Origin of the sequence: Pedobacter nutrimenti, assembly GCF_003208655.1 — a bacterium.
Taxonomy (GTDB): domain Bacteria; phylum Bacteroidota; class Bacteroidia; order Sphingobacteriales; family Sphingobacteriaceae; genus Pedobacter; species Pedobacter nutrimenti.
Genome location: NZ_QKLU01000001.1, coordinates 115344 through 230686, shown reverse-complemented (window position 1 = coordinate 230686; position 115343 = coordinate 115344). Strand labels below are relative to the sequence as shown.

Annotated in this window: 94 protein-coding genes (2 of these 94 cut by a window edge); 26 read left to right on the top strand and 68 right to left on the bottom strand. The window is 42.4% G+C overall.

The window, feature by feature from the left end:
* On the top strand, positions 1 to 392 hold the 3' portion of the coding sequence (locus B0O44_RS00870) for a 4'-phosphopantetheinyl transferase family protein (protein ID WP_211321284.1). Its footprint begins 82 nt before the window's first position; 392 of the gene's 474 nt are visible here — the last part of the coding sequence; its start codon lies beyond the left edge, outside the window; the stop codon is at positions 390 to 392.
* On the opposite strand, the gene B0O44_RS00865 is transcribed toward B0O44_RS00870, so the two are convergent.
* From B0O44_RS00865 to B0O44_RS00855, 3 genes are all read right to left on the bottom strand, one after another.
* Positions 389 to 1270 (bottom strand): Ppx/GppA phosphatase family protein, encoded by an 882-nt coding sequence (locus B0O44_RS00865; protein WP_110826812.1) that lies wholly within the window; start codon positions 1268 to 1270, stop codon positions 389 to 391. The genes B0O44_RS00870 and B0O44_RS00865 overlap by 4 nt on opposite strands.
* A gap of 4 nt (positions 1271 to 1274) precedes the next feature.
* Positions 1275 to 3332 carry a polyphosphate kinase 1 gene (ppk1, locus tag B0O44_RS00860; RefSeq protein ID WP_110827500.1) on the bottom strand — a complete coding sequence of 686 codons (2058 nt, stop codon included), beginning with the start codon at positions 3330 to 3332 and terminating at the stop codon, positions 1275 to 1277.
* A gap of 108 nt (positions 3333 to 3440) precedes the next feature.
* Entirely contained in the window at positions 3441 to 4079 is a 639-nt protein-coding gene (locus tag B0O44_RS00855; protein ID WP_110826811.1) for a histone, read from the bottom strand.
* 71 nt (positions 4080 to 4150) lie between these two features.
* Here B0O44_RS00855 and B0O44_RS00850 point away from each other — a divergent pair, with 71 nt between their 5' ends.
* Together B0O44_RS00850 and B0O44_RS00845 are read left to right on the top strand one after the other, a co-directional pair.
* Positions 4151 to 4642 (top strand): YajQ family cyclic di-GMP-binding protein, encoded by a 492-nt coding sequence (locus B0O44_RS00850; protein ID WP_110826810.1) that lies wholly within the window; start codon positions 4151 to 4153, stop codon positions 4640 to 4642.
* Between the two features lie 49 nt (positions 4643 to 4691).
* Positions 4692 to 5135 (top strand): GNAT family N-acetyltransferase, encoded by a 444-nt coding sequence (locus B0O44_RS00845; protein WP_110826809.1) that lies wholly within the window; start codon positions 4692 to 4694, stop codon positions 5133 to 5135.
* Positions 5136 to 5200: 65 nt separating this feature from the next.
* Here the strand turns inward: B0O44_RS00845 and B0O44_RS00840 are convergent, their stop codons facing one another.
* Together B0O44_RS00840 and B0O44_RS00835 are read right to left on the bottom strand one after the other, a co-directional pair.
* Positions 5201 to 6304 carry an NADH:flavin oxidoreductase gene (locus B0O44_RS00840; protein ID WP_110826808.1) on the bottom strand — a complete coding sequence of 368 codons (1104 nt, stop codon included), beginning with the start codon at positions 6302 to 6304 and terminating at the stop codon, positions 5201 to 5203.
* A gap of 7 nt (positions 6305 to 6311) precedes the next feature.
* Complete coding sequence (locus B0O44_RS00835; protein ID WP_110826807.1) at positions 6312 to 6608, bottom strand: ArsR/SmtB family transcription factor; 297 nt, start codon at positions 6606 to 6608, stop codon at positions 6312 to 6314.
* Between the two features lie 178 nt (positions 6609 to 6786).
* Between B0O44_RS00835 and B0O44_RS00830 the strand changes: the two genes are divergently transcribed.
* On the top strand, positions 6787 to 9192 hold the full coding sequence (locus B0O44_RS00830) for a TonB-dependent receptor (protein ID WP_110826806.1): 2406 nt from the start codon (positions 6787 to 6789) through the stop codon (positions 9190 to 9192).
* A gap of 64 nt (positions 9193 to 9256) precedes the next feature.
* Here the strand turns inward: B0O44_RS00830 and B0O44_RS00825 are convergent, their stop codons facing one another.
* Positions 9257 to 10570: a nicotinamide mononucleotide adenylyltransferase gene (locus B0O44_RS00825; RefSeq protein WP_110826805.1), complete on the bottom strand. Its 1314-nt coding sequence runs from the start codon at positions 10568 to 10570 to the stop codon at positions 9257 to 9259.
* Between the two features lie 62 nt (positions 10571 to 10632).
* On the opposite strand from B0O44_RS00825, the gene B0O44_RS00820 reads away from it, so the two are divergent.
* Positions 10633 to 12339 (top strand): ABC transporter ATP-binding protein, encoded by a 1707-nt coding sequence (locus B0O44_RS00820; RefSeq protein WP_110826804.1) that lies wholly within the window; start codon positions 10633 to 10635, stop codon positions 12337 to 12339.
* On the opposite strand, the gene B0O44_RS00815 is transcribed toward B0O44_RS00820, so the two are convergent.
* Entirely contained in the window at positions 12334 to 13215 is an 882-nt protein-coding gene (locus tag B0O44_RS00815; protein ID WP_110826803.1) for a mechanosensitive ion channel family protein, read from the bottom strand. The two genes, B0O44_RS00820 and B0O44_RS00815, sit on opposite strands and share 6 nt — an antisense overlap.
* 140 nt (positions 13216 to 13355) lie before the next feature.
* Here B0O44_RS00815 and rnr point away from each other — a divergent pair, with 140 nt between their 5' ends.
* Together rnr and B0O44_RS00805 are read left to right on the top strand one after the other, a co-directional pair.
* Entirely contained in the window at positions 13356 to 15488 is a 2133-nt protein-coding gene (rnr, locus tag B0O44_RS00810) for a ribonuclease R (protein WP_110826802.1), read from the top strand.
* A 41-nt stretch (positions 15489 to 15529) separates the two neighbouring features.
* Entirely contained in the window at positions 15530 to 16504 is a 975-nt protein-coding gene (locus B0O44_RS00805) for a polyprenyl synthetase family protein (RefSeq protein WP_110826801.1), read from the top strand.
* Between the two features lie 216 nt (positions 16505 to 16720).
* Here the strand turns inward: B0O44_RS00805 and B0O44_RS00800 are convergent, their stop codons facing one another.
* Complete coding sequence (locus tag B0O44_RS00800) at positions 16721 to 17680, bottom strand: response regulator (RefSeq protein WP_110826800.1); 960 nt, start codon at positions 17678 to 17680, stop codon at positions 16721 to 16723.
* Between the two features lie 216 nt (positions 17681 to 17896).
* Between B0O44_RS00800 and B0O44_RS00795 the strand changes: the two genes are divergently transcribed.
* Positions 17897 to 18721 carry a helix-turn-helix domain-containing protein gene (locus B0O44_RS00795; RefSeq protein ID WP_110826799.1) on the top strand — a complete coding sequence of 275 codons (825 nt, stop codon included), beginning with the start codon at positions 17897 to 17899 and terminating at the stop codon, positions 18719 to 18721.
* A gap of 489 nt (positions 18722 to 19210) precedes the next feature.
* Here the strand turns inward: B0O44_RS00795 and rpmA are convergent, their stop codons facing one another.
* The 4 genes from rpmA to B0O44_RS00775 form a co-directional block, all read right to left on the bottom strand.
* The gene (gene rpmA / locus B0O44_RS00790; RefSeq protein WP_110826798.1) at positions 19211 to 19633 is read right to left on the bottom strand and encodes a 50S ribosomal protein L27; all 423 of its coding nucleotides are present in this window, start codon (positions 19631 to 19633) and stop codon (positions 19211 to 19213) included.
* A gap of 56 nt (positions 19634 to 19689) precedes the next feature.
* Positions 19690 to 20001 carry a 50S ribosomal protein L21 gene (gene rplU / locus B0O44_RS00785; RefSeq protein ID WP_008241463.1) on the bottom strand — a complete coding sequence of 104 codons (312 nt, stop codon included), beginning with the start codon at positions 19999 to 20001 and terminating at the stop codon, positions 19690 to 19692.
* Positions 20002 to 20143: 142 nt separating this feature from the next.
* A complete protein-coding gene (locus tag B0O44_RS00780) occupies positions 20144 to 20656 on the bottom strand; it encodes a hypothetical protein (RefSeq protein WP_110826797.1) in 513 nt (170 codons plus the stop codon).
* Between the two features lie 27 nt (positions 20657 to 20683).
* Positions 20684 to 22069 carry a dicarboxylate/amino acid:cation symporter gene (locus B0O44_RS00775; protein ID WP_110826796.1) on the bottom strand — a complete coding sequence of 462 codons (1386 nt, stop codon included), beginning with the start codon at positions 22067 to 22069 and terminating at the stop codon, positions 20684 to 20686.
* Between the two features lie 144 nt (positions 22070 to 22213).
* Here B0O44_RS00775 and B0O44_RS00770 point away from each other — a divergent pair, with 144 nt between their 5' ends.
* A complete protein-coding gene (locus B0O44_RS00770; RefSeq protein ID WP_110826795.1) occupies positions 22214 to 22711 on the top strand; it encodes an RNA polymerase sigma factor in 498 nt (165 codons plus the stop codon).
* Complete coding sequence (locus B0O44_RS00765; protein WP_110826794.1) at positions 22698 to 23300, top strand: hypothetical protein; 603 nt, start codon at positions 22698 to 22700, stop codon at positions 23298 to 23300. Before B0O44_RS00770 ends, B0O44_RS00765 begins: the two co-directional genes overlap by 14 nt.
* Before the next feature lie 18 nt (positions 23301 to 23318).
* Here the strand turns inward: B0O44_RS00765 and B0O44_RS00760 are convergent, their stop codons facing one another.
* The 26 genes from B0O44_RS00760 to B0O44_RS00625 form a co-directional block, all read right to left on the bottom strand.
* Positions 23319 to 23948, bottom strand: coding sequence for a hypothetical protein (locus B0O44_RS00760; protein ID WP_110826793.1), 630 nt, complete (start codon positions 23946 to 23948; stop codon positions 23319 to 23321).
* A gap of 72 nt (positions 23949 to 24020) precedes the next feature.
* Positions 24021 to 25925 (bottom strand): beta-N-acetylhexosaminidase, encoded by a 1905-nt coding sequence (locus tag B0O44_RS00755; protein WP_110827499.1) that lies wholly within the window; start codon positions 25923 to 25925, stop codon positions 24021 to 24023.
* A gap of 646 nt (positions 25926 to 26571) precedes the next feature.
* Positions 26572 to 27534: a thioredoxin-disulfide reductase gene (gene trxB / locus B0O44_RS00745; RefSeq protein WP_110826791.1), complete on the bottom strand. Its 963-nt coding sequence runs from the start codon at positions 27532 to 27534 to the stop codon at positions 26572 to 26574.
* Positions 27535 to 27656: 122 nt separating this feature from the next.
* The gene (locus B0O44_RS00740; protein WP_110826790.1) at positions 27657 to 28259 is read right to left on the bottom strand and encodes a toxin-antitoxin system YwqK family antitoxin; all 603 of its coding nucleotides are present in this window, start codon (positions 28257 to 28259) and stop codon (positions 27657 to 27659) included.
* A gap of 16 nt (positions 28260 to 28275) precedes the next feature.
* Positions 28276 to 29904: an acyl-CoA carboxylase subunit beta gene (locus B0O44_RS00735; protein WP_110826789.1), complete on the bottom strand. Its 1629-nt coding sequence runs from the start codon at positions 29902 to 29904 to the stop codon at positions 28276 to 28278.
* A 42-nt stretch (positions 29905 to 29946) separates the two neighbouring features.
* The gene (locus B0O44_RS00730; protein ID WP_110826788.1) at positions 29947 to 30654 is read right to left on the bottom strand and encodes a Dph6-related ATP pyrophosphatase; all 708 of its coding nucleotides are present in this window, start codon (positions 30652 to 30654) and stop codon (positions 29947 to 29949) included.
* Positions 30655 to 30690: 36 nt separating this feature from the next.
* Positions 30691 to 33522, bottom strand: coding sequence for a glycosyl hydrolase family 28-related protein (locus B0O44_RS00725; protein WP_110826787.1), 2832 nt, complete (start codon positions 33520 to 33522; stop codon positions 30691 to 30693).
* A gap of 87 nt (positions 33523 to 33609) precedes the next feature.
* Positions 33610 to 34386, bottom strand: a complete 777-nt coding sequence (locus B0O44_RS00720) for a hypothetical protein (RefSeq protein ID WP_146229749.1) — start codon at positions 34384 to 34386, stop codon at positions 33610 to 33612.
* A gap of 43 nt (positions 34387 to 34429) precedes the next feature.
* A complete protein-coding gene (locus tag B0O44_RS00715; RefSeq protein WP_245943505.1) occupies positions 34430 to 36091 on the bottom strand; it encodes a M28 family metallopeptidase in 1662 nt (553 codons plus the stop codon).
* Positions 36092 to 36258: 167 nt separating this feature from the next.
* Positions 36259 to 37068, bottom strand: coding sequence for a DUF6515 family protein (locus tag B0O44_RS00710; RefSeq protein ID WP_110826785.1), 810 nt, complete (start codon positions 37066 to 37068; stop codon positions 36259 to 36261).
* A 103-nt stretch (positions 37069 to 37171) separates the two neighbouring features.
* The gene (locus tag B0O44_RS00705) at positions 37172 to 37726 is read right to left on the bottom strand and encodes a hypothetical protein (protein ID WP_146229748.1); all 555 of its coding nucleotides are present in this window, start codon (positions 37724 to 37726) and stop codon (positions 37172 to 37174) included.
* A gap of 1 nt (position 37727) precedes the next feature.
* A complete protein-coding gene (locus tag B0O44_RS00700; protein ID WP_110826783.1) occupies positions 37728 to 38942 on the bottom strand; it encodes a hypothetical protein in 1215 nt (404 codons plus the stop codon).
* Position 38943: 1 nt separating this feature from the next.
* Positions 38944 to 40902, bottom strand: coding sequence for a type II secretion system protein GspD (locus B0O44_RS00695; protein WP_110826782.1), 1959 nt, complete (start codon positions 40900 to 40902; stop codon positions 38944 to 38946).
* Positions 40902 to 42332 carry a GspE/PulE family protein gene (locus B0O44_RS00690; RefSeq protein ID WP_110826781.1) on the bottom strand — a complete coding sequence of 477 codons (1431 nt, stop codon included), beginning with the start codon at positions 42330 to 42332 and terminating at the stop codon, positions 40902 to 40904. Before B0O44_RS00690 ends, B0O44_RS00695 begins: the two co-directional genes overlap by 1 nt.
* A 10-nt stretch (positions 42333 to 42342) precedes the next feature.
* Positions 42343 to 42873 carry a hypothetical protein gene (locus B0O44_RS00685; protein ID WP_110826780.1) on the bottom strand — a complete coding sequence of 177 codons (531 nt, stop codon included), beginning with the start codon at positions 42871 to 42873 and terminating at the stop codon, positions 42343 to 42345.
* A complete protein-coding gene (locus tag B0O44_RS00680) occupies positions 42873 to 43313 on the bottom strand; it encodes a type IV pilin protein (RefSeq protein WP_110826779.1) in 441 nt (146 codons plus the stop codon). The genes B0O44_RS00685 and B0O44_RS00680 overlap by 1 nt, the downstream gene beginning before the upstream one ends.
* Before the next feature lie 237 nt (positions 43314 to 43550).
* A complete protein-coding gene (locus tag B0O44_RS00670; RefSeq protein WP_110826777.1) occupies positions 43551 to 43889 on the bottom strand; it encodes a hypothetical protein in 339 nt (112 codons plus the stop codon).
* A 40-nt stretch (positions 43890 to 43929) separates the two neighbouring features.
* Positions 43930 to 45069 carry a type II secretion system F family protein gene (locus tag B0O44_RS00665; RefSeq protein WP_110826776.1) on the bottom strand — a complete coding sequence of 380 codons (1140 nt, stop codon included), beginning with the start codon at positions 45067 to 45069 and terminating at the stop codon, positions 43930 to 43932.
* 1 nt (position 45070) lies between these two features.
* A complete protein-coding gene (locus B0O44_RS00660; protein ID WP_170123243.1) occupies positions 45071 to 45541 on the bottom strand; it encodes a PulJ/GspJ family protein in 471 nt (156 codons plus the stop codon).
* Complete coding sequence (locus B0O44_RS00655) at positions 45534 to 45899, bottom strand: PulJ/GspJ family protein (protein ID WP_110826774.1); 366 nt, start codon at positions 45897 to 45899, stop codon at positions 45534 to 45536. The genes B0O44_RS00660 and B0O44_RS00655 overlap by 8 nt, the downstream gene beginning before the upstream one ends.
* Entirely contained in the window at positions 45887 to 47122 is a 1236-nt protein-coding gene (locus B0O44_RS00650) for a hypothetical protein (protein WP_110826773.1), read from the bottom strand. Before B0O44_RS00650 ends, B0O44_RS00655 begins: the two co-directional genes overlap by 13 nt.
* A complete protein-coding gene (locus B0O44_RS00645; protein WP_146229747.1) occupies positions 47122 to 47703 on the bottom strand; it encodes a toxin-antitoxin system YwqK family antitoxin in 582 nt (193 codons plus the stop codon). The genes B0O44_RS00650 and B0O44_RS00645 overlap by 1 nt, the downstream gene beginning before the upstream one ends.
* Positions 47700 to 48128, bottom strand: coding sequence for a hypothetical protein (locus B0O44_RS00640; RefSeq protein WP_146229746.1), 429 nt, complete (start codon positions 48126 to 48128; stop codon positions 47700 to 47702). Before B0O44_RS00640 ends, B0O44_RS00645 begins: the two co-directional genes overlap by 4 nt.
* A gap of 80 nt (positions 48129 to 48208) precedes the next feature.
* Complete coding sequence (locus tag B0O44_RS00635) at positions 48209 to 49156, bottom strand: fibronectin type III domain-containing protein (RefSeq protein ID WP_146229745.1); 948 nt, start codon at positions 49154 to 49156, stop codon at positions 48209 to 48211.
* A 161-nt stretch (positions 49157 to 49317) separates the two neighbouring features.
* Complete coding sequence (locus B0O44_RS00630) at positions 49318 to 50175, bottom strand: hypothetical protein (protein ID WP_110826769.1); 858 nt, start codon at positions 50173 to 50175, stop codon at positions 49318 to 49320.
* A 379-nt stretch (positions 50176 to 50554) separates the two neighbouring features.
* Entirely contained in the window at positions 50555 to 50800 is a 246-nt protein-coding gene (locus B0O44_RS00625; RefSeq protein ID WP_110826768.1) for a hypothetical protein, read from the bottom strand.
* Positions 50801 to 51207: 407 nt separating this feature from the next.
* Here B0O44_RS00625 and B0O44_RS00620 point away from each other — a divergent pair, with 407 nt between their 5' ends.
* Positions 51208 to 51930 (top strand): helix-turn-helix transcriptional regulator, encoded by a 723-nt coding sequence (locus B0O44_RS00620; RefSeq protein WP_110826767.1) that lies wholly within the window; start codon positions 51208 to 51210, stop codon positions 51928 to 51930.
* Positions 51931 to 51982: 52 nt separating this feature from the next.
* On the top strand, positions 51983 to 52441 hold the full coding sequence (locus B0O44_RS00615; RefSeq protein ID WP_110826766.1) for a GyrI-like domain-containing protein: 459 nt from the start codon (positions 51983 to 51985) through the stop codon (positions 52439 to 52441).
* 82 nt (positions 52442 to 52523) lie between these two features.
* Here B0O44_RS00615 and B0O44_RS00610 read toward each other — a convergent pair whose 3' ends face one another.
* Complete coding sequence (locus B0O44_RS00610) at positions 52524 to 52733, bottom strand: hypothetical protein (RefSeq protein ID WP_110826765.1); 210 nt, start codon at positions 52731 to 52733, stop codon at positions 52524 to 52526.
* Positions 52734 to 53013: 280 nt separating this feature from the next.
* Between B0O44_RS00610 and B0O44_RS00605 the strand changes: the two genes are divergently transcribed.
* The 4 genes from B0O44_RS00605 (at position 53014) to B0O44_RS00590 (ending at position 63831) form a co-directional block, all read left to right on the top strand.
* Positions 53014 to 54210, top strand: a complete 1197-nt coding sequence (locus tag B0O44_RS00605) for a helix-turn-helix domain-containing protein (RefSeq protein WP_110826764.1) — start codon at positions 53014 to 53016, stop codon at positions 54208 to 54210.
* A gap of 218 nt (positions 54211 to 54428) precedes the next feature.
* Positions 54429 to 55616, top strand: a complete 1188-nt coding sequence (locus tag B0O44_RS25320) for an exosporium glycoprotein BclB-related protein (RefSeq protein ID WP_110826763.1) — start codon at positions 54429 to 54431, stop codon at positions 55614 to 55616.
* Positions 55617 to 55645: 29 nt separating this feature from the next.
* Positions 55646 to 62884 (top strand): Ig-like domain-containing protein, encoded by a 7239-nt coding sequence (locus B0O44_RS00595; protein ID WP_110826762.1) that lies wholly within the window; start codon positions 55646 to 55648, stop codon positions 62882 to 62884.
* Between the two features lie 59 nt (positions 62885 to 62943).
* Positions 62944 to 63831: a PorP/SprF family type IX secretion system membrane protein gene (locus B0O44_RS00590; protein ID WP_110826761.1), complete on the top strand. Its 888-nt coding sequence runs from the start codon at positions 62944 to 62946 to the stop codon at positions 63829 to 63831.
* 69 nt (positions 63832 to 63900) lie between these two features.
* Here the strand turns inward: B0O44_RS00590 and B0O44_RS00585 are convergent, their stop codons facing one another.
* From B0O44_RS00585 to guaB, 16 genes are all read right to left on the bottom strand, one after another.
* On the bottom strand, positions 63901 to 65244 hold the full coding sequence (locus B0O44_RS00585) for an alkaline phosphatase family protein (RefSeq protein ID WP_110826760.1): 1344 nt from the start codon (positions 65242 to 65244) through the stop codon (positions 63901 to 63903).
* Positions 65245 to 65249: 5 nt separating this feature from the next.
* On the bottom strand, positions 65250 to 66683 hold the full coding sequence (locus B0O44_RS00580) for a RagB/SusD family nutrient uptake outer membrane protein (protein WP_110826759.1): 1434 nt from the start codon (positions 66681 to 66683) through the stop codon (positions 65250 to 65252).
* Positions 66684 to 66712: 29 nt separating this feature from the next.
* Positions 66713 to 69850: a TonB-dependent receptor domain-containing protein gene (locus tag B0O44_RS00575; RefSeq protein ID WP_245943503.1), complete on the bottom strand. Its 3138-nt coding sequence runs from the start codon at positions 69848 to 69850 to the stop codon at positions 66713 to 66715.
* Between the two features lie 185 nt (positions 69851 to 70035).
* On the bottom strand, positions 70036 to 71004 hold the full coding sequence (locus B0O44_RS00570) for a FecR family protein (RefSeq protein ID WP_110826757.1): 969 nt from the start codon (positions 71002 to 71004) through the stop codon (positions 70036 to 70038).
* An 86-nt stretch (positions 71005 to 71090) separates the two neighbouring features.
* Positions 71091 to 71699: an RNA polymerase sigma factor gene (locus B0O44_RS00565; protein ID WP_110826756.1), complete on the bottom strand. Its 609-nt coding sequence runs from the start codon at positions 71697 to 71699 to the stop codon at positions 71091 to 71093.
* Between the two features lie 143 nt (positions 71700 to 71842).
* On the bottom strand, positions 71843 to 72712 hold the full coding sequence (locus B0O44_RS00560; RefSeq protein WP_110826755.1) for a cyanophycinase: 870 nt from the start codon (positions 72710 to 72712) through the stop codon (positions 71843 to 71845).
* Positions 72712 to 73737 (bottom strand): isoaspartyl peptidase/L-asparaginase family protein, encoded by a 1026-nt coding sequence (locus B0O44_RS00555; RefSeq protein ID WP_110826754.1) that lies wholly within the window; start codon positions 73735 to 73737, stop codon positions 72712 to 72714. The genes B0O44_RS00560 and B0O44_RS00555 overlap by 1 nt, the downstream gene beginning before the upstream one ends.
* Complete coding sequence (locus B0O44_RS00550; RefSeq protein ID WP_110826753.1) at positions 73734 to 74834, bottom strand: cyanophycinase; 1101 nt, start codon at positions 74832 to 74834, stop codon at positions 73734 to 73736. The genes B0O44_RS00555 and B0O44_RS00550 overlap by 4 nt, the downstream gene beginning before the upstream one ends.
* Before the next feature lie 42 nt (positions 74835 to 74876).
* A complete protein-coding gene (locus B0O44_RS00545; RefSeq protein ID WP_211321283.1) occupies positions 74877 to 76265 on the bottom strand; it encodes a RagB/SusD family nutrient uptake outer membrane protein in 1389 nt (462 codons plus the stop codon).
* Positions 76266 to 76276: 11 nt separating this feature from the next.
* Positions 76277 to 79615, bottom strand: a complete 3339-nt coding sequence (locus B0O44_RS00540) for a SusC/RagA family TonB-linked outer membrane protein (RefSeq protein ID WP_110826751.1) — start codon at positions 79613 to 79615, stop codon at positions 76277 to 76279.
* 52 nt (positions 79616 to 79667) lie between these two features.
* Positions 79668 to 80840, bottom strand: coding sequence for a FecR family protein (locus tag B0O44_RS00535; protein WP_110826750.1), 1173 nt, complete (start codon positions 80838 to 80840; stop codon positions 79668 to 79670).
* Between the two features lie 80 nt (positions 80841 to 80920).
* Entirely contained in the window at positions 80921 to 81508 is a 588-nt protein-coding gene (locus tag B0O44_RS00530; protein ID WP_110827497.1) for an RNA polymerase sigma factor, read from the bottom strand.
* A gap of 98 nt (positions 81509 to 81606) precedes the next feature.
* Entirely contained in the window at positions 81607 to 83457 is a 1851-nt protein-coding gene (locus B0O44_RS00525; protein ID WP_110827496.1) for a mechanosensitive ion channel family protein, read from the bottom strand.
* Between the two features lie 45 nt (positions 83458 to 83502).
* On the bottom strand, positions 83503 to 86676 hold the full coding sequence (locus tag B0O44_RS00520; RefSeq protein WP_110826749.1) for a glycoside hydrolase family 2 TIM barrel-domain containing protein: 3174 nt from the start codon (positions 86674 to 86676) through the stop codon (positions 83503 to 83505).
* A 68-nt stretch (positions 86677 to 86744) separates the two neighbouring features.
* A complete protein-coding gene (locus B0O44_RS00515) occupies positions 86745 to 88163 on the bottom strand; it encodes an MFS transporter (protein ID WP_110826748.1) in 1419 nt (472 codons plus the stop codon).
* Between the two features lie 209 nt (positions 88164 to 88372).
* Complete coding sequence (gene guaB / locus B0O44_RS00510; RefSeq protein WP_110826747.1) at positions 88373 to 89842, bottom strand: IMP dehydrogenase; 1470 nt, start codon at positions 89840 to 89842, stop codon at positions 88373 to 88375.
* A 726-nt stretch (positions 89843 to 90568) separates the two neighbouring features.
* On the opposite strand from guaB, the gene B0O44_RS00500 reads away from it, so the two are divergent.
* Positions 90569 to 91207: a TetR/AcrR family transcriptional regulator gene (locus B0O44_RS00500; protein ID WP_146229744.1), complete on the top strand. Its 639-nt coding sequence runs from the start codon at positions 90569 to 90571 to the stop codon at positions 91205 to 91207.
* A 30-nt stretch (positions 91208 to 91237) separates the two neighbouring features.
* Here B0O44_RS00500 and B0O44_RS00495 read toward each other — a convergent pair whose 3' ends face one another.
* Positions 91238 to 91720: a GNAT family N-acetyltransferase gene (locus tag B0O44_RS00495; protein ID WP_110826744.1), complete on the bottom strand. Its 483-nt coding sequence runs from the start codon at positions 91718 to 91720 to the stop codon at positions 91238 to 91240.
* Between the two features lie 106 nt (positions 91721 to 91826).
* On the opposite strand from B0O44_RS00495, the gene B0O44_RS00490 reads away from it, so the two are divergent.
* The 3 genes from B0O44_RS00490 to B0O44_RS00480 all read left to right on the top strand — a co-directional run bounded on the left by B0O44_RS00490 (position 91827) and on the right by B0O44_RS00480 (position 97675).
* Complete coding sequence (locus tag B0O44_RS00490; RefSeq protein ID WP_110826743.1) at positions 91827 to 93686, top strand: outer membrane protein assembly factor BamB family protein; 1860 nt, start codon at positions 91827 to 91829, stop codon at positions 93684 to 93686.
* Between the two features lie 63 nt (positions 93687 to 93749).
* Complete coding sequence (locus B0O44_RS00485; RefSeq protein ID WP_110826742.1) at positions 93750 to 95780, top strand: DUF3858 domain-containing protein; 2031 nt, start codon at positions 93750 to 93752, stop codon at positions 95778 to 95780.
* Between the two features lie 2 nt (positions 95781 to 95782).
* Positions 95783 to 97675 carry a DUF3857 domain-containing transglutaminase family protein gene (locus B0O44_RS00480; RefSeq protein ID WP_110826741.1) on the top strand — a complete coding sequence of 631 codons (1893 nt, stop codon included), beginning with the start codon at positions 95783 to 95785 and terminating at the stop codon, positions 97673 to 97675.
* Positions 97676 to 97691: 16 nt separating this feature from the next.
* On the opposite strand, the gene B0O44_RS00475 is transcribed toward B0O44_RS00480, so the two are convergent.
* Complete coding sequence (locus B0O44_RS00475) at positions 97692 to 98966, bottom strand: M16 family metallopeptidase (RefSeq protein WP_110826740.1); 1275 nt, start codon at positions 98964 to 98966, stop codon at positions 97692 to 97694.
* Positions 98959 to 100203 carry a M16 family metallopeptidase gene (locus B0O44_RS00470; RefSeq protein WP_110826739.1) on the bottom strand — a complete coding sequence of 415 codons (1245 nt, stop codon included), beginning with the start codon at positions 100201 to 100203 and terminating at the stop codon, positions 98959 to 98961. The genes B0O44_RS00475 and B0O44_RS00470 overlap by 8 nt, the downstream gene beginning before the upstream one ends.
* Before the next feature lie 100 nt (positions 100204 to 100303).
* On the opposite strand from B0O44_RS00470, the gene mqnC reads away from it, so the two are divergent.
* The gene (gene mqnC, locus B0O44_RS00465; RefSeq protein WP_110826738.1) at positions 100304 to 101428 is read left to right on the top strand and encodes a cyclic dehypoxanthinyl futalosine synthase; all 1125 of its coding nucleotides are present in this window, start codon (positions 100304 to 100306) and stop codon (positions 101426 to 101428) included.
* A 63-nt stretch (positions 101429 to 101491) separates the two neighbouring features.
* On the opposite strand, the gene B0O44_RS00460 is transcribed toward mqnC, so the two are convergent.
* Together B0O44_RS00460 and B0O44_RS00455 are read right to left on the bottom strand one after the other, a co-directional pair.
* Positions 101492 to 102331 carry a ferritin-like domain-containing protein gene (locus B0O44_RS00460; protein WP_110826737.1) on the bottom strand — a complete coding sequence of 280 codons (840 nt, stop codon included), beginning with the start codon at positions 102329 to 102331 and terminating at the stop codon, positions 101492 to 101494.
* A gap of 17 nt (positions 102332 to 102348) precedes the next feature.
* Positions 102349 to 103065, bottom strand: a complete 717-nt coding sequence (locus B0O44_RS00455; RefSeq protein ID WP_110826736.1) for a ferritin-like domain-containing protein — start codon at positions 103063 to 103065, stop codon at positions 102349 to 102351.
* 515 nt (positions 103066 to 103580) lie between these two features.
* Between B0O44_RS00455 and B0O44_RS00450 the strand changes: the two genes are divergently transcribed.
* The 4 genes from B0O44_RS00450 to B0O44_RS00435 all read left to right on the top strand — a co-directional run bounded on the left by B0O44_RS00450 (position 103581) and on the right by B0O44_RS00435 (position 109101).
* Positions 103581 to 104372 (top strand): LytR/AlgR family response regulator transcription factor, encoded by a 792-nt coding sequence (locus tag B0O44_RS00450; RefSeq protein WP_110827495.1) that lies wholly within the window; start codon positions 103581 to 103583, stop codon positions 104370 to 104372.
* Positions 104362 to 107313, top strand: a complete 2952-nt coding sequence (locus B0O44_RS00445) for a ligand-binding sensor domain-containing protein (RefSeq protein WP_110826735.1) — start codon at positions 104362 to 104364, stop codon at positions 107311 to 107313. Before B0O44_RS00450 ends, B0O44_RS00445 begins: the two co-directional genes overlap by 11 nt.
* A gap of 416 nt (positions 107314 to 107729) precedes the next feature.
* Positions 107730 to 107912, top strand: a complete 183-nt coding sequence (locus B0O44_RS00440; RefSeq protein WP_110826734.1) for a hypothetical protein — start codon at positions 107730 to 107732, stop codon at positions 107910 to 107912.
* 70 nt (positions 107913 to 107982) lie between these two features.
* Entirely contained in the window at positions 107983 to 109101 is a 1119-nt protein-coding gene (locus B0O44_RS00435; protein WP_110826733.1) for a GNAT family N-acetyltransferase, read from the top strand.
* 6 nt (positions 109102 to 109107) lie between these two features.
* Here the strand turns inward: B0O44_RS00435 and B0O44_RS00430 are convergent, their stop codons facing one another.
* The 8 genes from B0O44_RS00430 to mce form a co-directional block, all read right to left on the bottom strand.
* Positions 109108 to 109437, bottom strand: coding sequence for a helix-turn-helix domain-containing protein (locus tag B0O44_RS00430; protein WP_110826732.1), 330 nt, complete (start codon positions 109435 to 109437; stop codon positions 109108 to 109110).
* A 37-nt stretch (positions 109438 to 109474) separates the two neighbouring features.
* Entirely contained in the window at positions 109475 to 110827 is a 1353-nt protein-coding gene (locus tag B0O44_RS00425; protein ID WP_110826731.1) for a UDP-N-acetylmuramate--L-alanine ligase, read from the bottom strand.
* Between the two features lie 23 nt (positions 110828 to 110850).
* Complete coding sequence (gene prmA / locus B0O44_RS00420; protein WP_110826730.1) at positions 110851 to 111690, bottom strand: 50S ribosomal protein L11 methyltransferase; 840 nt, start codon at positions 111688 to 111690, stop codon at positions 110851 to 110853.
* The gene (gene tpiA / locus B0O44_RS00415; protein ID WP_110826729.1) at positions 111690 to 112451 is read right to left on the bottom strand and encodes a triose-phosphate isomerase; all 762 of its coding nucleotides are present in this window, start codon (positions 112449 to 112451) and stop codon (positions 111690 to 111692) included. Before tpiA ends, prmA begins: the two co-directional genes overlap by 1 nt.
* Positions 112452 to 112489: 38 nt before the next feature.
* Entirely contained in the window at positions 112490 to 113665 is a 1176-nt protein-coding gene (locus B0O44_RS00410) for a GlmU family protein (protein ID WP_110826728.1), read from the bottom strand.
* Positions 113666 to 113736: 71 nt separating this feature from the next.
* Positions 113737 to 113985, bottom strand: a complete 249-nt coding sequence (locus B0O44_RS00405) for a type B 50S ribosomal protein L31 (protein WP_110826727.1) — start codon at positions 113983 to 113985, stop codon at positions 113737 to 113739.
* A 90-nt stretch (positions 113986 to 114075) separates the two neighbouring features.
* Positions 114076 to 114363: a hypothetical protein gene (locus B0O44_RS00400; protein WP_110826726.1), complete on the bottom strand. Its 288-nt coding sequence runs from the start codon at positions 114361 to 114363 to the stop codon at positions 114076 to 114078.
* Positions 114356 to 114769: a methylmalonyl-CoA epimerase gene (mce, locus tag B0O44_RS00395; protein WP_110826725.1), complete on the bottom strand. Its 414-nt coding sequence runs from the start codon at positions 114767 to 114769 to the stop codon at positions 114356 to 114358. The genes B0O44_RS00400 and mce overlap by 8 nt, the downstream gene beginning before the upstream one ends.
* 123 nt (positions 114770 to 114892) lie before the next feature.
* On the opposite strand from mce, the gene B0O44_RS00390 reads away from it, so the two are divergent.
* A protein-coding gene (locus tag B0O44_RS00390; protein WP_110826724.1) for an IscS subfamily cysteine desulfurase crosses the window boundary here: on the top strand, positions 114893 to 115343 show its 5' end (the start). The gene runs 761 nt beyond the window's last position; only the first 451 of its 1212 coding nucleotides appear in the window; it begins with the start codon at positions 114893 to 114895; the stop codon falls past the right edge of the window.

Here is a 115343-nt window from a genome sequence, read left to right as displayed (position 1 = left end):
TCGCTCCACAAGAACAAAAGCTTATCCTGACCAGCGTGAATCCGGATGTGATGGTTTGGTTGTTATGGAGCATGAAAGAAGCGGCCTATAAAATTGAGTCCCGGTGTACAGGCATCAGGTGCTACGCACCCTCAAAATTACAAGGCCAAATTATTCAGCTCACAAGCGATTTTTCAGAAGGAAAAATACACACAGCAACCAGCCTTTATCATACGCGAAGCCTGATTGAAAAAAGCATGATCCACACCACCTGCAGCATTGATAAAAAGTTATTTGACACCCTAAAGAGCAGCATCAGTATCCACAAGGACCAGCAATATCCTGAATATCATTCCAGCAAACCGGCCTCTGTTAGCCATCATGGTAAATACCTGGCCCTGGTGTATCTTTAAGACAAGTTTTCTTCAATCAGCAGGTTGATGATCCCATCGGCCATACCCACCCGGGGTACATACAATTGTTTAATTCCAGTCCACTTCAGTAAAGTGATGTAAATTTCACAAGCCGGAATAATGACATCTGCCCTATCGGGGTTTAAGCCAACAATATTAATTCTTTCTTTCAAAGAATAACTATTCAGCTGATTGTACATCGACTTCAACTTTAAAAAAGACAAAGGCATTCCGTCTTTCTCATTCGACATCTTAAACAATTTATTGATGTTACCACCAGTGCCAATACCAGCGAGGTTTTTATGTTGCTTTGTTTGTTCTTTTACCCAAAGCCTCATTTCTTCCCAGGTTTCTTCTTTGTCCTGATTGTCCAGGATCCGGATGGTTCCGATGTCAAAAGACCGGGAAGCCACAGGTATACGGTTTACAAAAACAGATAACTCTGTACTTCCACCGCCCACATCTATATAGAGATAACTTTTTTTGATGTCCAGTGTTTCTTCAATATGATTGGCATAAATAATATTGGCTTCCCGCTGACCTTCTATAATTTCCAGGTCTAAGTCCGCATGTTTTTTCACTTGAGCAATAATTTCAGCACCATTAGAAGCTTCCCTCATCGCCGAAGTGGCGCAAGCCAGGTACTTAGACACCTGATACACGTCCATCAGGTTTTTAAAAGCGGACATTGTTTTTAACAGGTCCTGAATTTTTCTGTCCGAGATCTTATGGTCCAGAAAAGCATCGTCCCCCAGACGCAGGGGAACCCTCACCAGTGTATTCTTTTTAAAACTATAATTGTTCTCCTCCTTTGTGATATCCGCAATCAGTAACCTGACCGCGTTCGAACCGATATCTATAGCAGCGTATCTTAACATTAATTTACTGGTGTTTGTTTTTTAAATAGTTATATGTCTGAACCTGCGCCCTTACTTTAGTAGAAAGCCTGTTTTTATGATATTTGTTGTTATTCAATTTATTGATGTCACGGGCCTTTACATTATCCTGAAGCTGAAATTCTATAATATCCCTGATTTCCTGGCGGACATCTTCATCCAGAACAGGAAAACCAACCTCTACCCGATGTTCAAAATTTCGGCTCATTAAATCAGCAGAAGACAAATACATTTCTTCTTTGCCATGGTTACCAAAAATAAATACCCTTGCATGCTCCAAAAACTTATCAATGATGCTGATGACCGTAATGTTTTCACTCACGCCCTTTATTCCAGGAACCAGGCAACAAATTCCGCGTACAATCAGTTTAATTTTTACGCCTGCGGTACTGGCCTCATAGAGTTTTGCCACGATGCCCTCATCGGCCAGGCTATTGACCTTTAAAATAAGATAAGCGGGTTTCAATGCCTTTGCATTTTTAATTTCCCTGTCGATCAGATGATAAAATTTGGTCCTGGACTCTAAAGGAGAAACCATCAGGTACTTAAAACCCTTGGTGACCGTCTTTTTGTTCAGGGCATTAAAAAGCTTCAGCAAATCTGTGGTGATTTCTTTTTTTGCTGTAAAAATACTGTGGTCGCAATATAACTTTGCTGTCTTTTCATTAAAATTTCCCGTTGCCAGGTTCGCATAATAAACCGGACGTCCACGTTCCATTCTTTTGATCAGGCAAATTTTTGAATGGACCTTATAATCTGTCAGGCCATAATTTACGTTAACCCCTTCTTCTTCCAGCCTGTTGGACCAGTAAATATTGGCCTGCTCATCAAAACGGGCTTTAAGCTCAACCAAACAGTTGACCTTTTTTCCATTTTTTGCGGCATTGATCAGCGCATTAATGACCCTGGAATTTTCAGCAAGCCGGTAAAGGGTAATATTAATTTCAGTCACCTTTGGATCTATCGCAGCCTCTCTTAAAAACAGAATGATATAATCATAGGACTGGTAAGGCAAATTGATCAGGTAATCCCTTTCAGACAGCTTGTCTATTATGCTTTCAGTGCGGTGCAGACCAGAAACCTTTAAAGGTACATTGGCCGGATATTCCAGATTGGGAGAACCTACATTTGGAAAACGGATAAAGTCACCAAAACGGTGATACCTGTTTCCAGGAATCAGGCTTTCCGCTTCAATTTTCATTTTTGCCACCAGGATACTCAGCATATCAAAGGGCATTTCCGTATCGTAAAGCAGCCTCATCGGCTTTCCTTTACGGCGCTTGTCCAAACTGCTTTTCAGTTCTTCAATAAATTTATCGCTGATGTTTTTATCTATGTCCAGTTCCGCATCCCTGGTTACCTGTATAGAATAGGCATCAAGCTCATCATAATTAAATACGTAAAAGATATCATCCATACAATATTTAATGATGTCTTCGGCCAGGATGATAAATTTCAGGCCATTGGTTTCCGGAAGAACCAGAAAACGCGGAAGGTCCTGTGGCAGCTCTATTAAAGCATATTTTTCATTTTTTCTTCTGCCCTTTTTCGATAGCCTCACCAGAAAATACAGGTACCGGTCTTTAAGCTCTGGAAAAGGTTTATCCAGGTCAATCATAATGGGCACAAGATTAGATAAAATCCTGTCCCTGAAATGGTTCCGCACAAACTCTCCTCTGGCCACATTCAGCTGGGTATCGTTTAAAATAAAAATCCGGTTCTGCGCAAGTTCATTAATTAAAGTTGCCTGAAAAAGCTGTTCGAATTTCCTTTCCTGTTTGACAACTATATTTTTGATCTCGTTCAGGACTTTCTTGGGATTAAAACCCAGGAGTGCCTTTGTTTTATCATTCAGATTGGTCAGGCGGGTCATTGTGGCCACCCGGACCCTGTAAAACTCTTCCAGATTAGAAGAAAAGATAGACAAGAATTTAATCCTTTCAATAAGAGGAACCGTTTCATCTGCGGCTTCCTGAAGAACCCTGTCATTAAAATACAGCCAGCTAATCTCTCTATTTAAAAAAGGAACTTTCTTCTTCGTCATGTAATATTCTCCAAATCCCCTGCCGAAGGCCGGGGTGATCAAAACTGCAAATTCTAATGTTAATTCATTGTTAATTATTGGCTAATTAACAAAAAAGCACAATTCTGCTTACTTCTTTGCAGCTGTTCCTTTTTTCTGTACGGCAGCAGGTGTTTTTGCGACAGTTTTTTTCACTGGAGCAGCTTTAGCAGCTTCGGCTTTAACAGGGGCTGGTTTAGCAGCAGCAGTGCTTTTAGGGGCAGCGGCTTTACGGGCCGGCGCAGCCTTCTTCACAACATTTTTCGACGCAGGGCTTGCTACTGTTTTTTTAACTGTAGTCACAGCTTGTTTTACAGCAGCTTTTACAGGAGCGCCATTTTTTGCAATCGCATTGGCTGCTTTTTCCTCGGTGGCAATGGCCGCTACTTTTACACTCTGCGCAACCGGTCTTGCCTTAGCAACGACTTTTTTAACCGCCTTTTCAACTTTTTTAACCTCTTTAGAGGCAATGATCTTTTTAACAGGAGACTTTTTAGGTAAAACTTCTTCTGTTTTGCTGACCACAGACTCTTTCACCTCAGCTAATTTCTTTGACAATTTTCTGGCCACCGACTTACTTGCTTTAGAAATATCTGCAGCTATTTTTTCGGCATCATGTCCAAGATGACTCACCACTTCAAGGAACTTTTCAGTCAGTGTTTTTTCTAATTGTTTTTTAGCTGCTTTTTTAGCAACTTTTTTTTGCACTTTTGGCTTGTTGGTTTTCATGTGAATTTTATGTTTACTTAACCGATCAATAATTATTAAATTTAACAATTTTTAATACTAAAGCTATTATCATGCCCACTTTTGACATTGTAAGTAAAGTAGATGCGCAAACATTTGACAATGCGATCAATAATGCTAAAAAAGAGATCCTGAACCGATATGATTTTAACAATTCTAAAAGCACTATAGAACATGATAAAAAAACAAATGTCATCACTATAGTTACTGAAGATGACATGCGTTTAAAGGCCATACAAGACTCCATTATTTCCAGGATGATCAAGCAAAACCTGGATGCAAAAAGTCTTGATTTTGGTAAAGAGCACTATGCCTCTGGAAACATGATCCGCAAAGAAATATCTGTTAAAGAAGGAATAGACAAAGAAACTGCAAAAAAAATCGTTGCAAAAATTAAAGCCAGCGGATTAAAAGTCCAGGCCTCGATGATGGATGACCAGGTCAGGGTACAAAGCAAAAATATAGATGACCTGCAGGGTGTTATTGCCCTGTGCAGAAAAGAAGATTTCGGCCAGCCCCTGCAATACATCAATATGAGAAATTAAAAGCACCGGCCAGGTCCGGACCAGAAAATTAATATAAATCAATTCCGTTATGGAAATTATTGAAGATGGTTTCATCTTTTCAGACGATAAAAAAAAGATTGACCCGAAGGCTGTACATCGGTATCTGGCAACGCAATCGTACTGGGCAAAGGACATTCCTTTTGAAACCGTTAAAAAATCAATAGACAATTCCCTTTGTTTTGGCATCTATAAAGATGCCATTCAAATTGGTTTTGCCAGATGGATTACAGACAAATCTACCTTTGGTTATCTGGCAGACGTGTATGTAGAAGAACCCTTTAGAGGGAAAGGTTTATCAAAAAAATTGATGTCCCTGATGCTTTTTCATAAAGATTTACAAGGTTTAAGAAGGTACATGCTCGCCACCAGGGATGCGCATGGTTTGTATGCCCAATATGGTTTCGAACCCATTGAAAATCCAGACCGGCTGATGGCTGTTGTCAATAAAAACCCTTATTCCAAAAATAGTTAACACCATAAAAAAGGCTTTTTCGTAAATGAAAAAGCCTTTTTTATGGTGTTTTGTATAGTCAAAACTTATACAACCAATTCCGAAAGTGCAGCTTTTGTAAAACCTTTGAGTTCAGCTGTACGGTCTTCACGGATTTTTTGTGACCAGAAAGGATCTGCCAGTAATGGCCTTCCGACAGCAACCAGATCAAAATCGCCTCTGTCCATCCTCCTCAACAATTCCTCCAGGGAGCTTGGCTCAGAGCTCTCTCCAGCAAAAGCAGCTAGAAATTCACCACTCAACCCTACTGATCCAACAGTAATTGTCGCTTTTCCAGTAATCTTTTTTGCCCAACCTGCAAAGTTCAAATCAGATCCTTCAAATTCGGGTTCCCAGAACCTGCGCTGAGAACAGTGAAAAATATCCACCCCTGCTTCCGCCAATGGGTTAAGCCAGGCTTCCATCTCTGCAGGGCTTACTGCAAGTTTATGGGTGTATTCCTGCGGCTTCCACTGCGAAAGACGTATAATCACCGCAAAATCATCGCCTACCTGTTTTCTGACTTCCTTGATCACTTCTATTGCAAAACGGCTTCGCTCTGGCAATGTTTTACCACCAAATACATCTTTCCGGTCATTTGTACCGGTCCAGAAAAACTGATCGATCAGATAACCGTGTGCCCCATGAATCTCTACACAATCAAATCCCAGTCTTTTTGCTTCAGCAGCAGCACGTCCATAGGCGGCTATGGTATCGGCGATATCTGTTTCGGTCATGGCCTTTCCGTTCAAAAGACCTGGTTTATTAAATCCCGATGGCCCTTCAAAATGACTGGAAGGAACCCAGCCTGAATGATGATTTTCCATCACCCCCATATGCCAGATCTGTGGTCCCATTTTTCCACCTGCACCATGTACCTGATCAATTACATTTTTCCATCCGGATAACGCTTGTTCACCATAAAAATGAGGAATGTTTTTATCATTCGAAGAAGCCGGACGATCAATCACTGTTCCCTCTGATAAAATTAATCCGACTTCTCCTTCGGCCCTCTTTCTATAATAAACGGCTACTTCCGGAGTTGGGATACCGTCAGGAGAAAAGGAACGGGTCATGGGTGCCATGACAATTCTGTTTTTAATGTTTAACGACTTAAGGCTAAATGGCCTGAATAAACTGTCTGTATTCATAATGATCTTATAATTCTTTTTTAATAAACATGGTCAGCGCTTGGAAAGCATTTTCATTTCTTTTATAATAGGTCCACTGCCCGATCCGGGTAGACTCAATGAGCCCTGCCCGCTGCAGCATAGAAAGGTATTCAGAAACTGTAGATTGTGTCAGACCCGTTTTCTGCTGGATTTGTCCAACACAAACACCAGCTTCAAATCCGGATTCCTGCTCCGGAAAATGAAGTTCAGGTTCTTTTAGCCATTGAAGGATCTGTAGTCTTGATTTATTGGACAAAGCCTTAAATATCTCGAGATTGTTCATGGCTCAAAGATATATCGACTTTTTCCGATATACCAATTAATAGATTTTATATGACATTCATTTGATCTCCTTATAACCCGCCCACTTCCTTTTATTTATTATAATTCCAAATAATTTTGCACCTATATAAAGAGATTCTATCTTTGCGGCAAACTAGAATTAATCTTAATAAATAAAAATGCCAAACATCTACAAATGGATAAGCCTGGCTGCGCTTATTCTATGCTTTCCATCCTCATTGTTGTATGCCCAGAACAGCGGGCGCATTACCGGCACAGTAAAAACCAGTGATGGTAAACCAGCTCCTTACGTGAATATTGGATTAAAAGGTGCGGGAAAATCTGCTATAACCGATGAAGAAGGATCCTTCTCGATTAAAAACATAAAACCTGGAAATTACACGATAAAGATATCAGCAATTGGTATTGCCACCCAGGAAAAGACAGTTACTGTAAATGAAGGGCAAACAAGCACTCTTGATTTTTCAATTTCTCAATCCTCTTCCCAATTGGACGAAGTAGCCATTAATGGTTACAAAACACCAAATCAGAAACCGGTTAACCTGGGTAAAATTGCTATTGCTCCTAAAGACCTGCCACAATCTGTGCAAATTATTGGTACGCAAGTTATACAGGACCAACAAATCAACAGGCTGGGAGACGTCCTTAAAAATGTAAACGGAATTGCCTTAGGTGCCAACCGCGGTTCTGTTGGTGAAAATTTCTATTCCAGAGGCTACAGCCTTGGCTCCAATAATGTTTTTAAAAATGGGGCAAGAACAACCATTGGAGGTATGCCCGAAGCCAGTACCCTGGAATCTGTTGAGGTCCTCAAAGGAAGTGCTGCTTTGTTATACGGAGGCGTCAGTGGTGGGGCCGTTGTGAATATGGTCACTAAAAAACCAAAATTCGAATACGGCGGTGAAGCCTCCATGCGCATAGGCAGCTATGATCTTTATAAACCTACACTGGATCTTTATGGCCCGATCAGCAAAAAAATTGCCTTCAGGGTAATTGGAACATATGAAAAGGCCGGTAGCTATAGAGACCACGTCGATTCCAAAAGGTTTTATGTCAATCCTTCACTGCTCTATAAAATATCCGATAAAACAGAATTATTGGTTCAGGGCGACTATCTAAAAAGTGATTTCACCCCCGACTTTGGTATCGGAACAGTTGGAAATACGATTTCCCCACTGGGAAGAAATGTGTTCATCAATACCGACTGGGCTTATAATAAAACCAATACCTCTACGGCCCAAATTAATTTAGACCATAAGTTTAATGACAACTGGAAGTTAAATGCAGTGGCCTCCATGCAAGCCTATACCAGGAATTATTTTTCTTCAGAGCGTCCCTTTGCAGATGCTGCTGGAGTTTGGTACCGGGCATTAACCAGAACAAACATAAAGGAGTATACCTACAACGAACAGATTAATTTAAATGGGAACTTTAGCACAGGTGCAATTAAACACACCTTGCTGGTGGGTATAGACGCAGATCAGTCTTACACCACTACGGGTGCATTCAGCAATCCGAATACAAAAACAATTAAACTGAATGGTGTAGACACTAAATATTACGATCAGGTAAACATCCTTGATCCGCTGAGCTTTAACCAGCCCACAAATTTCAACACCCCTTTAACCACTTTACTGACCAATACCAGAGCGCCAATTTTTAGAATGGGTGGATTTGTACAGGACCTGGTTACCGTAACAGAACAATTCAAAGTCCTTGCAGGAATCAGATGGACTTATCAGAAAACACCTGCCACAACAATCAATACGCTTGCTGACGGCAGTGAAGCTAAAGGAACCGTCGCAGATAAAACAGATAAAGCTTTTTCTCCTAAAGTAGGGCTAATTTATCAGCCTTTGAAAAGCACTTCCTTGTATGCCAGCTATACCAACAATTTCACCATTAATACGGGTATAGACATTGCAACAAGTGCCCCAATGGGCCCATCCATTATTGATCAATACGAAGCGGGAGTAAAAAACGATTTCTTAGACGGGAAATTCTCGGTCAACCTGACTTATTACAAAATAAAGAACAATAAATTTGCTCAAACTGCCCTGGCAGATGCAACAAAAAAGGAGTTTTCAGGAAAAACCGAAAGTGATGGTCTGGAAATTGATCTGAGCGGAACACTGGTCGAAGGACTGAATTTTCTGGCGGGATACAGCTACAACTATATGCGCTATACTTCTACCCTTCCGGTAACCGGTGTTGTTGAAGGAGAAAGACTTGTTGGAACAACCAAAAATACCGCCAATGGAACCTTGTTCTATACTTTTGGAGAAGGTTGTTTGAAAGGCCTTAAATTGGGTGCTTCTGCATTTTATACAGGTGATCGTAATGGAGGAAGAAATACCACTAAAAACAATTCCTCTTCAGGAATTATTCCTTTGAAGGGTTTTACCACACTTGATTTTTCGGCGGGCTATTCCTGGAAAAAAATCTCTTTACTTGGTAAAATCTCCAACATCACCAATGTCTTAAATTATTATGTACACGAAAATTACAGTGTAAACCCAATTCCTCCGCGCCAGTTCGTGACCACACTTGCGTATAAATTTTAAAAATCAAGTCCATAAAAAAGGCGCAATATCTGGATATTGCGCCTTTTTTATGTGATAAGAACTTTTAAACTGTTTTTACATCACCCTCGCTGTAATCTTTAATATCTGTCACGTAACCATTAATGATCAAAAAATCAAAGAGCGGTTTCGCATCCGGGGTAACCGGCATATTGGCACTGGTAATCACCTGATTGGTTTTTTTGTCTAAAAAAGGATAAGCAAATAGTTTTACGTTTTTGCTGAACATATCACTTACATAACCCAGCAGTTGGCTTGAATAATTTTCGCCAAAATTGCTGGAATTAAATACAAATTTAAGGTTATTGATATTGGTAGAAATCCCAACACTTTTTGGTTTGCAGCGGTCCAGGTATTTGGCCAGTTTATTGTGCCTTGCGAAATTAGAAACAATGACCAGGTTGCCCGTGTTGCACATTTCCTCTGCGCGTTTAGCCACCGCACGCAGGTCCAGCTGCTCCGCCCAGTTCTCTTCTGTGGAAAGCACATTGGACAATAAAACCTCTATCAATACACTCAGGTTATCTTTCTGTACGCTCTCTGTCCGGACAAACTGTTCCACGGCCTTGTTGAGCATACTGAAATTCGGATTGGATTTCTGCGCATACTTGGTCCGCAGAATCATAATGTCTTTTTTGTACAGCAGGTCTTTTGGTAAACATGGTCTACCCAGCGAATCAAAGATCGCTGCACTCGAAAAATCCTTTACAATCAGGTACAAGTTCAGTAAAATATTATTCACCTCTTTAAATACAGGACCTTTTACAGAAATCAGGTCAATCTCTACCGAACCCACCGTGAGGTTATCGGCTAAAGATTCGATCATTGTTTTGGGGTCATGCTTAAAATAAAAGGCAGCATATACCAGATTTACCCCAATGATACCCAACACATTTTGTTGTAAGGCAGCATCCGTGTCAAGCAGCCTGACATGGAAAAAAATTTCATTCGCCTCCCCTGCAGGTTCAGCCTGAAATTTGATTCCAATCCAGCCATGAGGATCATTGGATTTATTATAATTTAAAGTTGTAACCGTATCTGCAAAAGCAAAAAAGGTTCTGTCATCATATTTTTCACCACTTAAACGCTCATTGAGTAAACCGTACTCATGGTCCAACATCTTGATCAGCCTTGACTGGCTCACATATCTTCCTGTCTCCTCAGCACCATAAATTGCATCGCTAAAAGTCATATCATAAGCAGACATGGTTTTGGCAACGGTTCCTGAGGCCGCACCGGCTGTAAAAAAATTACGTGCAACTTCCTGTCCTGCTCCAATTTCCGCAAAAGTACCGTATATTTTCTGATCTAAATTGATCTTTAAGGCTTTACGCTTGGTATCCAGAATTTCTCTTTCCATGCTGCAAAAATAGGAGAATCCGGCGGAATCCGAACGATAAATTTCCTTATCTTGCTCATCAGATGTTAAACGTAAAAAATCTCGGGGTCCGGTTTAAAAAAGAAGACAGCAAATCCTGGATCAGTACCGTCAGTGAAGTCAGCTTTAAACTGGAAAAAGGAAAAGTTCTTGGAATTGTCGGAGAATCCGGTTCTGGGAAATCCGTTACGGCCTTTTCAGTGATGCGCCTTCATCAGGAATCAAATACCAAAATTGAAGGAGAAATAAAATTCAACAACATTAACCTCTTGCAACTTTCGCAGGAAGAAATAAGAAAATACCGGGGTAACCGCATTTCTATTATTTTTCAGGAGCCCATGACCTCTCTGAACCCCGTGATCCGCTGTGGAGAACAGGTTGTGGAAGCCATACGACAGCATCAGAAAACAGATCAGCGCAGTGCAAAAGCACACTGCCTGCAGCTTTTTGAAGAAGTGCAATTGCCTACGCCTGAACGCATCTTTAAAAGCTACCCCCATCAGCTTTCCGGTGGACAAAAACAACGGGTCATGATTGCAATGGCCCTTAGTTGTAATCCGGAGCTGCTCATCGCAGACGAACCCACCACCGCCCTTGATGTTACCGTGCAAAAAACAATTCTACAACTGCTGTTTAAGTTAAAGGAAGAACGCCAGATGGCCATGATGTTCATTTCCCATGACCTGGCAGTGGTTAGTGAAATTGCCGATGAAGTTGCCGTGATGTATAAAGGAAAAATCGTTGAACAAGGCCCGGCACAAGAACTCTTCAGAAACCCACAGCACCCCTATACCAAAGGTCTGTTGGCCAGCAGGCCGGTACTGGATAAAAAACTAAAAATATTGCCAACAGTTGCCGATTTCACTTCAAGTATGGGCAAGCCGGCCTCAACTTTGGCATTTTTGAAAGAAAATGTTTATACCCAGGCAGAAATTGAACAAAGAAGAAACACCCTGTACTCAAAAGAGCCTCTGTTAAAGGTAAAGGACCTTTGTACCTGGTTTACTATAAAAAAAGGTTTGTTTGGTAAAAATATTGCATCAGTAAAAGCGGTCAATGGCGTTAGCTTTGAGGTCTTTCCCGGAGAAACCCTGGGGTTGGTCGGTGAATCCGGATGCGGAAAAACCACCCTTGGAAGAAGCATTTTAAGATTGACTGAGCCCAGCTCCGGCGAGGTCATTTATAACGGTACCGATCTGCGATCCCTAGATCAATCCAGATTAAGGTCGCTCAGAAAGGACATTCAGATCATTTTCCAGGATCCCTATTCCGCGCTTAATCCGCGTATGACAGTCGGAAGGGCCATACAGGAACCCATGCAGGTCCATCAATTGTATGGCAATGACCAAGACCGGAAAAAAGAAACCCTTAAACTGCTTGAAAAAGTCGGCCTTCAACCAGCACATTACGAGCGTTATCCCCATGAGTTCTCCGGCGGGCAACGCCAGCGTATTGTCATCGCCAGAGCCCTGGCCCTTCAGCCTAAATTCATCGTCTGTGATGAATCGGTATCAGCGCTAGATGTTTCTGTACAGGCCCAGGTGCTGAACCTTTTAAAACAGTTACAGTTGGAACTGGGGCTAACCTACATTTTCATTTCACATGATCTGGCTGTGGTCAAGCACCTTTCAGACCGCATACTGATTATGAATAAAGGAAAAATTGAAGAACAGGGTTTTCCGGAAGATATCTATACTCATCCCAAAGCCGATTACACCAAAAAACTGATTGCAGCTATACCTGGATTATGACCCCTTTTCCCCTTTCACGGCCAGCTTCATAATGGCCGTATTCAGGGCCCTTCTGATCTCCCTTTCTTTCGGTTTGTCATAGACATTCAGTAAGACCTGAATTTTAAACCGGGCTTCGTCTTTATTGATGGCAATGGTTTTAACTGTCAGACCGTCTAAAGCGATATAAGTTGCAAAAGGCTTCACGACATTCCTCAAATGATTTTCCAGATAATCGGGCGTATATCCAAAATGAAGGGACATCTGAAATTCCACACTAAGTTTTTTAATGTTCTGCTTTGATTGGTTTACAATAACAGAACTAAAAGCGACTGAATTTGGAATGATTACCATATCATTGTCTTCGTTCTGCAAAATCATATTGATCAGGGTAATGTCAATGATTTTCCCTTCTATATCATGAACTTTAATGTGATCTCCAAGGGAAAGCCGGTCAGAAAACATAATGATCAGGCCGTTGATCATATTGGTAATGTAATCTTTAAAGGTTAACGCAATGGCAGCAGCAACAATGGTAATACTGGTCAGGAATTTAATCGGGTCTATGCCTAAAAAAATCATAAAGGCTAAAACGAAAAAGACTGTATTTAATATAGATACAATCCTGTTGATCCCCAGAATAAAGTTATCCTTGATGTTGCTCTTGAGTTTATGCTTTTTTATATACCAGAATATAATCATAAGCCGCGCTGCTGAAACCGTTAAACTTGGTCCCAGAAAAACAAAAAGTGCCTCTGCCAGCCGCGCAATAAATGGATAATGGACATAAAGAGGAGGCTCTTCGATTGCATAATAAACCAGGAAAAAGTATACAATTGCTTTAAGAACAATCATCAGTATTTCTTTTCTTGTTTTCCGTTGTTTTTCTTCGATCATTATCGTGCTGGCCTGGCCCTTAAATTTTAAGATTGTCTACTCCACAAATGTACAAAAAGCCTTCCATTTTATAGTTTTCGCCCCCTAAAAAGGCGCTTTGTCGTTCCAAAGTGTTACCTTCGGGTGATTCATAAATTATTATGGCTAAAAATAAATCATCTCACCTAACAAAAGTTCTGACACAGCTGATCAGCGATGTCCTGAACAAAAGCAATGAGGCACTTAATTACAAACAAGTATCATCAAAATTGAATATAACCGATGCAGCCTCCCGGGAAACCATACTGGAAGTGCTCAAGGATCAAACACATAAAGGCGTTTTTATAGAACCCCAAAAGGGAAAATTCCGGTTAAAAGACCTGAAAACCTTTGTCATAGGCAAAGTAGACATTACTGCAGACGGATCGGGTTATGTCATTCCAGATGATGAATTTGAAAAAGACATTTACATCTCGGCCAGAAAACTCCACAATGCACTTAACGGTGATAAGGTCAAGGTCTATATATATGCCAAGAAAAGCGGCCGTAAAAATGAAGGCGAAGTTGTTGAAATTATCGAGCGCGCCAAAACAGATTTTATAGGGGTAATTAAAATATCAGAACGTTTTGCTTTCGTTTATGTAGACGATAGAAAAATGCTCCATGACATCTTCGTTCCACTGACAGATCTAAAGGGAGCAAAGAACGGGCAAAAAGTACAGGTAAGCATTACCGACTGGCCCGAAGAAGCAAAAAATCCGATTGGCCGGGTGATCAATATTCTGGGAGAGCAGGGAGAGAACGATACAGAAATGAATGCCATTCTTGCCCAGTACGGATTTCCTTTAACTTTTCCGCCAGAAGTAGAAAAAGAAGCCAATGCAATTCCTGAGGAAATCAGCCCGGAAGAAATCAAAGGAAGGCGTGATTTCAGGACCACCACTACTTTTACCATTGACCCCGCAGACGCCAAAGATTTTGATGATGCAATTTCCTTTAAAAAACTGGAAAATGGAAACTATGAAGTAGGTGTACACATTGCAGATGTTTCCCATTATGTCCTTCCCAACAGCGCCCTGGACAAAGAAGCCTATTCAAGGGCCACTTCCGTTTACCTTGTGGACAGAGTGATCCCAATGCTGCCCGAAAGACTGAGTAACGGTGTATGTTCCCTGCGTCCTAAAGAAGATAAACTCTGCTTTGCTGCTGTTTTTGAAATGGACGACAAAGCGATTATCCATGATCAGTGGTTTGGAAGGACAGTGATCCATTCTGACCGCCGCTTCAGCTATGAAGAAGCCCAGCAGGTGATCGAAACAAAATCCGGTGACTTTAGGGAAGAGATCCTCAAGTTAAATGAACTGGCGTACATTTTAAGGGAAAAGAAATTTAAGGCCGGCGCCATCAGTTTTGAAAGTACAGAAGTTAAATTCAAACTGGACGACAAAGGAAAACCCATTGGTGTTTATGTAAAGGAACGAAAAGATGCACATAAACTTATTGAAGATTTTATGCTGTTGGCCAATAAAAAAGTGGCAGAGTTTGTTGCTAAAAAAGGCAAAGGCAAACAAAAATATACTTTTGTTTACCGCTCCCATGACTCCCCTAACCTGGAAACATTAAATAACTTTGCCTTGTTTGCTTCCCGTTTTGGTTATAAAATCAATATGAAATCAGATAAGGAGATCGCAAAATCCCTTAATTTCCTGATGGAAGATGTAGAAGGAAAAAAGGAACAGAATGTGCTGACACAATTGGCCATACGCTCCATGGCTAAAGCCATTTATACCACAAAAAAGACCAGTCATTATGGCCTGGCCTTTGATCATTACACCCATTTTACCTCTCCAATCAGAAGGTATCCTGATGTTATGGTGCACCGCCTGCTGGCCGCTTATCTAAACGGTGAAAAGTCGGCCAATGAAGAACAATATGAAATCGCCTCCTCGCATTCCTCAGCGATGGAAAAACGGGCGGCAGATGCAGAACGTGCCTCTATAAAATACAAACAGGTCGAATACCTGGAAGAAAATGTGGGCAGTATCTTTAGCGGAATTATTTCAGGTGTTACCGAATGGGGCATGTACGTAGAACTTATTGAAAATAAATGTGAAGGAATGATCCGCCTGAGGGACATTACTGATGATTTTTATGTTCTTGACGAAAAAAATTACTGCATCATTGGCCAGCGAAAAAAGAAAAAATACCAGCTTGGGGATGAAGTACAGGTAAGGGTTAAAAAAGTAGACCTTTCCAAACGTCAGATCGATTTCTCCCTGATCCAAAGCGCTTAACATTCATAATATAAAACACATAGAACAGGTTATACCATATAATGCATACCACATTTGAATTACAGGAATTTATAGAAAAAGCGATTTCAGAACTTAAGTACCCAGATCATCCAAAGCGCTTGTACGAGCCCATTACCTATATCATGAACCTTGGCGGAAAGCGGCTTCGGCCTGCATTGGTCCTGCTTGCGGCAGAGTTATTTGGAGGCGATCTGGAAGAAGCCCTTCCTGCTGCAATGGCCATTGAAACCTTTCATAATTTCACTTTAATCCATGATGACATTATGGACAATGCCCCTTTAAGACGTGGAAAACAAACCGTCCATGAAAAATGGGGAACCAATAATGCCATTCTTAGCGGTGATGTCATGATGGTCGAATCCAATAAAGAACTGACCAAAGTAAAAGCAGCCGTATTAAAACAAGTTCTGGATACCTTTAATGCAACTGCACAGGGCGTTTGCGAAGGCCAGCAACTCGATATGGAATTTGAAACCCGCAACGATGTCAGTATCTCCGAATACATAGACATGATCCGTCTTAAAACCGCCGTCTTGGTGGGTGGTGCCATGAAAATCGGTGCTATTGTTGGTGGTGCAACCGAAAAAGAAGCCAGGCTTATTTATGATTTTGGTGAAAACCTTGGAATCGCCTTCCAGCTACAGGACGACATACTGGATGTATATGGTGATCCTGAAAAATTCGGAAAACAAGTTGGTGGAGACATTATTGCCAATAAAAAGACTTTCCTGTTGTTAAAGGCTTTAGAGCTCGCAGAAAACAGTCACCTGGAAAAACTACATCACTGGATCAAATCCGAACATTTTGATTCAGAAGAGAAAGTTGCAGAAGTTAAGCGCATTTATAACGACCTGGACATCCCTTCAATTGCCAGAGAAACAATGGAACAATATCTGGACCGTGCACTGGCCCTGTTTGGTCAGATAGAGGTAACCGATGAAGCTAAGGTCAATTTACTGGACCTGACCCATACCCTGATGGCCCGCGAATACTAAAAAGACAAACCCAATAAAAAGCCGGTTTAATTCCTTAAACCGGCTAACAATTATTAATTTAAGAAATAAGGAATCCTTGATTTCTCTATTGCGAATTTAAAACTAAAGCTTGCAATCTGCTGTAATTTAACAGTTTTTAACTTTCTCGTTACAATAGCGGTGCAAGACAGAAAAACAAAGAAAAACCAATATCAATTCCGAAGGAAGCCAGGTATTTTAGTTGTCAAAAATAAGCTTCACCTTTTCATAGGTAAGAGGCTTGGTCACAAAATCTTTTACACACATAAATTTTTGTGCACGACTGCGTTCTGCAGGATCAATAGAAGAAGAAACGATAATTACATCCGCATGAATGTGGTATTCCTCCAAACGCTGCAAAAATTTCCAGCCATCAATTTCAGGCATGTGCAGGTCTAAAAGAATAAGGTCAGGAGCATGTTCAATAATATAATTCAATGCATATTCAGGTTTTTCAAACAAGACTACCCTTTTATCCATTTGCAGTTTACTGATCAGCATCTGATGAATCTTATTGGTGATCACATCATCATCAACCAACACGATGTGTTTGCTTTTTTCCCCGACCATTCCTGGCTTAAAGCTCATATTCTCGTCCTCATGTAGCAAAGAATTGAGCATCCTGATAATTCCATCCAGTTTTTCTGCCTGTTTGTTGATCTCCCCCATCAGTTCATTAACCTTTAAAACATCATAAGACTCAAAAGAAGAATGGTTGGTAATGTTCGATAAACTCAGGATGTTGGTAATTGGCGCTCTGAGCTGGTGGGAAGTCAAATGGGAATATTCATTCAGGAGTTTAAACTGCCGGGCATTTATGCTGTCATTAAAAACGGTACAGGCCACATATTTGACCCTGCCCGCTTCCCTGATCGGTGTAAAAGTGATCAACAGCATATGGTCGTTCGCATTGGCAACAGGTAATCTTTGTTCTATACTGAAGCAATCACCAGAAAAGCATTTTGTCAGCAATCCAAGCAGTGGATCCCGGTACTCCTGTGTAACCATTTCTACAATCTGTTCCCCAATTGAGGGATTTTTTTCAAGAAAGCTCCCCAGAAAATTAAGTGACTCCGCCTTAAAAGAAGTTAATTGATACTTTCTATCTATTAAAAAGAATGAATTATCAAGACTTTCACAGCTGCTACCGGTTGACATGACGGAATCAATTATTGTTTTTTGATGGTTTGACACTTATTCTTGCAATACTTTGCTACTTGTATTAACCTTACCGCGGATAATACCTAATTATTTACAACCTTCGAAGTTTTGGATTGCTAAATTCCAGATCGTTTTTTGGAGCAATAATTGCCATGTCACAACTGATGGTTGATTTGTTAGTCGCAACACAAATCAACGAAATTATTATTACTTATGCAAGAAATACTATCAAAGAAAGACATAGGTGAGCGGATTAGAAACCTCAGGCTCGCTCAGGACTTGTCACAGTTACAAGTCGCTGATATCCTACATCTTTCCAGAAGTAATTACTCGCAAATTGAACTGGGGAACCAATACCCTTCCTTCAATACACTACATAGTCTTGCCCGCTATTTCAGTTGCAGTTATGAATGGCTCCTGCACGGATCACAAACAGATCTTATCCCATTTAAGGAAAAGCCAACCGGAACCAAAACAATACCTCAGCTACTGGCAAACCCTGTAAACGTTTATGACCAGCAGGGAAGATCAAAAATATTACTTGTTCCCTTAAGCCACCAGCAGTACTACATCCATAAACACAGCAGTCAAAAATTTCTGAATACACTGGAGTCTGTTGACTTTCCTGCAGCCATCGAAGATGGGACCATTTACAGGGCATTTAAAGCTGCGGAAGAACTTCCTGACTTAAACGTGCACAAAAACGACATTCTGCTCGCAAAACACATCAATACCTATGCTAAGGTCCACATCAACCAGGTTTACATTCTAATCACAAGGAAAGAGATTAAAACCTGCCTGTTAACCAGCATCAATCATTTCCAGTCGACCTTATCCTGCACCAGTCAAACCGACAAGCAGGTCTTTACTGTTCCATTCGGAGATGTTCTTGAAATTTGGGAAGGGACTGGTAAATACACCGCTAAACTCGGTCCTGTTATTGGTGAACTGGAAAAAACCTTGAAGAATTTTACAGAGGCCCTTCAAAGACTTGAAGGAGAAATTACCGCCTTAAAGTCCGTGCCCCCACTCTGCTAAAGACAGCAAATGGACCACAACCTTTTCAGACCTTAAAACGAGGATAAGCAATAAATGATAGGCTAAAAAGCCTTAATGAAACCTCTTGCCCTGGTCCTAAAACATCCTGATTCATAGAATATCTTAAAGACTGATCGGGATGTCCGGAGAAGGGGTGATTGGGTGCTTTGCTCCGTAGGAGCCTAAGCAGACGCTGCCCCGAAACGGATCATCCCGATCAGTCCTCCAAAAATTCTTCGAAAGCACAACACACCCAAAAACAAAAAAGAAATGAAAAGCTAAAAACTGAAAAATGATGAAACGAATCTCAAATACATCCAAGCCAAAAGATCATAAAACAAAAGAAATAGAAATGCAGAAACTGGAAAAGGATAAAACAAAAGAAATGGACAACAAAAAACGAAAAGGATAAAAACAAATCACAAAAGATCATAAAACAAAAAAGGCCGTTTCAAATGAAACAGCCTTTTAATTTTATAATACCGTTGATTACTCAGCAGCAGTACCTTCAGCTTCCGCTTCTGTAGCTTTAGCAGCTTTCTTAGCAGGTGCTTTTTTAGCAGCAGCTTCTTTTACAGGTGCTTCTTTTTTAGGAGCAGCAGCTTTCTTTTCAGCTTTAGCAGCAGGTGCTTTTTTCTCAACTACTTCTTTTACAACCTCTACAGGTAAAACAGAAACGTAAGATTTGTTGTCTTGTTTCTTTTTGAAAACTACAGTACCATCAACCAGGGCAAATAAAGTATGATCTTTACCAATACCTACACCTTTATCAGGATGATGTTTTGTACCACGTTGACGTACCAAAATATTTCCAGCGATAGCTTCCTGTCCACCAAAAATTTTGATACCTAAACGCTTACTATGTGACTCACGTCCGTTCCTGGAACTACCGGCTCCTTTTTTATGTGCCATTTTGCTTTATATTTTATAAACTACCAGATTAAGGTAATTCTATGTTTAACAAATAATTATAAACTGATACCAGAAATCTGGATTTTAGTGAAATACTGGCGGTGACCGTTTTTCTTTTTGTAACCTTTTCTACGTTTCTTTTTGAAAACGATAACTTTATCACCTTTTAAATGAGACACGATTTTAGCTGAAACAGTAGCGCCTTTCAGAGCAGGAGCTCCTACAGAGATTTTACCACCATCTTCAACCAACAATACATTGTCAAATTCAATACTAGCGCCTTCATCCCCTTGCAAACGGTGTACAAAAAGATGCTGGTCTTTTGCAACTTTGAATTGCTGTCCTGCTATATTTACTATTGCGTACATTGTTAAATAATTATTATTTTAAATTGTTTATTTTTTTTATCGAGGTGCAAATATAGAACTATTTTTTTCTAAAATCAAATGATTTAAAATCATTCGTTGAAATTCTTTTTTCTGCATCCTGTATATCCTGACAAAACCAGTATTAATGCTTAGGTGTATAACGCTCTTCAGCCTCATTGATACTTTGCGCCACCAGGTTTTTCATTTGGGTTGAAACGTCCCGTAATTTTGGGATTTCATTATAATCCGACATTAAAATTACCTTTTTCTTTTTCCGCTGGTAATTGAACTCGATTTCATAACGCAATACCTTAGAAGAGTTCAGGTCTTCCCCCCTGTTGGCAATTACATCCGGAAAATTCCAAAGCCCCAGTTCATTTGCCTTATTGTGCAGGTAAATGATGTCATTGGTACGCAGCTTAAAGTTTGTTTTAATCAGGGAATCCTTATTGTTCAGGTACTGATAATTCCCTGTCGAAGAATCGTAGCTGTTCACCAGGTCTTTACCTACCCCCCATTTAAACTGCAGGGAAACGAATTCGCTCGATTTAAAAGGTGCATTTTTGATGATCGGAGCATAATAAACAATGCAATAGATCAGAAAAGGAACAACAACAGTTAGTATTAAAAATATCTTTTTTCCTCTGGAAGTCATTTATATATATTTATCGTGTATGGTAATCTAATCTAAAGGTTCGGTCAGCTCTCCCTCCCACTTACTCACTACAGCAGTAGCCAGGCTATTGCCAATCACATTCGTTGCAGAGCGGCCCATATCCAAAAGCGGATCAATACCAATCAACAATGCCAATCCGGCTTCCGGAATATTAAATGTTGCAATCGTCCCGGCGATAACCACCAGGGAAGCTCTAGGAACACCTGCAATCCCTTTACTGGTCAGCATCAGGATCAACAGCATGGTAATTTGCTGTTCAAAGGATAAATGAATTCCATAAGACTGCGCTATAAATAAAGAAGCAAAGGTCATATATAACATAGAACCATCCAGATTAAAAGAATAACCCAAAGGCAATACAAAACTTACAATCTTATCTTTACAACCAAAACGCTCCAGCTGCTGCATTGTTTTCGGATAAGCAGCTTCACTGCTCGCCGTACTAAAAGCCACCAAAACGGGCTCTTTCATACGGTTCATCAGGTTGAATACCCTTCCTTTAAGAATACTAAAACCAATCAGGATCAGTACAATCCACAGCAAAAGCATGGTAGAATAAAATTCCCCGATAAACAATGCATAGGTAGACAATACACTTAAACCTTGCTTGGCAACAATAGCAGCCATTGCCCCAAATACGGCAAAGGGCGCAAAATTCATCACATATCCGGTTACTTTTAAGATCACATGGGCTACCGCATCAAAAAAATGGATAATCACCTGCCCCTTTTCTCCAATCGCTGCAGTGGCCACACCAAAAAACAAAGAGAAAACCACAATCTGCAGAATTTCATTTGTTGCCATGGCTTCGGCCATACTTTTGGGTACAATATGAGAGATAAAATCTTTCATAGACAAAGCCACCTTATGGATCCCGGTATCTATATTGCTAGGCGGTAATGGAAGGTGCATCGCCTCACCCGGTTTGAAAATATTAACCATAATCATCCCAAGGACCAGCGAAAGCAGGGAAGCGCTTAAAAACCACAACATGGTTTTCCCCCCGATACGGCCTACGGCTTTAATATCCCCCACTTTTGCAACCCCGACAACCAGCGTACTGAACACCAGGGGGGCAACAATCATCTTAATCAAACGAAGAAAAATATCGCTTAATAAAGTAAGGGGTTCGAGTTTTTTTTCCCTTATTTTTTCACTTTCATGACGGGATTTTTCCGTCGCTTTTTTTTGCAGGTTCAGCGCTTGGTAAGCTGTCCCGGTGGTGTCTTTTAATTTAATGATCTCCGCATCGATTGTTTTTATCTTTGCATCGGCAGCTAGGATAGAATTGTTATAAGGACTAAATGTCTGCACATTTAAGTAATACCCCAATCCAATTCCCAATACCAACGCTAAAAAGATAAAAAACGTTAACCTGTTGTTTTTAGACATCTATCTCAGTTTAGTTTATTAGAGCCGTAAAACTACAATAATTAAATTATTCTATAAAGTTTGTTGATAAAGCAATAAAATTCGCATTTTCGCTGTAACAAACAAGCCTTACAGACCTCTAAACCTATATCAACGCAAGCCCCTGTGGAACAAAAAGACCAGTTATTTAAGCAAATCTTCGACACCAACTCCAAAAAAATATTCCATTTATGCTATGGATATACAGGAGACAAAGATTCTGCAAATGATTTGTTACAGGAAACCTTTTTAAAGGTCTGGCAAAACCTGGACAAGTTCAGGAACAAATCCCTTTTATCTACCTGGATCTACAGAATTGCTGTCAATACCTGTCTTACTTATTTAAGATCAGAAAAAAGACAGGCAAAAGATGAGTTGACCGATAACATTATCGAAAACCGGATTGAAGAATACTCCGAAAAGAATGAACAAATTGCTTTACTATATAAATCAATATCTAAACTGGAAGAGAATGACCGTTTAATTATTACGATGGTTTTGGACGAGCTGCCTTATCATGAAATCGCAGAGATATCGGGCATCAGTGAAGGGAATTTAAGGGTAAAAATCCACAGGATTAAACAAAAACTTACAGAAATATACAATCAGCATGCAAGAATTTGAAGATATACAATCGCTTTGGCAATCGCACTCAGTTGAGGTAAACATCTCTTCTGAGGAAATGCTTGCCCAGGCAAAAAAAGAAGTGAACGGCATCCGTACCAAGTCCTTGCTGAACATTACCGGCATGTGCCTTTCTTTTGTTGCATTGGTTTGCCTGTGGGTATTTTTCGATTTCCAGTCCTGGACCACCCACCTGGGAATTACCATTACCATCTCTGCCATTGCGGTCTATACCTTTATTTTATACAGAGGTTATCGCTTAATTGCAAAGAATGATTTTACAGCACACCCCAATGAATTTCTAAGCCAGTTGAAATTGTACCAGCTGAACCGCTATAACCTGTACAACAAATTATTCTGGATTTACACCATTGCCCTTAGTGTGGGAAGTATCCTTTACTTTTTTGAAATCCTCTCCTATTTCAGCTTTTGGAAACAGTGTCTGGCTGTCGTATTGACCTTTGGATGGTTAATCTTCTGCTCTACAGTGTTACGCAAGGCTGTTCTAAAAAGAGAAAAGGAAAGAATAAGCCTTTTAATAGAAAAGTTTGAAAGAATTAGTGCCCAGTTTAAAGAAACCGGACACTAAAGTATAATAAGGGGAAAATTATGGTTTTTCCTTTACTTCCTCTACAGAAAAACTGCTTCCGTTTAACTTGTAACGTAAAGTCTTCATTGCTGCACCAGGTTTCTTTGTGGTATCTGCAGGGTTTACAGCAGGGAAAGTGCGAAACAAAACACCGTCCTTAATTTGAAACTTATCATTTCCGGCATAATACTTCTTCATAGAAGAACTCAGCGGTGGAAAGTTTATTTTCTGAAAGCCATTTCTTGAATACTCATAAACATTCAGGTCCAGTACATTTTTTTTGCTAAGCAGTTCAATATAAAGCTCCGGATTTCCATCATTGTCCATGTCCATATTCCAAACGTCTGTGATGATTCCCTTACGTTCGACAGATAAAGACTTGTAGTCATTTTTGACAGAATCGGACATGAGCACCAAATAACCACCCACACTGTCCTTTCCTTTTCCCCAACTCAGTACTTCAAAATTCAGCCCCGGTCGGATAGAAATGTTCTTGTAAAAAGGGAAAGGATTGGGGCGCTTCTCTTCAGCAGGTCTGTTGCTGCTCAGGGCCACAATCTTTTCCGGGTTTTCCTGATTACAGGAAAACAGCAGCAATACTCCAGAGGCAAATAACGATGATCTTAAAATTAAATCCTTCAGCTTCATTTTAAATCTATAAAATTTAGCAAGCAATTTAAATAAAAATAAGTTTCAAGCAAACGATTTTAACTCTAATACCTATTTATTTGCAGCGGGTTCTGGTGCACCATTGTTCAGGATGGTTTCGGTAACTACACTGCGCTTACCACTGGTGGTGATCACAATGGTTTTTAAAGACCTTTTCTGCCCTGCAGGTACATTGACCTTCACAGGCCCATTGTATAAAATCGCATTCTCCGATGGACGGAAACCATCAAGGGTATAATAGATCCTGGCGTTTTGTACAGGGACTTTCAATTCAACACTAAAATTTTCCCCTTTTAATACCTTTTCATTTTGTCCTATAGGCGTTGGAACCCAAAAATTTGTACCTGTCTGGTCCAGACGCGCCAGGTGCAATGGCAAACGTTCTTCCGAAAAGTTCTTCAGGTCCTTTCTGGACAGCGGGGTCCATGCCGTTTCCGACAAAGCAAACATCCTTGGCAAAACCATATATTCTACCTTAGCCGGACTTTCAATATATTCCGTCCACAAATTCGCCTGCACCCCAATCACATATTTACCTTGCTCAGCACTCAGTTCTGCAGGCACAGGGTCATAAGCATATACTTTGGTATAAGGTGCCAGACCACCTATGGTCAATGGCTCGTCTGGTGAAGAAGATTGTTTATGGTCAAAATACAAACCATTTGGGCCTGGGGTCATAATCACATCATGATTTTGTTTTGCAGAAGCAATTCCCCCTTCAACACCTCTCCAGGACATCACCGTTGCATTAGGTGCCAGTCCTCCTTCCAGAATCTCGTCCCAGCCAATGATCGAACGGCCTTTACCATTCAGGTATTTTTCCATCCGTTGGATAAAATAACTTTGCAAACCATGCTCATCTTTCAGGTCGTTCTGCTTAATGAAATTCTGGCAAAATTCCGATTGCTTCCAGTAATCCTTTGGACATTCATCCCCCCCAACATGAATATACTTAGAAGGGAAAAGAACCAAAACTTCATCCAGTACGTCCTGTAAAAATTTAAATGTCGTTTCTGTTGGTGCAAAAACATCCTGAAAAACACCCCAGGTTTGTTGCACCTGTTTGCCCTTGCGGCTTCCTGCCCATGGTGTCTTTGCATCAATAAAAGTATCGCGATCAGGAAAACAGCTCAGTTCAGGATAAGCTGCTATAGCTGCTGAAGCATGGCCCGGCATTTCAATTTCAGGAATGACCGTGATGTATTTGGCAGCCGCATAAGCCACAATCTCTCTTGCTTCATCCTGCGTATAATAACCTTTATACACCTGATCATCCGTTCCTATTCCAGGATGATGACCAATAATAGTCCCGTTCCTGCTTGCTCCGGCAGCAGTTAGTTTTGGGTACTTTTTGATCTCTATTCTCCAGCCCTGGTCATCGGTTAAATGCCAGTGAAAATTGTTCAACTTATACTGGGCCATCAGGTCAATATATTTTTTCACTAAAGTCAAAGGAAACTGATGCCTGGCCACATCCAGGTGCATTCCCCTGTATTTAAACCTTGGATAATCATTGATGTCTGCAGCCTGCACGATAATCGCATTCCCTTTTCTCTCAGGCATCAGCTGCATGAGTGACTGCAGCCCATAAAACAAACCTGCTGCTTTTCCAGTCAACAGGATCCTGTCTTTGGAAATATTAATTTTATAACCTTCCTCCGGTAATTTATCTGCCCCTTCAGCGCTAAGCACAATAGCCTTATGACCTGCCTCCGGTGCTTTAACCGTTCTCAATGAAAAACCGCCTTTGTTCACCACAAAAGCATTCAGCAAATCTGCTGTTTTTGCATTCGCTGGATTGGCTGAAACCAACACAACCGTTTTATCCAGGACAAAAGTTCCGCTGCGTTTCTCTACAGACACAGGAGCAGGAATAATTCCCATATTCGCATCAGTTTGAGCATACATCTTTGAACTGAGCAAAACACAAATAACAACAGGTAAAATTTTCTTCATGACAAGGTTATAGTTTAAAGTGGTTTTGATTAACATCCTAAGATAAAACTTATGATGCCTGCTCAATTTACACAATTTTGTTACAATCCAGATCAAACGTTTGATCTGGTCCGTAACCCCACAATATTTTTTTTCAGAAAGTCCCTAACGTATCAGATAAAACCATTTAATAGGCCCGATTTAATCAATTTGGCTTCAAAAAAACAACTTAAAACACGACGAACTCACAAAAACATTTTGCCCGGAGCAGAATTTCATACAAAAATTCCAAAAAAAGAGGCGGTGTCCGCAGAGGGGATATTGGCTGGTCTGCTCCCCCTTCAGGGCGCCTGATCAGGCGCATTCCCGAAGCGGATTCTGCCTCTTTTTTATCCCGGAATTCTCCTAATAACCGCCCTAAAACGACTTGTGCAATTGACCTCAAAGCAAGCCCCAAAAACCGGCTACGAAAATCTCCCCCTAAAACAACCTATGCAATTAACCTCAAAATCAGCTATACAATTGAAGCCCAGAAACAAGCCCGCAAAGTAAAACTCCACAAACAACCTATGCGATTACACCTAAAACCCAGCAATAAAAAATAAACCCTTAAAACAAAAAAAGCTGTCCCTTTCGAAACAGCTTTTAAATATTTTACAAACTAAGCTTAAGAAACCGCATCAACCGCGTGCTCTTTAGCGGCCAGATAGCGTTCTGCATCTAAAGCAGCCATACAACCGGAACCAGCAGCCGTTACTGCCTGACGATAATAATGGTCCTGAACATCTCCTGCCGCAAACACACCTTCTACATTGGTTTTACTTGTACCAGGAATCGTTTTCAGGTAACCTGTTTCATCCATATCGATCCAGCCTTTAAAAATATCCGTATTCGGTTTATGACCGATAGCCACAAAGAAGCCCTCTACAGCGAGGTCTTTTTCTTCACCTGTTTTATTGTTGTGTATTTTTAAGCCAGTTACATTTTTACCATTACCCAATACTTCTTTCGCTTCAGAGTTGTAAATCACCTCTATGTTAGGCGTATTCAGCACACGATGAACCATTGCTTTAGAAGCCCTGAATTCATCCCTTCTCACCAACATATAAACCTTTTTACATAATTTGGCCAGATAAGTTGCTTCTTCAGCAGCGGTATCACCAGCACCAACAATCGCCACATCTTGACCTTTAAAGAAAAAGCCATCACAAACCGCACAAGCCGAAACCCCAAAACCATTATAATGCTGCTCACTTGGTAAGCCCAACCACTTCGCCGTAGCACCCGTTGAAATAATCACGGTATCAGCTGTGATTGTTTTGATCTCATCTACCACCACTTTATGCGGCAGGGAAGAGAAATCTACAGAACTTACATATCCAAAACGGATATCTGTTCCAAAACGTTCTGCCTGTTTCCTGAAATCTTCCATCATTTCCGGTCCCATTACCCCACCAGGATAACCCGGAAAATTATCCACATCTGTGGTTTGTGTCAGCTGGCCACCAGCCTCCATTCCAGTATATAAAACCGGTTTCAGATCTGCGCGAGCAGCATAAATTGCTGCAGTATAACCAGCAGGTCCGGAACCAATAATCAGACATTGAACATGTTCTATTTCTTGTGACATATATTTTTAATTCGTTAGAGATACAAATTTAATCATAATATAGCGAATCCCCAATGCTGCTGCATAATGTGATGTCTGTATTACAAGTGTCCTGTTTAAAAATCAAACAGCTCCTTAAGTACTTAATTAACCTTTTTTTTGGTGTTCTTTACAGAAGATATCTTTTTGCCGCCCTGATAGGTAACCAGCACTTTACCCCCTTCAGTTTCCCATTCCCCATCCATCTGGTCATTTACAAACTGCCCACTCTCCAGGAGCATGCCCCTTTCATCAAAAGATTTAAATTCCCCGTGCATCAGGCCTTTATCAAAAGTCACCACATTCTTCACCTCGCCGTTTTCGTAAAAGCTCAACCACCTGCCCTGCCTTAAACCGTTCACATAATTTCCTGAAAGAATTTTATACCGGTCCTTACCAGCGCTCACCGCTTTATAACCCAATTCGGTTTTACTCGGGTCAATCCAGTTGTAATAAACAAATTTTCCTTCCGGAATACTTAGGGCTTCATCTTTAAAAGAGCCCGAAACCGTCAGGTAACCATCCATATCGTACTTTTTAAATAGAAACAGACTGTCCCCACTTACTTTCCCATATACAGCATAAGTAACCGCTTTGGTAGAGTCCGTTGTCGCTTTATCCTTAATGTCAAAATAAACCGTTTTAACCTGACCATAACCACCAACAGAAAAAGAGAGCAATAACAGCAGCGTGAAAATTTTGTTCATGTACAAAAATATCAATCTAAGTTTGAATAATCCCTACATTGAACTGCTTTTTTACAGGCGACTGATTTGCCGCTTCAATTCCCATAGAAATCACCTTCCTGGTTTCCAGCGGATCTATAATGCCGTCCACCCACAATCGGGAAGCCGCATAATAGGGCGTTGTCTGGCTGTTATAGCGATCGGTAATTTCCTTCAAAAGTGCCGCTTCCTTTTCCGGACTGATGTTTTCCCCCTTGGACTTCAAGGAAGCTTCCTGGATCTGTAACAATGTTTTTGCAGCCTGTGAACCGCCCATTACCGCAATTTTCGCACTTGGCCAGGCATAAATCAGCCGCGGATCATAAGCCTTGCCACACATGGCATAATTACCTGCGCCATAAGAATTACCAATTACAATGGTAAATTTAGGGACCACAGAGTTGGCCACCGCGTTGACCATTTTGGCACCATCTTTAATGATTCCGCCCTGCTCGGACCTGCTGCCTACCATAAAACCCGTCACATCCTGTAAAAATACCAGGGGAATCTTTTTCTGATTGCAGTTCATAATAAAACGGGCAGCCTTGTCAGCACTATCCGAATAAATTACCCCGCCGAACTGCATTTCACCCTTTTTTGATTTTACAACTTTACGCTGGTTGGCAACAATTCCAACTGCCCAGCCATCCACGCGTGCCAGGCCACAAATAATACTTTGGCCATATTCCTTTTTATACTCTTCCAGTTCAGAGTTGTCGACCAGTCTTTTGATCAGGTCCAGCATGTCGTAAGGTTTTTCCCTGTTGTCGGGTAAAATGCCATAAATTTCCTGGGGATCCAAAGCCGGCAAAACTGGTTTTACCCGGTCAAAACCAGCATTTTCGGGTGCCCCGAGCATGCTCATGATGTTTTTTATGCTGTCCAGACAAGCCTGGTCATTAGGTTGTTTATAGTCGGTAACCCCCGAAATTTCACAATGGGTCACCGCTCCCCCAAGGGTTTCATTGTCTACATCTTCCCCAATCGCAGATTTAACCAGATAAGAACCTGCCAAAAACACAGAGCCAGTTCCTTCTACAATCATGGCCTCATCACTCATAATGGGCAGATACGCTCCACCAGCCACACAGGACCCCATAATAGCCGAAATCTGTACAATCCCATCAGAAGACATTAAAGCATTGTTCCTGAACATCCGTCCAAAATGTTCCTTATCCGGAAAAATCTCATCCTGCATGGGTAAATACACCCCGGCACTGTCCACCAGGTAAATCACCGGTAAACGGTTTTCCATGGCAATCTCCTGGGCCCTTAGGTTCTTTTTTGCAGTCATCGGAAACCAGGCCCCGGCTTTTACAGTAGCATCATTGGCCACAATCATACATTGCCTGCCCGATACATACCCAATCCCGCAAACCACTCCTGCCGAAGGACAACCACCCTGCTCAGCATACATACCATCTGCCGCAAAGGCAGCAAGCTCCAGAAATTCACTATTTTGATCAATCAGGTAACTGATTCGTTCCCGTGCCAGCATTTTTCCTTTTTCCTTTTGCTTTGCAGCACTTTTTTCGCCACCACCGGCATATATTTTTTTCAGACGCGTTTTCAGTTCAAAGACCGATTGTTTATTGACGTCTTCATTTTTATTGAATTCTATATTCATGCGACCAATGTAAATCTAATTTTATTGAAACTATAGTCCATTTCAGGATTTGGTATAAGGCAACAGATCGGTAAACCAATAGCCTGAGGGGCTACTCTGATCGCCCGCAGGAGAAGGAAAAGTTCTAAAAATCCTTTCACCTATGCTAAAACGCAAAGGCTTGTTAAATATAGGGCCTTCAAATGCAAAAGTGTGAAACTCTCCGTTTTCCCCGCAGGGATCAACATCCGCAGGAAGATCGGCCATAAACTGCTCATCGATTATCCTTCCGCAAAAATCCTGAAGGCCTTCCCTTGCACAAACCACAATGGTTTTATAGCCCAGTTCCACAAATTCCTTTATGATTTTCCGGGTATCTTTTTTCCAGAGTGGAAAAACGGCCTGCATACCAATTTCAGCAAGTTTTTTCTCTCTGTACACCTTCAGGTCTTCTAAAAAAATATCTCCGAATACCGCATGGGCAATTCCCTGCTTTTTCATCCCCGTCAGAGCCAAAGTCATACTTGCTTCATAATCTTCCATTGCAACAGATTCTGCCAAACGAACCTGCTGCAAAGGCAAACCTATACTTTCAGCCTGTGCCAGCAAAAGTTCCTCCCGCACACCATGCATGCTGACCCGGTTATAAGCATCACTTAAGGTCGTTAGCAGGTATTTTACTTCAAAATCCTTATCCTGTAACAGATAATGCAGGGCCAGTGTACTGTCCTTTCCACCACTCCAGTTAAATACAGCCGGTATCTTTTCCATTTGAGGCTAAATTAAACATTTGGCCTCAATGCCTGGTTACTCTTTAACAGAAATGCTTGAAGAATTTTTCTTCATCAGCAGCATTTCATCAGAACTGCCCAATGGTGTTTTCAGCAGTGAAATTTCAGCATTATTTACATCATCCAGTACAATAACATAACGTCCGTCTGCCTGCTCAACAGAAAATGAACAATTGCTTAAATTAAGCCCGTTAACATGTCTGGCCCAAAGCCCATAAGAAGGCTGAACTTTCAAATTAGAAGCATTATACTGACCCACACCCAGTTCAGGAGGAACATTTGCGGCATCGCTAAAAGTATTGCCACCCTTCACTTTGATATGCACATCTTCAAAAGAGATGTTTTTTAGATAACCCGTATGTTTTCCGTTGGGCAGTTTAAAATCCAGCCCACCCTCCATCGCTTCAGGTCCCGGCAGTTTATACCCCGCCACAATCGGCGTAGAACGCGATTGTGTTCCATCAAATGCTTTCCAGCGTTGCTTGTTATAGGAACTGCCCCCATAAACCTCCTGCACATCTATCCCTTTTAAACTGATGTTATTGACTTCACCTATATTCACATTTTTTATCAGGAGCTCTTCCCGCTGCCGGCCATTTTCTGTAAAACGATAACGTGCTGCCTGGGCTCCCAAAATCCTGCCCCTGTTGGAAATAGAAATAAAAAATGGTGCCGCTGCCCGGTACATTTTAGACCTGGAATGTAGTGGCCCGGTATGCCCGCAATTCAAATGAATATCACTGATCCGCCCGCCATCATTTGTTGAAATGGAAAAACCAGCCTTATTGGCCCCAAGGACATAGATATTATCCACACAAACTTTTGTAATGTCATCCGCAGTCTCCGATCCAATCTGAAAAAGGTTACAATTGGTGTCACCTATAATGTTCCTTACTTTATAGTCACTGGCAGGACGCGTAAATCCCAATGAACAATCTGAACCTGGTTTAATGATGTCATCGGAACTGACTTTAGAATAAATATTCACCGCCCTCACCCGGTTACAACCCATAAAATCATAAATATCCCTGGCATTGGAAGTTTGATTTTTACCAAAATAGGTATCATGAACATGAATTCCATCCGTACCTGTTGCCAATAGTGCAAAATGGCCACTCCGTTCTATTTTGAGCATATGGTCCGAGTCAAAGAGTTTCTGACCTTTCGGACCAATGTAATAAGGTTCATCCCGCTGCTCATCATACCACAGGTCCTTTGCATGGTAAATTCCCCCAATCTCAACATTGGTACAAAGCTTTAAAGTAAACATCTTATCCGCACGGTTGTCCGGGGCATTGTTCATTACCTTATCTCCGTTCACCAGATTTCCATCACCGGTAATGGTTCCCTGGCCTATAATTTTTACATTATCCAGGCGCTCTCCAAAAAACATGGAATTTCTGAAGTAATGATGGCCAACATCCTGCTTGGTCATATAATTTTCCGGATCTGCATAAGGTCCTGTATCTGTGGGTGAAAGACCTGAACGGTATTTCTGATCACTAAACCAGGTCGTCTCAGGTGCATCTGCCCCTTTAATCGCTTTAATCACTGCCCCCTGTTCCAGATAAAGGTATACATTGCTTTTCAACTGCACTGTTTTTACCAGATAAGTGCCTGCATTAAAAACAAGTGTACCCCCGCCCATACGGCTCAGGGAGTCAATAGCCAGGTTCAGCGAAGCTGTCTCATCCTGGGATCCGTTTCCCTTTACACCAAAACGCCTGACATCCAGTTTACCCGAATAAAAGGAAACCGTATTGGAAAAGCCCCTGTTCTCTCCCGAAGGGATCAATAACCTGAACAAATACTGTTGATTTGGCTTTAAACCCCATAATTTTGCATTTTGCATATCCTTAGAAAAAACAGCTGCCCCGGCAGACCAGGTTTTTCCCTGATCCGAAGATTGTTGTATGACGATCCGTTCAGGAAGCTTTTCTGAGGTCCATTTAAAATTCAGACGGGTATAAGTATCTTCCTTTTCTATATAACTAAGACTGGTATCAGCAAGCCGCCGGAAATCAACGATTCCTTTTACCGCCTCCAGCTCAAAGCTTTCGGTATCTTCACCAGAACTGGTTAATATTTCTGGCTGTGATGTGGTATAGACTGCCCTAAACATATATTTCCCCGCCCGGGATAAATGAACAGCGCCAATCCTCAACACCAGATCTGCACCGTTTAATGGCCTCAGGTCCAAATGGCTCAAAATTAGCTCCGTCCCCTGTTCCTTCTTCAGGATCCTAAACGTGCCTACCTTCCGGTAAGGATACAAACTTCCAATACGTCCTACAGATTGTTTTTCGAGGTCCTTTAATGTCACTTCTCCTCTTCCAATCACATTTACAAATGCATTTTCCGGATCCATGTCTATACCCCTGGGGATATACAGTTTTAGGGTTGCATCCGGGCTCCGTTGTCCGGCGGTATAGGATAAAACGATTTCATTAGTGCAGCCTGTTGCTATCCTTTTTCTATCCAGGGACAGCCAGCCGTTTAAAGCCATAGGTTTCAGACAGATCAGCTGAGTTTTCAGTATTTTTCCTTCAGCCGATAAAACCAAAAACTGGTCTCCATTTCGCAATTCACCATTCTTTTTATCCAGGCCTGCAGCATCGAGCAATTGGTATTTTTTGTCCGGAGCTTTATGCCTCCATTTTTCGAGCAATTCGCCAGCCTTCAGAACAGTAGAAACAAGGCCCTGGCCCTCGGGCGTGTCCACTGTATAACGATAGGTTGTACCGCGAGCAATAAACAAGGTATCTGGTTTAATTGTATGGCCTGCCAGAAAAACAGGGGAAGAAATCAGCATACACAACCAGCATGCAAAAAAGAAAAACCTGTTCATATTTTTTTGGATTAAAGTATCAAAAATCACTAAAAAAAATATGGACAGGTTGGCATAATATTAAACTTTATCAGCCTGATACGGCAGCTACCTGATCTTTCTGGTCATATCAATAATCCGGTCCGGATCTGAAGCTTTTAAAAAGGAAACACCATTGGCATTTTTAACCCAGTGGCAATTTTCCTGGATCCATTTATAAGCCTCCGCATTGCTGGAGGCTTTAGTGCTTAAAGGCTGTATAAAAACCTCACCCGATGGATAATGAAGTTCAAATAAATCCTTTGCTCTTAAAAAAACAAACGTATTGATATCCGTGGAATTCATAATAAACTCACCCTGGATCCTTTCCTCTGGGTTTTCTCTTTTGAGCAGGGAAACCTTAGCATTTACCCGGCTCACGTAAAAATCGTTGTTGACAATATAACCCGCATTTCCAAGCCTGTCCAGCCCTCTGGTGTATTGCTGATCCCTGGCACCTTTAGAATCTCTTTCAAGGGAAACTACGTCCAACTGCCCGTCTTTCAGGCAAACCAGATAAAATGCACTTCCAGGATCAACCGGCGGAGCAAGTTGTACAAGCAAACAGGTTTGCTGGGTATTGATAAATGCAGCAAAAATAAACTGGCTGCCCACTGATTTTTTACCCTGGATCTTAACGACAGTATCCCTGAATTTCAGTCCAAAAAAGTCATCTTTCTTACTGCCTGCAGTTTTATAAATACTTAAAGGACTTTCTTTCTCTTTCTGGTAGGTATTAAAATCTTCTTCCACTTTAATGGAACGTGCATTGTAAGTCTTTTCGGCTCCTTTCTGACAACCTAAAAACACAAACGATAAAAGGATTACGTAAACTATTGATTTCATTAGGAATTAATGTTCTATATATGATAATTGAGTGCAGCTGATGTTATTGTTTTTCGCGGACGGCTTTAAATTCCGATCCTTTTTTCCATTTCGGAAATTTGCTCTCCGTACTCAGACGATAGCCCATGTCAAACAAAAGGCGTACATCTTCTACCATCCCGCTCATGTCCCAGGTTTTCTCATCAAAACTGTCCTGAGGAGAGTGATATCGGTTTTTTATATAATCATCGGCTTGTTTTAAGCCCCATTCCCGGCCGTATTTTACATTATCCACACCCGAACCCGTAAACAGCGACGGAATACCCACCTTGGCAAAATTGAAATGATCCGAACGGTAATAAAGGCCCGAAGAAGGTACCGGATCCGGGACAATAACCCTGCCCTGTCTGCCTGCAGCGGCAGCGGCATCATCTTCCAGTTCCGATTGCCCATAACCATAAACCACAATATCTTTAGTTTTTCCGGCCAGTCCCATCATATCCATATTGATATCCGCAACGGTTTTCTTTACCGGAAATACCGGGTGTTTTGCATAATATTCGGAACCAAGCAAGCCTTGCTCTTCTCCGGTAAAAGAAATAAACAATACCGAACGAAGAGGCTTAACCTTTGCCTTTTTAAAGGCTCCTGCCAGCTCCAGTAAGGCCGCTACTCCTGAAGCATTATCAACCGCACCATGATAAACAGAATCTCCTTTAATAATTTCTCCTACTCCAAAATGGTCCCAGTGTGCCGAATAGATGATACATTCATCTGCCCTTTTTGTACCCGGAACAAGGGCCATCACATTATTTGACACCGATTTTTTGATGGTATTATGAATGGTCAGTGAAGTATTCAAACCCAAATCAACCGCCTTGAAACCAGGCCTTCCAGCCTCTTTAAATAAACTTTCACTTTGACCGGAAAGTTGCAGCAGCTGTTTGGCAATATCCAGACTGATCCAGCCTTCTACCACCGCCCTTGACTTGTTTCCGTCTTCAGCTTCCAGTTGTAATTTCGATTTGGACCAGCCACTTCTGACTACAGACCAGGGATAACCGGCGGGAACATCGTCATGAACAATCAGGATCCCTGTTGCACCCTGCCTTGCAGCTTCCTCAAACTTATAAGTCCAGCGACCGTAATAGGTCATATTTTTACCCTTAAACAATTTCGGATCATTAAGCCCCGGGTCATTGATCATCACCACTACCGTTTTGCCTTTTACATCCAGGCCGGCATAATCGTTCCAGTTGTATTCCGGGGCCACTATTCCATAGCCCGCAAAAACCAGGGGCGAAGAAGAAATACTGACCACCGGTTCCACATGTTTTGTTCCGGCCACAAAACCGGTCAGATAAGTTGCAGTTACAGATCCTTTTGCATTTTTTATAACCAGTTTTTCTTCAGGTACAGATTTGATGTCTACCATAGGCACGGCCTGAAAATAGCTTTGACCATTGCCAGGCTTCAGGCCCAGTTTTTTAAACTCAGCTTCCAGGTAATTGATGGTCCTGGTCTCTCCTATGGTAAAAGGTTTACGGCCTTTAAATTCGTCAGAGGCCAGGATTTTTAAATGTCTGGCATAACTCTTCTGGTCTATGGTTTTTACTGCTGCAGAATCAGGCCCTTGTTGTGCCGAAACAACTGTACTTAAAGCAAGCATGGCCAGAACACAAAAGACGCTTTTCGGGTACTGGAAAGGATTAAAAACAATATTCATGTACGTAAGGGTATTTACCGAACAGAAAGGTTCAGCGATGCTAATATAGTACATTCCAGTAAAAAGCACGAAGAAAACAACAGGACTTTTTAAACGTAAAAAAGTCAAAAAAAAACGGGCTGTGCTTCTATAAACACAGCCCGAACCTTTGCCCTATGAATAAAATATTAGTTTCCTAAACCAACGACTTTATACGTCACTTTATTCCCATCAACCACTTGTTCATAATAAACACCGTCTTCGGAAACATAATATTTTATGCCTTTAATCAACACTTCTCTGTAATTGTCAGGAAGCTGAGTGACTACATCACCAACCATTGGTCCTGTACCTGCAGCATTAGTTGCAGATCCGTTATCTGTATTGAGCACTCCGTCTTTACCGGAAACTACATAAACAGTTTTACCATCTGCGCTTTTACCAATGGTGTAGTATACACCTTTATATTCGTAATAAGTCTGTCCGTTTATGGTCACTTCTTTTGCATCAGAAGGAATACTTGGAACCTGTGCACCTACAGGAGGCACCACAACTTTATAGGAATCGTCATATTGTCTGTAGAACAAACCATCTGAAAAATAGAACTGGTCGGCTCCAAAATAAAACGGATAATATCCAAAAGGCAATACACTGAAGCTTAGCCCCAGATAAGGCCTGTAAAAATTATAGTATGCATAATATGGTCTGCGGTAACCCCAGAACCCCGGACGGCCATAATAACCCCGGCCACCAATACGGGCACCGACGTGCACATTAGTGGAAATATGAGTGCTGGATCTGGAAATACTACCTCCACGGAAAGATCCGCCACCACTGTGAAAAGACCCGCCGCCACTGTGAAAAGATCCACCGCCGCCCCTCATACCTCCGCCGCCGCCACGTCCACTCCTTTGTGCATAAACACTAGTTGCAGCAAAACCACTCATCACGACAAGGGCAGCTGCTAAGATCAACGATTTAAACTTTAGAGTTTTCATTTTGTGTACATTTTGATGGTATGACTTTTTAAAACGCAAAAAGATTATTCTACTGTTTTAAATTTACCAAAGCTGACACAAGGATGATAAACACCCAATAAACCTATTGTTTTAGCTTTTCCAGGGCCTTAAAATCGACCCTTAAAACACACTTGTCCTTTCGTTGCGAAACCAGGTCTTTCCGGGGGGCTATGATCTGAATGGCCGAGATCCTTCCAATTCCTGAGGAGCGTTCCAGCGTATCCATAAGCTTAACCAGCGGCAGATAAGTGCCATAAAAATAAACAGACTGGTTCTGCCCTGCTGAAAGTGTATCTTTTTCCAGGGGGATACCGCTCAACTTATAATCCACCAAAACATTCAGCGCGGCAGCGCAGGAGGAAGATTTTAGCCACAACTGGTCACTCCACTGCCCTTCCTTTACCTTGTATCCCGCCAGTATCCGCTCCAGTGCCTTTAATTTGCGCTGGCTGTACTGAGGGTTAAAAGACAGGTCATGCGACTCCGTTTGCTGTCCCAGCTGCTTCATTTCCCGGTTTAAACAAATGGCCTGATACGTTTTACCAAAAGCCATAAACCAGCAAAGTAACAGCAAAACGCCCAGAGCCGGCAACAACATCCGGTCTTTTTGTCTATAACTCATTTTTCGCAAGTCCATCCTAAAAGTTTAAAAGAATTGTAAATACCTGCGTCTGTTGTTGTTCATCAGCCATATACTTTTCCAGTTGTACAGATTTAACCCAGTTTTTGTGTTTCAGGGCATAAAGGCAATCATTTACCGCATAGACATTAGCCGCCTGTCCTTTTAGCCTTAGATAACCGCTTTCTCTAAAGGCTTCTTTGTTTATTCCCATTTCCTTATTTTCAGGGAAATTCACCAAAAGTTCTGTTAAAGTAACTGAAGCCGGCAATACCGATCCAATCTGATCACAAATAAATGCATATTTCAAACCTTTGTTCCAGCCTAGTTTTTTGACCAGGCTTTCTTTCTGTTTCAATTCGCTTTCCATCTTTTGCCTGCCCGCATACAGATCCGATTGTCTTCCTGCCTTCCCGGACATTTTTTCATTTTCTGCATGAAAATGACTAAAAATTAAAAAGTTAAGCAACAACAGCACAAAAACCAGCAATGCCGACAACTTAAACTTCTGCTCAAAGCGTCTTTTAAAGGTCTGTTCAGTCCGGCACTCCTGTACACCTGTATGATCGGCTTCTATCAAATCCAAACGTTCAGATAGCATCAACTGAAAGGCCGAAGCATAGGCCAAAACAAATTCTTCTGCAATGGTCTCCAAATCAATTTTCAGCGCAAATCCATCCGCATCATCCTTTTTAAACTGATAGCCCGTCCAATGTTTTTCTGCGTTCAATTCGATGTGGTGGCCATCGAAGTCCAGCTTTTGCTGATAAACATTCAACTGTGGCAAAATATGATCCACCGCAAAAGGCCCCAGTGCAAAGAGCAATACTTTCAGCCCTTCTTTTTCAAAAGCACTGATCAGTGGATCGGCCAGCTCTTTTCTAACGACCGTCAAAAAAGAACAATCCCCAGACTGAAAATTCTGTACATAAAACTCGCTCCTGTTAAAACCCGGAAACACCTGCTGTAAGCTATTCTCGGTCAGTTCCTCCATTCTTGATACTTTTTTTAGGAGTACCCCCCTTCCGCATAAGGTCAAAGCAACAGGTCCCTGCAAGCCATCCGCTATTTTTTCAAGTCCACTTGTATACTGTTTTTTTGATTCAATTTTTATTCCCTGCTTTTCTAAAGCGAGCTGCACCAAACAAACTTCAAAACCTCCGTCTGCCAGCAGCCTGACCTGGGCACCCGTACAATGGGTAAGGCCCTGTTTAAACCCCAATTCAAAGCTCATACTAATAAATAATTGTTGGTTTGATAAACACCACCGTAGTTACTTTGTTGGTTGACTTGCTCCTGCTGCTGAACAACCATTTCAGGATCGGGATACGGGACAACACTGGAACTCCTGAACCGCTCTCACTGTTTTCTGTCCTTTCCAGTCCACCCAATACAATCATATCCTCGTTTCTTGCCCTAACAATCGATTCAAATTTACTCGTTGAAGTTGGAGGAGGGGCATTCTCGGGCGGGTTCCCGATAAAGTCTGAAATGTCTACTTTTATATTTAAAGTGATCTGGTTGTCACCGGAAACCACAGGCCTGATGTTGATGTTCAAATTGGCATCAACACCTGTAAACTGCTCAGTAACCACTGTTTGCGTGGTTAAAGAAGGGATAACGTTTTGGGTCTTGGTACTGTAATACCTTTTACTCCCTATACTTAAATTTGCGCTGTGCCCATTTAAAGTCGAAAGTTTGGGCACAGAACGGACTTCTACATTGCTGTTGTTTTCCAGGGCGCTGATGCTCACATAAAAATTGGGTGTTACCCTTCCCAGATTGATCGAGCTGTTTCGCCCCAGCTTAGACAAAAAGCTATTGATGGCACCCGAACTGAAGGTATAATCTATGCCCGGGAAAATTTTTCCCGGATTTTTAATGCTGTCAGAAACCCCTGCCGAGATCCCTGTTTTAACCCCATGTCCTTTACGGATGTCAATCATGGTCACCTCAATCAAGACCATCGGTACCTGTTTGTCCAGTTTTTTGATGAAGGCTTCAATTTCATTAATCTGTGGTGAAGAACCCGAAAGCAGCAATGTATTCTGTTCCCGAAATTCTTTAATTTCCACTCCTCTTTTCCATTCATTAGGAATCATATTCTGGATCGTGTCAAGTGACCGGTTCTGTAGCTGTACAATTTTATGTGCGCGCAGGCCTTCCAATTTTCGGTCTCCGATCATATAAATTCCATTTTCCTGGCGGTAGGTAAAATCTGTTCCCTGAAAAACGGCTGAAAGTAAATCGTCATAACTGATATCATTTACGCGCATGGTAATGGTGCCTTTGAGCTCTGAATACAGAAAATAATTGGCATTCACTTCATGGGCGGCATTTTTAACCACGTCAGACATATTTACATTCATCGCATCTACGCTTAACATCTTTTTTGTGCCCACCATGCGGCTCAGCAAACTGAAATTGCCACCGGTACCCGCAGCCCCATTTACTGGTTTTAAGTTCCTTTTAACCGCCGTGTTTTTTTCACTGTTGATGAATACTTCTTCACCTTCTCCCAATGCCTGGAATACATATACATTGTCATTGGTTTTAACGAGCTTCAGTTCATTGGCAAAAGCCAGTTTTTCCAATGCAGTTTCAAAAGGCGCATCTGATAAAAATGCGGTTACTTTTTTACTCAATAAAGTTACCGGTACCAGAACATTTTTACCAGACAACAGCGTAATCTTTTTGGCCACCAGTGAAAGCGTGTCATTACTCAGTTCCACACTTAAAGTATTTGCGGGTGCATTGTACCGGACATTGATCTCCTTTACCGGAACCGGGGGCTTGGTTTCCGGGGTTTTACTCACCGACATAATTGATCCGATCAGATTGATGTCCAGGTTGTATTCCTTTGCCAGAAAAACCAATACATTTAAAGCCGTTTCATTGGTGAAATTATTCACCACCTTAAAGCTCAATTGCGGATCAATGTTGATGTTCAGGTTATTGGATTGCGCCAGGGCCCGCAAAAACTCCTGTACAGAGACATTTGAGGCGTTCATTTGGACTTTCTGATTCAGCCCTGGTACAGTAATGGCCAGGTTATTCAATCTTTCCTGAATGAGCCGCAGCCTTTCGTTTTGCCCGGCAGCATTCTGTGCAAATACCGATGAACCGATCAGTAAGAATAAAAATAAGGATAAAAGTGTCCTGTATAGTTTGTTTGTAGGTTTTGAGCAGCTCATTAATTTGTAAAAAGTAGAGGGTAAATTTCTTCGATAGTTGTTTCTCCGGCAGCAAATAAAGCAAAGGCATTTTCAGCAAGGGTTTTAATGCCACGGGCTTCCAGCAAAGTATTGATGTACATATTGCCGTGTTTAATTTCCTGGGTAAGTTCATGATCCAGTGGAATCACTTCGTAAACAGCCTTTCTGCCACTGTAACCGGTATGATAGCATTTTTCACATCCCCTGGCCACAAAATGATGTTTTACGGGCGCAAAGGGTTTAAATTGTTTGGGATAAGATGCCGGGTCAAATTCCATTTCCATTTTGCAATTGTTGCAAAGCAGGCGCAGCAAACGCTGGGCAACTGAGGTATTCAGTGTATTGGCCACCAGAAAAGAAGGGATGCCCATATCCATTAACCTGGATACGGTACCCCAGGCAGAATTGGTGTGTACTGTTGAAAGTACCAGGTGACCAGTAAGTGCAGCCCTAATGGCCATATTGGCGGTTTCAGGATCCCGGATTTCCCCCACCATAATCACGTCCGGGTCCTGTCTTAAAAAAGTACGCAGGGCCGATGCAAAAGTCAGCCCAATACTTTCCTTCAATTGCACCTGATTAATTCCCTGCAAGGTATATTCTATAGGATCTTCTATGGTCAGAATGTTCCTTGTTTCCTTGTTCAAGTATTTTAAGGTGGCGTACAAAGTAGTGGTTTTTCCCGATCCGGTAGGCCCGCTGATTAAAATAATACCATTGGGACGACGAATTCCCTGCATATAATTTTCACGGTCAAAAACTGAAAACCCCACATGCTCCAAATCAATGTTTGCCGCATTATTGTTCAGCAAACGCAAAACCACCTTTTCGCCATGTAAAGTTGGCAATACCGATACCCGGATGTCAAACTGTTCTTCGCCATTCTTAAAATTGATCCGGCCATCCTGCGGCAAACGTTTTTCTGCAATGTCCAGATTGGCCATAATTTTAATCTTGTTGATCAATGCCGGATATTCACTTTTTTTGAGCACATAACGCTCCACCATCATCCCGTCTATCCGGATCCTTACCCTGCATTTTTCCTCATAAATTTCTATATGAATATCACTGCTTTTCAGGTTCCTGGCTTCACGGATCAGTTCATTTAAAAAACCATCGCCTTCCATAGCCAGGGAGCTCTTGCCAAACTGGTGCTGTCCACTCTCTTTGAGGTAATGTTTATTAAGAAGCGTATTCAGGCTCGCAGAAGACAATATTTCCAGTTCAACCTTTTTCCCAAAAACAATTTCCAGTTCTTCAGTCAAAGCACTACTGTCACTTTCCTGATCACAAAACAAGGTGACCACACTTTCAGAACTGTACCTGGGAATAATCCGGTAATGCCAGGCCTGGTCTTTACTTATTGCCTGAAGATAGGCCGGGTTAAAATCAATCTCTGCTGTATTCATAAAGACATTTTTAGTTTATCGTCCATAAATTTGAATGGTAAATCCAGGAATCGCTACCCAGCTGTATTTGTCCGTTCCAGAACTCCCAGACCATTAAACCAAATAAAAAAATGGCCTGCAGGCCTGCCAGTGGAATGTGCGGTGTCGTGTAGCGGTTAAACATTCCCTTTATCATTACGTAAAGCAACACGATTAACAGACTGGACAGGTAAAACAGTACATAGTTTACCGGTGAAAAGTAAAAAGCCACTGTCCCTAAAAAAAGGATATCCCCAAGACCCAAATAATGGTCAATTAGTTGGATGTTTTTCCCTTTTTTGACTCTAAAATAGCCCCAGAGCAACAGCAATTGAAAAGCAAAAAAAGCAATCGCCCAAAAGGCATCTTCCAAGACGACCATCCAACCCGATTGCGGGTATTTAATCAGAAAAAACAACAGCGCAAGCAGGGGAAAAAAAATCCAGTACACCGCACGATATTTCATATCCTGATAAAACACAGCAATCAGCCCCAGGAGTGATATCACTTTCAGGACCACCATTAGTCGGCTACAATTTCTTTCAGGTTCTTGTCCTGATCAATTTCCCAAACATTAAAAGTACCGTCTCCGTCAAAATCAGCCACCGCAGTTGCCCTGGCCAGAAAACCGGTCGTACTGGCCCTTACAATTTCAATCTTGTAATTGGCTTTGCCGTCTTTTCCGTCGGTAGTTAATTTTTCCTGGATAAAACCCAGTTCTGTAAGGTCAGCACTGTACTTCGATTTTTCATAGAAATAACTTTTTTCCAGTGTAGCCAGATGCTCCAGCTGTACTTTGGCTTCTGTACTTTTTGCTTTGGTGATCAGTGGCAACAAGTTGGGAAGTGCCAGCAGGACCAGAATTCCAATAATGACCAGCACCACCAGGATTTCGGTTAAAGTATAAGCCTTTACTTTCTTTTTTAAAACAGCTGTTTGTTTAGTTTTTTTTGTTGATTCCATATAATTGCTTCATTCTTTAGGACAATAGTAAGAGAACTCAGTGCGACCACACTGCACTGGGATTTTTTTTTTCCACAAAATGAAAATATTTTTTTTCTCATTTTTTTAGCCGACGACATCATCAAAAGACCCCCAAAAACAAAGACATAAGTCTCCCGCTCAAGCATTTTTATGCCTGAAAAAGCGTTTTTTCCTAATTTTTGCCTCAACAGAGGCCGTTCAGATTTTTAATTCTGCTTAAAGTCCAAGCAAAATCAAAAGTTCTGTTAATTCCAGATTAGACAAGAGGAAAACCATCAGCAAACCCTTTATCGCTTTCGCGATCGCTTTATCGATGTCTTTTTTTTTTCCTTTAAAAAAGGCAAAAAGCATCATTCCCTCCTCATTGTAGAGGTAGGTACACCTGTACCTGTCATAAATGATGGGCGCATGAAGGGAATCCTTCATAAAGTTTAGGGTTTCAAACAAAGTCCTTTTGGAGATGCCCAGATGGCTGGCCAGGGACTCAGGATTTCCGGTTGATTTGTGTCTGATCAAAAAATCGATAGACATCACTCTTGTAAAATCAATTTTCATAGTAGAGCGCATTAGTTTTAGATTACAGGATAATTGGGCGTTAAAAATTATTACTCATCTGGAACATTGGCAAATACATTGCAATCAGGATCACACCAACCACCAAACCCAGGAAAATGATGATCAGCGGTTCCAGCAAACTGCTTAAGGTATTGGTCTTATACTCCACTTCTTCGGTATATTGAGTTGCTATTTTTTCAAAAAAATAATCCATCCGGTTCACCTCTTCCCCCACCTTGACCAGCTGGATCATTTTCGCCGGATAAAAAGGAAAATGACTCAAACTTTTGTGCAGGGAAGCGCCGTTCAAGATTTCCAATTCCACTGCAGCCAGTGAATTTTCAATAGGAAAATAATTGATCATTTGCCTCACCAGGGCTATTGATTTTAATAAAGGCGTATCGGTACTGACCAAAAGCCTCATGGTATTGGCAAAACGTGCCAGGTAAATTTTTTTTATCAGTTCTCCCACTACCGGAATCCGGAGCAGTACTGCAGCAGCGTTTTTCCGGAACCAAAGGCTCTTCCGCTTAAAAAAGTACAATGCAAAAAGCAACAGAAAAACCAATACGATTAGCAGGAAATAACGGTCAAACCAACCCGAAATAGAAATAATAAGCGCAGTGATCCAAGGCAATTTTCCACCAAAACGCAAAAACACATCTGCAAACATGGGGACAACAAATTTGATCATAAACAGTACCGCAGCAACTGAAGTGCACAATACAATGACCGGATAAGACACGGCACTAATAATTTTTCTCCGCTGCTGTATTTTACTCTTATAATATTTTGCAATATCCGTAAGTACCAAGCCCAGCTGGCCGGTTTCTTCCCCAATTTTAATGCTATAGAACTCGTAATCGCTAAATTTTCCGGTATTCTTTAAAGCTTCTGACAATGCCAAACCTGACAACACCTGTTTGCGAATGCCTTCAAAAAGGGATTTATCTTTTTTTTCTTCCTGATCTACCAGGATCAGGTCCAGGGCAGAACGCAGATCTATTCCCGAAAGCAGCAGGGTGCTCAGTTCCAAATAAAAAGCTTCTTTCTTTTTATCTGCAATTTGCCCGTTGCCAAAACTAATGTCCTTGTTTAGAAAGGACAACACATCGGTATTTTGTTTTACAGGCCTGGCCTGCTTTTTTTTCTGATATCTTGAAATGTCTATTGCCGGCATTTTATTCAAATAAGTCTTGTTTACTATATATTTTCTGATAATTGCGTGGTATACGGTTTTTACCCAATTCCATAATGAACCGGCACTGATCGGTAAGCGCACCGGTTTCCGCTTCCTTTTGCTCAAAAGCACATTGTAAATCGGTAATGGAAATTTTAAAGGTATCGACCCGGATTTCGAACTGTTGACGGATCACTTGCTCTTTCAAAAGCTGATAGGTAATTTTCCCTTCCGGCTGTTCAAAAAGTAACCCTTGTGCTGTCCTGTAAATTTTCCGGGCTTTAAAAAAGTCCCTGCGCAGCAGCTGGTCTGCCAAGCTTAAATCACCGATCTGCTCTTGTTTTTTCCGGTAATTCTGATACGTATTTCCGACAATTTTATAAGCAGTATAAGTGACAGAAACGACAAGGGCCGAGATGAGCATGGCGATGGTTACCTCCATTAGCGTAAAAGCCCGCACTTTTTTATTCATCCCCGTTTCCTTTCTTTCCGAATACCCTTTGAAAACTTCCCATTGTTTTACCACTTTGAAAAACATTTACCTTCATGATAAAAACATCCTGGTATCCTTTAAAAGGAAGCACTTCCCTGCGAAACTCCAGACTGTCGATCATTACGTCCTCTTGCTCATAACTTTTTTCGGTTATGCTTTTTTCCATATAATTTTCGGCCAGTCCGCGAACAAGTTGCTCATGTAAAGAAGGAGAAGCATGAAGTACATTGTTGTAAATCTGTATGGCGATTACAAATACAATAAGGATCACCACCATTGCGATAATCACTTCCGGCAAAGTGGAAGCACGGACCTGGTGTTTATTTAATGCAGCCATTTTAAAATCTCTGAACCTGAATTATTTTCTTTGAACAGCGCAGACCCCAGGTAATATTTACTTAGCGCCCTACGGTTTAAAGAAATGTCTATTAGATAATTTTCATACAAAGTGGAGGGCGTTTTCATGATAAACCGTGTGGCATAAACTTTACCCTGCACAGTCACGCCCTTTTCCATCTGGATATAGCCCTTTGCATAAATCTGCCCCTTAACCAGGCATCCTTTGGCCAGCGCTATCCTGGTCTGGAGTTCACTTCTTTTGTTTTCATAACTACATAAGATGCCCGCAAAACGGGTATTTTCACCCAGTTTAACCAGCGACTGAAGTTTTTTTTCAGCTGGTTTAAATACGCCAGCAAAAGAAGGGTACTCGAAAACGCAGTTTTTGCCAATGACAATAGAGTCCCGGGCAAAGAGCTGGCAATTTCCTTTAAACCCATCTTCTACCATTATCGAAGGCGCAAAAACAAGCACGTCCTCCAGCTTCACCGCTGCGCCAATTTTTAACACAGTATCTGAAATCAGCACGAGTTTCCCATAAAATTTTTGCTGCTCGAGCTTCGACTGCGATACAGAGAGTTTATAGCGTTTGGCTTCGTTGTAAAAGGAATTTCCCACAGAATCCCTTAGGCTTAGTTTTTCGCCCTCTTCTTTAAAGTAGGCGCACAGCTCATCAATCAGTTTCTGATCGAGTTCTGGTAAAGTTCTTGAACTGTCCTTAATTTTCCCTTTCAACAGCTCTTTGCCCGCATATCCCTTCCCATCCACGTATGCCTGTTTCAAGCCGGCTTTGGGAATTTGCCCGTCACCCGTAATTTCTGTGTTTCCACTTAAAGAAAGGGGCCTGTCTTCATCGGCCAGGTAAATTGCAGAGGGATCAGTGAATGGTACACTACTTAAAAACACTTGTTTTAATGTATCACCCCGAACAAATGCTTTTGCATAACTGAGTTCTACCAGTCCCCAGCGCTGTTTGCTATACACCACACTGTCCTTTCCTTCTCCATAAAGATCCAGGGTCATTACCGTATCGGCAGCAATCAGGTCCTTTGACAGCAGAATTGCCCTTACAGCGTTCAGGTTGCCATTTAGTTTTTCCATTCGGCTGCTTTTCTGCGCTTCCCTTTTGTAAAAAAAAGCCAGCGTGAGCAGGGAAGCAGAAATAAGCCCGATGAGCAGGGACACCACAATAACCAGATAAAGTACTGATGCCTTGAGCATTATTTATTCTTTTTAAACAGTTTTTTGATAAACCCGGGCATAAAGCCACCAGAAACCTTTCTACTCCCTGAATCAGGATGCTTAATGCTCAGGGTATCCATAAAAAAGGGCTGTTGTTTGATGAGCACATCATTGCGGAATTTCCCCTTTTCGATTTGCCGTCCCCCCATATCATAGAGATGGTAGGCTCCATTTTTCTTTCCTAAATCCCAGCAGTATTCTGCAATGAGTACGCCTTTCTCATTCCAGCTTTTCCAGACACCACATTTTAAACCTTTGATGAACCAACCCGATTCTTTCAGGTTTTTGTTCAGGTAAAAGTCTTCATAATAACCGTTAAGCAATTTTCCACTGTAGCCCCCCTGGGTCATATTGATTTGCTGTCCGGAAAACCAGTAATAAGGCCTGTCATTCCATACCTGTATTCCGGAAACCGGTTTTACAAAAGTCCTGACGATGTGATCGGGGTAGCTTACTGTAATTTTGTGTAGGATTAAATCTTTTACCGCAGATTGCGCTGAAGCATTGCAAAAGCAGAAAACATTCCCGCTAATGACCATAGCTATTAAAAATCGTCTCATTGTCTAATGTATTTTTGTTTTCCCTGCCACAGAACCAGTACAGAGTCTTTTTTATTTTTTAAAACCTTAACATTTTCAAATACCTCACCCTCGAGCACCATCCGCTCCTTCCCATTTACCGATAAAATGGTTACCGTTTTTTTAGAAACCGGATTAAGGACCATACCAGTATAGCGGATTCCTGACCAGTTGAGCACCGGTGGGGGCTGGATAGGCATTTTTGCCATTGTAACAACTTCTTTCTGTGCAGTCTGCACCATAGGTTCGGCTGTAGGTTTAAGCGCAAAAGGATCCCTGTAATTTAAAACCAGCTTAAAAGTATCGGGTTTCTCCTGATAAGCATCATAAGGCTGCTCTCCCTTTTTTACAAAGGCGGTTTTAGGAACCAGGTCTTCTTCCTTATCCCTGAAAAAGAATTTGTACAAAATTATGCCCCATACGCCTATAACTGCGCAAAGGAGCAAATATGTAAGTTTTTTGCTCTTCACCTGCTGCATATCTCCTGCTACTGTATCGTAAAACTTCTCAATTCGCCTGAAGCACTCACATTGCCTGCTTCATCAACCGCCTTCACTTCCCATAATATTTTTTCACCAGAATTTCCCAGGTTAAAGGTATAACTCAAGGCAGTTTGGCTTAAAGGGAAAGTACTGTTGTAGGGAATAGAGACATCACCCTTGTATACGAATAAAATGTACTTTTTTGCCCCTGTCGAAGCATTCCATTTTAAGGTCACCGGCTTAGGACTCGACACATTGTTTGCAGGTGCTGTCAGCACGACTGCCGGAGGGGGTGTTGCATCGTAATTGATGGTTTGCACGGCCGACCATTTGGACTCCAAAGCCCCATTGTAAGCTTTTACCCGCCACTGGTAAGCCTGATCCTTTGTAAAACTAACCGCATACTCCAAATTCGTAGTCGTTTTATCCAGAAAAAGGGTTGTCCCGCTGGTAAAATTGGTGTTGTCGGCATCGATCTGGATTTGATATTTATCGGCACTGAACAGTTTAAGCCATTTAAACAATACAGGAGACTGATTGGTCAGGCTGTTATTGGCAGGAGCCGATAACTGTACCTGTTGTTCTGTGATAGAAGTAGGGTATACAGTGAGCCCTGCTATGGTATAGGCAGACCGACTACTGCCGTTTTCTGCCCTTACCCGCCATTGGTAACTTCCTGGATCCAGGGTATATTTAAATTTATTACCCTTAATAAGCGTATCAACGATAAGTTTGGTCGTGCTGTTAAAACCAGGTGAAACCACCTGAAGTCTGTATTTTAAGGCATCCTCGACATTTTCCCACCAAAAAATCTGTGTATAATCTTTGGTTTCCGTACCATCCGATGGAGCCAGCAAAATGACTTTGCGATCGTCTAAAGAAGGTTCAATAAATTCTTTGCAGCCCAAACCCAGACTGCAGATGCTTAAAAAAAATAAATAAATTTTTTTCATAGAGGTTACATTGCTTAAGTAACAGCCCTTTACAATGGAAGCCATCTTCCGGTAAAAAGCTGTAAAATTTTAAGCAATGTAAAACACTTCAGTGCGGCCACACTGCACTGGGATTTTTTTTGAAAGTTTTTTTTCCACATTTTGTGGACTATAAAATCGGCCTATTTTAGACCTTTAAGCTGGTTTATCTCTTTTTGTTGTGCTAAAATCTTAACATCCTGCTCCACTTGTCTTTTATTTTGCTGAATGATATACAGCGTAAGCTCCTCAATTTTCTGCAGAAGTTTTGCACTCATCTCTCCGAGCTCAACACCATTAGCCTTTACTTCTGCCGCAGAAGGAATACCTGGTAAATGTCCTTTTTCTTTAATGTGTTTTTCTGTTTCTGCTAAAACAGGCAGTTTGTAGCTTTCTTCAAAAACATAATCCGGCCAGCCTGCCGTCTCTACTTTGATTTCCTGCGCCCGGATTTTACCGTTCACCGACAGCTTTTCTTTTGGGGAAGTTGTACCAATACCGACATTACCATTTCCCGAACCCAGAGACAAAAAACTAAAACCTTGTTCTGGGTCAATAGAAAATATTGAATAATTTTGCAAATCACCTTTAATAGAGCTTTGAAGACGTAACTTACTATTTGCGCTATTACCGTTACTCGCTCTTTGCTCAAAAAAACCTCCGGAACCATCCTCCCCTGAAACGAGATATTTGTCCGATTGTCCTCCCCATCTTATGATTCCGTTGACATGAAACAAATCAAGTGGGCTCGTTGTCCCAATCCCAACTCTGTTATCTGCATTAATAAACCATGGCGAGCTTGCTGTACTGCTATTGTAAAAACCAAAACCAGAAGCGTTAGAATAAATCGTATTATAATTGATATTGTCTTCTTTATACATCATCAGCTCTGTCGAGTTCACCCCGTTGGACCGGAGCATAATACTTTGCTGAATGGTTTGTTGTGCTTGAATTTTGCCTGCTGCAAGTGTCAGCAATAAAAGTGTTTTTAGAGTTTTCATTTTGTTTGGGTTTTACATTTAACCTTATCCATTTCAACTTCTGTTTTTGGAAAGACCCAACCCGGGTTTTCAACCACAGATGAAAACGAACAGGACGAAGATAAAACCCTTCAGTGCGGCCAAACTGCACTGGGAAAATAAAATGAAAATATTTCTAAATTCCCTGTCATCTCAAGCATTTGCCATCATCTCAGAAGGAAGCGCAGCGATGAGAGATCTATACATCCAGCTTACAGATCTCTCAATCGTTCCTCATTTCGAGATGACGGAAGTTACATTACCTTTCAGAGGATGGTTCAATAGAAATCACATGAACAGGACAATCACATTTACAACATGCCATCCTACGGCTATCAATAAGTTAAACGGTTGGGGGCACCTACCCTTTTTCACTCCAAACCTCTTCAAATTCTTCTTTGGAAATGAAATCTTCCTCTTCCAGGTCAAGGTCCGATAAGGGCTGGTCATACAACATTGCATTTTCGTCACCAGGACCATCTACCGACAGGAACAATTTTCCTTCAGCTGAGATTTCGATCTGTGCTACAGCTGTTCCATTCTGGAAGTGAATGTAAAACAACACTTCCTCTTCTTCCCAATATTTTTTCACAAACACTTCGTTCATATGGCTAGCTTTAATGTTTTTAGCAATCTAATTTGAGTTAAACCTACATAAAAAAACAACAATGCTTTAATAAAGGAGATCTTTAGGCAGGATTAGTCAGGAAATTGCAGTTTGCATAGTTCTTTTACAATTGACAATTTAGAGTGTATAATCCAGTTACAATTAGCAGAGTTATTTTAGCACCTGACCACCGGAAATGCAGCCTAAAAAGAGGCACTTTCTTTTGAGCTTCTTCGGGACTTGTTTTGAATTTGGGTCCTTTTTCAAAAGAAGCTCAAAAGAAGGTACGTACTTGCTCAAAAGAAAGGATGTTTTAATGGGCAGCAAAACAAACAACCTAAACGGAGCATAAAAGCCGGGCAAAAGTACCCCTAAACTTACCAAAAAATATTTCCGACCTTTACCTCATGAACGGCAATGACATCAAAAGACTTTCGAGGCTTACTGCAATTCTTACCCAGTTGCAAACCAAAAGGCTTTTAACTGCTCCGGAGCTGGCTAAAAAATTTTCCGTCAGTCAAAGGACCATTTACCGCGACATTAAAGCACTGGAACAAGCTGGCGTTCCGGTTTTAACCGAAGAAGGAAAAGGCTATAGCCTGATGGATGGTTACCGCATTCCACCGGTTATGTTTACCGAAAGTCAGGCCAATGCATTAATTACGGCCCAGCAACTGGTTTTAAAAAACAAGGACAGTTCTTTCATTAAAGAATATACAGAAGCTATAGATAAGATCAAATCGGTATTGCGATACAGCACCCAGGAAAAAATAAACCTGCTTTCCGATCGGATCGTGTTTCGGCAAAATCCGGAAAACAACCAAAGCAGCAGCTATTTATCGGTTTTGCAACTGGCTTTGACCAATTACAATCTGGTCTCCATAAAATATTATTCCCCAGATAGCGGTGCCACAACGGAAAGGACCCTCGAGCCATTTGCAATTTACAGTACGCAGGAAAACTGGTTGCTCATTTCATTTTGTCGTTTACGAAAAGATTTCAGGGCTTTTCGACTGGACAGGATCCTGCATTTGAATGTTCTTGAAGATAAATTTGAACCGCACAAAATTACTCTTGCAGAATACTTTGAAATTTGCAGGGCAAAATCTTCTTTACAACCCCTGACATAAGGCTGTCCAAAGACCCTTGTAATTTTGGGCTTTATCCATTAAAACTTATAAAATGAACATTCAAAAAATTGAAGCCTTTAACATTATTGGCATTTCGGTACGGACAACCAACGAAAATGGACAAGCGGCCCAGGACATACCAGCCCTTTGGAACAAATTTAACACAGAAGGAATTGCAGAAAAAATTCCGGCTAAACTTGATGATTCCATTTACTCCATTTACACGGAATATGAAAAAGACCATACCAGGCCTTATACCACTATTTTAGGTTGCAAAGTTGAAAATTTAGACCACATTCCCCAAGGTATGGTCGGTAAAACCTTTCAGACAGCAACTTATGCCAAATGCGTTGCAAAAGGAAATCTTTTACAGGGAATTGTTTACAATGAATGGGTAAACATCTGGAATTCAAACCTGGACAGAACTTTTATAGCTGACTTTGAAATCTATGATGAAAAAGCAAAAGACATAGAAAATGCGCAGGTCGGGATATTTATTGGGATAAAATAACCCTGGACATTTTTCTTTCGCGGTTTCCGGTAGGGAAATCGCGAAATTTCACAAAGCCTTTAATGGACTTTTGACCTGAAGGCTATCCGGAAATGGATAAATAAAAGTTGAGGTCATAGGCAAGTTCCTTTTTTTCCGCTAAGCGCTCCTGTCTTTTGGGCCACCGAACCGACAAATGGTCTAAATCAGTTCCGTTAAGGAGTTCTGAAAAATTAGATAAAATACCATTGTAAGGAACACTGGTACATACCATTTTTATTAATTTTCTATCTGCCTTACTGTGCTTTTCCATTGCTTTGTGTGTTTTACTGTGGAGTTAAAATACCAATGCCCCCGCATTGTATTCTTTTATTTCCCAAACGGCTTTTATTCTTCATTCTGTATCAAAAAACCTGTTTTTAACATAGTTTAACAAAACAACATCCACCCAAATCTTTTAAATCCGGCTACAGAACTTCATAAATTTTATCCGGTTGTTAAAATTTATTTAGCGCAGCAGAAAAAAATGAACAAAATGACCAGAGGTATTTTCCCTATAAAAAACTTATCTTTAAACTACCTACGTTCTCTTTATGACACTCTTTCTATTTTTCACCAGCATCTGCTGCTTTTTTTTACTCCTGTTTTCCTTGCATTTGTTTTTTGCAAAAAGAGGCAGCAGGCTATTGAACAGTTTATTGAGTGTTCTTTTTTTTGCCAGGTTCGGACAGGTACTGTTGAGCTTGTTGGTGCATTCCAATGAGTCACAAAGTTTTCCATTCTTTTATCAGTTTTTCACTCCTTTTTTTTATGCTGCACCGGCCTGTTTTTACCTGTACCTTATCTGTTTTATCAGCGGCAGGCAGCATTTGCTAAAACTTCAATGGCTTCATTTTGTGCCGGCTTTACTGGCCCTGGTCGATATTATCCCCTGGTTTTCCCCAAGCCCCATTCACTGGAACCTGGTGGCACAGCAAATTGCAACCAATAAACAATTGTTCATTACCGAAAGAACGGGCTTGTTTCCTGCTTCTTTTTATTACCTGGGCCGCCCCCTGTTAATTTTAACTTACCTGGCCCTGAGCTGGTATAGGGTTTATCAATCGGGCTTCTTTAAAAAACAAGCAGACCATGCAGGTAAACAATGGATTTCCTTTTTTCTTAAAACCTCCGCATTTTTCCAGCTTGCTGGTTTTTTACCCCTGTTGTTGTTGCACAAGGAAAAATCCATGACCAACGAACTGTTTACCATGATCAGCTGCAGCATTCTTTTGTTGATCATGATTTTTGTACTGCACCAACCCAAACTCTTTTATGGATATCTTTTCGTTTCCGTTAACCTGGATACAAACAGGGAAACCAATAACCCCGCAGACCTGACTTTACCCTTCGCGCCAGGCGACGAACAAAAACCCGCAATAAAAAAGTTAAGCCTGTTGCCCGAGCAACTGGTCCATTACTCGGTCCGCATGAAAGAAATTATGGAACAGCAGCGTCCCTACCTTTCCTCCGATTTTCAAATTGCCGATCTGGCCAGGGAACTTCATATTCCCGTACACCACTGCTCCTTTGTACTGAACAAACTTATTTGCAAAAATTTCAGGGACTGGATCAATGAATACAGGGTCGCATTTTTTACCACTCAATATCCGATGAAGGCAGAAAAGATGACCATAGAATCCGTTGCGCATGAGTGCGGCTTTAAAAGTACGGCTACATTTTACAATGCTTTTAAAAAAGAAACGGGCATGATGCCAAGGGTTTATTTTTCCCAAAAGAAAGTTTCCTGAAAAGATTTTTTTGTCTAACGATTGAAAGGATAGACAAATTGAAAGCATTCAGGAGTTAAAAAACCACCAATAGCCAATAACTTTATTGACAGATCCGAAATTTCATTAAAGGATCCGAAAGTAATAAGAGACTTAATTTTTCCTTATATACTATACCTCAAAGCGCTCAAATACCCGTATAAACCATATAAATTAATTATTCATCTTATTAACTTCTCATGAAAAAAGTAACTTCTACTCTATTGTTATTCTTTTTGTTTGTGCTTGTCAGTTTCGCGCAAACCCCTCAAAAGATCAATTATCAGGCGGTGATCCGCGATGCCAGCGGCCAGCCTGTACTCAGCCAGGCGGTCGGTTTAAGGCTTACCGTACAGACTGGTCCGGCAGGACCAGCCCTCTATACGGAAACCCAAACCCCCACCACAAACGCCTTTGGTTTAACCAATTTACAGATCGGCACCGGTACGGTGATTACAGGTACTTTTGCCAGCATTCCATGGTCCACAGGAAATAAATTCCTTAAAATAGAAGCAGACCTGACCGGTGGTACTGCTTATGCAACCATTGGTACCGTAGAGCTGATCAGTGTGCCCTATGCTTTAAATGCGGCAACCAGCTCAGACAATCAATGGGCACTTTCTACCGGAAACATTATAAATAACAACAATGCAAGTGTAGGCATTACCAACATTCCGGGCAATTTGCCAGCCGCAGATGCCATACTGGACATTTCTGCTACCGGAAAAGGGGTACTTATCCCAAGGGTAGCAAATGCCACAGCAATAACTACTCCTAGTGATGGTTTGCTCGTTTATCAGACTGGCGGTACAAAAGGTTTTTACTTTTCTAAAGGAGGAGTATGGACAAAACTTTCGGATGCAGCCTCCTCGGGCACAGCCTCTGGTTCAATTATCCCTTATGCTTCCGGTGCACCGGTTGTTTTAACAACCATTGCCGGCGGTTTGGTAGGAACTACAAGTGTTGTTGGTTTCGGCAGCAGTTTTCCTGGTGTTTCCCTCCTTGGAGGAAATATTGACGCTACCGGTATAACGAATTTTGCATTTTCCATGCCTTCAACCGGCACGATAAAAAGCATATCGGCCTATTTCAGTAATACCGTTGCATTAAGCTTAATTGGTACAACCGTGACCATTACCGCCCAGCTTTATTCAAGTACTACCCCAAACAATACCTTTAGCCCCATTCCCGGGGCTTCAGTAACCCTGGCGCCTTCACAAACAGGTGTTATTTCAATAGGAACAGTTTCGAATGGGATTACAACCGGACTAAATATTCCTGTAACACCGGAAACGCGCCTCTTAATGGTTTTCTCCGCTACAGCAGCTGGTCTATCCCTGATCAATACCGTTACGGGCTATGCCAGTGCTGGCGTTGCTTTTCAATAAACCGTTCCGCTCATCTTAACTAAAAAATCATGAGATACCTCAAAACAATTATATTGTTGTGGGTCGCGATTTTAGCCTGCCTGCGGGCAGACGCTCAATCTGCTGCGAACTATGCGATCAGCGCAGGCGGCGGAGCGGGAACATCTGGTGGAAAAACCATGGTATTTACAATCGGGGAACCGGTTATTGCAACCATTGGGACCAACCCTAAATTTACCCAGGGTTTACACCAGACTTTCATTTCCGCAGTCGTGACCAATGTCACCTCGACCAATACAACAAACACCTTTTATAAAGTAGGTGGTGTCATTACCATTACAGTGGCCTTCAGCCAGCCTGTTAACGTCACCGGCACACCCGAACTTGCACTAAACAGTACAGGAAAGGCCACTTACACTTCAGGAAGCGGTACCTCGCTCCTGACCTTTACCTATACCGTTCTGGCTGGTGAAAATGCAGCCTTACTCGATTATAGTACAACAGGTTCCCTGACACTTGCCGGGGGGACCATAACCGGAACCGGTGGTACGCCTACATTGGCGCTTCCCACTCCCGGAGCAGCCGGATCGTTAGAAGTGAATAAGATCTTAACGGTCGATACACAGGCTCCCCTTGCACCACTGGCGCTTGCCCTGGCCGCTGGAAGCGATACCGGAACCTCTACAACAGACAACATTACCAATGTGACCACACCAACGGTTACCGGTACGGCCGAACTGAACTCCAGTGTCACCTTGTTTGACACCGACGGTACTACTTCCCTTGGAACAGCTACCGCCGATGCCACAACAGGTGCATGGTCCATTACCACCTCAACTTTGGCACAAGGTGTACACAGTCTGACCGCGAAAGCAACAGACAAGGCTGGGAATATTGGAGTGGCCTCAACAGCCTTAAGCATTACCATTGACACCACCGCCCCAACTGTGGCCATTACCAGTGATCTGGCCCTTTTGAAAGCCGGACAGACCGCCACCATAACTTTTACTTTTAGTGAAGATCCAAGTACAAGTTTTACCTGGAATGGAACAACCGGTAGTGTAACGGTTACTGGCGGGGCTTTAGGTGCCATTTCCGGTACCGGTTTAACCCGTACAGCAACCTTTACCCCAACGGCCGGTATCAATAATGGCAGCGCGAGTATTACCGTAGCTGCCGGTGCCTATACTGACATTGCAGGTAATGCGGGCGGGGCTGGAACCAGCCCTGTGCTCAATTACGATACGCAACCACCTGTTGCACCTTCTACACCGGTCCTTGCTGCCGGTAGCGACAGCGGCACCTCCAATTCAGACGGGATCACCAATGTGACCACACCGGTCATTACCGGTACCGCAGAGCTGGGTGCTACTGTAAAATTATACGATACAGACGGTGTAACGCTGTTGGGCACTGCTATAGCAGACGCTACTACTGGCGCCTGGTCTATTACCAGCACAACCCTATCGGCAGGCGTTCATAGCCTTACGGCAAAAGCAACAGATGCAGCCGGAAATGTGGGTCCTGCTTCTTCGGCCCTGAGCATTACCATTGACACAACAGCCCCTGTACTGAATACGATTGTACTTGCCGATGCAAACCCAAGCAATGCCACTACGGTGCATTATACCCTGACTTTTTCCGAAGCGGTTGCAGGAGTAGACATTACTGATTTCAACCTGAGCACCACGGGAACTGCAGCGGGCACCGTATCGGCAGCAACCAGTACCGATAACATCGTCTGGTCGGTTACCGTAAATACCATAACAGGCAACGGAACCATGGCACTGAATTTAAATGCCAGTGGAACCGGCATTACCGATATAGCCGGAAATGCAATCAGTGGAGGTTTTACGGGCGGGCCTGCCTATACTTTTGACCATACAGCACCAACACTTACTGCGGTCAATATTGTATCGGACAATGCCAACCCTACTTATGCAAAGGTGGGCAATACAGCCACCTTAACTTTTACAGCCAGTGAGGCTTTGCAAAGCCCGGTCGTGACCATAGCCGGGCACACCGTTGCCGCTACTGCAACAGGCAACAACTGGACAGCCAGCTATACTTTTGTAACCAGTGATACCGAAGGCCTGGTGCCTTACAGCATTACCTTCATTGACCTGGCTGGAAATGCCGGAACACCGGTAACCACAGGTACAGGTTCTGTTACTTTTGACAAAACCGCGCCAACTTTAAGCGCAGTGGAAATCAGTTCCAATAATGCTTTGCCTATACTAGCAAAAGTGGGCGACAAGGCCACACTGACCTTTACCTCCAGTGAGGCTTTGCAAACTCCTGTGGTGACCATTGCTGGACATACCGTAGTACCTACAGCTTCCGGAAATAACTGGACAGCCAGCTATACTTTTACCGCTGGTGATACTGAAGGCCTGGTGCCTTACAGCATTGCTTTTAGCGACCTGGCAGGCAACGCCGGAACGCCGGTGACCACCGGTACAGGTTCGGTAACTTTTGACAAAACTGTGCCAACTCTAACAGCTGTAAACATTGTATCCAATAATGCAGTACCTACCCTGGCCAGAACAGGAAATACAGCTACCTTGACCTTTACCGCAAGCGAAGTGCTGCAAACCCCTGCGGTGACCATTGCAGGACATGCCGTTACCCCAACCGCTTCAGGCAACAACTGGACCGCTACTTATACCTTTGTTTCAGGCGATCCGGATGGCCTGGTGGCTTACAACATCAGTTTCAGCGATCTGGCAGGTAATGCCGGTACAGATGTTTCTACAGGTACAGGTTCGGTTACCCTGGACAACAATACACCGACCTTAAGCGCGGTGAACATTGTTTCAGACAATGGTGTACCTACCCTTGCTAAAGTGGGCAATACAGCCACTTTAACCTTTACTTCAAGTGAAGCTTTGCAAACGCCGGTGGTGACCATAGCCGGGCACACGGTTACCGCTACTGCAACGGGCAACAACTGGACAGCCAGTTACACTTTTATAGCCGGAGATACCGAAGGCCTGGTGCCCTACAGCATCACTTTCAGTGACCTGGCCGGAAACGCCGGAACGCCGGTGACCACAGGTACGGGTTCGGTTACTTTTGATAAAACTGCACCAACTTTAAGCGCAGTAAATATCGCTTCTGACAACGCAGTGCCAACCCTGGCCAAACCAGGTAACACGGCTTCACTGACTTTTACATCCAGTGAAGCTTTGCAAACCCCAGTAGTCACCATAGCCGGACATACCGTTACCCCAACGGCTAGCGGCAACAACTGGACGGCGACCTATACCTTTGTTACAGGTGATCCGCAAGGTCTGGTCGCTTACAACATTAGTTTCAGTGACCTGGCCGGAAATGCCGGTACACCAGTATCTACAGGTACAGGATCGGTTAGCCTGGACAATACTGCACCAACTTTAACTGCAGTGAATATTGTTTCCAATAACGCGGTACCTACCCTGGCCAAAACAGGAAATACAGCAACACTGACTTTTACATCCAGTGAAGCGCTGCAAACCCCTACAGTGACCATCGGTGGACATACCGTTACCCCAACCGCTTCAGGCAACAACTGGACCGCTACGTATACCTTTGCTTCGGGTGATCCGGATGGCCTGGTGGCTTACAACATCAGTTTCAGTGATCTGGCGGGGAACGCCGGTACACCGGTTAGTACAGGCACAGGTTCAGTTACCCTGGACAACAGCGTACCAACTTTAACGGCGGTAAACATTGTTTCCAACAATGCAGCACCTACTTTGGCGACGACAGGAAATACCGCAACTTTAAGCTTTACTTCCAGTGAAGCTTTGCAAACGCCCGTGGTCACCATAGCCGGACATACCGTTACTGCTACAGCAGCAGGCAACAATTGGACGGCGAGCTATACTTTCACTGCTGGTGACACCGAAGGGCTGGTACCTTACAGCATCACTTTCAGTGACCTGGCCGGAAATGCCGGAACGCCGGTGACCACAGGTACTGGTTCGGTTACTTTTGACAAAACTGCACCAACTTTAAGCGCAGTAAACATTGTTTCCAACAATACAGTACCTACTTTGGCGACGACAGGAAATACAGCAACTTTAACTTTTACTTCCAGTGAAGCTTTGCAAACCCCTGTAGTCACCATAGCCGGACATACGGTTACGCCAACCGCTTCGGGCAACAACTGGACTGCTACCTATACCTTTGCCCCTGGTGATCCGCAAGGTCTGGTGGCGTATAACATCAGTTACAGCGATCTGGCCGGTAATGCCGGTACACCGGTTAGTACAGGCACAGGTTCGGTTACCCTGGATCAGAGCGTTCCAACCTTATCGGCGGTTAACATTGTATCCAACAATGCCATACCAACCCTGGCCAAATCGGGCAATACTGCTACCCTGACTTTTACTTCCAGTGAAACCCTTCAAACCCCTACCGTGACCATCGGTGGACATACGGTTACCCCAACCGCTTCGGGCAACAACTGGACGGCTACCTATACCTTTACCCCATCCGATCCGGATGGCCTGGTGGCGTATAACATCAGCTTCAGTGATCTGGCCGGTAATGCCGGTACACCAGTTTCAACAGGTACAGGTTCTGTTACCCTGGACAACAGTGTGCCAACTTTAACTGCGGTAAATATTGGCTCCAACAATGCAGTACCTATATTGGCTACAATAGGAAATACAGCTACCTTAACTTTTACTTCCAGTGAAGCTTTGCAAACACCTGTAGTCACCATAGCCGGACATACCGTTGCAGCTACTGCAGCAGGCAACAACTGGACCGCAAGCTATACCTTCACTGCTGGTGACACCGAAGGACTGGTGCCTTACAGCATCACTTTCAGTGACCTGGCCGGCAATACCGGAACACCGGTTACTACCGGCACTGGTTCAGTCACTTTTGATAAAACAGCTCCTGCTGTTCCGACTGGTTTAGCGGCCGCTTCGGGAGATACTCAAAACGTGCTGACCTGGAATGCCAATACCGAAACAGATTTTGCAAAATACCGCATCTTCTTTGGCACAAGTCCTTCTCCAACCACCCTGCTTGCCGAGGTGACTGGTGCAACCACTTTCACTCAAACTGGTTTAACCAACGGGACCTTGTATTATTACAACATCCAGGCAGTCGATAAAGCAGGTAACCAAAGTGCGGTCAGCGCAGATGTTTCGGCCACACCTAAAGCAAATCAAACCATTACCTTTACGGCCATTGCCAGCAAAACCTATGGGGATGCGACATTTGCCCTGGGCAGTGCAAATTCATCGGCAAACCTGCCGGTAACCTATACCGCAGCCGACCCTACCCTGGTGTCTATTACAGGCAATATGGCCACCATTCTTAAAGCCGGAACAACCACTATTACTGCAAGTCAGGCAGGAAACGCCAGCTTTAACCCTGCTGCTGCTGTTCAGCAAAGCTTAACGGTAAACACAGCGGGCTTAACCATTGTAAACACCAGCCGCAGTAAAGTTTATGGTGATGTATTGGGCAATGCCGACTTTACAGGCAGCATCACCGGCATTCAAAACGGGGACAACATTACCGTAACCCGCAGCAGTACCGGAGCGGCCATAACTGCTGCAGCCGGACCTTACCCTATTGTTGCTACACTGGTTGATCCTAATGGAAAATTGTCTAACTATACAGTGAACAATGCCAATGGCACTTTAACCGTAGGTCAGAAAACAGTTACCCTTACCGCATCAAACCTCAGTAAAAACTATGGTGATGTCCTTGTCTTTGCCGGTACGGAGTTTAGCGTTACCGGTTTGATCAATGGAGACGCTGTTACTTCTGTAACCCTTAACAGTGCCGGCGCTGCCGCTACTGCAAGTGTTGCAGGTTCCACTTATAACATCGTTGCTTCGGCAGCTACGGGAACCGGTGTCGCCAACTACAATTTCACTTATGCTGTTGGTCAGTTAACGGTTAACCCTAGGCCGTTGACCATTTCGGCTAACAACCAAAGTAAATTCCTGGGTTCGGTAAACCCTCCGCTTACCGCCAGTTATACCGGTTTGGCTAATGGAGAAACCAGTGCAGTGCTGACCGCGCAACCTGTGCTGACTACCACAGCCATCACTTCCAGTCCGGTAGGTACTTATGACATCCTGGTGAGCGGTGCAGCCGCGGCCAATTATGCCATCACCTATCAGAAAGGTACCTTAACCGTTAAAAGTGATGTTCCAACCAGCATTAGCCTGGCAGCGGTTACCCTTTATGAAAACGCACCAGCCGGAACCAGTGCCGGAACGCTGAACAGCACTTCTGCTGATCCGTCTGCAGTCTTTACCTATACCCTGGTTTCTGGAACAGGCTCTACAGACAATGCGTTGTTTGCCATAACCGGAAACAACCTGAAAACCACTGCTCCGCTGGATTATGAAAACAAAGCGGTTTACAGCATCAGGGTACGTTCGACAACGGCAAACAATTCATCACTGGAGCAGGTGCTAACAGTTAACCTGACTGATGTCAATGAGGCGCCAACTCTTGCCCCTATTGCCAGTCAGACCATCTGTTTTACTTCTGCTGTGCAAACGGTTCCTTTAACTGGCATCAGTGCCGGACCAGAGCTTAACCAAACGACCACACTGAGTGTCAGCAGCAACAATGCAGCATTGTTCCAGTCTCTGACCGTAGCAGGCAGCGGATCAACCGGTACCCTCAGCTACAGGCTAAGAGACGGTGCGGCAGGAACGGCTACCATTACTGTAACGGTAAAAGACAATGGTGGTACGGCTAATGGTGGTGTAGACACTTTCAGCCAAAGCTTTACCCTGGTGGTCAATGCCAACCCTGTGTTGAGTATCACCAGCAATAAAGGCACTGACATCAGTTTGGGCGACATTGTTCAACTGACAGCAAGTGGCGGAACCAATTATGTCTGGACCAGCAACAGCAGTATCCTGTCTGGTCAGAATACCCCGGTACTCACCGTCAGACCACGTGTGGCCACCACCTATACGGTAAGCTCAACCAACGCCAATGGCTGTACCCAAAGCCAGTCCTTTACCCTTAATGTTCTGGACGATATGGCCAAAATTAAAGCAACCAATATCCTGTCTCCGAACGGTGATGGCTATAATGACAAATGGATTGTGGACAACATTGATTTTTATCCAAACAATGAGGTGAAAATCTTTGATAAAGCCGGTCGTATTTTATACAACAAAAAAGGATACGACAACAGCTGGGACGGCACCTTGGACGGCCATCCTTTGAATGAAGGCACCTATTATTACATTATAGATTTTGGGCCTAACAGACAGAAATTCAAAGGTTTTATTACCATAGTCAGAAACAATTAACACCAATAAGCCTGCACCTGCCCAGGTGGGTGCAGGCTTTATAACCATCAGAAAGAGACATGAAAACCATACAAAAAACCTTATTACTGATTGCTTTTGTAACAGCAGCAGGAACAGCAAGGGCACAGCTAAACCCTCTTTCCTCTCAGTACTACATTAATCAGTATGCCATTAACCCTGCCTTTGCAGGGGAAACCGATGGATTGAAAATAAACGGGGCCTATCGCAAGCTCTGGGACAATATTCCGGGGGCCCCCCTTACCCAAAGCATTACGGCCGATTACGGTTTCAATAAGGTAGGTATCGGTCTGACCTTCAATAACGAAAGGGCCGGACTGCAAAGGGAAACCCGTGTAATGGGTTCTTATGCCTATCACCTGAAAGTTAGCGAAAGCGGCGCGAGACTTAATTTTGGGGTTTCCCTGGGCTTTACCAATCAGCGCCTGGAAACCGCAGACCTGTACGGAAATCCCAATGATCCCACTGTAGGTCAGTACAATGAACGAAAAACCTTTCTTGACGGGGACTTCGGAGTGGCCTATACCTCTACCGGGCTCACCTTGCAGGCTGCCCTTCCTAATCTGAAAAGGGTATTTAAAAAAGAAAGCCTGCCTTATGCAGATGGGGCCACTTTTTATACCGCTGCCAGTTATCTGTTTAAGCTGAGCGAAGGTGCACAGGGCGTTGACCTGGAACCTAAAGTTGCTTTCAGGGGTGTCAAAAATTATAAAAACATTTTAGATGCGGGTGCCCAACTGGGCTTTGCCAATAAACAGCTGTTTCTGATGGCCATGTACCACAGTTCCGAAAGTGCTACTTTTGGCCTGGGTATGGATTTTCAAAGGAAATACCTGATCAGCGGATCTTACAGCACACAAACTTCTGCCCTCACCGGCTATACCAATGGAAGCTTTGAGCTGAACCTGAGGTTAAACCTGGGACATTAAACCCAGCTGACCTTCAACAATAAAGGCCCTTTAAAATTAAGGGCCTTTATTGTTTTTAACAGGGCTGTTTTATTCGTTGATGAGTTTCAGCACCGCCTTGCCATCAGGGGCCTGAAGCCGGACCCCAAGCAATTTTGCCGCGGTCGGCGCAATATCTTCTAAATTAACCGATTCCAGGACCAGTCCTTTTTGCACACCAGCACCCGCTATAATAAAACCGGTTTGTATTTCCGGGATATCCGGAAAATAGCCGTGCGCCCCTCCTTTTTTTGGACCGATGACCGGACCTGAATTGGCATCCTGAATATAAATTCCTTTAACAGGTGCCAGGGCAAAACTGGCATGCGGGTCGGCACCAATCTGGTCCAGCTCCGCACGCTCTACAATTCTGAAGAGCTTTTTATATTCCTGTGGAAGTTCCTGTAATTTTTGACGCACCCTGGCCAGTACCTGCAGGTCTTTTGAATTTTTCAAATGAAAAAAAGCAGCACCCCCTGCAGCCTGAAATTTAGCCACAGGTTCTTCGGTTCCATTGATTTTACTGTCCAGTCCAATTTCCTTCAACCATACATTTGGGGAAAGCACCTTTTCTATATCCACAAAACCATGATCTCCGGTAACGATAATGGTCGTACTGTCTTGTATGCCGGCCTTGACAATCGCATCCAGTAAATTGGCCACCGCATGATCGGCAGAAGCAACAGCTTTAAACACACCTTCTCCCTGGCGTCCTTCCTTATGTTCTGCGCCATCTACCCCCACAATGTGAATGCTCAGGAAATTGGGTTTGTATTTACGGATCAGATAAGCAGCCATGCGACTGTTGTTTTCATCCATAGTCAGGTATTCTAGGTTCAGGTCGTTGATTTCGGCCTTACCTATGGCAAATTCCTCCATCTGCTGAAACAAGCCTTTCGGTGTGGCAAACTCTGCAATGGCACTTTTACGGTCCATCATATTCGTTGCTGACCAAATTTCCGGCAGGTTATAATCAATTTCCGCACCTACAGAAACCGGCCAGGAAACAGAGGCCGATTTTAGGCCCGCCTTTTTTACCGCTTGCCACAAAGTTTCCGACAGGATCTTTTTACTGTCTGTTACCCATTCGTATTTTCCCTGTTCGTTGCGGGGTGTATTGTACATAATCCCGTGTCTTGCCGGCATGGCCCCGGTAATCAGGGTGGTATGGGAAGGATAGGTCACGCTTGGAAAAATACAGCGCACGCCTTTGGCATAGGAACCCTGTTTCATCAGGGCTTGCAAATTGGGTGCAGGCCAGCTTTTATCCAGGTAAAAATCGGGCCTGAAACCATCTATACTTACCAGGATCACATGTTTGGAAGATTGGGCAAAACTACCGGAAACACAGAAAACGGCAATCAGCACAAAAATATTTTTAAGCAAAAATTTCATAAAATTTAATTTAAGAATGGAAAAATTTCAATTGCCTTTTTATTGGCAATGAGTACTTTATTCATATCGTATTTCATTGTCACAATGCCCGAACCGGTATCATTGGTAAAATCATCCATTGCCCTGTTCAGCGGAATAAATGCGGGGATCTGCGCCACACCATGTTCAGGCCTTACATTCGGATTGTTGAGTTGTTCGGTATTGGATACCGGGAACCTGATGCCCAGGTCTGTCATGCGGCGCCCCTCGGCAAAAAATATTTCCTGGCGAAGCCTGTACACCAGGTACAACAATTCATCCTGGCTTTGGGCAAGGTCTATATCAGTGGTCGTAACCTTGGTCCCGGAAATGGTGGCAATGGCAATATTCCCGGCCTGACGGTCCAGCACATAACCTTCACGAGGGCTATCATTTGCATCAAATTTAACTTTTACCGCTTTTAAGGGGTAATCGGTCCGGTTTCCTCCGTTGCGGGTTTCTTTTTTATCATCAAGGGAAAATACAGGCCTTTTCTGGACCACATCGCTCAGCAGGTTTTTCAGAGTCGTCTTTGCAGTACCCAGATCATTTTCTGAAACCTGGGCTTCTGCCAGGATCAGGTAAGCTTCTTCAGACTTCACAAAACTCACTGGCTTCTGGTCCTGCGCAATGGTGGTGGTGTGAAAATATTTAGGATCCAGAAAATCAAGCCTTGGCAAGGGAGCAAATTCATTGTTTGTTGAGGAAAAAATATAAGTCTGAAAGTCATTTGGGGCACTATTCTGGCCATCAAAAAACACTTGTTTCAGCAATAATTTATTCGCCATTGCAGCCAGTGCCGCCTCTTTGGCCTTCGTTGCATTTCCAAGGCCATAATACACCCTTGCTTTCACCAGGGTATAGGCCAGCTTTTCGTTAGGGTCTGTTTGCAGGGCAATCGCCTGTTCCAGGGCCGAAAGCGCCAGGTTATAATGTTCATTAGGACTAAGCACAGGCCCTTTGGCGCTACCAGGAAGCCCCACAAACAATTCGGCACTCAACAGGTGTGCGTAAGCGTTCATAAACAGCATTTCTGCTTTTTCAGTAGGCAGTGTACTCTTGTCCGCAGGTACCACAGCACTTAAACCAAATTCCGACAATTCCCTTAAACGGTGAACGGCCGACTGAATGTTATTTACATCCAGGTCGTAATTAGGTATTTGGGGAATATCAAATACTTTACTGCTTAAGGTCCGGTTGTTGAAATAATTATCTGAAACCAGCTCTGTATTAACGATCACCTGATTTAAAGTCAATGCCAGTTGCCGCCTGAGGCCAACGATCCATGATTTGGTAATATAAGGTGTGGTTACATACACATCGTCGGTCACATTCGGGCTTTCTACTTTTGTCAGCTCGCAGCTGCTGAGCACCAGGGCGGCGCTTAAAATGATCAGTGTCTTTTTTAAAAAAATCTTCATTTTTTGTATTGATAAAATCAATTGTTCTGTTAAAAATTCAATCTTACTGAACCCAGGAATTGTCTGGGTGCAGAATAGGTAGAATAGGAAATACCTCCTGTAGTGGCCCCGTTCTGTCCTTGCGAACTTCCACTAATGGTGGCTTCGGGATCAAAACTGGAAGCGGAAAAGTTAAAAGGGTTCACTGCAGAAAAGCCCAGGTTTACATTTTTGATCACCCCATTCCAGATGGCCGGTTTAAAGCTGTAATTCACACCAATGGTCCTGACTTTCAGAAAATCTGTTCTTTCGACAAACCTATTGGTAAAATCAAGCCATCTGGTCCTTTTACTTTTGTCAATTTCTGCCTGTGGAATCCCTTCTGTCGAAGCCCCATAATTGAACCTGAACTGTCTGTCAAAAGAAGCCGCATAGGCGCCCTTTTGATAATCTGCATTGGCAAACAGGCTCCAGTTTTTATACTGAAAGTTCAGCCCCATGCTTCCGAAAAGATCAGGAACAGTGGTGCCAAGATATTGCTGTGCCGTTGTACTTTCCAGTAAGCCCGCATCATTAAACACCCCATAATTACCACGTATAAAACCTATTGGGTAACCTTCCTGAACAACAGTCTGGACAGTTCTGGCACTAAAACCATTGATGTTAAACGGCGCTGCGCCCCCAGAACTCAGCACTTTATTATACAAGGTATTCACTGAAACATTAAACCGGAGGTTATAATTTACTGTCTTAACAGGAGTTATGACGGCATTGAGCTCAAATCCCTGGTTTAATATTTTTCCGATGTTTTTGATCTGGTTGTTTTCACCTTCAGATGGTGCCGGCGGCACCACAAACAAGGCATCCCTAGTCACCGAATGATAGTATCCACCAGAAAGAATAATCCTGTCTTTAAAGAAACCCAGGTCAATTCCGGCTTCCATCGTTTCTGTTTTTTCGGGTTTCAGGTTGGGATTGCCCGGCTGGCCAAATGAGGCAGCCTGCTCTCCGTTATGCCCGATAAAAGAAATGGTTCTTTCGTTGGAAAAAGGGGGCGGAAAATTTCCGGCCAATCCATAATTTCCGCGGATTTTAGCTGAAGAAAGCACCTGGCTAACAGACTGAAAATAATCTTCTGCACTTGGAACATACGAAAAACCAACTTTGGGATAATACTGTACCCCTATGTTTTTACCAAAGGCAGAGTTTCCATCTCCCCTTAAACCCAGGTCAAGAAACAATTTATTTTTATAACCCAAGTTTTCCTGGATATATACCCCATAATTGACCACCTTGGCATAGTATTCATTACTGGTCTTATTGGCGGCAATGCCAATAGTCTGTGCCCCGTCACGGATATTATCTCCACGGTATTCAATCTGGTGGTCTTCATTTCTAAAAAGCTGGCCACCTACCGTTGTGATAAAGGAAAAGTCATTCAGTTTAAGCTCATACTGGGCGTTCAGCTCAAAGGTGAGCCCAAGGTAATTGCGGTCAAAATTATCAATACTTCCCTGGTTATTGACCAGGGTATTGCTGGTGTGGGAAAGGTATTTGTTGGTGGTGATGATCTGCTGGCGCTGTGCCCTGAAGTCAATACCTCCGGTAGCCTTGACCACCAACTCTTTCAGGGGCTGATATTTAAAGATCTGGGAAGTCTGGAAACGGTTTACATTAATGCCATTGTCCTGCAGCCTTTCCGCTTCATCCACATAACTTTTCATTGCCCCATATTCTGCATCAGTTAGGGCATCCAGATCATTTTTAAACTTAGGGCCCGTAATGGCAGAAGCACCACTTTCAGCAAACCATAAACCGGTATAGCCACCCTGGTTACCATTACGGCTCCGTTTATATTTGTTGTTGATGTAACTGAAAGAACTTTCGTAAGTGACTTTAGCACCTAAAGCGGCCCTTAAACCTGTACGAAGGTCTATTCTCTTATTGCTGTTCTGGTCAAAGATCTGGACACCGCTGCTGTTCATATAACCGCCCGAAAAACTGTAACCAAAATTTCCCTGACCACCATTTAAGGCAATATGGTATTTTTGGTACAAGCCCTGTTTAAACAAAAGATCTTTACTCCTTTTAAAATACAAAAAGTCGGCTGTAGGGGTCTCGGCCCCAACCTGGCTTTCCACACTAATGTCTGTTTTTTCGGAACCTCCCTTTTTGGTAATGATCTGAATGACCCCGTTTGCGGCATCTGAACCATACAGGGTCGAGGCTGCCCCTCCATTGATGAATTCAATTTTTTCGATATTGTCCATCGGAATATCAGAAATAGAACTGATGGCCGCTCCCTGGGTACTTCCACCGCTTAATGCAGCATTGGTATTTAAGTTATCCATTCTTACTCCATCGACATAAATGACAGGTGTAGAACTGAAAAAAGCAGAATTTACACCTCGGGAACGGATAATAGAAGTTGCTCCTGCCTGTCCGCCGGTCAGTCTGATCTGGGCATTGGGCAATTTGGCCTGCAGCAACTGGTCTATCCTGGAAGCCGGAATATTCTGTAAATCCTTTTCCCCTATACTAACCACATTCGACGATAAACGACGTTTACTGATGTCAATACCCTGGCCGGTCACCACCACCTCATCCAGGCCGAGTAAATCCTGTTCCAGCTGGATGTCCAATGCATACTTATCACCTGTCCTGCTGATTTTAAAATCCCTGGTTTTATACCCAATATAGCTGACCTGCAACTGTATATCTTCCATGTCCCTTGGAACACTAAGCGTATATTTCCCATTGATATCGGTCTGAGTCGCTGCCGAACTTCCTTTTATCTTAATGCTCACTCCGGGAAGGGTTTCTCCACTGCGTTTGTCAGAAACCACTCCAAACACCTGCATGGCCGCGAACACCTTTTCCGTACGGATCAGAATGTACTTATCGCTGACCTGCTGAATGTCGGCACCCGACTGCTGCATCAGCTGTTTGAGCACAGCCGATACGGAAGCCTGTTTAACCTCTATACTGTATTTTTTATTGCTGTAGGTACTGTTGTTCTGGTAACCGATTACAAAGGAGCTTTGGCTTTCAATTAAATCGAGTACTTTTCTAAGGGGCAATTCTTTGGCTTTGAGATCAATTTTAATGTCGTTCATTGACTGTCCGGACAGGGAACCGGCATAGAGCAGTACATTTGAAAGAAACATCAGGGCTATTGTTAACTTCATTTTTAAACTAAAAAGTGACCATAGCGGGTATTTGCAACCCGGGTAAAATTTGTGCATATTTGTTTTGTTTTTAATGTTTTACGAGATTCATTGAAAATACGGAGTGCTGCTGCAGTACTCCGGGAAAGCCGGAAATGTTAGCGCATTCCCGGTTTTTTTGTGCTCTTTTTTAACTCATGACAGGTTTATTTAATAGTGATTTTACCATGTTGAAAACTGAACTTTCTGCGGGTTAGCGCCGAAAGGATGTCCAGGACTCCTTTCATCGATTCGTTGTTAAAACGTATGGTATATTTATTCTTTAGGTTAGTGCTTTTTAGCAGCTCGGCTTCAACACCATAATAATGTTCAAGTTGCCTGGCAATATCTTCTATACTGGCATTATCAATGTATAACTTATGGGACCTCCAGGAGGCAATCAGTTCGGTATTTTCCGTTTTGATTTCGTGTTTTCCGGTCTTTTTGTAAAAGCTTAAGGTTTGGTCTGCAAGCATTCCCGCAGCCAATAAGTGATCTTTCCCTTCGCTGACCTGTACCTTTCCTGTAGATACAGAAACCTTAATCCGCTCCATTTCCGGATAGGCGCTGATGTTAAAAGATGTTCCAAGTACCCGGGTATTGAGCCTGCCGGAATGAATAACAAAAGGCTTTTCCGGATTTTTGGTTACTTTAAAAAAGGCTTCTCCTTCCAGACTGACCTCCCTTAGCTTTTCACCAAAGCCTGCAGAAACTTTTAAGGTGGTCTGGCTGTTCATTAGCACCACTGTGCCATCGGCAAGGGTAACTTCTTTTCGGCTGCCCGCCGGGCTAAGGACCAGTATTTCTTTCCGGGGCATTATAAAAGCCCCTGAACTGTAAAAATACCAGCTGGCACCCAAAACCAGCAGCAAAGCAGAAACTGCCGCATAAGGGATATAAAGACGTAAAATACGGGCTTTAGCTGGAGGAGGTAAGGCTACCTTCAACGTCTTGTGGATACTTCTGCGAACCGCAAACCTTTCCTTTTTACCTGTAAATACAGGTACGGCATCTTGCTGGCTCACCAGGCCGGTATACCAGGCTTCTACAATTTCCTGCTCCCTGGCATTGCATTGCTTAAGGAGGTATTTTTTCAGCAGGGCTTTTGCCCTTTGTTGTTCTTGATTTTCTGACATCACTACTTACCTATCTCCCAAATGGCCTGTAAGTACTTTAAGCGAATGTTATCAAAACATCAAATTAAAAAACCTTTAAAAACGGATTAATGATCATGAAAAAAAGTGGCGATGGCCAGGATCAGACAAATGGTGCTATCGGAATGGTATTGCCCAAGACGGGCACGAAGCTTAGCCAGTACCGCACTGATGTTGTTTTTGACCGTTTGTTCAGAAAGGGAAAGGCGGGAGGCAATTTCTTTAATACTCAGCTGCTGCTCCCTGCTTAGCCGGTACGGAATTTTCAACCTGTCGGGCAGGCTGTCTACTTCATGCTCAATCTGGGACTGAAGTTCTTTTAGCAGATAAGGTTCATCACTATAAAATGCAGAAACAGGTTCCTGAAAAACGGTTAAACTTTGTGCTGCCGGGACCAGCACTCCGCAGCGACTGAAATAACTGATCACCGCATAGCGTGCCGCTCCAAATAAATAGGGAGCAATGCTACCTTGCTGGTTACAGCTGACCTGCTCCCGGTTTTTCCAGAGGCCCAGAAAAATATCCTGCACCAGGTCTTTGGCATCGTCTTTTTCCCTGATTTTAATCCGGATGTGCCCATACAGGTCTTCCCAATAACGGTCTACAAGGAGGGTAAAAGCCCTGTGATCGTTTTTCCTGATCAGTTCCATTAAGTGATTATCCGTAGACCTCTTCATATCCGGTCCAAAATTACAGCTGCTTTATGAACTCCATATTAAATTTGCGTACAGAATCTATTCAGAAGCTTGGGAGAATTTCATGCCCGGGCAAAAAAAATGCTGCCGGAAACCGGCAGCATGTAAAAACTCATCTGTGTGTATTAAGGTTTTATTCTGATGACATCACCAGCAGTGAATATCCCCATTTCCAGTGTCTTAAAAGAAATCAGTTGATCAGAAGCTTTAACTGCCTTCTGTGGAAGGGCAAAACGAAGTACCTGGCTCTCCCCTGCTACAGTGGCGCGGTCGCCTTTGACAATAATAGCCGTACCTTCATCAATCCCAACACAAATGTAATCTGGTTTATCAGCCAATGCAGAGATCAGGCGGTTGTACCGGCTGCGTTTTAAAAAATGCTGGTCAATAATGGTTTGTTTCAACAGGCCCAGACCTTCGGCAAACTCGATATTATGATGCCACAAACGGTCAAAGGTTTCTTTGTATTTCTGCTCCTGCAACTGTTTACCGGTAATCATATACCTGCTCATCACGGCCGCCCCGGCGCTGGTACCGGCAATGGTTGCCCCCTTCTGGTAAGCCTCATGGATGGCGGTATATACCGGTGTACCCAGTACCGCCTTCATGAAATGGTTCTGGTCGCCACCAAGAATATAAATCAGTTTGGCACCGGCAACAGAATCTGTCCATTTTTTATCCTGAGTACTGTGGTGGTTAAAATCAAAATTCCGGATGGTGGCATTGGTTTCTCTTTTCAGCTGCTGGGAAATGTATTTAAAACCGGTATCTGGTTGTTCACTGGCCATAGGCAATACAATAATGTAATCCTTTGAACCTAAACCGGCTGTGGAAACCAGCTGTTTAATCAAGGCATCAGAGCGGTTCCCCCCACCTATAATAAACAGACTGCCTTTTGCACTGTTTTGTGCAGATGCACACTGCATGAGCCCTACACACAAAAGAATACTTAAAACCGTTTTAAGTCCCAAGCTTAAAATTCCTTTCCCTTTCATTATTTATAAATCTGTATTTCAATTTTACCATCTGCGGTCACCGTTCCCCGGTACATCCCCTCTGTATTGAAGGGCATGGTCACATTGCCTTTTTTATCTAAAGCAATTAAACCACCATCACCACCCATTTTACCCACTTTATCCAAGACCACTTTAGCGGCTTCTGCCACTCCCATGTTTTTGTATTCCATAAGGTCGGAAATGGTTTTGGCAACGACATTGCGAATATAAAACTCACCCCATCCGGTACAGGAAATACCAGCAGTTTCGTTATTGCAATAGGTACCTGCCCCAATAATTGGTGAATCGCCCACACGTCCGTACTTTTTATTGGTCATCCCTCCGGTAGAAGTACCCGCTGCCAGGTTCCCTGATTTATCCAGGGCAACGCAGCCTACTGTCCCAAATTTATTGTCATGGTTTTGAATACCCATTTTCATGGATTTTTTACTCCCATGATCCAGAACAGCTTTGGTCGAATCTTCCTGTATGGCTTTCTGCAAACCATCCCAGCGCTCCTTTGTCCAGAAATATTTTGGGTCTACAATTTCCAAACCGGCTTCTTTTGCAAATTTATCGGCGCCTGCGCCCACCATCATCACATGTTCGGATTTTTCCATTACCGCCCTTGCCGCACTGATCGGGTTTTTAACCGTGGTCACCCCGGCCACAGCGCCTGCTTCCAGCGTTTTTCCGTTCATAATGGAGGCATCGAGTTCATTACGCCCGTCGTGGGTAAATACAGCCCCTTTTCCGGCATTAAAGAGCGGGGAATCTTCCATCACATGAATGCTTGCTTCTACAGCATCCAGACTTGACTTTCCGGATTGAATGGCGGCATAACCCGCTTTTAAAGCAGCGGTTAAAGCCGCTGTGTAAGCCGCTTCCTTTTCAGGAGTCATGTTTTTTTTAAGGATGGTCCCTGCTCCGCCATGGATCACCATAACATATTTTTTTTGCTGGGCATTTAAGGAAAAACTGCAGGCTGCCAGCATCAGGACGGCCCAAAATTTAAATGTTCTCATTGTTCTTTTTTATTTAATGTTCCGTTATCGATCCACCACCACCAGGCTTTCCCGCCGCTGGCCTGGGCAAGGTTAAAAGTATTGACGTTAAAATTACCGCCCCCGTTCACCGATGCAGGAATTTCATATACGGCAAGGGCCTGGTTGTTGCGGTTCCAAATTGCCTTTTTGCCATTTTCAAACTGTTCGGGCATTTTGGAAAGGTCTGTACTGATAAAATAGGCGTAGCTGTAGGGGCGCGTGGTGGAATAATCACCATATACCTGGGCGCTGCCTTTATCATCAATACAAACTGCGGTGCGCTCGTCTGCCGCAATGGCCTTGGCGGCGATGTTCCAGTCTTTTAATATCCTGCCTAAAAAAACGGCCGAACGGCCTTCTCTTTCCCTGGTCAGGTAATGCTGGTCGGTAATCACCTGCTGCAGGTAAGGCGCTTTCAAAAAGTCATTGTTGTACAGGTTCACCGAACTAAGGTAAGGATTCTGCAGGGCATCTGCCGAGGTGACGCTTCCATTTTCCCCGCTATAATAAAAGCCCCCCAAAATGGCACAACCTGCACTGGTGCCACCTACCGGTGCTTTCTTTTCGGTTAGCAAATAATTGATCGCTTTTTCGGTTTTTGTCCCCTTCCAGTATTTCATATAATCGGACTGGTCACCACCGGCAATAAAAAGCATTTCGGCATTCCGGATCATATAAGCAACCGTATCGTTATCGGCCAGTGCCCTGCTGTCTATTTTTAGGGTTTCCACAGAATTGACACTGCCCAGGGCGTTGATGTAAGGATTATAGGCGTCTGTACCCGTGGCTCTTAACACCACCACATCACCTCCTCCACTGCGTGCAATCATCCATTTGAAAGCGGCATCGACATCAGTTCCCCCTCCCATTAACACCATACCACCGGTAACGGATTTGGTCACATTGGCCGTGTCTCCTATAATACCAATAGATGCCGGCCGGCGTTTCACCGGGTTGACAGGATTAACCGGTTTCCCGCCACCGTCCGGGACGGTGGTGCCTGGGCCATTTGATTTTCCGCAGCCCATTGCTGATATCCAGACAGAAAAGATTAAGATCAGGACTGGTTGTTTCATAACATATCGTTTAAAGGAAGCACATTAAAGTGCTTCCTGAGTTTAATAATTTGGATTTTGTACGGTGTTTTTATTGATCTGCATTTCCTGCGCCGGAATTGGGAAAGCATACTGTGCCTGCTCCGGTACCAGAAGTACAGCGCCTGAAGCATTGGCTGCATCAGCTGCTAATCGTTGTACAGGCATATTTCTGCGTTTCAGATCAAAGAAACGATGGCCTTCAAAAGCAAGCTCCTTGAAACGTTCAGTATAGATGGCATCAATCAGCGCCGCTTTATCGGCAAAACTGGCATTAGTGTAACCGTTGATCCTGGCTGCCCTCAATGTATTCAAGTCTCCCGCAGCATCTCCGGTAGATTCGGCCTCTGCTTCTGCCCGGATCAGGTACATTTCTGCGGTACGGAACAATTTAATATCCGTTAAACCTGGTGCAGTAGAAGTTCCCCCGATGTATTTATTGACCAGGTACTGGGATTTAAAACCCGTACGGCTGGGGTCAAATTTAATGTAGGCTGCATAACGGATGTCATTTACTTTATCAAAAGTATTAATCAGCTTCTGCGCAGGGGCATACAAAACAATTCCACCTGTTTGACGATAAAAGAAATCACCCAGCCTTGAATTGGTCGTTCCGACCCTTTTAAGTTTCCAAATCACCTCATTGTCATTGGCATCTGTCCAGATGCCCGGAAACTGGGCCTTGTTTGCCAACGGGGCTGAATTAATCACTTCAGTTGCATAACGGATCGCATCCGCCCAGTTCTTTTCATACAGCGCTAATCTTGCCTGTATCGCCGCAATGGCCGGGGCTGTAATCCTGCTTTTATCGGTCAGCCCGGCAGGCATTAAGGCTTTGGCAGCAAGCAAATCTACTTTAACCTGGGCAACAACCGCTTCAAAATTGTCACGGGCAGGATAGCTGATGGAAAAGGTTTTCATATAGGGTACGCCCAGCGCACCATTCTGATAGCTGGCCGCATAAGCCCGCAGCGCTTCCAAATGGAAATAAGATTTTATGGCCAAAAGTTCGGCCCGGTACTGGTTTCCTAAAGTGAGGTCCGCTCCGCTCAGTTTTAAGGCATCTAAGCCAGCCAGCGCCCGGTTTGCCCGGTCTATACCTATATAACAGGTATAATAAAAAGAAGTTACCGAACCATTACTGGCCGTATACAACCAGCGGAAAGCATCACTGTTTCCAACTATATTTTCGGTAGGAAAAGTCGCCTCATCCGATACGGTCACCGACAAACTGCTCATGTCGTAATCGGCTGCTGCATAAGCGCCAATCAGTCCTTTATTAATGTCGCTGATGTTGCGGTAAACGTTGTCAGGGCTTAAGGTATCGGTAGGCTTTAAATCCAGTTTGGTACAGGAAACACTTAAAACCAGTGCAGGTAACAACAGGATGTATTTTTTATATTGATGTTTCATTGTCTTTAGCATTATAGGTTCACATTAAGTCCGGCGGTATAGGTACGGGTATTCGGGTACTGAAACCTTCCATAAACACTGTTGTTTTCCGGATCCAGTCCTCTCCATTTGGTCCAGGTATACAAGTTTTGTCCCTGAACAAAGATTTTTACGCCCTTTACGAACTTAATTTTTTGCAATACACTTTTTGGAAGGGAATAACCAATATTCACATTCCTTAGGCGCAGAAATGAAGCATCCTGAATGTCCTTTGAGGTAAAATTCCTTGGGATGTCAAAACGCTGTAAAGTGGCATTGTCGCCTGGTTGTTTCCAGCGGTCATCCAACATCCGCACCGACTGGTTACTGGTTGCATAACGCTGGTTTTCATTGTAAAAATCTTCGTTGTTCCAGCGCATCACATCGCTCACAAAAGAAAACAAAGCATTGACGCTAAAACCTTTCCAATTTAACGCCGTATTAAAACCTCCTGTGAGTTTCGGGTACAGGCTGCCTGAATTGGTTACGCTTTGCGTGTTGGAATTGTAAACTGCTGTAATGGAACCATCTTTATTGTAGTATTGCGCTTCGCCGGTCTGCGGGTTTACACCAGCCCATTGCGGGGCAAGATAAGTTCCATAAGGCATACCAACCTTAAACACCCTGCTGTCGCCATCTGGTAATTCATCTGTTAGTGGGGTTAGGTACAAAATGGTATTTTTGTTGTATCCCGCATTCAGTCCAATGCTCCAGGTCAGCTGATCATTTTTAATCAAATCGCCACTGATTTCAAACTCTATACCCCGGTTTCTCATTTTTCCAGAGCTTAACGGAATACTTCCGTCCGAGCCATATCCGGCAACTGCAGAAAGCGGCTGATTAAAGAACATATTGGATGTTGCCCTGTTGTAATAATCAAAAGTCAGCCTCAGGCGGTTGCTACTAAATAAACCCAGGTCGAAACCGGCATTGAATTCATTGACATATTCCCAGTCATAGCCCGGATTACCTGGTGTTAAGGGTTTAACCCCATTTACACCACCATAAGAGGCTGCGCCAAAAGTAGCCAGGTAATTAAAATCACCACTTAAGGGACTGGCGGTGATCCCGTAACTTGCCCTCAGGCGAAGGTCAGCGATGTAACTTACATCCTTCAGGAAATTTTCCTTTTTAGCGGCCCAGCTTCCTCCAAAGGAGTAAAAGCCATGCCATTTGTTGACCGGGGCAACCCGGGTAGAGCCATCGTAACGGTAACTTCCCGAAATGGTGTATTTACCATCATAGGTATACCGTGCCACACTCATAAAGGAAGCCAGGGCATTTTTGGTTTTGGATCCGCTCACCACAGGTAAAAAAGTACTGCTTCCATTGGTTACCCCAGCTGGGGTTTCCGGCAAACGGCCATCAATGCCGAAACCTGTAAAACCAAAACTGTTGAAATTGTTGTAGAGGTATTCATAAAAGCCCGACACTTCCAGGTCATGCACCTGGTTGAACACTTTGGCATAGGTAATCCCTGTGGTTGAAACAATATTAAAATTCCTGCGTGTGCCTTCCTCAAAACGGCCTTGTCCGCCAAGGGTATTGCTTACCTTTCTGGAGCCATAATAAGAATCGGGATTAATGTACAACATGTCTGTTGAATTCCGGTAATCGATACCGGCCCGGGTCGTGATTTTCAGTTCCGGCAAAATCTGGTAACTGAAATTGGTACCAATAATGGTTTTCAGCTGATCCGTTTTATTGGAAGAATTCAGCAAACGTTCCAGTCCCTGACTGCCTTCCCGCTGGTCCAGGATAAAATAAGAGGATTCATTTCCAGGATGGATGAGCGTACCGTCCGGTGCATAAGGTTTCTCGTAAGGCAAGGCATAATACACCGAGGCCATAGCTGTACCTGCACCTGTACTACCTTCTCCTTCTGTAAAACTGGAATTGGAATACCCTACTGATACATTTACACTTCCTGAAAATTTATCCGCCTTAAAATCCAGGTTACTTCTTAAAGCATATCTTTCTGTACCGGTCCTCCTGGCCACCCCGTCCTGCTTGTAATAATTTAAAGAGTTGTAAAAGCGCAGGCCTTCATTCCCCCCACTGATGCTGACCTGCTGTTCCATAAATTTCCCTTTCTGAAAGAAAATATCCCTCCAATCGGTATTGATCCCTCTTAAACTATCCAGAATGGCATCAGCCCGCTGACGGAAAGCTGCTGTTCCTGAAGTATAAGCCGGATTTTTAGGAGAATAAGTCCAGCCAGGTCCCAGGTTGCGGTTGTAATTTAACCCGATCTCCTCTTCAAAACGAAGGCGCTGCTCGGTGTTCATCATGGTAAAATTTGGTCTGCTCAGGTTGGAAAAACCATATTGGGAATTGTATTGTACAGAAAGCCTTCCGGGCGTCCCTTTTTTAGTCGTCAGTACAATCACGCCATTGGACCCTCTTGATCCGTATAAAGCTTTTGCAGATGCATCTTTTAAAACGGTGGCAGACTCTATATCTTCGGGGTTAATGGTTTGAAAATAATTGCCTTCAATGGGTACTCCATCCAGAATATACAATGGCGTGGAAGAACCATTTACGCTTCCAATACCGCGGATCACCACCGATGCACTTTGACCAGGTTGTCCAGAGGTAGAAATGACACTCATTCCTGGTACACGGCCCTGAAGGATCTGATCGACAGTCATTCCGGGAACCTGGTTAATTTTATCGGCAGTGACCAGGGAAGCCGCACTGGTTGACTGGTTTTTGGAGTAGGCGGTATAACCGGTGATGACTACATTATTTAAAGTGCTGATGTCTGGTTGCAGCTGAATGGTCAATACTTGTCCCTGCACCCTCACTTCCTGGCTTAAATAACCAATATAGGAGACCAGCAGGACGGCATTTTCTTCCACGTTTTTAAGGTTAAAGCTCCCGGTCTGGTCTGTTATTGCAGCGGTTGAACTGCCCTTGACCTTCACAGAAGCGCCTGGCAGACCTGTACCGTTTTCATCCGTGACCTTGCCCCTGATCTCAATACCTTTTTCTTTCTGGTTTTTACCAGGCCCTGATTGGAGGGGTTTAATCAAAATGGTCCGCTCCTTAATTTCCCAGCTGAAAGGCTGAGACTGGAGTGTTTTGGTCATCACATCTTCAATAGAAGCATTGCTGATCTTAATGTTAACTGGTTTGGATTGTTGCTGGATCAGATCCAGGTCATACAGGAAAAAATACCCCGTCTGACGCTTGATTTCTTTTAAAACCTGTTCCAGCGGTACATTGTGCTGATTTAAACTGATGCGCTGCGAAAAAGCCGCAGCACTGAGCTGCGTGCAGAAAAGGGCCAGCAGCACAATGGTTAGCTTTACGGAAGGGTAAAATTTCATACATTCGATTTAGTTTGTTGATGGATTGGTTGGTTATTGTGGTGTTATTGGATCAGGGTCCCTGTCGGGTGGTGACCTTAAGTTCCCTGTTCTTTTCTATTTTAAAACTGATGTTCCCGGTGACTTCAAGCATATGCAATACTTCAGATAAGCCTGCACTGCGCGGCACCATACCATTGTAGCGTTTATTGGGTACAGTACTGTAGTCAACCTTTACATCGTACCAGCGTTCTACCTGGCTCAGAATACTTTTAAGGGAGGCGTTGCTAAACTGGAACAGGCCATTTTTCCAGGCCGTTTCCTCTTCGGTGTTCACAGTCAAAATGTTTATTTCCGGTGAAGCATTCCCTATTCTGGACTGTTGTCCGGGCTGTAGCATTTTACTTTTCCCCGAGTAATGGACATTGACACTTCCTTCGAGTAGTGTTGTTTTCAGGACCGCATCGTCCATATAGGCATTGATGTTAAAATGTGTTCCGGTTACCTCTACATCCTGTGCAGCGGTTTCGACATGAAAAGGCATCGCTTTATTTTTCGCCACCTCAAAATACCCTTCCCCGCTCAGACGGACCGTTCTTTTGTTTCCGCTAAACAACTCTGGATAACTTAAGGAAGACGATGCATTTAACCAGACCTTGGTCCCATCGGGAAGAATGATCTGGTACTGCCCGCCCCTGGGTGTGGCTACGGTATTACTGGCTATTTTTCCATTCTGCTGGGGTTTACCAGATGCGGTATACACCAGCTGTCCGCTTTTTGTTTTGCTAATGGTTAACCCCGGAACTTCAATCACTTTTCCCACTGCCTTATCGTCGAGCACGACTTTGGTCCCGTCGGCCAGGGTCAGCAAAGCTTTATTGCTGCCGGGTAAAATATCCTTTATAGCTACAGCAGTAAAGTCTTTTCCCAGAGGTTGGTCCTGTTTTTTGAACCATAAATAAGTTGCTGAAGCCGTAAAAAGTAATACAGCAGCTGCTGCAGCATATTTATAAGACCACAATCTGCGCCTTTGGGCTGGCGCTGTAGCGTTGATTTTCCGCTGAATCTCTTCAAAATTCCGGGCATGGTCCATGGCAGCCTCTTGCTCAGAAAGTTCCCGGCTTTTATTTTTTTCGGAATAAGCGTAATACAACTCCACAAATCTGATCTCTTCCTGGCTCGCTGTCCCGGCAATATATTTTTCAATCATTTTCCGGATGTCATCTCCGGGTTTATAAGCGGTCATATGATGGCGTTTTCATATATGTACCGCAAAAAGGAAAATCTCCCAAAAAGAATTTAAAATTCTTTTAAAAAATTACAGGATTATTTTTCAAGCAGGGAATAGAGGATCATGGCCGAACTGAACAATTGGGTCAGTTTCATTCTTAACCCATTGGAGGCAGAAAGCAATTGATTTTGCACCGTTTTTTGTGAAATTTTCAGCAACCCCGCTATTTCTGCAGTACTGAGCTCCTGCTCATAATGCATGATAAATATGGCGCGACGCTTGGCGGGAAGTGCTTTTATAAATTGTTCCACAATTTTAACCGCTTCCTTTTCCAGCAGGTCCCCGTCTGTTTTTAAAGAAGAAATCACTTCTGTTTCAAGCACATCAACAAAAAAACTTTGCCTGGAATCTTTACTGATGGCTTTCAGGACCTGGAAACGCACTGCGGTATGCAGGTAGGCCTGTGGATTTTTAAGGTCCAGTTCGGCCCGCCGGTTCCACAAATCGGCGAAGACATTCTGGACCACATCTTCGCATTTGTCTTTATCTGCAAGCCTTTTATAAGCAGTATTGAACAATGACAACCAGTAACGGTCGTACACCTGCTTAAATGCAGTTTCATTCCCCTGTTTTAACAGGGCAAAAAGCTCCAAATCCTTCGCTATATTTAAACCGGTTTCCAAGATGTAAAGGTTGCTGATAACCAAATATATAAGTTTTCCTTAATAATTGATCATCTCGGGGGCATTCTGTAGTCAAATTACCAAAAAAGAGACAAGCTTTACCCTTTGTGGAGGGGATTGTTGTCCGGGCCTGGATTATTTTCCGGCATCGCTGGTGTACTGCCATCACGAACAGCCCTGTAATGAGGGGAAAGGATTTCTACACCTGCCGCATTAAAAACATCCAGAATATTCCGGTACAGTTCACTGTAAATCAGCGCCTGTTTATTGGCCTCTTTAATGTAGGCATTGATCTGATAGGAAACATAAAAATCTTCCAGGCTGGTCTGCAGCACAAAGGGCTTAGGATCCTTCAGCACATGCTCTGTTCTCAAAGCAGACTCAATAAGCAGCTGATGTATGGTTTCCCAGCGGATGTCATAACCCAGGGTAAGGGTCGTATTGATGATCAGCCCCTGCCCTCCTTCCCTGGTACTGGTCGAGTAATTGACCGTACTGCTGGACAATACGGTAGAATTCGGAACCGTAATGTCTTCATTTTTGATGGTTTTAATTCTGGTCACCAGCATGGTCTTTTCCAGCACATCACCAACAACTTCTCCAATTTTCACCCTGTCCCCTACTTTAAAGGGCCGCATATAGGTAATCACCAGGCCAGCCACAATATTGGTAATGGCACTGGAAGAACCCAGGGAAATTAAAATACCCAGAAAAACCGATACCCCCTGGAAAGCTGGCGAGCCCGAACCTGGCAGGTAAGGAAAAATAAGGATCAGCATAAAGGCATACAGGACAAACCTCAGAATATTAAATGTTGGGATGGCCCAGTCCCTGTGAAAGCCACTGAGCTGTATGTTCCCCTTGCGCAGCTCTGTAAAAAAATACTTCACTCCTTTTACGGCATAGCGGAAAATCAGGTAAATGACCAGTACGGTAAACAGATTTGGCAGGTAATGCAATATCCCGTTAAATGCCGAGGAAAGCGGGCTAAGCACCCATTCGAGTAAGGTGCCTGTCCACTGCTCTGTTTCGGGAAAAATGCTAAACAACAAGGGCAGGGACAAATAGATCACTAGAATAATGACCGCAATACGCAATACATTGTTGAGTTTGAGCAAAAGGTTTTCCAAATGCTCGGGTGTAAACAATTTAACAGAGCCTAATTTAAGGCCGTTCAAATACTTCGAACGGTGGGCAGAAACCAAACGGGCCGATCTTCTGAAAAGTCTGTTGATGATAAAGATAATCAGTCCCAGAAAAAGAATCACCAGTACCACCAGTCCAATCCGCTTCAACCAGTTGACCAGGCTGTATGCTTTTCTCTCCTTTTCCACAACTTCCTTTACCCTGGACAAATATTCTTTGGCCAGTTGTTCATTACTTTTGTTTAGCCATAAGCCATCCAGATTGGCGACGGATAAAATAACTTCACTTTTTTTATAGGTAATCTCGTAAGTTTCTTCATTTTGGTTCAGGGCCAGGGAATCTGCCTTATAAAAAGGGTCTTCATAAAGCTTCTCTATCCTTTTGGTAATAGATGCCGCCCTTTCAGAGGCACTAAAGGAACCGATTCTGGTGTATACATAAAACAAGGTGTCTCTTTTAAGGACCACCGGAAAACCTTTTTCATGTTTTTTAAGGGCTTCTATTTTCTTTAACTGCGCAATTCTTCTGATGGAATCTTTTGTCGCAATGTCACGCAGTTTACTTTCAAGCTGTGCGGTTTTTTTCTTATCGCCTGTTGAACCGGCCAGTTCCTTTTCCAGCTGTATTTTAACCAGGGAATCGATTTGCTGCTGCTGGTGATCTTTCAAAAGCAGAGCTTCGGTCATTTTTAAGGTATCACGATGGCTGGAATCCGGACCTTTCTGAGCCCTTGCACTGCTTAAGGCAAGGCAACTCAGCAGGACAGAAACAGCAAGAAAACAAGAGGCTTTAATTTTGCGCATACCCAAATTTAACATTTCTGATCAATTCTTCTGCGCAAAATAAAACTACCTGATCGGTTTAATCCAGTAGGTATAGCTATGGTCCGCAAAAGGAAGCCTATATTGCTTCAGGGGCTGCGAACCCCAACTGTCTATACCTTGTAAACCAGATTGCTGCAGGTCCATATGCAGGAAGATCTTATCCTGCACGACCAGTTCACCGGAATGGTATTGTTTTTTATCCTCCTGTGGGTCCAGCTGGTCCAGGCTGTAAGGCAATGCAGCAAAGTTCAGTAAACTGTCCTGGTATATAAACTGCAGCCCTTTGCCTTTTTGATTGGTAAAACTTACCCGGCGAACATCTGTTTTATTTCCGCTTTCCTGTGGTCTGGCGTAAGGAAAATACTGGTCTTTGACTTTTTGCTTGTAATTTCCAATCAGGGAAGCCGTTTTTCTGTCCCAATAATTTTCCCAGGGGCCCCTTCCGTAAAATTCTATATTTTCAAACTCTTTGGCCAACTGCAAATTGTTCCCCATTCTTAACAGCAAAGGATATTTTCCTTTAACTGCGGTGAACACATTGGTAATTTTTAAAGTACCATCTGCGTATACCCTAACTTCCTGCCCGGCAATGGCTTCTCCCCCGAGCAGTTCTTTTTTAAAATGCATGCTGTAGCTGCCATCGCTGTTCTGCTGAAGTTCCGCGGCCAGCAGTTTTCCTTCACCATAGGCATTTCTCCATTTGCGCAAATTTTTATTAAATCCTGCCCCTATGTCGTTGTCTGTAGGTGCCCTCCACCAGGAAGGTTCAGGACCGCTTTTAAGTATTTCTTCCTGCTTTAGGGAATAGCTGCTCAACAAGCCTTTTTCCAGGTCAAAACGCACACTGAAATCTTTTCCCGAAAGTTCACATTGGGCAGCGTTTTGCTTAACGTTAAGCTTTCCAGTCAGGGAAGGCCCAACGGGCTGGAATTCCGCCTGATTTAAAGCAAACTGATCATAAGCCACTTCATAACCTTGTTCCAGCAAGGGTTCGGCCTGTTTTAATACATAATGTACATTTAAAAAGTATTCTTTATCCTTTTTGAGACTCAATTTAACCGGTAACTGAAGGTTTATCCGCTCACGTGGTGCAATTTTAAGGTCTTCCACCATTCCTTTTTGTATCGTCTTTCCGTCTTCAATGACTTCCCAGTTTAAGCGGATGTTGTCGAGCCCTTTAAAGAAATAGCTGTTTTGAATTTCAATTTTATACGCTCCGGTATAAGCCGTTTTAATAAACTGATGAACTTTTTTAACTTCTATGGCCATTGGGGTCAGTTCCCGGTAAGCCGTAACAACCCCTTTGACACAAAAATTGTTGTCACTGAAATTTTGGTTTACCGGTCCTTCCAAAGGAAAGTCCCCGCCATAAGCCAGAATTCTTTTCCCGTTTTTTACCGTATCGAGTCCCTGATCAATCCATTCCCAGATAAAACCGCCCTGAAGTTTGGGATTGTTTTCTATGGCGTTCCAGTACTCTGCATAATTGCCCAGGCTGTTGCCCATAATATGTGCAAACTCACTCATAATCAAAGGCCGGGTATTTTTACCTTTTGCATATTGAACCAGCCAGTCGGGATCGGGATATTGCGGTACAATCATATCGGTATTAAAGTCCCATTCTGCACGCTCATATTGTACCGGTCTGCCAGGATCTGTTTTCTTTAACCACTGATAGGCTTCGTACATATTGACCCCATTTCCCGCTTCGTTGCCCAAAGACCAGACCAGTACACTTGGATTGTTTTTATCCCTTTCATACATTCTGCTGATCCGCTGAAAATGTGCATTGCGCCATTGTTTGTCATTGGCCAGGGTAACCGCTAAATCGTATCCCCTGCCATGAGACTCAATGTTGGCTTCATCTACTACATATAAACCATACTCATTACACAATTCCATCCAGTAAGGGTCCGGTGGATAATGAGAGTGACGGACGGCATTGACATTTAGCTTTTTCATCATTTCCATGTCCTTGCGCATATCCTCATGACTTAAAGTATGTCCTTGTTTTGCGTTGTGTTCATGCCGGTTTACCCCTTTAAGAAAAACACGCTTGCCATTGACCAGAAAATCACTGCCTACAATTTCTACTTTTCTGAAGCCTACTTTTTGAGGAATCACTTCGAGCACTTCACCTTTGCCATTTTTTAAGCTGATGTACAAGGTATACAAATAAGGCACTTCAGCCGACCAGGTTTTTACTGCAGGCAATTCCTTTTTAAAAGAAACATTTGTATGGTAATTGCCCAGTACCCCTTGTAAGCCGCTATCCTGTTGCCATTCCAGTTTCCCTGAAGCATCACGGAGTTCTGTGCTAATCATAAAGGAATCGGCCTTGCTGTGTAATGTTTTTTGGTCCATACGGTAATTTTCAATACTCAGGTTCAGGTCCAGCAGGCCTTTTGTATAGCTCTGGTCAAGGGAGGCCGAGATTTTAAAATCACGCACATCCATTTTAGGGGTGGCATATAAATAAACATCTCGTTCAATTCCTGAAATCCGCCACATATCCTGGCATTCCAGGTAACTTCCGTCACTCCAGCGGTAAACTTCCAGCGCAATGAGGTTTTCTCCGGCTTTCACGTATTTAGTGAGGTCAAATTCTGCGGCAAGTTTACTGTCTTCACTATAACCTACTTTTTTTCCGTTCACCCAAATATAGAAGGCCGACTTTACCGCCCCGAGATGGATAAAAACTTGTTTGTCTTTCCAGTTTTCCGGGATGTTGATTTTTTTTCGGTAAGAGCCTACCGGATTGTTATCTGCAGGAATATCAAAAGGAGGGTTTAGCTTCGCTCCCATTTTGCTCTTACCCGCAAATTCATAGGGATGATTGACATAAATGGGCAAACCATAACCATTGGTTTCCCAGTTGGCAGGGACTTTAAAATTTTTCCAGCCGCTGTCGTTGTAATCTGTTTTGAAAAAATCCAGGGGCCTTTTGGAGGGGTCCTGCACCCAATTGAATTTCCAGTTGCCGTTAAGCGACATAAAATAACCGGATTTCTCTTTTTTCCCCTGACCTGCCAGTATTTTGCTTTCGTAAGCAAAAGCTTCGGCACGCATGGGCATTCGGTTTAAGGCTACAACTTCAGGAGATTGTAATTCTGAGGGGAGGTTTTGCCCCTGTACTAAAAAACTGCCTGAAACAAATAACAGGCAGGCTGCAAGTTTAAGTTTGATGGAATGGTTCATTGAACCACAATATACAGACTCTGGAAAGGGATTAAGAAATCGGATAAAGCGCAAACGTTTGTCTGAGCCTATTTAGCAGGTCGTTTTTTGAATTTAAACAAAATAACCATCAACGCCAGCAAGGGGGTTAAAGCAAACACGCTAAACAACCAGAATGCTGCATTTTGAGCTCCAGGAATTCCTCCAGGGCTGGTGATCCCTGAAAAATTGGCCACTAGGCCTGCAATGGCAGAACCAAAAGCAGTGCCCAGAAGCTGTACCGTTGAAATAGAGGCCGAAGCCTTTTCTTCTTCTCCCTTGGAGGCTGAAGACAAGACCTGTGTTAAAATGTGCGACCAGCCCATGCCAATACCTGCGCCAATAAAAACCAGCAAAAGACAAATGAGCACAAAACCGGTCCCACTGCCATAAACAGGCTCAGGTACCATAAAAGCTAGGCCCAGCAAACCGGCAAGGACAAACAGTGGCCCGCAAATGATCACAGCCCCTACATATTTATGGGGCAAACCAGAAAAAGCAATAGAACACAGGGACCAGCCCAGGGCAATGAGCACGGTCAGATAACCTGCCTGAAGCGGAGAAAATCCATGGATCAGTTGTAAAAAGTAAGGAATATAGATTTCTACAGTACCCGATAAGGTGAGTAAAACCACGACCGCATAAGTAGCGCCCAATAAAGTTGAAATCTGGTAGGCTCCCCTTGGCAATAAACGCTCCGAGGGCCCTTTCTCACTGGAAATAACAACCGACAGCAAAATGATCGCGACCACCACGCCGGAAGCATTTGCCCAAAGATGCGCCGAGACACTTCCTGTTGAAATGGCCAGTGCCGCCAGCAGAATGAGGACTAATTTATAGAGGGGCAGTGCGGCAGAGGTCAATACCTTATCCTGCTTTTTGGGCAGAATATTTTCTGTAAGCACAATGAGCAGCAGTGCAATAACCAGCAAGGTGACAAAAGCATACCTCCAATGACTGTATTCTGCAAAAATCCCACCAAAAAAAGGCCCAAGAAAAGCAGAAACACCCCACATTGCCGATACAAGCGCCATTGCACGGGACCAGAAAGGTTTCTCGTAGACAATGCTGATCATGGCATAAGATAATGCCACCAGCAAACCGCCTCCAATACCCTGTATAAAACGCCCGGCAAGCAGCACATACATGGCAGGTGCTAAGGCGCAAAGTAAAGCTCCTGCAGAAAACAAAACAATTGCCATTCTGTAGGCGGCCCGGGGGCCAATTTTAGCAAGTGTAACCGAAGAGATGACTGAACCGATGATGGCCGCAACAACATACATGGTCGTGGCCCAGGAATAAAACGACAAGCCGCCGATATCTTTGGTCACTGAAGGCATAATTGTCGTTGCCAGATAAACATCTGTCGCATGTAGCATGACACCACCGGCCAGTGCTATAGATTTTAAACCATTTTTTCCGGACAACAAAGCGCCCCAGCCAATCTTTTCTTCTTTTGCAGATGTCATTTGCTTTTTGTTTTAATAGGTATTTATGCTCTGCTTGGCAGAGAGAATGAAACAAAATTATCATTTTAAACAATAAAACAAGTATTTACTTATTTTATTGTTTGAGATATGGCACTCCCCTGATGATTTGAATAAAGCTGGCAAAAAAAATCCCCTATTGATTTAACAATAGAGGATCTCTGTTTTGCCCTTATCCGGTCAACGGATAATTACCTTGAATAATTTGGCGCTTCTTTGGTAATGGATATATCATGAGGATGACTTTCCCGCATTCCTGCTGCAGTAATCCTGACAAATTTTGCTTTTTGAAGGTCTTCAATGGTAGATGCCCCGCAATAATGCATTCCTGCCCTTAAACCACCAACATATTGATAAATTACCTCAGCAAGGGTGCCTTTATAAGGAACACGTCCTACAATACCTTCGGGAACAAGTTTAGTGACCACATCTTCTTCATCCTGAAAATAACGATCTTTAGATCCCTGCTGCATGGCTTCTACAGAACCCATTCCACGATAGGATTTAAATTTACGGCCTTCATAAATGATGGTTTCACCTGGTGACTCTTCGACCCCGGCAAATAAAGAACCGGCCATAATAGAGCTGGCCCCTGCGGCGATCGCTTTTACAATGTCACCTGTCTGTTTGATCCCTCCATCGGCAATGACCGGGATACCGGTACCAATTAAGGCCTGAGCACATTCAAAAACGGCATATAACTGTGGAACACCTACCCCGGCAATAATCCTTGTGGTGCAAATAGAACCTGGTCCTATTCCAACTTTCACCGCATCTGCCCCCGCAGCGGCCAAAGCCCTTGCTGCATCAGCAGTTGCAATGTTTCCGGCAATCACCTGAAGTTCAGGAAACCTTTTCTTAATGGCAATGACCATATCGATCACGCCTTTTGAATGGCCATGGGCAGTATCCACCGTAACCACATCCACGCCTGCTTGTACCAAAGCCGCTACACGGTCTATGTTGTCTGCCGCGACCCCTACTGCGGCACCAACCCTCAGACGTCCCTTTTCATCTTTACAGGCCTTTGGATAATTTTTATATTTCTGTATATCTTTAAAAGTAATTAATCCGGCTAAACGGCCTTCTTTATCAATTACAGGAAGTTTTTCAATTTTATAATCCTGTAAAATTTCTTCCGCCTGCAATAAAGTGGTTCCTTCTGCTGCCGTAATCAGGTTTTCACGGGTCATCACCTCAGCGACCGGCCGGTTCATGTCTTTTTGGAAACGAAGGTCCCTGTTGGTGATGATGCCTACCAGCTTGTTTTCGGCATCAATAACCGGAATACCTCCGATTTTAAATTCTTTCATGATCTGGAAAGCATCGGCTACAGTGGCATTTTTACCAAGGGTAATCGGGTCCTGGATCATTCCGCTTTCTGAGCGTTTTACCTTACGTACCTCTTCTGCCTGACGTTCAATGCTCATGTTCTTATGCAGCATACCTATACCACCTGCCTGTGCAATGGCAATAGCCAAACCAGCTTCAGTTACCGTATCCATCGCTGCAGATACGACAGGAACATTTAATCTTATTTTCTTGGTCAGAAAGGTTCCGGTATCCACATCGCGCGGCAGAACTTCAGAATATGCAGGCACCAATAATACGTCATCGTATGTCAGTCCTTCGGCTACAAATTTTTGGGGATCGAGTTGCATGGCAAATAAGTTTATGAATTACTATTTGCCGGGCAAAAATACGATTATATCTCTTATTCTGCAACAAGATTATTTAAATGGATCTTTTTTCAGGAAAGATTACAATTGAATTATGATTCTGTATATAGGGAAATGGCCCGGATCATGGCTGAATAATTTCAAAAACTGTCCTCCTTTTGGAGGAACAGTTTCTGAAATCAAGCTTTAACTTATCAACACAGGTAGATGTCTATTCGTTAAACCGCTTAAAAGTAAATTAAAGAAATGCCGAAAGTGGTGACATCCAAAAAAAATGTGTCATTTTTAAAATATTTTGCCTGTTTTCAAAAAAATAAATAAAAACACAAAGAAAATTCATGCTAAAGAAAATTATAATCGCATGTCACCACTTTGGGTATTTCTTTAACATATTTTTGGCTCATTAACCAGGAAGATTTAACTCTTCACAAACTCGGCGAGTTTGATCCGGAACAGAATTTCAATTACCGCTCAAATATAGCTTTCCCCAGGGAAAGCTTTTTTTATTTCAAAAGAGCTCTAAGCATTTTATTTTTTAAAAAAATGGGCTATTGAATACCTATGGACTATTTTTTATATCTGATCATTTGTGCTTTTTCGGGAAATTTATTGCTATAATTGACTGTTGCATCCCAAAACGTTAAAAAATGTTATCCGGCCAGCGGCTTTCTTTTGCTGAATGACTGCCCGGATAAAAAATTACATCAGATGAAGAATAAAGAATTGACAATGCAGAAGTTGATTTCCAGTGTTGGCTGCATTATTAGAAATAAAGGTTATAAAGGGCTTGGCGTAAATGCAATAGCCCGTGAGGCCGGCGTACATAAAAAATTAATATACAGGTATTTTGGCACTGTAGACCAGCTCATTGAAACCTATGTAATCGAAAAAGATTACTGGCTTTCCTTTAATAAAAAAATAGAAGAATCACTTCCCCAGATTGATCAACAGAACGATTTGGAAGAAATCCTCGCCTCCATACTTGAAAAACAGTTTGAGTTCTTTTTCAATGAAGAAGAAATGCAGAAAATTATCCTTTGGGAAATTTCAGAGGAAACCGTTCTTCTGAATGGAATATGTAAAGTGAGGGAGGAATTCGGGGATTTGATATTAAACAAAACAGATGAATTTTTTAAGGGTTCCGGAACCAATCTAAGGGCCGTTTGTGCATTACTGGTTTGCGGAATCTATTATATGGTATTACATGCCAAAAAGAACGACAGCACCATCTGCGGGATCAATGTTAACTCCGATCAGGGTAAGGCAGAAATCAGCAAAACCATCCGGCAGGTCATTAAATGGTCCTTTGACCTCAAAAAAGGTCAGGAACCTGTGATCCAAAATTAGGGATAAAGATGATTTAAAAATCAGAAAGGCCTAAACCTCTCCTTCTTCTGTATGCTGACGCAACTGTTTTGGCCCCTGTGGCCATATGTAAGCCGTTGTTTGCTTTTTCCATCCCAGGCTTTTGTAGAAATCGCCTTTGCCTGGTGCGGCCGTTAAAGTTACAAAGTGATAGTTTTCAAGCAGGCTGTTTAATTTGTTGACCAGGACCTTCCCAAGGCCATTGCCCTGAAAATCCGGGTCGACAACAATATCCCCCAGCATGGCATAATAGCGACCATCATCTATAGTTCGTCCGAATGCAATCAGTTGTTCTTGTTTATAGACAAAAAGTGTCCAGCTGCTTTTTCTAAAGGCCTGTTCTATTTCTTCAGCAAGCCTTGTCCGCCAATTGACTTTTGCAAAAAGTTCGCAAACGTATGCCCAGTCGATCCCGGACAGATCGGGATTTACTTTATAAACCAGGCTGTCTTTATCCAGTTTTTCAGGGGGCATAGCTAAAGTCATTTTTTCCATATAACATTCGAGTTACACTGTGGTTTCAGAAATTAAAACAAGTTATTTTGCGCAAATATGAGGAATATTCTCCTTTGAAAAACATTTAATCCAATAAATTTAAAGCATGAATTTCTTTAAAACAAAAATCCCTGCACAGCTGCTTTGTTTGCTGGTTTTGATGACTTCCGCCAGTCTTTCCCTGCAGGCCCAAACCTTCCGCTACGCCTTTGTAACCGATACACATGTTGGCTCCCCTACCGGAGAAGAAGACCTGAGGAGAACCGTGGCAGACATCAACAAAGAAAAGGGCATTGATTTTATTGTTTTAACAGGTGATGTGACAGAAATGGGCACAGCTCAGGAAATTAAACTGGCCAAAGAAATTCTTTCCTCTTTGACCAAACCACTGTATATCATTCCGGGAAATCACGATACTGGCTGGTCTGAGTCGGGCGGGGTAGACTTTATCCGTGAATTCGGAAATGACAAATTTACTTTTGATCATTATGGTTATCGTTTTATTGCCTGTGCTTCTGGTCCATATGTCCGGATGTCTGACGGACATATTCCAAGGGACGCCACCGTTTGGCTGGACAAGGTTTTGAAAAATACGCCTAAAAACATGCCGGTTATTTTCATTAACCATTACCCTGTTGACAACAGCCTGGACAATTGGTATGAAGCAACAGACAGGATCAAAAAATACAACATCCAGTATGCCATATGCGGACATGGACACGCCAATAAAGCTTTAAATTTTGAAGGTGTTCAGGCTACAATGGGCCGTTCCAATTTAAGGGCAAAAGACAGTATTGGAGGCTACAATATCGTAACCATGACTAAAGACTCTGTTTTCTTTGCCACCAAAAAACCTGGAATTGAAATTGAAAAGGCCTGGAGAAAATTTGCCCTTCAAAAATTTACCCCTCCTGCCTCAGATGCCTTTGAACGGCCTTCTTATGCGGTAAATAAAACTTACCCTCAGGTCAAACAGGCCTGGACTTATCATTCGGCAGCCAATGTGGTTTCCACTCCGGCTACAGATGGAAAAATAGTTGTTGCCGGAAACGCCATTGGAGAAATTGAAGCGTTGTCGCTAAAAGACGGAAAAAAGAAATGGACCTTTAAAACCAATGGTGCAATTTATTCCTCGCCGGTCATCCATTCCGGTCTGGCTATTCTAGGTTCCGGAGATGGCCATATCTATGCATTAGCGCTCGGCACAGGGAAGCTGGCCTGGAAATATGCCTGTAAAGCCGCAGTTCTGGGTTCTCCTGTTGTTGAAAATGGCCATGTATTTATTGGTGCCAGTGACCATTCTTTCCGGGCGTTGGAAGTCAAAACAGGCAAATTACTCTGGTCATTTGATGAGGTGGAGGGTTCTATTGTAGATCTTCCGTTAATTTATAAGGACAAGATTATTTTTGGTTCCTGGGGAAGGCACCTCTACGCCTTAAACAAAAATGATGGTACTCTGCTTTGGAAATGGGATAACGGAAATGCCAACCGCATGTTCTCTCCTGCCATGTGTACACCAGTCGCGGTAAATGATGTGGTGTACATTGCCGCCCCAGACCGGGTCCTTACAGCAATAGATGTAAACAATGGTGCTACACTATGGAGAAACAAGGAAGCCACCGTAAGGGAATCTATTGGCATTTCGGAGGATCAATCCCTTATCTTCGGAAAAACCATGAATGATGAAGTGGTTGCTTATAAAGCCCAGGCCACTGATGGGGGAATATTGTGGAGATTAAATTTGCATTTCGGCTATGAACATGTTCCTTCTATGCTTATTGCCAAAGACGGTGCCGTTTTTTTTGGCACAAAAAACGGAACGGTTTATTCTTTTGACCCTGTAAAACAAACAGAAAACTGGTCACATAAAATTGACAACTCGATGGTAAATACGGTAAATGTTATCAATAAAGACACCATTTTGGCCGCAACGATGGACGGGATAATTACTTTAATAAAAAGGTAAATTATTTTTCTTTCTTATTATTAAATCTGTTATCATTGTCGAGCTAATTTGATCACGCTCTACATGAAAAAAAACGTTGTCCTGTTTTTTTTGCTGCTTGCTGGTACAACCAGTATTTATGCACAGCAAAAACCGATTTCCCCAAAAACATTTAAATACGGCAAAATTGAACCTGCCGAATTCGAAACAAAAGTTTCCGGTGCCGATTCAGCTGCCCGGGGAATAAAATTGTTTGATGTGGGCCGCTGCTGGTTTGAAGTCAGTTCAAAAACAGGCAGTTTTGTTCACAAATTTGAAAGACATGTCCGTTATAAGGTTATGAACAAAACTGGTTATGACCTTGCTGATTTTGAAATTCCGCTCTATCAATCGACAACAGGTGGTTCTGAAGAAAAACTGGAGTTTATGGATGCAGCCGCCTATAATATGGAAAATGGCAAAATGGTCGTCAGCAAAATTACCAAAGACGCCAAGTTCTCCGAGAAGAAAGACAAAAACAGGAGCATTAAAAAATTCACCCTGCCCAATGTAAAGGAGGGAACAATAGTAGAATACCGCTATAAAATTGTATCCGATTTTATTTTTGAGTTACCAACCTGGTATTTTCAAAGCTCCGTTCCTACCCTGTATTCGGAATTTGATATTGTGATACCAGAATACCTAAAATACAAACCCGCTGTAAATGGTTACGTTCCTATTCAGCAAATCAAAAAGGAACAAATTAATACCAGTTACTATATTCCTTCAACAGGAACCTCTACTTCCGCGGGCAATATTCAGGCAACGGCCCTGGAAGTTAAATATGCTGCAGAAAATGTTCCTGCTATAAAAAAGGAAGCCTTTATCACAACCGTTGAGGATTACATTTCCAAAATTGAATATGAACTTACCGCAACCCAGTACCCTGGTAGTATGTATAAAGATTTCAGTTCTTCCTGGCCAAAAATTGTCAAAGAACTGACCGAAGAAGATAAATTTGGCAAATTCTTGTCCAGAAACGGGTACAGTAAATCAACCCTTCCTGCTTTGCTTAAAGAAGAGAAAGATCCGGAGCTGAAAACCGAACTGATTTTCAATTATGTAAAAAACAACCTGAAATGGAATGACAGGTACGGAATATACACCAGCTCAAATAATCCAAAATCTGTTTTTGAACAAAAATCAGGGAATACGGCAGACATCAACCTCAGCTTATGCAACATGCTCAATGAAGGAGGAATTAAAGCCTATCCTGTACTCATCAGTACCCGCCAGAATGGCACCCATCCCGGCTATCCGCTGCTTTCGAAATTTAACAGCGTTATTGTACTTGCTGAAGTTGCAGGAAAAACACACTTGTTAGACGCCACAGATAAACATTTGGCCAGCGACCTTATTTCTACGGAAAACTTATGCCACCAGGGTTTAAAAGTAGATCCTGAAAACCAGGTTGCGGAATGGGTCTCCCTGGAAGAAAGTATCCCGAGTAAAAACAACATTTATTATAGCCTTACCCTGGGCGAAGACAATAAATTAACCGGCATGCTGTTCCTTTCCTATACGAAGTATGCAGCCTTAAGACAAAGGAGCAAATATACTGCTGCGACAAATGAGGCCGATTATCTAAAAGACTTCAAAAAAGACAAATCTGGTTTGGAAATAAGTAATTACAAGATTGAAAACCTGAATAGTCCAAATGAATTGCTGACAGAAACCATGAATGTGACCATAGAAGACAACACGGAGGAAGCAGGCAACCTGACCCTGCTGAGCCCTTTATTGTTTGACCGGACCAAAGAAAATCCATTTAAACTCGAGGAACGAAATTACCCTGTGGACTTTGCCTACCCCATTGAAGAAAACTTCAGGATCACAATCGAGTTCCCTAAAAGTTACAAATTGGAAAAACTTCCGGCCAATGGAAAAGTAAAGTTGCCTAATAACGAAGCCTCCTTCACTTATCTGTTTGCCACTGAAGACAATAAAGTATCCATCACCAGTAAAATTAATATCCTTAAATCGGTATTCAGTGCAGAAGAATACCATAGTTTAAAAGAGCTTTTCAAAAACATTGTTGAAAAACAGGCTCAGCAAATTGTCTTTAAAAAGAGTTAAAATTGAAAAAGCTATTCCTTTCTACCTTAGTGCTAATTAGCTTTTATGCGAAGGCACAGAACACTTATGATATAGATAAAATTCCTGCAGAGCTTTTAAAAGACGCCTCCGTAGTTGAACGCTATGAACAACAGGTTTTTGAAATTAAAAACCAGAGTACGGCGACTTATACCTATAAAACCGCTATAAGTATTTTAAACAAAAACGGAGAAAATGCATCTTCGATGGCCGAATTTTACAATCGTTTTTCCAGTATTCACAACCTGAAAGCGGCCATGTACGATGCTAAAGGCAATAAAATCAAAGAATACAAAAGCTCCGATTTTAAAGACAGAAGTGCCATTTCCGATGGTTCAATTTACGAAGACGGACGTATGAAACAACTGGATTTTTTAAACACCAGTTTTCCCTACACCATTGAATACAGTTATACCAAGGAGTATACAGGCATAACCGGTTACCCCTCCTGGTATCCGGTCAGTGAATTTGGTCATGCCCTGGAAAAGTCAGAGTATATTTTCAGGATCCCGGAAAATATGACTTTTAAATACCTTAAAAGTACAGGCTTAAAAACAGATTCGGTTAAGTTAAAAGATAAAATAGAATACAAATGGTCTTGCAGCAATATTAAAGCGCTGGAATATGAACCTTTAAGCACCGGGCTCAGAAATGTAATGCCCTGGGTCAATGTTGCGCCCAACCAGTTTGAGTATGACAATACTGCTGGAAATCTGGAGAACTGGAAAAATGTGGGTCTATGGCTAAACAACATCAATAATGACCCGCAGTTGCTGCCCCCAAATGTAAAAAGCAAAGTGGCTGCCTTAATCGCTGAAGCCAAAACACCTTCCGAAAAAATCGCAAAACTCTATAACTATTTACAGTCCAATACACGATATGTGAGCGTACAGCTTGGAATTGGTGGCTTTAAACCAACTGCTGCAGACAAGGTTGCTTCGGTAAATTATGGCGATTGCAAAGCGCTGTCCAACTATATGAAAGCCTTGTTAAAGGAAGCTGACATCAACTCTTACCTCACCGTCATTGGCTACGACATGCCATCCATGAACCCCAATTTTGCCAGTTTAAACCAGGCCAACCACATGATCCTGTGTGTGCCTTTGCAAAAGGACACGATATGGTTGGAATGCACCAGTCAGCATGCACCAATGGGTTATCTGGGAGAAGGTTGCGCCAATAAAAATGTCCTTCTGGTAACCCCAGAAGGTGGTAAACTGGTGCGGACGCCTTTGTACAAACCGGAAGATAATTTTCAAAAAAGAAAAATTAAGGTCGACATGACCGAGCAAGGTACTGCCAACATTGTGATCAATACGGAATATGGGGCCGCCCAATTCGATGATAATTTTTCAATGACGCTCAGAGAACCCACGGAGCAGCGAAAACGCCTAATGAATAACCTTGGTATACCAAACATAGAGCTCAATACCATCAGTTATGTCCAACCTGAAAAAAATAAACCTTTGCTTAAAGAAGACATTTCCTTAAAGTCATCTCAGCTTTTAAGCAAAGGCGCAGATAAATTACTTTTAACCCTTAACCTGCTGAACAGAAGAGAGCGTGTTCCCCCTAAAATGGAAAACAGAAAAACGTATTTCAGTGTTCCTTTTGGTTATCAGGATGAGGATGAAATAGTTTATACCTTACCAAAAGGTTATCAGGTTGAATTTTTACCTAAAGAGGTGGTGATAGAATCAGAGTTTGGAAAATATACCGCAAAAGCTGTTGTAAAGGACAACACCATTGTCTATACCCGGACCCAAACCATGAACAACCGGAAGTATGCACCGGAAAAATACAATTCAATTGTAGATTTCTATAAGAAAATCTATCAGTCAGATAAAGTTAAAGGCGTATTGGCTAAGGTAAATTAGCCAATACGTATTCCTTTTATTTCTTTCCGGCAATTACCTTTACAAATTCCCCGGTATTGAGATATTTGTTAGCGAGTGCCTGCAGGCAATTGGAGTCTATTGTCTTTACCGTTTGAATATAATTTTCGTAATAGGCATAATCCAGACCCGAATAATGGATACTTTTAAATTTATCCGCATGAGAGAAAGTGTTCTCTAAACTGCCCAGCATAGAGCCCAGCATGTAATTGCGAACCAGGTCCAGTTCAGCTGCAGGCACCAATTCTGTTTTGAGGATATGAATTTCTTTTTCAATTTCTTCCATTGCTTTGCCACAGACTTCAGCTCCGACTTCAGTTGCGATAAAGAAATACCCTGTGTCTTTCATTGAGACCACTGCAGAACCAATCCCATAAGTATAACCTTTATCTTCACGGATATTGGCCATTAACCTGGAACCGAAATATCCCCCCAGTACACAGTTCAATACCTGGAAGGCCGCAAAATCAGGGTGTGTTCTGTTGATGCTCCTTGTACCCATTCTAATGGCCGATTGTATCGCTTCCGGTCTTTCAATGAGCAGCTCTCCCTTAGGTGAAGAACTGAAACTGAATTTGTTTTGAACAGAGGAATTGCTGTTGTTCCAGTTTTTACCGAAAATAGAATTCAGCAATTCAAATTCTGTATGTTCAAAACGGCCGGCAACAAAAATGCTGCAGTTTTGAGGTTTGTAAGCCGACCTGTAGTAATCCAAAAGATCCGACTGCCTTAAAGCATCATAGTCTGAAGGCTCAATATTTGCTCCATAACTGGACTGTCCAAAAATGGCGTGAGCAAAGTTTTTTCTGGCCAAAAAATCATTTTTTTGAAGACTTACCTGCAAAGACTGTTTTTGGTTCTGAATAAAAATAGCCAGCTCCTGCTCGGGAAAAACGCTCTCGTCAATAATGGATTTCAAAATAGGCAATACAGCCCTTAAGTGTTTATTAAGGGTATACAATTTAATACTAGACTGATCAGCCCCATATTCTGTCTGTAAAAAAGCCCCGTAATAATCGACTTTATCGGCAATGTCTTTTGCCGATAACCGGGCCGTTCCATTATTGACCAAATGACTCACACCAATGGCCTGCAGCGGTTTGGACTCGTCCCAATTGACGTTATCGAATATAAATTCAATTCTGACCAAATCCTGTTTCCCCGCATTAATGGTATACACTTTTATACCATTTTCTAATTCCTGCTCCTGGGGTTCTATAAAGTTTATTTCGTTGACCTGTTTAGAATCAGGTACCTGTGTACGGTTAAGCATCTTTAGCAATTAAATAGTATAAAGTTGAACATTGTTCTTTAACAAAAGTATTCCTGGCGGCTTGCTGCATTTGTTCAGCAGTAACGGCAAGGTAGCGGTCAATTTCGTTATTGAGCAAGCCTGCATCGCCCAACAGCTCGTAATAAGCCAGGTTCATGGCCTTATCCAATAAACTCATTTCGGCAAATACCATAATAGACTCCGATTTATTTTTAACCTTGGTCAGCTCATCGGTGCTTACCTGATGTTCTTTTAATTTTTTCAGTTCTTTCCAAATGGCTGCTTCAGCTTGTTCCATTTTAACCCCTTCTACCAATTTACCTTCCACAACAAATAAACCTTCATCGATACTACTGGTGATGTAAGCGTGGATTTCACTAAACAATTGCTGTTCTTTTAGCAAGCTGTTGTATAACCTGGAAGACTGGCCCTGTGAAAGCACATCCGATATCAAATCGAAACACTGATAGTCCGGATTCTTTCTATCAGGCATTTTAAAAGCCATGTAAATGGCATTCAATGGCACTTTCGCATAAACCGTTTCCTGGCGGCTTTCTTGCTGCAAAGGTTCCTGTGGCAAATTCCTCAGGTATTTTTCGCCCGGGGCAATTGGAGCAAACCACTTTTCGGCAAGGGCTTTAACGTCTTGTGTTTTCACATTTCCGCCCACCACCATAATGGCATTTTGCGGGTTATAATGCTTTTTGAAAAATGCTTTTACATCTTCCATTTTTGCATCTTCAATTTGCTTTAAATCCTGTCCTATGGTTGCCCACTGGTAAGGGTGTTTTTTATAAGCAAGCGGTCTTAGCTTTAACCAAACGTCGCCATAGGGCTGGTTCAGGTAACGTTGCTTGAATTCCTCACAAACGACATTCCTTTGGGTTTCCAGACTTTTTTCTGAAAAAGCCAGGCTCAGCATCCGGTCGCTTTCCAGCCAGAATGCCGTTTCCAGGTTCACCGCAGGTAAAGTGATGTAATAATTGGTAATGTCATTACTGGTAAAGGCATTGTTTTCGCCCCCTACCCTTTGAAGCGGTTCATCATAAGAAGGAATGTTTACCGAACCTCCAAACATCAGGTGTTCAAAAAGGTGCGCAAAACCAGTTTTATCTGCTTCTTCGTCCCTTGCCCCTACGTCATATAAAATATTTAATACCGCCATTGGCGTGGTATCGTCCTCATGCACCAGAACACGTAATCCGTTAGCTAATGTAAAGCGGTTGAAATCTACCATAATTTTAAAAATAAGAATGGCAAAGATAGGAATTTATGAACGCCTTAAATGTGATAATCTTCTGAAATAAAAAGAGGATAACTTATGGTATATTTGCAGTATGAATACGGCTGATTTATTACAGAGGGCGTTGCATTTTGACTTTTTAACAAAAGAAGAGGGTGTTTATTTATATCACCATGCAGCAACCGCAGAACTGGCTTATGTAGCCAACGAACTCAGAAAAAAGCAAGTACCCAGTGGAAAAGTAACCTGGCAGATTGACCGGAACGTAAACACCACCAATGTTTGCATTGCCAATTGCAAGTTTTGCAATTTTTTCAGAAGACCGGGACATGAGGAGAGTTACATCACAGATATAGAGACCTATAAACAAAAAATAGAAGAAACTTTCCGTTTGGGCGGGGACCAGCTCCTGTTGCAGGGCGGCCACCATCCGGATTTAGGTCTGGAGTTTTATACCACTTTGTTTAAACAGTTAAAAGAACTTTATCCCGATCTGAAACTTCATGCTTTGGGCCCACCCGAAATTGCCCATGTGGCAAAACTGGAAGGATTGTCCCATACAGAAGTTTTAACGGCCATGAAAGCTGCAGGTATGGATTCCTTGCCTGGTGCTGGTGCAGAGATTTTAAATGACCGAGTCAGAAGGCTCATTTCTAAAGGGAAATGTGGTGGAAAAGAATGGCTGGATGTGATGCGTGCCGCCCACCAGCTGGACATCACCACTTCGGCAACCATGATGTTTGGACATGTGGAAACGATTGAAGAACGTTTTGAACACCTGGTCTGGATCAGAGAGGTACAAAGCGAAAAGCCTGCAGATGCAAATGGATTTTTGGCTTTTATTCCATGGCCTTTCCAGGATGATGGTACCTTATTGAAAAGATTAAGGGGCATAAGCAATAACGTTTCTGGTGATGAATATGTAAGAATGTTGGCCCTTAGCCGCATTATGCTTCCAAATGTTAAAAATATTCAGGCTTCCTGGCTCACGGTGGGTAAAACCGTGGCGCAGCTGTGCCTGCATGCCGGGGCAAATGATTTTGGTTCCATTATGATTGAAGAGAATGTGGTTTCCGCTGCAGGCGCACCACATCGTTTTACAGCTAAAGGAATTCAGGATGCCATCAGGGAAGCAGGTTTTGAACCCCAATTGAGGGGACAAAAATACAATTACCGTGATCTTCCGGAGCATTTGGAAGAGCAGGTGATTAATTATTAGTATAAAAATAAAAAAGGGAAGAAGGCCTAAGCCCTCTTCCCCATCTTAAACTACTATAAAAAACTACCTGATAAATAGTCCGGCTATAGTCAATACATCTGCTTTTGCTAAAGGTTCATCAAAACATTCTGCTGCCGCTGCGGCTGTGATGCCTGCATTGCCATTGATACCGACAATATTTATGGTCGCCTGAACCGTTAAATTTTCTCCTGCGTATACCGCATCGGCTGCCGAAACCCCCGAATCGTTCGAACTTCCACCTGGACCTAAACTGATCCATGGTTTTATGGCCACCCCATTCCCAGCCCGCATGTAACGGATGTGAGCTGCATGACGTGCTTCAACTGAGTGTATTTGAAGGGCCGTAGTCAAAACAGGCATACCTTTAAGAACCGGCGCCTGACCTTTATAGGCCCTCACACCCGTATCTTCAAAAGCCTGTGCGACCGCAAGAAATGTTGCATAATTTGTGTATACATCCCCGAAAGTTCCTTTCGCTGTATAATCAAAATCTGTGTAGGCTTTCGCTGGTATAGCCGAACCACCCAATGCACCTTTCAAAAGGTTAACATGCGCCTGTTCATGGTCCCGGATGTTAGATATTGCAGCAAAAGGCGCACCTGTAGGGATCAATCCAGGTGCAGCAACTACAGCATGATTATAAAAATGATATTCCAGATACTCTAAAGTCAATGCAAAATTTAAGGTATCCACAACTGCCGACGGTAGTGTCTGACCATAAGCTTTAGTAAACATAGAACCAAGTGCCAGGGGCATCGCTGCCAAAGCTACTTTTTTTCCCATGTCGTAAAAGTCCTTCATTGCAGAACGTCTCGGGCTTAATCTTTCATAGACTTCGCCATCTACTTTTTCAATTTCTTCAATTATATTTATGATGTTCATGATTTCCAGATTTTAGCTTATAGATTAATGATGTTAATTTTCGTTTTAACGAATTTCTGCGCTGCGGCAATAACCTTATCAGGAGTAAGTGCCTGATCTAAGCCATTTGCATCAATTACATCTGAAGCAGCAAAGCTTCCTGGTGTAATCAAGTCACGGATATAGGCCGCATGACGGGCTTCAACGGAAACAATCTTTCCTGCCAGACCTAAATAAGTATCACTTTTTATCCTAACACCCGCGCCATTGTAAGCAGCTACTCCTAAATCTTCAAAAGCTTTGGCTGCATTCAGTACACTTAAACGGTCTGAAAAATTAATACTGGAAAAATCTACAGCTAAACTTCCGACCGCTGCAGTGCTTAGCGCATTTTTAAAAAATTCCCTATGCGCAATTTCATGAAACTGAATATCCTGAAAATAAGCCCTTTCGATGGTGCTAAAACCCGAAGGTGGGTTTGAAGCGACCTGAATATAAAAGGCTGCTTCAAGTTGCTCTAAAGCATAAGCATAGTTCAATACCCCAAAATCATCTTTAAAATCGAGGGTTACGCCGCCACTAATGACAGGCATGTCTGTACCGTGATCTTTTTTACAGCCTGCTGCAATAAGGGCTATTCCCGCTGCACTGGCACCTGCAAACTGAAGAAAAGAGCGTCTCTGCAAAGGAGAATTGAAAATCCCCCTTTCCTGTTGAACCAGCTCTTGCTTGTCTTGTTCTTGTAGATCTTTCATAGTTTCTAGTTTTTAAGTTTTTTCTAGTTTTTAAGTTTTTTCGTTAAAAAAAGGCAATAAGATTCCTTTAGAAAATCCTGGACCCGGTTTAAGGCCCCATGACTTTCAATTCATGTTTTTTTTATTTTTTTTGGTGAAAAAAGGCAATAAGATCCCTTTAGAAAATCCCAGGGCTGGTTTAAGGTCCCATGATTTTCAATTCATGTTTTTTTTATAATTCCTGTTTTTTGATCTAAAGAGAGCGCTGTTAATTTTGTGTTTTTCTTACAGTACCCATTTCGTTAATTAATCTTTCTGATCAGAGATAAATTCTTATATCCCCATTTACGAGATAAAAAATGATGCGGTTTTTACAAATGCATATATATTTTACTTTCAGATGTAAATCGCAGTTAATGACCTCGTAAAGCCCTTAAATAATTTAGAAGCACCACAATTATTTGGAGCCCAAACCGCTACCATTTGAAAACAAAGATTCTTCTATCCCTGTTTTTTTTGATAAATTCAGCACCTGTATGCTCACATTAAATGCCATAATTGTTGATGACGAAGAATTTGCACGTTCTTCGCTTTACTTCCTTTTACAGGAAAACTGCGAAAATGTACACATCAGCGGTATCGCAAAATCTGTACAGGAAGCCAGAATTCTGCTTAGCGAAAATCAAATAGACCTTATTTTTCTGGATATTGCCATGCCTGGTGAAAATGGGTTTGAACTGATCCCCAATGCTCATTTAAGTAATGCCCAGGTGGTGTTCACCACCGCCTACGATCAATATGCCCTGAAGGCCATTAAAGCCAGTGCCCTCGACTATCTTCTAAAACCTATAGATATAGATGAATTAAAGGAAACTGTCCTTAAAGCTGTTAAACAGGTATCCCTAAACAAACTGAGCCAAAAACATAAAACAGAACAGCTAAACCTGCTGGCCTCTACCCTTGCCGATCGTTCTGAGATCCGGAAACTGAGTTTACCAAACGGACAGGGTGGCTATACCATTATAGACAGCAGTGAAATTATAAACATTGTGGCCGATAGCAATTATTCCATTTTTTATCTGGCCGGAAAAGAAAAAATCACCGTTTCCAAGGTATTGAAAGATTATGAAGAGATTTTACCAGACGACCAATTTGTGAGAATTCATAAATCCAGCATCATTAACCTGGATTACCTGAAAGAGTACAACTCAAAGAACGGATTGGAGGTCACTTTAAAAAATGGAGTTAAAATTGCGGTTTCACGCAGAAGGGCAAGCGAATTTGCTGAAAAAGTAAAATCATATACCAATTTAAAAAGTGATAAGTAACAGACATTTTTTTGTCGCATTTATTTCAGTTTTTTTTCTTTACCTGACAGGCCATTCTTTTAGCCTGTCTGCGCAATCGACCTATATACAACATTTTAGCACAAAAGAAGGCCTGCCCAGCAACAATTGTTATTATGCCATGCAAGACTCCAAGGGCTACATCTGGATTGGCACAGATGCCGGGGTAAGCAGGTTTGATGGCCGGCGCTTTGAAAACTTTTCCATAGACGACGGCTTACCCGACAACCAGATCCTACTGATGAAAGAAGATCAAAAAGGAAGGATCTGGCTGGTGGCCTTTAATGGAGAAATGAGTTATTTTCTGGATGGAAAAATATACAACAGCCAAACGGACCCGGCCTTGCAGATGTTAAAATTCAAAGCCATTGTGACCTCTATTTTTGAAGACAGTAAGGGAAAAATATGGTTTGGTACCAACAAAAATATGCTGTTCTGCCTCGATGGCCATGTTTTGCTTAAATTCACTTCCAGTGATCCGGACAAGCAGTTTATTTTTAGTTATGTAAATGAAGACCGGCAAGGTAAAATATGGATATACAGTAACCAGTGTGTACGTGTTTTTGAACGCGGGCATTTTAAAATGACCAGTTATGCCCCGGTACAACCCATTTCCTATAAAACCCTTGCCAGTCAAAAAAACAATAGCATCATTTACATAGATCCCAAAGGCCTCAATTCAAGAAAAAACGGCATCAATCAAGCTGTAACTGCCATTTCACCCGCCCTTTTGCTTAAGGACCCAGGTTATTTTTTTTACCAGGACCAGGAACTTTGGCTGAGTGCAAACGACGGGGTTTATCATTTCGATGCTCAAAAGAAAATGACCCGCTACCTGCAGGATATCCCTGCAGTACAAGTTTTTAAGGACACCAGAAATGACGTATGGTTTACCACCAATAATGGCATTTATATGTTGCCCAGGGAAGAAAACAGGCTTTCGGTTTTCAATAAAAATTATGGATTGAGCAGCGACAACATCAAGAGCCTGACCATGGATAAAGACCATAAACTCTGGCTCGGTGAAGATTACGGACATATTGAAATACTCGATACCAAAACCGCTCTTTTAAAACACCTGGATATCCCGGATAAAAAAACGTATGGAGGAATTAAAAAACTGCTTTTGGATACAGCCGGACAAAGCATGTATTTTGCCTCCGACTATGGGCTGGGCGTAGTTAAAAATATTGACCAGGATACAAAAAGCTTCCGCTATGTAAAAGAAGTTAGCCATACCGGTATCGCCGTAAAAGATTTCAGTATCTCCTCTGACGGAAAAATGGCCATTGCCCTGTCCTCGGGTGTGGTCGTTATTCCAAACCGCAACAAACACCTGGAGTTCAATCTTTCTACATTAAAAGACAATATAGATTTTTTTAACGACAGGGCTTATTGTGTTTACTATGATCCGCTCGACGAGCTTTGGTTTTCGAACATCAATGGCTTTTCAAAGATTGATAAAAATGCAACTCTGGTCCCCTATCATCAAAATGAACTGCTCACCAAAAGGATCAATGACATTAAACGACTTAGTGATGGAACCATGGTGCTGGCTACAGATGGTTACGGACTGGTTCTTTTAAAAGATGGAAAAATTACATACCGGTTTACACAGAAACAGGGCCTGGCCAGTAACATCTGCAAAAAAACCTTTATTCAGAACAACCACATCTGGGTCATCAGTAACAACGGCATTAACCGCATTTGTCTGGACGGAAGTGCCCCTTTAATAGAGGCTTTTGAATACACCAACCCTCTGCTCAAAAACGATGTAAACGACCTTTATATTGACAAGAATACTGCCTATTTTGCAACCAGTAAGGGCTTGGTTTACTTTCATAATAAAGCCCACCATGAATTCGCAGAAGCACCCAGGGCCCTGATTTCCTCTATCGCTTTGAATGATCAAAAGATCAGTATTAAAGACCCCGATATTCAGCTCCGCTCCTCCGGAGGTAAAATTACCATTTATTTTAGTGCCATTGACTTTCAAAACCAGGACATCTGGTACCGCTACAGGTTAAAAGCTGAAGACGACTGGACCGAAACCAGGAACAGGCGTATAGAATTTTCTTCTCTTTCGGCCGGAGTTTATAGTTTTGAACTTTGTGCCCGCACCACCAACAGCAGCTGGGGAATCCCCATGTCTATAAATTTTACGGTTAAGGGCCCTTTTTGGCAAAGAACCTGGTTTTTGATCTTTTTGATTGCCCTGGCTGCCTTTACCTTCTACAGAATTGCAGTAGTGGTGACCAAAGGCCAAAAAAACAAGGAACAGCAAAAGCTGCTTTTAAAGAATAAAATTTTAATGCTGGAGCAAAGAGCGCTTCAGGCCATGATGAACCCTCATTTTGTGTTTAATGTAATGAATTCCATTCAACATTACATCAACACAAAAGACACCTCCTCTGCCAATAAAATTCTGACGGGTTTTGCCAAACTGATTCGTAAAAACCTTGAAATCTGTACAAAAAGTTTTATTTCACTCGAAGAAGAACTCGAATACCTGGAACTTTACCTGAGCCTGGAAAAGAAAAGGTTCGGGGACAAACTCCGGTATCACTTACAGATTGCCTCCGAAATAGACAAAGATGAGACACAAATTCCTTCTATGCTGCTACAGCCTTACCTGGAAAATGCCATCTGGCATGGCATTATGCCTTTAGATGAGGGAGGCGATATCAACATTCAGATGAGCCAGGACAGGGAAAAAAACCTGCTGATCAAAATTATAGATAATGGAATTGGCATAGACAACTCCCTGCAGCATAAAAAAACAGGGCACAGCAGCAAGGGAATGGACTTAACACAGGAGCGCATTAACCTGCTGAACAAAATTGAGGCAAATCCGATACAGATCGCCATTCATCAAAATGGCAGTTCAGGAACAACGGTATCCATTAAAATACCCGTCCATTAAGTTTTAACCGTTTACTCAATCATTTATACCTCTTACTAATTCAGATATAAAAACCAGCGTTTTTAGCATTAAACTTGTTATAGATATTAATGCAAACAAAGTTTGTGAAAATCGTTCTTATAGAATTGATAAAGATATTTTAACCTAACCTAAAAACTATCTCAATTCAGGTTTCATTTGTGTGTTAAAAGTGGTAAAGCCAAAATCTTTACCACTTTTTTTTTATCTATCCATCCGCACTGAACTAAATATCACTGCATTTTCCGGAAATATTTTTTTTAAAAAAGTTCTTTAGAAAAATTCTTTTTATAGTAATTTTGGTTTAGATAAAACTGGAAAATATAACGAGGTTTATATTTCAGATTTTAGTAAATTTAACTTATCAATAACACTTTTTGCATTTTATTTTTTTTGTAATGACAACTCCAAAAAAATCCATTAACGAAGGTCCTTTAGATGAGTCTGAAGACAGGGATATGATCAACGACGACAATTCTAGAAATAAAAAATCGTACGATGATGACGATGATGACTTTGACATGCCATTAGATGATCTTGATACATTTGATGATTTTGGCGATGATGACGAAGATTATTAATCAACATACGATATAACTTATTTCAGAGCATCCCATTAGGGATGCTTTTTATTTTAACCCCCCGGTATACATGCAGGTTCTCCCCGTTAATGACTCAACAACAGCAAAACAATTTCTGGATGTGGCCAGATTTATTTATCAAAACGATAAGAACTGGATCTGTCCGCTTGATCAGGATGTAGAAGCTGTTTTTGACCCGAAAAAAAATACTTTTTTTAACCATGGCACCTGCTCAAGGTGGGTATTGAAAAACGAAAAAGGGGAAACCATAGGACGTGTAGCAGCCTTTATCAATGAAAAAAAAGCCAGTCAATACCCTGTCCCTACCGGTGGCATGGGCTTTTTTGAGTGCATCAATGACCAGGCGGCCGCTTTTAAGCTATTTGATACGGCAAAAAACTGGCTGCAGGAAAAAGGCATGAAAGCCATGGACGGTCCGATTAATTTCGGGGAAAATGACTCCTTCTGGGGTTTATTGGTGGAGGGCTTTACCCCGCCTTCCTATGGAATGAATTACCACATGCCCTATTATCTGGAGCTTTTTAACCAATACGGCTTCACTAAAGAATACGAGCAAATCACCAATCACCTGGAGGTCAGAAAACCTTTTCCCGAACGTTTTACCAAAATCGCGAACTGGGTTGCCGCTAAACCTGGTTACAGCTTTGAACATTTTTCAAAGCGCAATGCCGAAAAATATGTGGCTGATCTGATGGAAATTTATAATGATGCCTGGAAAGATTTTGAAAACTTTGTCCCGATTAAGAAAGAAACCTTATTGGAAAGTTTCAAAAAGATGGAAGCGATTATGGATGAAAAACTCATCTGGTTTGCTTACGTCAATGGAGAGCCTGCATCTTTTGTGGTCATTATACCCGATGCCAATCAGCTGATCAAAAGCTTTAACGGTAAATTAGGCCTCCTTCAAAAACTTCAATTCGTTTACAAACGCTGGCGCGGGGTAAACAGAATGCGGGCCATAGTAATGGGCACCAAAACAGCCTATCAAAAACACGGCCTGGAGTCTGCCCTGTTCATTAAGTTAAAAGAATATGTACTTCCTTTAAACCAATACGATGAACTGGAACTCTCCTGGGTAGGCGATTTTAATGATAAAATGCTTTCTATACACGAGGCTACAGGCGCCACTTTCGGAAAGCGGCACCTGACCCTGCGTAAATTGTTTTAGCAAATTTTATTTCTGTCTGATTTCCTCGTAAAGGTCAATAACTTTCTTTTGAAGTTTAATGATCTCTTCTTCTCTTTGAGATAATTTTTCCTTCAGGTTATTGATTTCTTCAAAATTCAGGGATTGAGGGTTTTCACCTTCTTTAGAGATGATATCCATTGTCGAAACTTCAAACAGATTCGCAATCTGTGCCAGTCTCGAAATATTTATATCTGTAATACCCGTTTCAATTTTTGAAAATGCAGGAATGGAAATATTTAAGCGTTTGGCAACCTCTCCCTGGCTCCAGCCATTTTTTTGGCGTAATTGTCTGATGTTTTTACCTATGACGTTCATGTTTTTAATTTAGGTGTGTATTAAATGTGCATTAAATTTAAGTATTCAACTCGCGTGCCAGTTTAACCAGATCTAAACCACCAAAGTTTCCTGAGCTCATGAGAAGTAAATTAGTATTGTTGAAATTAATATTCATCAAGTACGTTTTTAATTGGAGAGCGTCATTAAAAAATTGCAATTTACGATTATTAAATGCTGTTTGAACATCCAAATTATTGAATGGCTCAATTTTTTTATGTTCAAAAGTTTTTTCGTCTATGTAAACGATAGCTTCATCGGCCATATCCATCGTATTTTCGTATTGAAGAAGGAAGTTTTTATTTAAGCTGCTAAATGTATGCAACTCTATACAAGCCACCAGCTTCCTGCTCTCAAATTGGGACTTTACAGCCTCTATTGTCGCTTTAAGCTTAGATGGAGAATGTGCAAAATCTTTATAGACATTGGTATTTCCCCTGCTGCTCAGCAGCTCCAGACGTTTGGCTGCCCCTTTAAATGAAGATATCGCTGCATCGAAACCTTCAGGAGTAATCCCCAGTTGAAGACAGACCAATTTAGCCGCGCTCAGGTTCATCAGGTTGTGATCTCCAAACACATTTAAGGCTGTATGTTCAGGTAAAAGATAGGTAATCCCATGCACAATTTCATGCTCAGGAATACTATAGCCAATTTTTTCTACAGGGGCAATTGACTTATTTACAAGGTTATTGAGCACCGGATCAGTTTGACAGTAAATTAACTTTCCTGCTGGTTCTATGGTATTTATAAATAAGTCAAATTGTTGAATATATTCCTCAAAGGTGGGAAATACGTTGATATGATCCCACGCTATCCCGCTGATTACAGCGATGTTAGCTTTGTATAAATGAAACTTTGGACGCCTGTCAATGGGCGAGGCCAGGTACTCGTCCCCTTCAATAATAATCACGGGCGCTTCGGCAGTCACCTTCACCATGGTATCAAAGCCTTCCAGCTGTGCCCCAACCAAATAATCAAAATCCTTTTTATGGTAGTTCAGCACATGCAGGATCATAGAGGTAATGGTTGTTTTACCATGGCTTCCCCCTATAACCACCCTTAATTTATCCTTGGTTTGTTCATAAATATATTCAGGATAAGAATAGATCTTCAGCCCAAGTTCTTTTGCTCTTAACAGTTCGGGATTGTCCGTAAAAGCATGCATTCCCAATATAACTGCATCCAGATCCGGACGAATGTTATCCGGGTTCCAGCCCATTTTTTCCGGAAGAAGCCCGTAACGGGCAAGCCTGCTGCTGGATGGCTCAAAAATCACGTCATCAGACCCGCTCACCTGGAAGCCCTTTTTGTGAAGGGCAATGGCCAGGTTGTGCATTGCGCTGCCGCCTATTGCGATAAAATGTATACGCATTCTCAATTACAATTATGATTAAATTAACGCTTTATGAAGTGAGCAGCTACCCATTCCCCAATTTTTTTATGGTCAATATAACAAATATTAAATTTATTGCACGCTTCTTTAATCATTTCCAGATCGGGAACCTCATAAAAGCCACTAAAAAAGATACTTCCATCCTTTTGAAGGACCTCAGCATAATTTTTTATCTGGTCTAGCAAGATATTTCTGTTAATATTAGCTAATATGACATCGAATGTATTTTTTGGAATAACTTCTTTACCACCGCAAACGGCCTCCATATTGGTCACGCCATTTAAGGCCGCATTTTCCAATGTACTCTGATAACAAACTTCGTCATTATCAATAGCAATTAACTCGCTTGCACCTTTCTTAGCTGCAAGAATAGCCAATATCCCGGTACCACATCCCATATCCAATACCTTCTTTCCTTTAAAATCAAAGGCCAGAATGTACTGCATCATCATGGTGGTGGTCTGGTGGTGTCCGGTTCCGAATGCCATTTTCGGATCTATAACAATTTCGTAGGTATATTCCGGCCTGGCGGCATGAAAAGTAGCTCTAACGTAACAGTCTTCACTGATGATCAGGGGCTCAAAATTCTTTTCCCATTCCTCGTTCCAGTTTTGCGCTTCTATTTCCTCTACCGTAAAGCTGTAGGCAATCTGCCCTTCAAAGCCTTCCAGCACAGCCGATAAACCGGGCTGGCTGTAATGGGCAAAATCAATAAATGCGGCAAAACCATTTTCTGTATCTTCAAAGGTGTTGAAACCGATGTCTGCAAGTTCAGCAATCAGCAGATCTTTCTGATACTCTTCTATAGCTGAAAAGCTAAACGTAATTTGAATATACTGCATTAAGAATTAAAGGTTTTAACAATATCCGTAAAGTCACGTGATTTCAGGGAAGCGCCACCGATCAGACCGCCATCAATATCTTTTTGTGCAAACAATTCTGCAGCGTTTTTCGGGTTACAGCTTCCACCATATAATATCGTAGTACCCTCAGCAATACTTTCACCATATTTTGAAGCAATTTCCTGACGTATAAAGGCATGAACTTCCTGTGCCTGATCAGATGTTGCAGTCAGTCCGGTTCCGATGGCCCAAACCGGCTCATAAGCAAGAACTATTTTAGAAAATTCTTCCCCGGATAGTGAAAACACGCCATTGACCAGTTGTCCTTTAATGACGTCAAAATAACTTCCATTATTCCTTTCGTCGAGGGTTTCTCCAATGCAAAAAATAGGGGTCAAATCGTTCTTCAAGGCAATTGCTGTTTTTTCAGCAAGAAGTTGATCTGATTCTGAGAAATATTGTCTGCGTTCAGAATGGCCAATAATTACATAGTCGCATCCAACCGATTTGATCATCTTTGCAGAGACCTCCCCGGTAAAAGCACCGCTTTCTTTCTGGTGACAATTTTGTGCACCAATTTTAACAGTAGCCCCGCCAAGTTTTGCCAAACTGTTTAAATGAATAAAAGGTGCACAAATTACGGCAAGCTGGTCGCCTTTTTGTTCATCCCTAACCATATTTACAATTTCTGAAAATAAAGAAATGCCTTCGGCATAGTCCAGATTCATTTTCCAGTTTCCTGCTACTATTTTTTTTCTCATGTTGATTGTTTTTATATTCTGCCGGTTGTTTAACCGGTTTAAAAATGTCTGTATGCTTTTGTCTGTTCAAATACAGCAGCTAATATATCTTTTTCCTGCTGGTCAAACTTAATATTTCTTCTTTCAAAAACCTTTTCGGTGGTTTCAAACATCTTGGCAATGGCATAGACCTCAAAACCCTGCGCACCGCCCCAGGCAAAATCAGGAATAAAATTGCGGGGAAAACCTGCTCCAAAAATATTAGCGCTTACCCCGGCAACCGTTCCGGTATTGAACATGGTATTGATGCCGCATTTGGAATGGTCCGCCATAATTAAACCACAAAACTGAAGACCGGTTTTTCTGAAACTTTCTTTGCTGTAATCCCACAACCTGACTTCTGCATAATTGTTTTTCAGATTGGAATTGTTGCTGTCTGCACCAATATTACACCATTGCCCCAGCACAGAATTTCCTAAATAACCTTCGTGACCTTTGGAAGAATAACCCCAGATCACCGCATTGTTGATCTCTCCGCCTACCCTGCTGAATGGGCCGATGGTGGTCTGTCCATAAATTTTCGCGCCCATTTTCACCTGCGAATGGTCACACAAAGCAAAAGAACCCCTGATGTGACACCCCTCCCAAACCTCTGCCTGTTTTCCCAGGTATATCGGTCCGTTCAGGCTATTGAAGGTAGAACATTCTGCACTTGCACCCTCTTCAGCAAAAATCTGATCTCCCAGAAAAGTATTGGTCGTGCTTAATTTTGCAGAAGTCCTGCCCCTGGTGAGCAGCTCAAAATCTTTCCGGAGTTCCCTGTCGTTGAACCTGAAAATATCTTCAGGAAAAACCACCCTTACAAAATCACCGGTGTACAGAACATTTTTAAAACTATGTAAAACTTCGGCATCCGGTTTAAGTCCGGGATCGGCTTTATAAGCAATTAGCAATTCAGCGCTTTTCAGTTTTTCGCCCTTCTTTAAAGCGGTAATGGCCTCCAGCAAAGCCTGGTCCGGACAAACAGATCCATTTATAAAAAGTTCAGCTTTATTTTCAGCACTATATTTTGCGGACAGATAATCCGTGGTGAGAAAGCCGGAGGTCGCATTCATGGACTTATTCCATTTTTCAGCTATGGTTAAAATACCAATCCTAAGATCGGCCACAGGCCTTGTATAAGTAAGCGGACGCAAAGACAGCCACGCCCCGTCATCAAATAAATTGATTGTCATAAGCAACAAAAATAAAAAAAGTCCCGCAGCTATAGCAACGGGACTTCAAAATAATTTTTCTGTTTGCAGAATTACTTTTTAGCGTAACGAGTTTTGAATTTATCAATACGACCAGCAGTATCTACCAACTTCATTTTACCAGTATAGAAAGGGTGTGAAGTATGAGAAATCTCTAATTTGTACAGAGGATACTCATTACCGTCTTCCCATTTGATAGTCTCTTTAGTATCTACACAAGATTTCGTTAAAAAAGCATATTCGTTAGACATATCTTTAAATACTACGAATCTATAGTTTGATGGATGCAGATCTTTTTTCATATTATTATATTATAACTTATGTGTCGCTTATTTTTAAGGATGCAAATATCTTAATTTTATTTTTCAATAGCAAGTACATACTAAAAAAATTTACCTGCTGTATTTTTTCCAGGTTTCCACCTTCTCTTTTTGGCGGTCTAAATAGGCTCCGGCAATGATTTCCGCAGGCGATCTTTCTCCTTGTTCAGCTAAAAGCGCTTTCAGCTTTTCTTCGTTCACATCGGCCCTGTATAGTATATTCATCATTTTTGGAAGGTCATTTTCCACCAGATAAGCAAAAGCAGCGGTAAGCGTATCCAGCAAACCCGCTTCCGACAAAGCGCCCCGGATTTCAAAATCCTTTTCCAGTATTCTTTGAAGCGCGGCCGTATTATCCATTATTTTCAGTTATTTCCTGACACAATTCAACCAGCACCCCACCAGTACTTTTAGGATGTACAAAACAAACCAGTTTATGGTCTGCACCCTTTTTAGGAACTTCATTGAGCAACACAAAACCTTCTGATTTTAGCCTTTCCATTTCTGCAAAAATATCTTCTACATCAAAAGCAATATGGTGAATCCCCTCTCCTTTTTTGGCCAGAAACTTTGCAATCGGCCCCTGCTCATCTGTAGACTCCAGCAATTCAATTTTATTTTCACCTGTTTTAAAAAAGGCCGTATTTACCCCCTCAGAAGCGACCAGCTCTGTTTTATAACAATTTGTACCCAGTAATTTTTCATATAACCCCCTTGATTCCTGTATGCTGTGTACGGCTATACCTATGTGTTCGATTTTCTTCATCTTTCTTCAAACGTTAAACAAATGTAAAAATGCATGTTTTCCCTATAGCCTCATAGCTATTATTTATAATTGTTGGCAATCTTTTTTCGTATCTTTGTGTTCAATTAAGAATAATAATATATAATGGAACTTCCTATTTATCTAGATAACAATGCTACAACACCTCTGGATCCGAGGGTCTTGGAAGCTATGCTGCCTTATTTCACCAGTAAATTTGGTAATGCGGCCAGCCGTAACCACGCTTTTGGCTGGGTTGCAGAAGAAGCGGTTGATTACGCCCGTGAACAAGTCGGAAAACTGATTGGCTGTACAGAAAAAGAAATCATCTTTACCTCTGGTGCAACTGAAGCAGATAACCTTGGTATCAAAGGTGTGTTTGAGATGTATAAAGATAAAGGTAACCACATCATTACAGCCACTACAGAACATAAAGCGGTTTTGGATACCTGTAAACATTTGGAAAAAGCCGGTGCAAAAGTAACCTATCTTCAAGTGAAATCGGACGGGCTGATTGACCTGCAGGAGCTGGAAGCTGCCATGACTGAACAAACCATATTGGTGACCATTATGTATG

Bases quoted from the DNA above. Each gene is read 5' to 3' on its own strand.
- B0O44_RS00865 (WP_110826812.1), bottom strand. From the start codon at position 1,270: ATGTTAAGATACGCTGCTATAGATATCGGTTCGAACGCGGTCAGGTTA.
- ppk1 (WP_110827500.1), bottom strand. From the start codon at position 3,332: ATGACGAAGAAGAAAGTTCCTTTTTTAAATAGAGAGATTAGCTGGCTG.
- B0O44_RS00855 (WP_110826811.1), bottom strand. From the start codon at position 4,079: ATGAAAACCAACAAGCCAAAAGTGCAAAAAAAAGTTGCTAAAAAAGCA.
- B0O44_RS00850 (WP_110826810.1), top strand. From the start codon at position 4,151: ATGCCCACTTTTGACATTGTAAGTAAAGTAGATGCGCAAACATTTGAC.
- B0O44_RS00845 (WP_110826809.1), top strand. From the start codon at position 4,692: ATGGAAATTATTGAAGATGGTTTCATCTTTTCAGACGATAAAAAAAAG.
- B0O44_RS00840 (WP_110826808.1), bottom strand. From the start codon at position 6,304: ATGAATACAGACAGTTTATTCAGGCCATTTAGCCTTAAGTCGTTAAAC.
- B0O44_RS00835 (WP_110826807.1), bottom strand. From the start codon at position 6,608: ATGAACAATCTCGAGATATTTAAGGCTTTGTCCAATAAATCAAGACTA.
- B0O44_RS00830 (WP_110826806.1), top strand. From the start codon at position 6,787: ATGCCAAACATCTACAAATGGATAAGCCTGGCTGCGCTTATTCTATGC.
- B0O44_RS00825 (WP_110826805.1), bottom strand. From the start codon at position 10,570: ATGGAAAGAGAAATTCTGGATACCAAGCGTAAAGCCTTAAAGATCAAT.
- B0O44_RS00820 (WP_110826804.1), top strand. From the start codon at position 10,633: ATGTTAAACGTAAAAAATCTCGGGGTCCGGTTTAAAAAAGAAGACAGC.
- B0O44_RS00815 (WP_110826803.1), bottom strand. From the start codon at position 13,215: ATGATCGAAGAAAAACAACGGAAAACAAGAAAAGAAATACTGATGATT.
- rnr (WP_110826802.1), top strand. From the start codon at position 13,356: ATGGCTAAAAATAAATCATCTCACCTAACAAAAGTTCTGACACAGCTG.
- B0O44_RS00805 (WP_110826801.1), top strand. From the start codon at position 15,530: ATGCATACCACATTTGAATTACAGGAATTTATAGAAAAAGCGATTTCA.
- B0O44_RS00800 (WP_110826800.1), bottom strand. From the start codon at position 17,680: ATGTCAACCGGTAGCAGCTGTGAAAGTCTTGATAATTCATTCTTTTTA.
- B0O44_RS00795 (WP_110826799.1), top strand. From the start codon at position 17,897: ATGCAAGAAATACTATCAAAGAAAGACATAGGTGAGCGGATTAGAAAC.
- rpmA (WP_110826798.1), bottom strand. From the start codon at position 19,633: ATGGCACATAAAAAAGGAGCCGGTAGTTCCAGGAACGGACGTGAGTCA.
- rplU (WP_008241463.1), bottom strand. From the start codon at position 20,001: ATGTACGCAATAGTAAATATAGCAGGACAGCAATTCAAAGTTGCAAAA.
- B0O44_RS00780 (WP_110826797.1), bottom strand. From the start codon at position 20,656: ATGACTTCCAGAGGAAAAAAGATATTTTTAATACTAACTGTTGTTGTT.
- B0O44_RS00775 (WP_110826796.1), bottom strand. From the start codon at position 22,069: ATGTCTAAAAACAACAGGTTAACGTTTTTTATCTTTTTAGCGTTGGTA.
- B0O44_RS00765 (WP_110826794.1), top strand. From the start codon at position 22,698: ATGCAAGAATTTGAAGATATACAATCGCTTTGGCAATCGCACTCAGTT.
- B0O44_RS00760 (WP_110826793.1), bottom strand. From the start codon at position 23,948: ATGAAGCTGAAGGATTTAATTTTAAGATCATCGTTATTTGCCTCTGGA.
- B0O44_RS00755 (WP_110827499.1), bottom strand. From the start codon at position 25,925: ATGAAGAAAATTTTACCTGTTGTTATTTGTGTTTTGCTCAGTTCAAAG.
- trxB (WP_110826791.1), bottom strand. From the start codon at position 27,534: ATGTCACAAGAAATAGAACATGTTCAATGTCTGATTATTGGTTCCGGA.
- B0O44_RS00740 (WP_110826790.1), bottom strand. From the start codon at position 28,259: ATGAACAAAATTTTCACGCTGCTGTTATTGCTCTCTTTTTCTGTTGGT.
- B0O44_RS00735 (WP_110826789.1), bottom strand. From the start codon at position 29,904: ATGAATATAGAATTCAATAAAAATGAAGACGTCAATAAACAATCGGTC.
- B0O44_RS00730 (WP_110826788.1), bottom strand. From the start codon at position 30,654: ATGGAAAAGATACCGGCTGTATTTAACTGGAGTGGTGGAAAGGACAGT.
- B0O44_RS00725 (WP_110826787.1), bottom strand. From the start codon at position 33,522: ATGAACAGGTTTTTCTTTTTTGCATGCTGGTTGTGTATGCTGATTTCT.
- B0O44_RS00720 (WP_146229749.1), bottom strand. From the start codon at position 34,386: ATGAAATCAATAGTTTACGTAATCCTTTTATCGTTTGTGTTTTTAGGT.
- B0O44_RS00715 (WP_245943505.1), bottom strand. From the start codon at position 36,091: ATGAATATTGTTTTTAATCCTTTCCAGTACCCGAAAAGCGTCTTTTGT.
- B0O44_RS00710 (WP_110826785.1), bottom strand. From the start codon at position 37,068: ATGAAAACTCTAAAGTTTAAATCGTTGATCTTAGCAGCTGCCCTTGTC.
- B0O44_RS00705 (WP_146229748.1), bottom strand. From the start codon at position 37,726: ATGGACTTGCGAAAAATGAGTTATAGACAAAAAGACCGGATGTTGTTG.
- B0O44_RS00700 (WP_110826783.1), bottom strand. From the start codon at position 38,942: ATGAGCTTTGAATTGGGGTTTAAACAGGGCCTTACCCATTGTACGGGT.
- B0O44_RS00695 (WP_110826782.1), bottom strand. From the start codon at position 40,902: ATGAGCTGCTCAAAACCTACAAACAAACTATACAGGACACTTTTATCC.
- B0O44_RS00690 (WP_110826781.1), bottom strand. From the start codon at position 42,332: ATGAATACAGCAGAGATTGATTTTAACCCGGCCTATCTTCAGGCAATA.
- B0O44_RS00685 (WP_110826780.1), bottom strand. From the start codon at position 42,873: ATGGTGGTCCTGAAAGTGATATCACTCCTGGGGCTGATTGCTGTGTTT.
- B0O44_RS00680 (WP_110826779.1), bottom strand. From the start codon at position 43,313: ATGGAATCAACAAAAAAAACTAAACAAACAGCTGTTTTAAAAAAGAAA.
- B0O44_RS00670 (WP_110826777.1), bottom strand. From the start codon at position 43,889: ATGAAAATTGATTTTACAAGAGTGATGTCTATCGATTTTTTGATCAGA.
- B0O44_RS00665 (WP_110826776.1), bottom strand. From the start codon at position 45,069: ATGCCGGCAATAGACATTTCAAGATATCAGAAAAAAAAGCAGGCCAGG.
- B0O44_RS00660 (WP_170123243.1), bottom strand. From the start codon at position 45,541: ATGAATAAAAAAGTGCGGGCTTTTACGCTAATGGAGGTAACCATCGCC.
- B0O44_RS00655 (WP_110826774.1), bottom strand. From the start codon at position 45,899: ATGGCTGCATTAAATAAACACCAGGTCCGTGCTTCCACTTTGCCGGAA.
- B0O44_RS00650 (WP_110826773.1), bottom strand. From the start codon at position 47,122: ATGCTCAAGGCATCAGTACTTTATCTGGTTATTGTGGTGTCCCTGCTC.
- B0O44_RS00645 (WP_146229747.1), bottom strand. From the start codon at position 47,703: ATGAGACGATTTTTAATAGCTATGGTCATTAGCGGGAATGTTTTCTGC.
- B0O44_RS00635 (WP_146229745.1), bottom strand. From the start codon at position 49,156: ATGAAAAAAATTTATTTATTTTTTTTAAGCATCTGCAGTCTGGGTTTG.
- B0O44_RS00630 (WP_110826769.1), bottom strand. From the start codon at position 50,175: ATGAAAACTCTAAAAACACTTTTATTGCTGACACTTGCAGCAGGCAAA.
- B0O44_RS00625 (WP_110826768.1), bottom strand. From the start codon at position 50,800: ATGAACGAAGTGTTTGTGAAAAAATATTGGGAAGAAGAGGAAGTGTTG.
- B0O44_RS00620 (WP_110826767.1), top strand. From the start codon at position 51,208: ATGAACGGCAATGACATCAAAAGACTTTCGAGGCTTACTGCAATTCTT.
- B0O44_RS00615 (WP_110826766.1), top strand. From the start codon at position 51,983: ATGAACATTCAAAAAATTGAAGCCTTTAACATTATTGGCATTTCGGTA.
- B0O44_RS00610 (WP_110826765.1), bottom strand. From the start codon at position 52,733: ATGGAAAAGCACAGTAAGGCAGATAGAAAATTAATAAAAATGGTATGT.
- B0O44_RS00605 (WP_110826764.1), top strand. From the start codon at position 53,014: ATGACACTCTTTCTATTTTTCACCAGCATCTGCTGCTTTTTTTTACTC.
- B0O44_RS25320 (WP_110826763.1), top strand. From the start codon at position 54,429: ATGAAAAAAGTAACTTCTACTCTATTGTTATTCTTTTTGTTTGTGCTT.
- B0O44_RS00595 (WP_110826762.1), top strand. From the start codon at position 55,646: ATGAGATACCTCAAAACAATTATATTGTTGTGGGTCGCGATTTTAGCC.
- B0O44_RS00590 (WP_110826761.1), top strand. From the start codon at position 62,944: ATGAAAACCATACAAAAAACCTTATTACTGATTGCTTTTGTAACAGCA.
- B0O44_RS00585 (WP_110826760.1), bottom strand. From the start codon at position 65,244: ATGAAATTTTTGCTTAAAAATATTTTTGTGCTGATTGCCGTTTTCTGT.
- B0O44_RS00580 (WP_110826759.1), bottom strand. From the start codon at position 66,683: ATGAAGATTTTTTTAAAAAAGACACTGATCATTTTAAGCGCCGCCCTG.
- B0O44_RS00575 (WP_245943503.1), bottom strand. From the start codon at position 69,850: ATGAAGTTAACAATAGCCCTGATGTTTCTTTCAAATGTACTGCTCTAT.
- B0O44_RS00570 (WP_110826757.1), bottom strand. From the start codon at position 71,004: ATGTCAGAAAATCAAGAACAACAAAGGGCAAAAGCCCTGCTGAAAAAA.
- B0O44_RS00565 (WP_110826756.1), bottom strand. From the start codon at position 71,699: ATGAAGAGGTCTACGGATAATCACTTAATGGAACTGATCAGGAAAAAC.
- B0O44_RS00560 (WP_110826755.1), bottom strand. From the start codon at position 72,712: ATGAAAGGGAAAGGAATTTTAAGCTTGGGACTTAAAACGGTTTTAAGT.
- B0O44_RS00555 (WP_110826754.1), bottom strand. From the start codon at position 73,737: ATGAGAACATTTAAATTTTGGGCCGTCCTGATGCTGGCAGCCTGCAGT.
- B0O44_RS00550 (WP_110826753.1), bottom strand. From the start codon at position 74,834: ATGAAACAACCAGTCCTGATCTTAATCTTTTCTGTCTGGATATCAGCA.
- B0O44_RS00545 (WP_211321283.1), bottom strand. From the start codon at position 76,265: ATGAAACATCAATATAAAAAATACATCCTGTTGTTACCTGCACTGGTT.
- B0O44_RS00540 (WP_110826751.1), bottom strand. From the start codon at position 79,615: ATGAAATTTTACCCTTCCGTAAAGCTAACCATTGTGCTGCTGGCCCTT.
- B0O44_RS00535 (WP_110826750.1), bottom strand. From the start codon at position 80,840: ATGACCGCTTATAAACCCGGAGATGACATCCGGAAAATGATTGAAAAA.
- B0O44_RS00525 (WP_110827496.1), bottom strand. From the start codon at position 83,457: ATGCGCAAAATTAAAGCCTCTTGTTTTCTTGCTGTTTCTGTCCTGCTG.
- B0O44_RS00520 (WP_110826749.1), bottom strand. From the start codon at position 86,676: ATGAACCATTCCATCAAACTTAAACTTGCAGCCTGCCTGTTATTTGTT.
- B0O44_RS00515 (WP_110826748.1), bottom strand. From the start codon at position 88,163: ATGACATCTGCAAAAGAAGAAAAGATTGGCTGGGGCGCTTTGTTGTCC.
- guaB (WP_110826747.1), bottom strand. From the start codon at position 89,842: ATGCAACTCGATCCCCAAAAATTTGTAGCCGAAGGACTGACATACGAT.
- B0O44_RS00500 (WP_146229744.1), top strand. From the start codon at position 90,569: ATGAAGAATAAAGAATTGACAATGCAGAAGTTGATTTCCAGTGTTGGC.
- B0O44_RS00495 (WP_110826744.1), bottom strand. From the start codon at position 91,720: ATGGAAAAAATGACTTTAGCTATGCCCCCTGAAAAACTGGATAAAGAC.
- B0O44_RS00490 (WP_110826743.1), top strand. From the start codon at position 91,827: ATGAATTTCTTTAAAACAAAAATCCCTGCACAGCTGCTTTGTTTGCTG.
- B0O44_RS00485 (WP_110826742.1), top strand. From the start codon at position 93,750: ATGAAAAAAAACGTTGTCCTGTTTTTTTTGCTGCTTGCTGGTACAACC.
- B0O44_RS00475 (WP_110826740.1), bottom strand. From the start codon at position 98,966: ATGCTTAACCGTACACAGGTACCTGATTCTAAACAGGTCAACGAAATA.
- B0O44_RS00470 (WP_110826739.1), bottom strand. From the start codon at position 100,203: ATGGTAGATTTCAACCGCTTTACATTAGCTAACGGATTACGTGTTCTG.
- mqnC (WP_110826738.1), top strand. From the start codon at position 100,304: ATGAATACGGCTGATTTATTACAGAGGGCGTTGCATTTTGACTTTTTA.
- B0O44_RS00460 (WP_110826737.1), bottom strand. From the start codon at position 102,331: ATGAACATCATAAATATAATTGAAGAAATTGAAAAAGTAGATGGCGAA.
- B0O44_RS00455 (WP_110826736.1), bottom strand. From the start codon at position 103,065: ATGAAAGATCTACAAGAACAAGACAAGCAAGAGCTGGTTCAACAGGAA.
- B0O44_RS00450 (WP_110827495.1), top strand. From the start codon at position 103,581: ATGCTCACATTAAATGCCATAATTGTTGATGACGAAGAATTTGCACGT.
- B0O44_RS00440 (WP_110826734.1), top strand. From the start codon at position 107,730: ATGACAACTCCAAAAAAATCCATTAACGAAGGTCCTTTAGATGAGTCT.
- B0O44_RS00435 (WP_110826733.1), top strand. From the start codon at position 107,983: ATGCAGGTTCTCCCCGTTAATGACTCAACAACAGCAAAACAATTTCTG.
- B0O44_RS00430 (WP_110826732.1), bottom strand. From the start codon at position 109,437: ATGAACGTCATAGGTAAAAACATCAGACAATTACGCCAAAAAAATGGC.
- B0O44_RS00425 (WP_110826731.1), bottom strand. From the start codon at position 110,827: ATGCGTATACATTTTATCGCAATAGGCGGCAGCGCAATGCACAACCTG.
- prmA (WP_110826730.1), bottom strand. From the start codon at position 111,690: ATGCAGTATATTCAAATTACGTTTAGCTTTTCAGCTATAGAAGAGTAT.
- tpiA (WP_110826729.1), bottom strand. From the start codon at position 112,451: ATGAGAAAAAAAATAGTAGCAGGAAACTGGAAAATGAATCTGGACTAT.
- B0O44_RS00410 (WP_110826728.1), bottom strand. From the start codon at position 113,665: ATGACAATCAATTTATTTGATGACGGGGCGTGGCTGTCTTTGCGTCCG.
- B0O44_RS00405 (WP_110826727.1), bottom strand. From the start codon at position 113,985: ATGAAAAAAGATCTGCATCCATCAAACTATAGATTCGTAGTATTTAAA.
- B0O44_RS00400 (WP_110826726.1), bottom strand. From the start codon at position 114,363: ATGGATAATACGGCCGCGCTTCAAAGAATACTGGAAAAGGATTTTGAA.
- mce (WP_110826725.1), bottom strand. From the start codon at position 114,769: ATGAAGAAAATCGAACACATAGGTATAGCCGTACACAGCATACAGGAA.